The sequence below is a fragment of the Primorskyibacter sedentarius genome (assembly GCF_004342065.1).
Taxonomy (GTDB): domain Bacteria; phylum Pseudomonadota; class Alphaproteobacteria; order Rhodobacterales; family Rhodobacteraceae; genus Primorskyibacter; species Primorskyibacter sedentarius.
Genome location: NZ_SLZU01000005.1, coordinates 112840 through 207356, shown reverse-complemented (window position 1 = coordinate 207356; position 94517 = coordinate 112840). Strand labels below are relative to the sequence as shown.

Annotated in this window: 89 protein-coding genes (1 of these 89 running past the window's edge); 42 read left to right on the top strand and 47 right to left on the bottom strand. The window is 60.2% G+C overall.

The genetic code is table 11. From position 1 onward, the window contains the following. Nucleotides 1-314 precede the first annotated feature (314 nt). Nucleotides 315-1376, bottom strand: a complete 1062-nt coding sequence (locus EDD52_RS10185) for an ornithine cyclodeaminase (protein ID WP_132244505.1) — start codon at nucleotides 1374-1376, stop codon at nucleotides 315-317. 133 nt (nucleotides 1377-1509) lie between these two features. Between EDD52_RS10185 and EDD52_RS10180 the strand changes: the two genes are divergently transcribed. After that, nucleotides 1510-1956, top strand: coding sequence for an Lrp/AsnC family transcriptional regulator (locus tag EDD52_RS10180; RefSeq protein ID WP_132244503.1), 447 nt, complete (start codon nucleotides 1510-1512; stop codon nucleotides 1954-1956). 155 nt (nucleotides 1957-2111) lie between these two features. Here EDD52_RS10180 and htpX read toward each other — a convergent pair whose 3' ends face one another. Next, a complete protein-coding gene (gene htpX, locus EDD52_RS10175) occupies nucleotides 2112-3035 on the bottom strand; it encodes a zinc metalloprotease HtpX (protein WP_132244501.1) in 924 nt (307 codons plus the stop codon). Between the two features lie 382 nt (nucleotides 3036-3417). Between htpX and EDD52_RS10170 the strand changes: the two genes are divergently transcribed. Further along, nucleotides 3418-3963, top strand: coding sequence for a YaeQ family protein (locus tag EDD52_RS10170; protein WP_132244499.1), 546 nt, complete (start codon nucleotides 3418-3420; stop codon nucleotides 3961-3963). A gap of 342 nt (nucleotides 3964-4305) precedes the next feature. Here EDD52_RS10170 and EDD52_RS10165 read toward each other — a convergent pair whose 3' ends face one another. The 4 genes from EDD52_RS10165 to EDD52_RS10150 are packed head-to-tail and all read right to left on the bottom strand — an operon-like array spanning nucleotide 4306 to nucleotide 7568. Beyond that, the gene (locus EDD52_RS10165; RefSeq protein WP_132244497.1) at nucleotides 4306-4905 is read right to left on the bottom strand and encodes a flavin reductase family protein; all 600 of its coding nucleotides are present in this window, start codon (nucleotides 4903-4905) and stop codon (nucleotides 4306-4308) included. Between the two features lie 8 nt (nucleotides 4906-4913). Further along, complete coding sequence (locus tag EDD52_RS10160; protein ID WP_132244495.1) at nucleotides 4914-5516, bottom strand: carboxymuconolactone decarboxylase family protein; 603 nt, start codon at nucleotides 5514-5516, stop codon at nucleotides 4914-4916. Further along, nucleotides 5516-6709: a CaiB/BaiF CoA transferase family protein gene (locus tag EDD52_RS10155; protein WP_132244493.1), complete on the bottom strand. Its 1194-nt coding sequence runs from the start codon at nucleotides 6707-6709 to the stop codon at nucleotides 5516-5518. Before EDD52_RS10155 ends, EDD52_RS10160 begins: the two co-directional genes overlap by 1 nt. A gap of 4 nt (nucleotides 6710-6713) precedes the next feature. Beyond that, nucleotides 6714-7568, bottom strand: coding sequence for an alpha/beta fold hydrolase (locus EDD52_RS10150; RefSeq protein WP_132244491.1), 855 nt, complete (start codon nucleotides 7566-7568; stop codon nucleotides 6714-6716). Nucleotides 7569-7738: 170 nt separating this feature from the next. Between EDD52_RS10150 and EDD52_RS10145 the strand changes: the two genes are divergently transcribed. The 3 genes from EDD52_RS10145 to EDD52_RS10135 all read left to right on the top strand — a co-directional run bounded on the left by EDD52_RS10145 (nucleotide 7739) and on the right by EDD52_RS10135 (nucleotide 10542). Then, nucleotides 7739-8197 carry a MaoC family dehydratase gene (locus EDD52_RS10145; RefSeq protein ID WP_132244489.1) on the top strand — a complete coding sequence of 153 codons (459 nt, stop codon included), beginning with the start codon at nucleotides 7739-7741 and terminating at the stop codon, nucleotides 8195-8197. Between the two features lie 78 nt (nucleotides 8198-8275). After that, nucleotides 8276-9355: an acyl-CoA dehydrogenase family protein gene (locus EDD52_RS10140; RefSeq protein ID WP_132244487.1), complete on the top strand. Its 1080-nt coding sequence runs from the start codon at nucleotides 8276-8278 to the stop codon at nucleotides 9353-9355. Next, on the top strand, nucleotides 9352-10542 hold the full coding sequence (locus EDD52_RS10135) for an acyl-CoA dehydrogenase family protein (protein ID WP_132244485.1): 1191 nt from the start codon (nucleotides 9352-9354) through the stop codon (nucleotides 10540-10542). Before EDD52_RS10140 ends, EDD52_RS10135 begins: the two co-directional genes overlap by 4 nt. A gap of 30 nt (nucleotides 10543-10572) precedes the next feature. Here the strand turns inward: EDD52_RS10135 and EDD52_RS10130 are convergent, their stop codons facing one another. The 4 genes from EDD52_RS10130 to EDD52_RS10115 all read right to left on the bottom strand — a co-directional run bounded on the left by EDD52_RS10130 (nucleotide 10573) and on the right by EDD52_RS10115 (nucleotide 15441). Further along, on the bottom strand, nucleotides 10573-11325 hold the full coding sequence (locus EDD52_RS10130) for a GntR family transcriptional regulator (RefSeq protein WP_132244483.1): 753 nt from the start codon (nucleotides 11323-11325) through the stop codon (nucleotides 10573-10575). A 114-nt stretch (nucleotides 11326-11439) separates the two neighbouring features. Next, nucleotides 11440-12102 carry a glutathione S-transferase gene (locus EDD52_RS10125; RefSeq protein ID WP_132244481.1) on the bottom strand — a complete coding sequence of 221 codons (663 nt, stop codon included), beginning with the start codon at nucleotides 12100-12102 and terminating at the stop codon, nucleotides 11440-11442. 30 nt (nucleotides 12103-12132) lie between these two features. Further along, on the bottom strand, nucleotides 12133-13335 hold the full coding sequence (pcaF, locus tag EDD52_RS10120) for a 3-oxoadipyl-CoA thiolase (protein WP_132244479.1): 1203 nt from the start codon (nucleotides 13333-13335) through the stop codon (nucleotides 12133-12135). A 3-nt stretch (nucleotides 13336-13338) separates the two neighbouring features. Then, nucleotides 13339-15441 carry a 3-hydroxyacyl-CoA dehydrogenase NAD-binding domain-containing protein gene (locus EDD52_RS10115; protein ID WP_243651892.1) on the bottom strand — a complete coding sequence of 701 codons (2103 nt, stop codon included), beginning with the start codon at nucleotides 15439-15441 and terminating at the stop codon, nucleotides 13339-13341. Between the two features lie 231 nt (nucleotides 15442-15672). Between EDD52_RS10115 and EDD52_RS10110 the strand changes: the two genes are divergently transcribed. The 7 genes from EDD52_RS10110 (at nucleotide 15673) to EDD52_RS10080 (ending at nucleotide 22631) form a co-directional block, all read left to right on the top strand. Next, nucleotides 15673-16584, top strand: coding sequence for an NAD(P)-dependent oxidoreductase (locus EDD52_RS10110; protein WP_132244477.1), 912 nt, complete (start codon nucleotides 15673-15675; stop codon nucleotides 16582-16584). Nucleotides 16585-16680: 96 nt separating this feature from the next. Further along, a complete protein-coding gene (locus tag EDD52_RS10105; protein ID WP_207906006.1) occupies nucleotides 16681-17595 on the top strand; it encodes a fumarate hydratase in 915 nt (304 codons plus the stop codon). Next, nucleotides 17592-18236, top strand: coding sequence for a fumarate hydratase C-terminal domain-containing protein (locus EDD52_RS10100; protein WP_132244475.1), 645 nt, complete (start codon nucleotides 17592-17594; stop codon nucleotides 18234-18236). Before EDD52_RS10105 ends, EDD52_RS10100 begins: the two co-directional genes overlap by 4 nt. A gap of 119 nt (nucleotides 18237-18355) precedes the next feature. Beyond that, a complete protein-coding gene (locus EDD52_RS10095) occupies nucleotides 18356-19351 on the top strand; it encodes a Bug family tripartite tricarboxylate transporter substrate binding protein (protein ID WP_132244473.1) in 996 nt (331 codons plus the stop codon). A gap of 57 nt (nucleotides 19352-19408) precedes the next feature. Next, nucleotides 19409-19861, top strand: a complete 453-nt coding sequence (locus EDD52_RS10090) for a tripartite tricarboxylate transporter TctB family protein (RefSeq protein ID WP_165907506.1) — start codon at nucleotides 19409-19411, stop codon at nucleotides 19859-19861. A gap of 4 nt (nucleotides 19862-19865) precedes the next feature. Continuing rightward, a complete protein-coding gene (locus EDD52_RS10085; protein WP_132244469.1) occupies nucleotides 19866-21383 on the top strand; it encodes a tripartite tricarboxylate transporter permease in 1518 nt (505 codons plus the stop codon). Nucleotides 21384-21404: 21 nt separating this feature from the next. Beyond that, nucleotides 21405-22631 carry a CaiB/BaiF CoA transferase family protein gene (locus EDD52_RS10080; protein ID WP_132244467.1) on the top strand — a complete coding sequence of 409 codons (1227 nt, stop codon included), beginning with the start codon at nucleotides 21405-21407 and terminating at the stop codon, nucleotides 22629-22631. Between the two features lie 116 nt (nucleotides 22632-22747). On the opposite strand, the gene pcaG is transcribed toward EDD52_RS10080, so the two are convergent. Continuing rightward, nucleotides 22748-23365, bottom strand: coding sequence for a protocatechuate 3,4-dioxygenase subunit alpha (gene pcaG, locus EDD52_RS10075; protein WP_165907505.1), 618 nt, complete (start codon nucleotides 23363-23365; stop codon nucleotides 22748-22750). Continuing rightward, the gene (locus tag EDD52_RS10070; protein WP_132244463.1) at nucleotides 23365-24078 is read right to left on the bottom strand and encodes a dioxygenase family protein; all 714 of its coding nucleotides are present in this window, start codon (nucleotides 24076-24078) and stop codon (nucleotides 23365-23367) included. Before EDD52_RS10070 ends, pcaG begins: the two co-directional genes overlap by 1 nt. A gap of 520 nt (nucleotides 24079-24598) precedes the next feature. Between EDD52_RS10070 and EDD52_RS10065 the strand changes: the two genes are divergently transcribed. Genes EDD52_RS10065 through EDD52_RS10055 form a run of 3 tightly spaced genes read left to right on the top strand, consistent with a single transcriptional unit; the run spans nucleotide 24599 to nucleotide 27510 of the window. Continuing rightward, a complete protein-coding gene (locus EDD52_RS10065) occupies nucleotides 24599-25648 on the top strand; it encodes a TRAP transporter substrate-binding protein (protein ID WP_132244461.1) in 1050 nt (349 codons plus the stop codon). 53 nt (nucleotides 25649-25701) lie between these two features. Then, complete coding sequence (locus tag EDD52_RS10060) at nucleotides 25702-26184, top strand: TRAP transporter small permease (protein ID WP_165907504.1); 483 nt, start codon at nucleotides 25702-25704, stop codon at nucleotides 26182-26184. 3 nt (nucleotides 26185-26187) lie between these two features. After that, nucleotides 26188-27510: a TRAP transporter large permease gene (locus EDD52_RS10055; protein WP_132244457.1), complete on the top strand. Its 1323-nt coding sequence runs from the start codon at nucleotides 26188-26190 to the stop codon at nucleotides 27508-27510. A gap of 123 nt (nucleotides 27511-27633) precedes the next feature. Here EDD52_RS10055 and EDD52_RS10050 read toward each other — a convergent pair whose 3' ends face one another. Continuing rightward, nucleotides 27634-28572: an MBL fold metallo-hydrolase gene (locus tag EDD52_RS10050; protein WP_132244455.1), complete on the bottom strand. Its 939-nt coding sequence runs from the start codon at nucleotides 28570-28572 to the stop codon at nucleotides 27634-27636. 478 nt (nucleotides 28573-29050) lie between these two features. Here EDD52_RS10050 and EDD52_RS10045 point away from each other — a divergent pair, with 478 nt between their 5' ends. The 7 genes from EDD52_RS10045 (at nucleotide 29051) to EDD52_RS23665 (ending at nucleotide 36060) form a co-directional block, all read left to right on the top strand. Then, nucleotides 29051-29500, top strand: coding sequence for a tripartite tricarboxylate transporter TctB family protein (locus EDD52_RS10045; protein WP_132244453.1), 450 nt, complete (start codon nucleotides 29051-29053; stop codon nucleotides 29498-29500). Further along, on the top strand, nucleotides 29500-31032 hold the full coding sequence (locus tag EDD52_RS10040; RefSeq protein ID WP_132244451.1) for a tripartite tricarboxylate transporter permease: 1533 nt from the start codon (nucleotides 29500-29502) through the stop codon (nucleotides 31030-31032). Before EDD52_RS10045 ends, EDD52_RS10040 begins: the two co-directional genes overlap by 1 nt. 27 nt (nucleotides 31033-31059) lie before the next feature. After that, entirely contained in the window at nucleotides 31060-32010 is a 951-nt protein-coding gene (locus tag EDD52_RS10035; RefSeq protein WP_132244449.1) for a Bug family tripartite tricarboxylate transporter substrate binding protein, read from the top strand. A 59-nt stretch (nucleotides 32011-32069) separates the two neighbouring features. Continuing rightward, the gene (locus tag EDD52_RS10030; protein WP_132244447.1) at nucleotides 32070-33032 is read left to right on the top strand and encodes a D-2-hydroxyacid dehydrogenase family protein; all 963 of its coding nucleotides are present in this window, start codon (nucleotides 32070-32072) and stop codon (nucleotides 33030-33032) included. A gap of 28 nt (nucleotides 33033-33060) precedes the next feature. Next, nucleotides 33061-33858 (top strand): alpha/beta fold hydrolase, encoded by a 798-nt coding sequence (locus tag EDD52_RS10025; protein ID WP_165907503.1) that lies wholly within the window; start codon nucleotides 33061-33063, stop codon nucleotides 33856-33858. A 112-nt stretch (nucleotides 33859-33970) separates the two neighbouring features. After that, a complete protein-coding gene (locus tag EDD52_RS10020; RefSeq protein WP_132244443.1) occupies nucleotides 33971-34735 on the top strand; it encodes an enoyl-CoA hydratase/isomerase family protein in 765 nt (254 codons plus the stop codon). A 437-nt stretch (nucleotides 34736-35172) separates the two neighbouring features. Further along, a complete protein-coding gene (locus tag EDD52_RS23665) occupies nucleotides 35173-36060 on the top strand; it encodes a glycine-rich domain-containing protein (protein ID WP_165907502.1) in 888 nt (295 codons plus the stop codon). Nucleotides 36061-36184: 124 nt separating this feature from the next. Here the strand turns inward: EDD52_RS23665 and EDD52_RS10005 are convergent, their stop codons facing one another. Genes EDD52_RS10005 through EDD52_RS09990 form a run of 4 tightly spaced genes read right to left on the bottom strand, consistent with a single transcriptional unit; the run spans nucleotide 36185 to nucleotide 38308 of the window. Beyond that, nucleotides 36185-36598, bottom strand: coding sequence for a hypothetical protein (locus tag EDD52_RS10005; RefSeq protein WP_132244437.1), 414 nt, complete (start codon nucleotides 36596-36598; stop codon nucleotides 36185-36187). Continuing rightward, nucleotides 36588-37232 carry a DUF5671 domain-containing protein gene (locus EDD52_RS10000; RefSeq protein WP_132244435.1) on the bottom strand — a complete coding sequence of 215 codons (645 nt, stop codon included), beginning with the start codon at nucleotides 37230-37232 and terminating at the stop codon, nucleotides 36588-36590. The genes EDD52_RS10005 and EDD52_RS10000 overlap by 11 nt, the downstream gene beginning before the upstream one ends. Nucleotides 37233-37234: 2 nt before the next feature. Further along, nucleotides 37235-37549 (bottom strand): DUF1244 domain-containing protein, encoded by a 315-nt coding sequence (locus EDD52_RS09995; protein ID WP_132244433.1) that lies wholly within the window; start codon nucleotides 37547-37549, stop codon nucleotides 37235-37237. Nucleotides 37550-37570: 21 nt separating this feature from the next. Then, nucleotides 37571-38308 carry an N-formylglutamate amidohydrolase gene (locus EDD52_RS09990; protein ID WP_132244431.1) on the bottom strand — a complete coding sequence of 246 codons (738 nt, stop codon included), beginning with the start codon at nucleotides 38306-38308 and terminating at the stop codon, nucleotides 37571-37573. Nucleotides 38309-38453: 145 nt separating this feature from the next. Between EDD52_RS09990 and pyk the strand changes: the two genes are divergently transcribed. The 4 genes from pyk (at nucleotide 38454) to rplT (ending at nucleotide 40867) form a co-directional block, all read left to right on the top strand. Then, nucleotides 38454-39899, top strand: coding sequence for a pyruvate kinase (gene pyk, locus EDD52_RS09985; RefSeq protein WP_132244429.1), 1446 nt, complete (start codon nucleotides 38454-38456; stop codon nucleotides 39897-39899). Between the two features lie 39 nt (nucleotides 39900-39938). Continuing rightward, nucleotides 39939-40163, top strand: coding sequence for a hypothetical protein (locus EDD52_RS09980; RefSeq protein WP_132244427.1), 225 nt, complete (start codon nucleotides 39939-39941; stop codon nucleotides 40161-40163). A gap of 123 nt (nucleotides 40164-40286) precedes the next feature. Continuing rightward, the gene (gene rpmI, locus EDD52_RS09975; RefSeq protein ID WP_132244425.1) at nucleotides 40287-40487 is read left to right on the top strand and encodes a 50S ribosomal protein L35; all 201 of its coding nucleotides are present in this window, start codon (nucleotides 40287-40289) and stop codon (nucleotides 40485-40487) included. 14 nt (nucleotides 40488-40501) lie between these two features. Further along, nucleotides 40502-40867 (top strand): 50S ribosomal protein L20, encoded by a 366-nt coding sequence (gene rplT, locus EDD52_RS09970; RefSeq protein ID WP_132244423.1) that lies wholly within the window; start codon nucleotides 40502-40504, stop codon nucleotides 40865-40867. 452 nt (nucleotides 40868-41319) lie between these two features. Here rplT and EDD52_RS09965 read toward each other — a convergent pair whose 3' ends face one another. From EDD52_RS09965 to EDD52_RS09945, 6 genes are read right to left on the bottom strand one after another with little or no spacing between them, the layout of a single operon-like run. Continuing rightward, nucleotides 41320-45093 carry an nSTAND1 domain-containing NTPase gene (locus EDD52_RS09965; RefSeq protein WP_132244421.1) on the bottom strand — a complete coding sequence of 1258 codons (3774 nt, stop codon included), beginning with the start codon at nucleotides 45091-45093 and terminating at the stop codon, nucleotides 41320-41322. 52 nt (nucleotides 45094-45145) lie between these two features. Then, nucleotides 45146-46210, bottom strand: coding sequence for an ABC transporter substrate-binding protein (locus EDD52_RS09960; RefSeq protein ID WP_132244419.1), 1065 nt, complete (start codon nucleotides 46208-46210; stop codon nucleotides 45146-45148). Next, nucleotides 46210-48060: an SLC13 family permease gene (locus EDD52_RS09955; RefSeq protein WP_165907501.1), complete on the bottom strand. Its 1851-nt coding sequence runs from the start codon at nucleotides 48058-48060 to the stop codon at nucleotides 46210-46212. The genes EDD52_RS09960 and EDD52_RS09955 overlap by 1 nt, the downstream gene beginning before the upstream one ends. 4 nt (nucleotides 48061-48064) lie before the next feature. Then, on the bottom strand, nucleotides 48065-48757 hold the full coding sequence (locus tag EDD52_RS23660) for a class I SAM-dependent methyltransferase (protein WP_165907500.1): 693 nt from the start codon (nucleotides 48755-48757) through the stop codon (nucleotides 48065-48067). A 1-nt stretch (nucleotide 48758) separates the two neighbouring features. Further along, the gene (locus EDD52_RS09950) at nucleotides 48759-49712 is read right to left on the bottom strand and encodes a type I pantothenate kinase (protein ID WP_132244415.1); all 954 of its coding nucleotides are present in this window, start codon (nucleotides 49710-49712) and stop codon (nucleotides 48759-48761) included. A gap of 16 nt (nucleotides 49713-49728) precedes the next feature. Further along, the gene (locus EDD52_RS09945) at nucleotides 49729-50922 is read right to left on the bottom strand and encodes a type 2 periplasmic-binding domain-containing protein (protein WP_132244413.1); all 1194 of its coding nucleotides are present in this window, start codon (nucleotides 50920-50922) and stop codon (nucleotides 49729-49731) included. A 529-nt stretch (nucleotides 50923-51451) separates the two neighbouring features. On the opposite strand from EDD52_RS09945, the gene EDD52_RS09940 reads away from it, so the two are divergent. Together EDD52_RS09940 and EDD52_RS09935 are read left to right on the top strand one after the other, a co-directional pair. Then, on the top strand, nucleotides 51452-52744 hold the full coding sequence (locus tag EDD52_RS09940) for an OmpP1/FadL family transporter (protein WP_132244411.1): 1293 nt from the start codon (nucleotides 51452-51454) through the stop codon (nucleotides 52742-52744). Nucleotides 52745-52876: 132 nt separating this feature from the next. Beyond that, on the top strand, nucleotides 52877-53335 hold the full coding sequence (locus tag EDD52_RS09935; protein ID WP_132244409.1) for a DUF4231 domain-containing protein: 459 nt from the start codon (nucleotides 52877-52879) through the stop codon (nucleotides 53333-53335). 27 nt (nucleotides 53336-53362) lie between these two features. Here EDD52_RS09935 and EDD52_RS09930 read toward each other — a convergent pair whose 3' ends face one another. After that, nucleotides 53363-53929 carry a hypothetical protein gene (locus tag EDD52_RS09930; RefSeq protein ID WP_132244407.1) on the bottom strand — a complete coding sequence of 189 codons (567 nt, stop codon included), beginning with the start codon at nucleotides 53927-53929 and terminating at the stop codon, nucleotides 53363-53365. Between the two features lie 362 nt (nucleotides 53930-54291). Between EDD52_RS09930 and EDD52_RS09925 the strand changes: the two genes are divergently transcribed. Continuing rightward, complete coding sequence (locus tag EDD52_RS09925) at nucleotides 54292-55434, top strand: patatin-like phospholipase family protein (protein WP_132244405.1); 1143 nt, start codon at nucleotides 54292-54294, stop codon at nucleotides 55432-55434. Between the two features lie 29 nt (nucleotides 55435-55463). Next, a complete protein-coding gene (locus tag EDD52_RS09920; protein WP_132244403.1) occupies nucleotides 55464-57017 on the top strand; it encodes a tetratricopeptide repeat-containing protein in 1554 nt (517 codons plus the stop codon). Nucleotides 57018-57030: 13 nt separating this feature from the next. Here EDD52_RS09920 and EDD52_RS09915 read toward each other — a convergent pair whose 3' ends face one another. The 5 genes from EDD52_RS09915 to EDD52_RS09895 all read right to left on the bottom strand — a co-directional run bounded on the left by EDD52_RS09915 (nucleotide 57031) and on the right by EDD52_RS09895 (nucleotide 63665). After that, nucleotides 57031-58392, bottom strand: coding sequence for a cytochrome P450 (locus EDD52_RS09915; RefSeq protein ID WP_132244401.1), 1362 nt, complete (start codon nucleotides 58390-58392; stop codon nucleotides 57031-57033). Nucleotides 58393-58417: 25 nt separating this feature from the next. Beyond that, entirely contained in the window at nucleotides 58418-60091 is a 1674-nt protein-coding gene (locus EDD52_RS09910; RefSeq protein WP_132244399.1) for a Dyp-type peroxidase, read from the bottom strand. A gap of 14 nt (nucleotides 60092-60105) precedes the next feature. Continuing rightward, nucleotides 60106-61122 carry a hypothetical protein gene (locus tag EDD52_RS09905; RefSeq protein WP_132244397.1) on the bottom strand — a complete coding sequence of 339 codons (1017 nt, stop codon included), beginning with the start codon at nucleotides 61120-61122 and terminating at the stop codon, nucleotides 60106-60108. Between the two features lie 10 nt (nucleotides 61123-61132). Then, complete coding sequence (locus EDD52_RS09900) at nucleotides 61133-61810, bottom strand: hypothetical protein (protein ID WP_132244395.1); 678 nt, start codon at nucleotides 61808-61810, stop codon at nucleotides 61133-61135. A gap of 256 nt (nucleotides 61811-62066) precedes the next feature. Continuing rightward, on the bottom strand, nucleotides 62067-63665 hold the full coding sequence (locus EDD52_RS09895; RefSeq protein ID WP_132244393.1) for a BCCT family transporter: 1599 nt from the start codon (nucleotides 63663-63665) through the stop codon (nucleotides 62067-62069). 213 nt (nucleotides 63666-63878) lie between these two features. Between EDD52_RS09895 and EDD52_RS09890 the strand changes: the two genes are divergently transcribed. After that, nucleotides 63879-64292 carry a universal stress protein gene (locus tag EDD52_RS09890; protein WP_132244391.1) on the top strand — a complete coding sequence of 138 codons (414 nt, stop codon included), beginning with the start codon at nucleotides 63879-63881 and terminating at the stop codon, nucleotides 64290-64292. 49 nt (nucleotides 64293-64341) lie between these two features. On the opposite strand, the gene EDD52_RS09885 is transcribed toward EDD52_RS09890, so the two are convergent. From EDD52_RS09885 to EDD52_RS09855, 7 genes are all read right to left on the bottom strand, one after another. Continuing rightward, nucleotides 64342-64752 carry a universal stress protein gene (locus EDD52_RS09885; protein WP_132244389.1) on the bottom strand — a complete coding sequence of 137 codons (411 nt, stop codon included), beginning with the start codon at nucleotides 64750-64752 and terminating at the stop codon, nucleotides 64342-64344. 29 nt (nucleotides 64753-64781) lie between these two features. After that, nucleotides 64782-65762, bottom strand: a complete 981-nt coding sequence (locus EDD52_RS09880; protein WP_132244387.1) for an alcohol dehydrogenase catalytic domain-containing protein — start codon at nucleotides 65760-65762, stop codon at nucleotides 64782-64784. 64 nt (nucleotides 65763-65826) lie between these two features. Next, the gene (gene hisD / locus EDD52_RS09875) at nucleotides 65827-67134 is read right to left on the bottom strand and encodes a histidinol dehydrogenase (protein WP_132244385.1); all 1308 of its coding nucleotides are present in this window, start codon (nucleotides 67132-67134) and stop codon (nucleotides 65827-65829) included. 21 nt (nucleotides 67135-67155) lie between these two features. Further along, on the bottom strand, nucleotides 67156-68199 hold the full coding sequence (locus EDD52_RS09870) for a DUF475 domain-containing protein (protein WP_132244383.1): 1044 nt from the start codon (nucleotides 68197-68199) through the stop codon (nucleotides 67156-67158). A 9-nt stretch (nucleotides 68200-68208) separates the two neighbouring features. After that, nucleotides 68209-70521: a TRAP transporter large permease subunit gene (locus EDD52_RS09865; RefSeq protein ID WP_132244381.1), complete on the bottom strand. Its 2313-nt coding sequence runs from the start codon at nucleotides 70519-70521 to the stop codon at nucleotides 68209-68211. An 84-nt stretch (nucleotides 70522-70605) separates the two neighbouring features. After that, complete coding sequence (locus EDD52_RS09860) at nucleotides 70606-71700, bottom strand: TRAP transporter substrate-binding protein (protein ID WP_132244379.1); 1095 nt, start codon at nucleotides 71698-71700, stop codon at nucleotides 70606-70608. 144 nt (nucleotides 71701-71844) lie between these two features. Then, nucleotides 71845-73446, bottom strand: a complete 1602-nt coding sequence (locus tag EDD52_RS09855) for a GMC family oxidoreductase (RefSeq protein ID WP_132244377.1) — start codon at nucleotides 73444-73446, stop codon at nucleotides 71845-71847. A 32-nt stretch (nucleotides 73447-73478) separates the two neighbouring features. Here EDD52_RS09855 and EDD52_RS09850 point away from each other — a divergent pair, with 32 nt between their 5' ends. After that, nucleotides 73479-74324 (top strand): IclR family transcriptional regulator, encoded by an 846-nt coding sequence (locus EDD52_RS09850; RefSeq protein ID WP_243651891.1) that lies wholly within the window; start codon nucleotides 73479-73481, stop codon nucleotides 74322-74324. A gap of 113 nt (nucleotides 74325-74437) precedes the next feature. Here the strand turns inward: EDD52_RS09850 and EDD52_RS09845 are convergent, their stop codons facing one another. The 6 genes from EDD52_RS09845 to EDD52_RS09820 form a co-directional block, all read right to left on the bottom strand. Then, a complete protein-coding gene (locus EDD52_RS09845) occupies nucleotides 74438-75337 on the bottom strand; it encodes a LysR substrate-binding domain-containing protein (protein WP_132244375.1) in 900 nt (299 codons plus the stop codon). A 219-nt stretch (nucleotides 75338-75556) separates the two neighbouring features. Beyond that, nucleotides 75557-75799 carry a CcdB family protein gene (locus tag EDD52_RS09840; protein ID WP_132244373.1) on the bottom strand — a complete coding sequence of 81 codons (243 nt, stop codon included), beginning with the start codon at nucleotides 75797-75799 and terminating at the stop codon, nucleotides 75557-75559. Nucleotides 75800-75834: 35 nt separating this feature from the next. Beyond that, complete coding sequence (locus EDD52_RS09835; RefSeq protein WP_132244371.1) at nucleotides 75835-76089, bottom strand: type II toxin-antitoxin system CcdA family antitoxin; 255 nt, start codon at nucleotides 76087-76089, stop codon at nucleotides 75835-75837. Nucleotides 76090-76172: 83 nt separating this feature from the next. Continuing rightward, nucleotides 76173-77318, bottom strand: coding sequence for a TauD/TfdA family dioxygenase (locus tag EDD52_RS09830; RefSeq protein WP_132244369.1), 1146 nt, complete (start codon nucleotides 77316-77318; stop codon nucleotides 76173-76175). A 109-nt stretch (nucleotides 77319-77427) separates the two neighbouring features. Then, nucleotides 77428-78402, bottom strand: a complete 975-nt coding sequence (locus EDD52_RS09825; RefSeq protein ID WP_132244367.1) for an NAD(P)-dependent oxidoreductase — start codon at nucleotides 78400-78402, stop codon at nucleotides 77428-77430. Between the two features lie 114 nt (nucleotides 78403-78516). Next, nucleotides 78517-79038, bottom strand: coding sequence for a TetR/AcrR family transcriptional regulator (locus tag EDD52_RS09820; protein WP_132244365.1), 522 nt, complete (start codon nucleotides 79036-79038; stop codon nucleotides 78517-78519). A 69-nt stretch (nucleotides 79039-79107) separates the two neighbouring features. Here EDD52_RS09820 and EDD52_RS09815 point away from each other — a divergent pair, with 69 nt between their 5' ends. Beyond that, entirely contained in the window at nucleotides 79108-80175 is a 1068-nt protein-coding gene (locus EDD52_RS09815) for an alcohol dehydrogenase family protein (RefSeq protein ID WP_132244363.1), read from the top strand. Between the two features lie 128 nt (nucleotides 80176-80303). On the opposite strand, the gene EDD52_RS09810 is transcribed toward EDD52_RS09815, so the two are convergent. Then, nucleotides 80304-81317, bottom strand: coding sequence for a LacI family DNA-binding transcriptional regulator (locus EDD52_RS09810; RefSeq protein WP_132244361.1), 1014 nt, complete (start codon nucleotides 81315-81317; stop codon nucleotides 80304-80306). 301 nt (nucleotides 81318-81618) lie between these two features. Between EDD52_RS09810 and EDD52_RS09805 the strand changes: the two genes are divergently transcribed. The 7 genes from EDD52_RS09805 to EDD52_RS09775 all read left to right on the top strand — a co-directional run bounded on the left by EDD52_RS09805 (nucleotide 81619) and on the right by EDD52_RS09775 (nucleotide 88137). Further along, complete coding sequence (locus tag EDD52_RS09805) at nucleotides 81619-82887, top strand: ABC transporter substrate-binding protein (protein ID WP_132244359.1); 1269 nt, start codon at nucleotides 81619-81621, stop codon at nucleotides 82885-82887. A 94-nt stretch (nucleotides 82888-82981) separates the two neighbouring features. Then, the gene (locus EDD52_RS09800) at nucleotides 82982-83827 is read left to right on the top strand and encodes a carbohydrate ABC transporter permease (RefSeq protein WP_132244357.1); all 846 of its coding nucleotides are present in this window, start codon (nucleotides 82982-82984) and stop codon (nucleotides 83825-83827) included. Next, complete coding sequence (locus EDD52_RS09795) at nucleotides 83824-84663, top strand: carbohydrate ABC transporter permease (protein ID WP_132244355.1); 840 nt, start codon at nucleotides 83824-83826, stop codon at nucleotides 84661-84663. The genes EDD52_RS09800 and EDD52_RS09795 overlap by 4 nt, the downstream gene beginning before the upstream one ends. Before the next feature lie 32 nt (nucleotides 84664-84695). Then, complete coding sequence (locus tag EDD52_RS09790; RefSeq protein WP_132244353.1) at nucleotides 84696-85739, top strand: ABC transporter ATP-binding protein; 1044 nt, start codon at nucleotides 84696-84698, stop codon at nucleotides 85737-85739. A 9-nt stretch (nucleotides 85740-85748) separates the two neighbouring features. Next, nucleotides 85749-87029, top strand: coding sequence for an MGH1-like glycoside hydrolase domain-containing protein (locus tag EDD52_RS09785; protein WP_132244351.1), 1281 nt, complete (start codon nucleotides 85749-85751; stop codon nucleotides 87027-87029). Beyond that, on the top strand, nucleotides 87026-87712 hold the full coding sequence (locus EDD52_RS09780; RefSeq protein ID WP_132244349.1) for a D-lyxose/D-mannose family sugar isomerase: 687 nt from the start codon (nucleotides 87026-87028) through the stop codon (nucleotides 87710-87712). Before EDD52_RS09785 ends, EDD52_RS09780 begins: the two co-directional genes overlap by 4 nt. Further along, on the top strand, nucleotides 87700-88137 hold the full coding sequence (locus EDD52_RS09775; protein ID WP_132244347.1) for a GNAT family N-acetyltransferase: 438 nt from the start codon (nucleotides 87700-87702) through the stop codon (nucleotides 88135-88137). The genes EDD52_RS09780 and EDD52_RS09775 overlap by 13 nt, the downstream gene beginning before the upstream one ends. A gap of 22 nt (nucleotides 88138-88159) precedes the next feature. On the opposite strand, the gene EDD52_RS09770 is transcribed toward EDD52_RS09775, so the two are convergent. The 4 genes from EDD52_RS09770 to EDD52_RS09755 form a co-directional block, all read right to left on the bottom strand. Continuing rightward, complete coding sequence (locus tag EDD52_RS09770; protein WP_132244345.1) at nucleotides 88160-90244, bottom strand: alpha-galactosidase; 2085 nt, start codon at nucleotides 90242-90244, stop codon at nucleotides 88160-88162. After that, nucleotides 90241-91089, bottom strand: a complete 849-nt coding sequence (locus EDD52_RS09765) for a carbohydrate ABC transporter permease (protein WP_132244343.1) — start codon at nucleotides 91087-91089, stop codon at nucleotides 90241-90243. Before EDD52_RS09765 ends, EDD52_RS09770 begins: the two co-directional genes overlap by 4 nt. A gap of 1 nt (nucleotide 91090) precedes the next feature. Further along, complete coding sequence (locus EDD52_RS09760) at nucleotides 91091-92023, bottom strand: carbohydrate ABC transporter permease (RefSeq protein ID WP_132244341.1); 933 nt, start codon at nucleotides 92021-92023, stop codon at nucleotides 91091-91093. A 122-nt stretch (nucleotides 92024-92145) separates the two neighbouring features. After that, the gene (locus EDD52_RS09755; RefSeq protein WP_424449910.1) at nucleotides 92146-93369 is read right to left on the bottom strand and encodes an ABC transporter substrate-binding protein; all 1224 of its coding nucleotides are present in this window, start codon (nucleotides 93367-93369) and stop codon (nucleotides 92146-92148) included. A 179-nt stretch (nucleotides 93370-93548) separates the two neighbouring features. Between EDD52_RS09755 and EDD52_RS09750 the strand changes: the two genes are divergently transcribed. Next, nucleotides 93549-94379, top strand: a complete 831-nt coding sequence (locus EDD52_RS09750) for an IclR family transcriptional regulator (RefSeq protein ID WP_132244337.1) — start codon at nucleotides 93549-93551, stop codon at nucleotides 94377-94379. 4 nt (nucleotides 94380-94383) lie between these two features. Beyond that, nucleotides 94384-94517, top strand: partial view of an ABC transporter ATP-binding protein gene (locus EDD52_RS09745; protein WP_132244335.1) — the beginning only. It continues 925 nt past the right edge of the window; 134 of the gene's 1059 nt are visible here — the first part of the coding sequence; the start codon lies at nucleotides 94384-94386; its stop codon lies beyond the right edge, outside the window.

Here is a 94517-nt window from a genome sequence, read left to right as displayed (position 1 = left end):
CCTCGCCGCATACGACGTCGTTATCCACGTCAGTAACGACGTCGTATAAGATCTACTAAGCGAATGCGGCAGGTGGTCCAAATCGGGCGGTTACGACGCAAACCTGAAGCGATTGCTATGAAGCTACGGCAGGTTGAGGCGCTGCGGAAGTTGGAAACGCCTCGTCGCCTTCGAACGGAGAGTGGCTTCAGCGCGCACTAGGGTCGGCATGAAACCTCGACAGCTCTACAATGTCCTGTCGCGGTTTTTATGTTCACCTTGAAGTGGTGCGGGCGGAGCGATGGCATCGGCAGGCGCCTGAACCGAAGGCCGGATCAGAGGTCTGCCGTCTTAGCACGCTGCAACATTCCAAACAGGTCGCGCGGATCGTCGGGGTCCGCGATCATGTCAAGCGCCTCGTAAAGGCCGGTGGTTTCCAATTGATCGCGCAAATACCGTAATGCCGAGAAATCCTCGGTCGCGAAACCGACGCCATCGAACAGTGTGATTTGCCGCGCATCGCGGCGTCCCTTGGCTGCGCCGGTGATGACCTCCCACATTTCGGTCACCGGAAAGTCTGCGGGCATTTGCTGAATTTCGCCTTCGATGCGGGTTTGCGGCGGGTATTCGACAAAGACGTCTGCACGGCTCAGGATATCTTTGTGCAATTCAGTCTTGCCCGGACAGTCGCCGCCAATAGCATTGATGTGGACACCGGCACCGACCATGTTGTCGGTCAGGATGGTCGCGTATTGCTTGTCCGCAGTGCAGGTTGTGATGATCTGTGCACCCTCGATCGCCTCTTGCGCGGACCCGCATGCAGTCAGCTCAAACCCTTGACCGGCCAGATTGCGCATGACCTTGCGCGTAGCTTCCGGATCAATGTCGTACAGTCGCAATTTGCGGATGCCACAGATCGCGCGAAACGCCATCGCCTGGAATTCCGATTGGGCACCATTGCCGATCAATGTCATCGTATCGGCCCCTTCCGGTGCCAGATACTTGGCCACAAGGGCGGATGTGGCCGCCGTCCGCAGCGCGGTCAGCACTGTCATTTCGGACAAAAGCACCGGGTAGCCGGTCTGCACATCGGCCAGAAGGCCGAAGGCCGTCACGGTCTGAAGCCCCTCCGCCGTGTTCTTGGGGTGCCCATTCACGTATTTGAAGCCATAAACGGCACCGTCCGAAGTCGGCATCAGTTCAATGACACCCACGTCAGAGTGAGACGCCACCCGCGGTGTCTTGTCGAAAAGCTCCCACCGGTGAAAGTCTTCTTCGATATAGGCCGCCACGCCAGAGAGCATCTCGGAAATACCGATGCGGTGGATCAGGCGCATCATGTTCGCGACACTCACAAAGGGCACATAAGCAAGTCTGGAGGGTTCAGGAGCCGTCATGATGGACCTCAAAAGGGGATGCTGGGCGGCAGTATCGATCATTGAAATTGCAGAAAATATGGGTAACTTACCATAAAATTTAGCGTCGCCTATACAGATTGTATAGCTTCGTTGAGCAAATTGCAGGTCCGCCTTGGTAAAGTCTTCCCCAACGAAGTATATCTTCGACGACCATGACAGGACCCTTATCGGGCTGTTGCGAACGGACGGGCGGGCGCCGGTGTCAAAGCTTGCAGAGATCATGGGTGTGTCGCGCGCGACAGTGCAAACGCAGCTCGACCGGCTCCTTGCCTCCGGGGCCTTACTTGGTTTCACCGCCAGAGTCCGCGAGGACTATGATGCCAACCAGATCCGCGCGATCATGATGATCGAGGTATCCGGGCGAAACACCACTCAGGTCATCAACAAGCTTCGCGGGCTGACCGCGCTCACAGCCATACATACAACAAGCGGGAAGTGGGATCTGATCGCCGAAGTTCTGGTGGAAAACCTGTCCGAATTCGACGCCGTCCTGCGTGAGGTGCGACTGGTCGACGGGATCCTCAACAGCGAGACAAGTATTCTGTTGTCCAGCATATAGCATCGCACAATGCGAACCGGTCCGGCGCTGCGTGGCGGCAATTGCTAACATTCTGAGCGCGCCGGTGGCGCAGGTGCGTTGGCTGGGAGTGTATAGAAGCGGGCAGGGGGATATCACATCCGTCGGGCGGTTGGTCGCTCAAAACAAAGGGATGATCATCCCCAAGGGCCCGCTCCTCTGCGGTTTTGTCCACGCGCAGCGAGGTGCGCCTGACTGGGCCGATCTGCCACGACTGAAGATCGCCCGCGTCCGGGCGCCATGGCACGAAGCGCGGCCACGCGGTTTTCCGTCGCGGGATGCGTTGCAAACAGACTGTCGAATTTCTGTGCGTGCAGCGGGTTGATGATGAACATATGCGCCGTCGCCGGGTTGCGCTCGGCTGTGTCATTGTCGATCCGGGAGGCCCCCATAGCGATCTTCTCCAATGCCGATGCCAGCCAGAGGGGGTGGCCGCAGATCTCTGCCCCGGCTTTGTCGGCGGCATATTCGCGGGTTCTGCTGATCGCCATTTGCACCAGCGCCGCTGCCATCGGTGCCAGAAACATCATCAAGAGCGTGCCGATCAGCCCCAGCCGTTCCCGGGAGCCGCCGAAGAAGAGCGCGAAATTGGCGAGCATCGAAATAGCACCGGCGAAGGTTGCGGTGACGGTCATGATCGCGGTGTCGTGGTTGCGGATATGCGCAAGTTCATGGGCGATCACACCGGCCAGCTCTTCCCGCGAAAGGCTGCGGAGCAACCCGGAGGTGACCGCGACGGCCGCGTTCGCAGGGTTGCGACCGGTGGCAAACGCGTTGGGCTGCGGCGTGTCGATCAGGTAAACCTTGGGTACGGGCAGGTTCGCGTTTCGGGCAAGCTCTGCGGTCAGGGCATGAAGGCCCATCCGGTCACCGGGCATCACCGGCTGGGCGTTGTGCATGCGCAGCACCATGCGGTCGGAGTTCCACCAGGTAAAGGCGTTCATCGCCGCCGCAACCACGAGCGCGATGATCGCACCGCCCGACCCGCCGATCAGGTATCCCACCCCCGTGAATAGGGCGGTCATGGCGGCCATCAACATTGCTGTTTTTACGTAACCCATCTTGGTCTTCCGAACCTCACATCGAAGGAATGAAGAAAATATGGGGCGGGCGGCGTCCCATTCAAGCAGCGGTGCGGTACACATTGGCAATTTGGGGTCTCTGAAAGTTGAGCCTCTGGCTGCCGGTGGAGACCGGGTTTTCGGCGGCTTTGTTGCTTTCAGACGGATAAGTGAATTTTTTCAAAACCGCAGGTAGTATGTCCAAGTTCTGTTGCTTGGCCTCTGACTCGGGACTTTGGGCGTTGGGCTGATACCGGTCAACCACCCAACGTGGCAGGATCGCACAACATTCAGATCGGCGTCGTTCTTGGCTCTCTTATCTGCTTTCACATATGCGTCAGACGCAGTAGGCATCCCAATCTTAGACGTTTTGGGAAAAGTCATGGCGCAAAAATCAACCATTTATAAAGTTGAGCTCTCAGTCTCAGACATGGATCGTCATTACTACGAGACCCATAAGCTGACCGTTGCCAAACATCCCTCGGAGACGGATGAGCGGCTGATGGTGCGCCTTTTGGCCTTTGCGCTAAATGCAGATGAGCATCTGGAGATGACAAAAGGTCTTTCAACGGATGACGAGCCCGATATCTGGCAAAAAAGCCTGAGCGGCGAGCTGGATGTGTGGGTGGCGCTGGGGCTTCCCAGCGAAAAGGTGATACGTCAATCCTGCGGCAAAGCTGAGAAAGTGATTGTCTATCCATATGGCGGCAGGACAGCCGAGATGTGGTGGGACAAGATCAAGAACAGCACCACTCGGTTTGACAATCTTCAGGTCATCAATCTGTCCGAAACCGACACAAGTGAACTTGCAAAACTGGCAAGCCGCGCGATGAAGCTGCACGTCAATATTCAGGACGAAGAAGTGATGGTCAGCGTCGGGGAGAGCATCGTCTACGTAACCCCGGTGCCATGGAAGGGTGCCTCGTGATTCTCTGCTGGCTGCCGCAGGGTCGGGCTTGACTAGCCATGTGGCCGCAAGCCCGTCGGGCGTAGCCGCAACTGTTCAAGGGGTCGCGAAGCGCCTGACACGAAACGGCTCGCCTTTCAGGCCGTTGAGGCGTGCCAAAAGACAGCTTTCACCGGTTTCAGGCCAACCTGACACCAGTCGATTTTGTTCAAGAATTTGACCGTGAGTTCCCGCCGGATTTTCACAACTCCCGCTGTTCCGACCCCTTTGCAAGCTTCATGCGGCCCGCGTTTCACGGTCGGCCCAGTGAGCCTCGTATCTTGGGAGGCAAAGTAAGAAACTGAGCCAATGTGGCGCCTGAGCCTAGCTTGGGCGATCCATCGCGAACACTTCGTCGATTACCGAGTAATCCATATATCCCAAACGTGAGAGTGGGCGCATCTTCCTGATGTCCAGCACCCCGTCGACGATCACTTCATCAGCGATATGTATGCCGACGACCTCTCCGATGATCACCTGCGACGCGGCGCGCGTTCCATTGCGTGTCGTCATAGTCACCACCTGATTCAGAACACATTCGATTGCCACGGGTGAGGCGGAGACGCGCGGGGCAGAGACATTGTGGCATTGCGCCTTCTCGAGCCCGGCAAGGGAGAACTCGTCAACCTCGGGTCCTAGAACGGCGGATGACGCATTCATTGCCCCCATCAGCTCTGCCGTCGCCATGTTGACCACGAACTCGCCCGTGGTCTCTGCATTGCGCTGCGTGTCTTTGCGTCCGGCAGAGGAGAACATCACGAAAGGCGGATTGCCCGAGACAGCGTTGAAAAAACTGTAAGGCGCCAAGTTGGCATCGCCACTATCTGAAAGGGTCGATACCCAGCCGATCGGGCGCGGCACCACCAGCGCGGTCCAGGGGTTGTGCGCGAGCCCATGAGGCTCTGATCGCGGATCGTAGAACATTCCGGAACCTACTGGTGTTTGATGGCCGAGGGCAGGCTTGCTCGTCCGGTCGCCTTGCTGTTGAGCTCTGGCGGCACATTGGCTGGCAGCGGAATGTGATGCGCATTTAGTGTCAGTGCCACCATCGAATAATATCCAACCACGGCAGTCAGTTCGACCACCCCGGTTTCGCCCCATCGGGTGAAAACCTTCTTGTGGATGTCATCGGCAACCTGCCCACGATCAAGAAGGTCGCGGCTGTATTCGTAGATCCACTTTTCGTCTTCATTTTCGAACGCCGGAACCTTGCAATCGCGGATGGCCTCGATAATGACGGGGTCCAATCCTGCGCGGCGGGCTTCGCCGGCGTGGATTGTCCATTCCAGCTCGCAATTCCAATGGCGTCCAGTGACAAGGATCGCCAGTTCGTTCAGCTTGGCGGGAAGGCTGGTTTCATATCGAAGCACCTGGCCAAGCGCCTGCCAGCGATCTGCCAGCATAGGATTGTGCAGCGCGGCACGCAGCGGACCCACGAGTGTCTTGCGGGGGCCTGTCACGATCCGCTCGTATACTTCCCGCTGCTTTTCAGGAACGTTATCCATGCCGAAAAGGGGAATGCGGGGTTCACTCATCACTGTGTCTCCTCTGCCAGACCGAGCTGGCGCAAAATGTCGTTAGTGTGTTCGCCCAAAAGCGGCGGTGCGGACTCAAAGCTCAGCTCTGATCTGGCGAAGCGCATCGGGCTGACGACCGACGGTACGGTTCCCGACAGGGGGTGCGGCAGGTCTTGCAGCATCTTGCGATGGCGGACCTGCTCTTCTGCAAAGACCATCGGAACGGTGTTGATCGGGCCGCAGGGGACCTTCTGCTCACCAAAGATTGCAATCCAGTCCTCAAGATCCCGCTGCGCAAGGCATTCGGTGATCAGCGGATGCAACGTATCCAGATTGCGCACCCGTTCGCGATTGGTTGCATAGCGCGGATCGTCGGACAGGTCAGCCCGGTCGATTGCAGCCGCAAAGCGCACGAACTGTTCGTCGTTGCCAACGGCCAGAACGATATGCCCATTGCGTACCGGGAAGACGTCTTGCGGCTGGATATTCGGGTGCTTGTTGCCCTTGCGGGTCGGGCTGTCGCCGGAAACGAGGTGGTTCATTGCCTGATTGGCAAGCATTGCCGTCGCCACGTCCAGCATGGCGATGTCGATCGTATCGCCCTTACCGCTCTGGTCGCGTTCTGCCAGTGCCGCCAGAACAGAGATCGTGGCATACATGCCGGTCATGATATCGACGATGGGTACGCCCACCTTTTGCGGGCCGGCACCGGGTTCGCCGTCGGGGACGCCCGTGACGCTCATCAATCCGCCCATGGCCTGGATCATGAAGTCATAAGCGACATCCTTGGCGCGCGGCCCGTCCTGTCCGAACCCGGTGACCGAGCAGTAGATCAGCTTTGGATTGATTGCCTTCAGGTCGTCGGGGGACAAACCGTAACGTGCGAGGGTTCCGACCTTGAAATTTTCCAACAAGATGTCGGATTTGGCAGCCAGAGCCTTGATCACGGCCTGTCCTTCGGCCGAGGATATGTCGACCTCGATGGATTTCTTGCCGCGGTTCACCGAAAGGAAATAGCCGGACTCCCCGGTATCGTTGCCCTTCGTGTCTTTCAGATAGGGTGGCCCCCAGCGGCGGGTGTCATCACCAACGCTGGCGCGTTCAACCTTGATCACTTCGGCGCCAAGGTCAGCCAGAATTTGGCCCGCCCAGGGCCCGGCCATGATGCGCGACAGGTCCAGAATGCGGATATGTTTGAGAGGTCCAGTCATGTGGTCACTTCACGTTCAGGGGTTGAGGGATTGGGGCGGCGGTGGCGTCGAGCCGGGGCAGAAAGCCGTCCAGCGCGCGATTGAAGGCTTCGGGCTGTTCAAAACAGGGCACGTGTCCGGCATCGGGGATCACTGTCAACTCAGCCCCGGCGATGTTGGGTTTGAGGTTGGATGCCATGCCATCGGGCATCGCGCCGTCTTCGGCGCCGGCGATCAAGAGGGTCGGCACAGCGATACGCGCAAGTTCATCGGCATAGTCGTACTGCATCAGTGCGGTTGCACAGGCACGAAACCCCTCGAACGGTGTCGCGGCGATCATGTCGATCAGTCGTGCCCGACGGTCATCCGATGTCGCGGCTGTCAGCCAGCGGTTCGCGGTTGCGCGGGCGAACGCGTCCATGCCAGAGCTTTCGGCGTTCGCAATGCGTTCCTCCCAAGCAGCCCCGCCACCGGGCGCGGTGCGGCATTGCCCATCCGAGAACACCAGACCGGCAAAGCGGTTGGCCTGTGCCGCATGGGCTGCAAGTCCGGTTGGGACGCCCATGGACAACCCGACATAGATCGCGCGGTCCACGCTGGCTGCGTCCATAACACACAACAGGTCCGAACCCAGCGCATCGAAGTCAGGTGTCCGGGGCGAGAGCCCTGAAGTGCCGTGGCCCATCTGGTCATATCGCAGAATGCCGAACCTGTCGGCGAACCTGTCAACCTGCGCGTCCCAGATCGTCACGTCGGTGACCAATGAATTGCTGAACACCAGCCACGGCCGACCCGGAGCGGGGGGGGCAATCCGTTCCGCCGAAAGAGAATAGCCGTCGCGCAGGACGGAAATTTGACTGGTCCGATCCGATCGGGTCATGTCGCCTCCATATTTGCGGCCTTCAAGTCCAATGGGATGCCGTTGGATTGCAGCTGCGGATTTCGCGGTGTCTGGCCAACCATAGCTGCTGCCCCCTGCGTTGACAATCCAAAAAGCTAGTTTTATGCATGAAATGAAATTAGGCACGCCGCACCGACGGAGGAAAGCGCATGCTGACCCTGCAAACACCGGCAGAATTTGCCGATCACCTTGGCACAATTTTGGGCCCGACGGGCTGGCGCACCATCACGCAGGATGAGATAACCGCCTTTGCCAGCCTGACAGGTGACGATCACTGGATCCACCTCGATGAAACGCGTGCAGCCAGCGAGTTGCCTGACGGGCGCACGATTGCCCACGGATTATACATTCTCTCGCTGATTCCAAAGCTCCAACGCCAGCTTTTTAAAGTGGAACGGAGGGGCGAAGGGCTTTTTTATGGGTATGACAGGGTCCGTTTCATTGCGCCTGTGCCGGTGGGATCACGCATAAGGTTGCGCCAGACCGTCACGTCTGCAGAGCCACACAAGTTGGGCACAAAGATCGGGCTCAGGTCCGAAATCGACGTTGAAGAGACCGTAAAAACGGTGATCGCCGCTGACGGAATCTTGCTGATTTCCGACGGCTAGAGGTGGCCGCGTTTCGTATTCTTGCCCGTGGAGGGCATCAAAAAGCTAATTTATGATTTATTTGATCCGGGGGTAGAGATGCAGAGTGAACCAGACGATTGGGTTGAGAATGTCAGGATGTTGGAGGCCAGCCTTGGTGCCGTGGTCCCGGAGGATGGCTCCCTTCTCAGGGTGAGGGAGCAAAGGGGAAACGGCGCAGGTTTTGACCCGACGACGTGGCGCATCATTGCCGAAATGGGGTGGTTGGCGCTGCGCACCAAAGAAGATGACGGGGGCTTGGGTCTGGGTCTGCGGGAAGCCACGGCGCTATGCGCGGGGTTGGGTCGCGGCCTGGTGCCGGAGCCGGTTATCTCTGCAATTCTTGCGCTGCGCCTTGTGTCAGCGGCTGGGGCAGGGGCGCCCGAAGCTGCGTTGACGGGCGAAACCATCATGCTCGCGGCGTGGCAGGGGGGCGCAAGTGACTGCGATCCAACTGCTGGCGTAACGGTATCGGACGGCCGGCTGAATGGCAGGAAAATTGCGGTCGAGGGCGGCCTCGGGGCGGACATTTTCGTCGTGACACTGGCCGAAGGCATCGCGGTGGTGCCAAAAGACGCGCCCGGGCTGACCGTCACCGGACAACAGATGCATGACGGCACCTTTCTGGCCCAGCTCGATTTTGCGGACGTCTTGGCAGAGGTGCTGCCTTGCGCCGGAATGACCACCTTTGTGCGCGAGGCGATGCTGATGCATGCGGCCTACCTTATGGCGCTATCCGAGCGGGCGTTTGAAATCACACTGGACTACCTGCGGATGCGCAAGCAATTCGACGTACCCATCGGACAGTTTCAGGCGCTGCAACACAGAGCGACAGAAATCAAACTTCAGCTTGAACTGGCGCGCGCCGCCATAGGTGCAGCGGGACGGATGCTGGACCGAAGCGAAGACCCGCATCTGGCGCAGATGGCCATCTTGCGGGCGCGCAGCCGGGCAGGTGGCCTGGCCCGGCTGACGGCACGCGAAGCGATCCAGATGCACGGCGCTATCGGATATACAGACGAGGCCGACATCGGTCTGTTTGCGCGCAAAGCCATGGTGTCTGCAGGGCTTTACGGTGTGGACACAGACCTGCGCCGCCAGTTTTCGGCGATGCGTGACGAAAGGGAGAAAGCGCAATGACTCAGACGGATGTCCAGCCACCATTTCGCGCAGATCACGCGCCGCATCCGGATTACAACGCGATGCCGGATGCGGAGTTTCGGGCTGTGGTGCGCCATTTCATTGAAACGCATTATCCCGATATCCCCCGTCATTTGCTGCGTCGATTGCGCTGGCAGGAAGTGTGCCCGTGGTATGCCGTTCTGGCTCGCACGGGATGGTTGGCACCGACATGGCCGCAGGCCCTTGGCGGCATGGGGCTTAACGCTGGCAAGCATCTGATCCTGATAGAAGAATACGAACGGTTTGGCTGTGCCCGCATGCATGACATTGGCACCGTCATGCTTGGGCCGCTGCTCATTCAGTTCGGAACGCAGGCGCAGCAGGACCATTACCTGACACGCATTCTGAGCGGCGAGGATATTTGGGCCCAGGGGTATAGTGAGCCGGGCGCCGGGTCAGATTTGGCCGCGCTGCGGACCGAAGCGTTGCGCGACGGTGACCATTGGGTTCTCAACGGGCAAAAGACCTGGATCACTCTGGGCGCCGACGCCAACATGATCTTCGTGCTGGCCCGCACAGACAAGTCTGTCAGGAAACAGGCCGGGATCAGCTTTCTGCTGGTTCCGATGGAAGCGCCGGGCGTCACCGTGCGCGAGATCGAAAACCTTGAAGGCCACGCGGAGTTTTGCGAAGTCTTCTTTGACAACGTTCGCATTCCGATAGGCAACATCGTTGGCGAGGTGAATGGCGGTTGGGCGATGGCCAAGGCGTTGCTGGGGCATGAGCGGGTGTTCATCGGTGCGCCGCGCCTGTCAGCAAGCGCTCTGGCCCGATTGGAGGAGATCGCAAGACGCGAAGGTGTTTGGTCAGACCCAGTTTTTCGGGACCGGTTCACACAGTTGGAAATGGATCTGGCCGACCTGTCGGACCTGTTTGAAACCTATGTCGAACGGTTGCGGACAGGGGCGCCGATTGGTGCGGATGTCGGATTGCTGAAGATCTGCCAAAGCGAGTTATACCAGCGGATTTCAGAAGAAATGTTGCAGGTTGCGGGCAGTTTGGGCGGCGCGCAATTGACCGACGCTACGGCCCGGCTGGATACGGCAGGGACGTGGCTGGCTGCGCGGCCAACCACGATCTTTGGCGGCTCGACCGAGGTCATGCGCAATGTCGTCGCACGGGCGAGTCTTGATTTGCCGAAATAATGCCTTCCCGGCGGTTAGGGCCGCCGGGTATCAGCGCAGCTTGACCGAGATCTTCATCATGTCGCCGCGGTAGATCCCGTCCGCAACCAGGATCAGGTCGCCAACCTCGTTCACCGCAACGCGTTTGACCTTGCCCACCGGAGCACCGATCGGAATGTTCAGCGCGGTCGAGGTTTCCAGATCCGCCGTTCCAATGGTGACGATCTGATGCGCGTCCATGATCTTTTGACCGGGAATATCCGCCACAAGGCGCATGGCCGTGACGGTGGTATAGGCGCTTTCATCTATGTGCTTGCACACGCGTTCGTCCACATAGACATCCGCGATCAGAAACGCGCTGCCGTCGCGCCAGTGACGCCGTCGCAGGTGACGATAGTTGGGGGCAAGATTGCCGGTCATATCGTCCCGGCGGCGAAGCTGCACGTTGCGCTCATCCTTCAGGATCTCGATTTCCGCGTCGTCACGGGCGATCAGCAGGCCCGTCCAGTCGGTCTTGATTTCGCACCAAAGTTCTTTCTTTGGCATTTCCTTGACGAAGGTGCCTTTGGCGCGGAACCGTTCGATCAGGTTTTCCTCTTCAAGGATATCCAGCGCCTGGCGGATCGTCATGGTCGCCACGCCACATTCCTTGGCCAGTTCCTCGACATTGGGGATCTTGTCACCAACATCCCATTCACCGCTTTCAATGCGGCTGCGGAACAGGCTGGCAAGCTGAATGTAGCGCGCCACATTGCTTTTCTTCAGCGCTTTTATGGTCTCGTTTTCGATCTGGCCTTTGGCCATGGCGCGTGCTCCTCGATCTTTGTTCTTTGCAAAGATATAGCGAGGCCTGCGGGCTATCAATCATAAAATCTAGCTTTTAATGTAAACCGCGCCGCGTGACACGGCGCGGAAAGCTTAATGTGGTGCAAATGACAGATGTCCAAGCGTCAGGCTGTTATCATCCGCCTGATCGTTTTTGATGGCCGTGACCGAGATCGACTGGCGCCCGTCCCATTCGGCGCCTAGCGCGGCGAGCTTTGGAAACTGCCTGCGCCAGTCACTGTCGGGCCAGCGGAAATCCAACTGCCCCAAAGCGCAGGCAATCGCGATATGGCCGATCCCGAATGGTGCGGTGCGCAGGTTGGACACTTCGTTCTCTAGCTGAGTCATGCAGGCGCGGACTTTGGCAAGCCAACCGTCGGTCACGGCCTGCCACGGCCCCGTGGGGCGGGTCAGCTCAGTTCGCCACAACAGCAGCATGTCGGTCAGCCCGTCCCCCAGAGCCTGCCAGCGCAACGCTTGCATCCGTGCGCCGGGATCAGAGGGCACAAGACCGGCATTCGACCGCTGGTCCAGGTATTCGCAGATCACCCGGCTGTCGAACAGGGCCATGCCTTCGTCCGTGATCAGCGTCGGGATTTTGCCCAACGGGTTGTCAGCCAGAAGCTCCGGGTTCGGTGGTTGCGACAGGGCCACCACCGACCGGACCAGTTCGACATCGTCCAACTGGCCGGTCTCGTGCAGAACGATCATCACCTTTCGTACAAAGGGCGAGCGGGGGGACCAATGCAGCTTCATCTCTGTTCCTTTCCTGTCCAAGAGCCCGCTTCACGCCGCTTCAAGCGAGATGGCGATGCCCTGTCCGACGCCGATGCACATGGTCGCCAAGGCGCGTTTGCCTTCGCCTCGCGCCAGCATGCGGGCGGCCGTGCCAGTGATCCGCGCGCCGGACATGCCAAGAGGGTGGCCAAGCGCGATGCCGCCACCGTTGGGGTTCACATGCGCCGCGTCGTCGGGAATGCCAAGCCGTCGAAGGACCGCCAGGGCCTGGCTGGCGAAGGCTTCGTTCAGCTCGATCAGGTCGAAATCCGCAGGTTGCAGACCAAGGTAGGCGCATAGCTTTTCTGTCGCCGGGGCGGGCCCGATGCCCATGATCCGGGGCGGGACACCGGCAGTCGCACCGCCGGTGATGCGGGCCAGTGGGGTCAGGCCGTGCCGCGCGATCCCGGCCTTTGCTGCAAGGATAAGCGCCGCCGCGCCGTCGTTGACGCCCGAGGCATTCCCGGCCGTGACGCTGCCGCGGGTCCGGAAGGGCGTTGGCAGGGCGGCCAGCTTCTCGGCGCTGGTGGCACGTGGGTGCTCGTCCGTATCGAACAGGATCGGATCGCCCCGTCGCTGCGCAACCTCGACTGGGAAGATCTCCTTTGCCAGAGTGCCATTCGCGATGGCGGCGGCCGCGCGCTGCTGCGAGCGCAGGGCGAATGCGTCCTGATCCTCGCGGGAGATGTTGAACTCCTCGGCGACGTTCTCGGCAGTCTCGGGCATCGAATCCGTGCCGTACTGTCTCTGCATCAGCGGATTGATGAAGCGCCAGCCAATCGTGGTGTCCTCGACGCTGGCGCTGCGGGAAAACGCGCTGGTGGCCTTGGGCATCACGAAAGGCGCGCGGCTCATGCTTTCAACGCCGCCCGCGATGGCCAGATCACCTTCGCCCACGGCAAGGCGGCGATAGGCTGCCAGAACCGCATCCATGCCAGAGCCGCAAAGGCGGTTGATCGTGGTGCCGGAAACGGTCTCGGGCAAGCCGGCAAGGAGCAGTGACATGCGCGCGACTGACCGGTTGTCTTCGCCCGCCTGATTGGCGCAGCCATAGATCACATCGGTTACGGCCTCCCAGTCCAGCGAGGGGTGCCGTTTCTGAAGCTCTTTCAGGGGCAGTGCGCCCAGATCGTCAGCTCGGATGCCGGACAATGTGCCGCCGTAGCGGCCGATGGGTGTCCGGATGTAATCGCAGATGTAGACATGTTCCATAAGTCAGTCCTTAACGGGAAGGTCGAGTTGGTCCAGTACCGTCATCACGGGGCCCTCGCGGTGGCCGTGACCGACAGCTTTTGCCAAGGCGTCAAGGTCCGCGCGAAGGGCGGCCCGGTCCTGCTGCGCCGCCCAGTATAGCGGCCCGCCCAGCCACCGGGGAAATCCGTAGCCATTGGTCAGGGTGACATCGACATCCGAAGGTCGCTGGGCCACGCCTTCTTCCAGCAGCAATGCAGCTTCGTTCACGATTGCCGCCATGAGCTGGCGTTGGATGGTGTCAGTATCGGTGGGCGTGGGGACAATCCCGGCCTCGGAGCGACAGTCGTCAATCACTTGCGCCACGATTGGCGAAGGGGTCGCTTTGCCGTCGGTATAGTCATACCAGCCACCATTGGTCTTGCGGCCCAGGCGGCCCGCCTCGCACAGCTTGTCAGGGATGGCGACGTAGCGCGCCTTCGGGTCGCGTGTTGCTGCCTGCCTCTTGCGCATGGCCCACGCGATATCGAGGCCAGACATGTCCGATACGGCAAAGACACCCATGGCGAAGCCAAAGCTGGTGATCGCGCGATCCACATCTTCGGGCGCTGCGCCATCCAGCACCAGCAGTTCGGCGCGGCGCCGATAAGCGGCGTAAATCCGGTTGCCGATAAAGCCTTCGGCCACGCGGGCCACCACCGGCTGTTTGCCAAGCCGCCGTGCCAGCGCAAGGCCGGTGGCGAGTGCCTCGTCCGATGTCTTGTCGGCCCTGACCACTTCGAGCAGCGGCATGATGTCGGCGGGGCTGAAGAAATGCAGCCCGAGAACCCGCTCCGGATGGGACAAGCCTGTGACCATCGTGTTGATGTCGAGGTAGGACGTGTTGGTCGCAATGATCGCGTCGGTGCGCATTGCGGCCTCAAGGTCACGCAGCAGCGCGGCTTTGACGACCATGTCCTCAAAAACGGCCTCGATCACCAGATCGCAGTCGGCGAGCGCGTCGACCGATGTCGCGCCAGCAAGTTTTTTCAGCCTTTGGGCGCAGTCCGAAGACGCAAGGCGACCCCGATCGACCTGATTTTGCAACGATTGGCGCAACGCAGTCATTGCACGGTCCAACGCGTCACTGTCGCGCTCGATCACAGTGACCGTCAGGCCAGCGGACAAGAGGGCGCGAATGATGCCCTGACCCATCGTGCCGCCGCCGACGACCCCTGCGTGTTTCAGAGGGCGTGCGGCCTTGATGTCCAACCCGTCAACTGATGCTGCTTGGCGTTCGGCGAAAAAGAGGTAGCGCAGGGCAAATGCGTCGCTGCCCAGCCGGAGCCTTTGAAACACTGCACGTTCATCCGTAAGCGTGGCGGCGACATCGGGGTCTGCCGCGGCTTTGACGAGCCGGACCGCCTCGGCCACGTTGGGCCGTTTTTTCCCGCGCTTCAGGGCGCGATTTGCGGCGGTTTCAAAATCTTCCGGGGACTCTTCGGGCAGTGGTTGTTCGGTAGCGAGCCGCTTGGGCCGATCCTCTGACTTCAGAAATTGTATCGCAGCGGCGAGCAGATCATCCTCGGCCAGTGCATCGACAAGGCCGAGGGAGCGCGCGTCGGCGGCGGGAATTCGACGGCCATCGCAAACCATGCTGACGGCCGCGACCTGACCGATCAGGCGGGGCAGGCGCTGGGTTCCGCCAGCCCCCGGAACCATGCCAAGGGTGACTTCGGGCAGGCCCAGCTTTGTTGCGGGCGCCGCGATCCGGTAGTCGCAACCAAGCGCGAGTTCCAGACCGCCGCCGAGGGCCACGCCATGCAGGGCGGCCACGACGGGCAGGGGGCTATCCTCGATTGCTTTGATGACATCGGGGAGTTCCGGCTTTTCCAAGGGCTTCCCAAATTCGCGCAAGTCCGACCCGGCCACGAAACAGCGCCCGGCACCAACGATCACGACGCCTTGGGCATGTTCCTTCACTGCACGCGCAAGACCAGAGAGCAGGCCCTGCCGGACGGCAAGCGACCCGGCATTTACCGGTGGGTTGTTGATGGTCAGGGTAGCGATTCCGTCCACCATGCGAAAGACGACCCGGTTCTCTTCTTCCTTCTCAGGCATGCCCATGTCAGACTTGGCTTCGGTCACAGTACCCCTCCGTGCGTTGTGTTTTCCGCAAGATGCGCCAGGTTCAATTTGGGCGCCCTCGCGGCCGGTGCTGCCACCTCCAGGCTGGTTGTGCGGAGGCTGGGCGCGACGACGCCTAGCACATAAAAAACGATATGACTAGCTTTTAGATTGATATTCTTTCTGAGAGCCTGAATATTGAGGCGGAGCGGCGCCGACGCGCATGCTGGAATCCGGCGGAGGAAAAGAAGAATGCCATGTGATACTGCAAAACCCCTTGTGGCGATCCTGGGTGCCGTTCCGGCGGATGTGAAGGCGGCCTTGTTGCCTGACTTTCACTTGATGGAGCCTGAGCAATGGGTCGATCTGTTGCCAGAGGCGCGCGCGAAGATTGATCGTGCGTTGACCTCGGCGGTTGGCGGGGCTGCGCGCGAATTGGTCGAAAAGCTAACCGGTTTGCGCAGGATCGCCAGCGTCGGGGCAGGGGTCGATCGCTTCGACCAGCCATGGCTGGAGGCGCGGGGGGTGGCGCTTTGCCCCACGCCGGAGGTGATGACGGAAGACACGGCGGAATATGCGGTGGCGCTGGTGTTCGCTCTGCTTCGTAACGTGGTTTCGAATGACCGTTTCGTCCGCAGTGGTGCGTGGACGCAATCCCGCGCGCCACTGGGTTTGCGTATTTCGGGTGCTCAAGTCGGTATTGTCGGACTGGGGCGGATCGGATCGCGAATTGCAGAAAAGCTCGCAGCGCTCGGTTGTTCGGTTGCCTATACGGGGCGAACAAAGAAGGATGTGAAATGGCGTTTCGAGCCGGACGCGTTGCGTCTGGCCGCCCAGTCCGATGTGGTCATTCTCAGCTGCGCCGGAGGCGAAGCGACGCGCCACCTCGCCGATATCGGGTTGTTGGAGGCGCTCGGGCCGCAGAGTTACCTTGTCAACGTATCGCGTGGCTCCGTGGTGGATGAGGCTGCGCTGATTGCGGCGCTTGAGGAGGGGCGCATCGCCGGTGCCGCGCTGGATGTCTTTGAGAATGAACCAATGCCTGACCCAAGGTTTCTGCAACTGGAGAACTGTATCCTGTCGCCGCATGCGGCGGTTTTCACGCGCCAGAACCGCGTCGACCTGATTGCGCGGATCGCAGAGCTATTGAGTTTTGATGATTAAAAAACATATTATTGACTTAATGGGGCAAACTGTGCAGGTTTTGCGCAATATCCCAACATGGCGCTTCTTAGGGCGCCTCTGTCGCGGAGGGGTGGCATGGCCACGCCCGGGGCAGATCAGCTACGGATCGGATCCAGCCAAGTGCCTATCACCGACGACATGATTCACACCGCGACGCGAGAGCTCTACTCGCGGTCTTTGCGCAAGGTTCCCGAAGACGCCAAGGAAGGCCTGCGCGCTGCGATGAAGGTTGAGTCCAGCGAGATCGCGCGACGGACCCTGGACCTGCAACTCAAGAGCGCCGAGCTGGCCGAGCGAAAAGACCGGTTTGTGTGTTCGGACAGTGGCGTGCCCACCTATTTCGTCAAGATCGGCAGCAAGGCCGAACTGGATTGTGACCTCAAGGCGTCGATCCGCAGTGGCTATGAGGAGCTGGTCGATACAATCGATCCGCCGTTGCTCAAGCATGTTACGAACCCGCTGACGCGCGAGCGCGGCTATCACGGCAAGGACATGCCGCTTGTGTCGTATGATTTTGAAAGCGGTGCGGATTATGTCGAGATCATCTGCTCGCCCAAGGCATTGGGCTCTGGCCGTTGGGCGGCGCTTGAACTGTTCACTTTCCCCTCGCTCGAAGAAATTGAGACCTACGTGCTGGATGTGGCGATCAAGGCCGGTGCGCAGCATTGCCCGCCGGTCATCATGGGTGTGGGGATCGGTGGATCCTTTGATTTCTGCGCGTCGATGGCCAAGAAACAAACACTACGCCCGATCGGGCAGGTGAACCCCGAACCGACCCTGGCAGCGATGGAGGATCGGTTGAAAACAGCAGTGAACGGTTTGGGCTTTGGCCCGATGGGCACTGGTGGCGATACGACCGTGCTGGGCGTTCATGTCGATTATGCCAGCGGGCACGGGTTCACGCCGGTCGCGGTGTGCTTCAACTGCTGGATCAACCGCCGCACCAGTGTCCGAATGTGGAATGATGGCCGGATGGAGTGGGGCGAATGAGCGTGCGCGAACATGAGTTGAGCCTTCCGGTCGATCAAGTGGCGATCAGGGAATTGAGGGCAGGAGATGTCGTCTATCTGACCGGAGAGATCTTCGCCACGGCAGGTCTGCCAACCCATGATCGCCTGTTGCGCTGCATCGATGGCGAAGAAGAGGCCCCGTTTGACATGTCTGGTGGCGCGCTCTTTCATCTTGGCAGTCTGAATGAAGAGGTCGAGGACGGCTCTTTGCGGATAATCTACATGAACCCGACGACCAGCACGCGGTTCAACGGCCATATGCCGCGATTGATCCCGGGGCTGGGCCTGCGCATGACCGGCGGCAAGGGCGGTTTGAGCGCCGAGAGCGCCAAGGCCATGGCCGAGAATGGCTGCGTCTACCTTGGCTTTCTGGGCGGGGGTGCGCAGATCATCACTCAGGCCATCCGCAAGGTGACGGGCATCGGCTGGCCCGAGATGATTTCGCACTATCGCATCGCCCGCATTCAGGTAGAGCGCTTGGGGCCGTTGACGGTTGGGATCGATGCGCATGGGCGCAGCATTTATGACGAAACGCATACGGCGGCGCTGGGGCGGCGCGAAGACTTGTTGCAGGCCATGCGGGCGCAGCGCGACGCTGTGGAGACCTCCGGCGATGCCTGAATGTCCCAAGGGGTGGGGATGTTGCCGTAGATAAACAGCTTGCTTGAAGGATTTAAAAGGCATATAGCTAGTTTAATAGTCTATAAAAGACTGGCACATTTACTGGGAGGAAGAACGAAATGATACGCATATCTTGGAAGGGAATAGCCGGGGCTCTTGGGCTTGGTGCAGTTTGCGCGGGCGCGCTTTTCACCGCTGAACCGGCAATGGCGCAGGACTATCCAACCAAACCGGTGACGCTTGTTGTTGGTTTCCCGCCGGGCGGCTCGACTGATGTCGTGGCGCGGATACTTGCGGGCCACATGACAGACACGCTCGGACAGCCCGTAGTGGTCGAAAACCGTGCCGGTGCCGGTGGCTCGGTTGCGATCGCTCATGTCGCGAACTCTGACCCGGATGGCTACACTGTCGGCGTCAGCGGGGTCGGAACCTCGATCCTGATTGCCGCATTGGGCAAGGATCCCGGGTTCTCGATGGACGATGATCTGGATGTTGTCGGCATCATGGGCACTCTGGGCCTGCTGATCGCTGGGCGCACTGATCTGGAGCCAAAGACGCTGCCCGACCTAATCGAATACGCCAAGGCAAATCCGGGTGACATCGCCTATGGCACTTCGGGTGTTGGCACACCGGGACATCTGGCAATGGAATACCTTGCGGCAACTGCCGGGATCGACGTTCTGCATATCCCTTACAAGGGCAACACGCCGTTGATGAACGACGTGCTGGGTGGCCATGTGGACGTGGCCATGCTGACAACGCCCGGTGCGGCCGAGCAAGTCCGCGCCAAGGGCATCATGCCCTACGCGGTGTCCTCGGTCGGGCGGTCTTCGTTGATGCCCGAAGTGCCTACGGTCTCTGAATCCGGGTTCGAAGGTTATTCGGCGCAGCTGTGGAACTTGATGGTTGTCCCGACAGGCACGCCCGACGAAATCCAGAGCAGCCTGTCCGCAGCTTTGAACGCCGCGATGGAAGACCCTGAAGTTCTTGAATCTTATGGCAAGCAAGGTCTTGCCCCGACACTGACCACCCCGGCAGAGGCGAGCGCCTTTCTTGCCGCCGAACGGGCCAAGTGGCAGGGCGTCATCAAGGATGCGGGCATCGCGACAGAATAAAGCCCATCCGGGGCGGCTGGTCATCCGGCCGCCCCTATGGTTTCTGGGGAGAGTGTCATGTCCAAACATTTGTCTTTGCGGCTCGTGGTGGCGCTGATCATGGTGGGCATCGGGCTGGTCGGGATTGTCGGCGCGACGGTGTATGAATTCGGCTCTGCCCGGCGGCTCGGACCGGGATATTTCCCGATGGTCCTGTCGGTGATCCTCGTGGGGCTCGGACTGGCCGAGGCCATAACTGCCGTTGTCAGCCGATTCGAGGACCTGTCCTCGCGGATCGAATGGCGCCCGATGCTTGCGATCCTAGCAGCGGTTGCCGGGTTCGCGCTCACCATCCACTTTTTCGGGCTGATCCCGGCGTTTTTCGTCTGCGTCGGCTTCACCAGCCTTGCCGAGCCTGATTTCGGCATCCTTCCGGCCGCCATCATTGCAGCGGCGACCAGCCTGCTGGCGTGGGGGCTCTTTTCCCTTCTTCTTGGCATGACGCTGCCGCTCATTCGTTTCGGGTTCTGATCCCATGCTTGACAACATCCTGATGGGCTTTGCCACTGCGGCGACGCTGACCAATCTCAGCTACTGCTTCGCCGGTGTATTTCTGGGCACCCTCATTGGGGTCCTGCCGGGATTGGGGTCGCTTGCGGCGATCTCTCTGCTTCTGCCGGTTACGTTCTACCTCGAACCGACGACCGCGTTGATCACCCTTGGCGGAATTTACTATGGTGCCGAATATGGCGGTTCGATTGCGTCGATCCTGCTGAATCTGCCGGGCACACCGTCCGCGGCGGTGACCTGTCTGGACGGCAACCCGATGGCCAAGCAAGGCCGCGCAGGGGTGGCGCTGTTCATCACCGCCATCGCGTCTTTTGTCGGCGGTTCGCTGGGCATTGTCGCGCTGATGGCGTTCGGGCCCGCCATTGCAAAGATTGGTCTGGGCTTCGGGCCAGAGGATTACTTTGCCCTCATGTTGCTTGGCCTTGTGGCTGCTGTCACCGTTGGAACCGGGTCTGTCATCCGTTCGCTGATCATGGTGGTGCTCGGCTTGCTTTTGGGCACGGTCGGCACCGATGTAACCTCGGGCGATTTCCGGTACACGTTCGGCTTTCTGGAACTTCGCGATGGTGTCAGCCTGGTGGGTCTGGCGATGGGCCTGTTCGGAATAGCCGAGGTCGCCAGTTCGATCACCGGGTCCAATGCCCGCAGCGTGAAACACAAGGTCGACATGCGCTCCATGCTGCCTACGCGCAAGGATATGCGCGCGACCGGTGGGCCAATTCTGCGTGGCAGCTCCATCGGTGGTTTTCTGGGCGCGCTGCCGGGGGCCGGCACGGTGATCGCGGCGTTCCTGTCCTACGCGGTGGAATTGCGCGTTGCCAGGGACCGCTCGATCTTTGGCAAAGGGGCCATTCAGGGAATTGCCGGACCGGAGTCGGCCAACAACGCTGCGGCACAGACTGCCTTCATTCCCACGCTCACCATCGGAATTCCGGGCAGCGCCACGATGTCGATCATGCTGGGCGCGCTGATGATCCACGGGATCTCTCCGGGGCCGCTTCTCATGACGGATCACCCGGAAGTATTCTGGGGGCTGATCGCCAGTTTCTGGATCGGCAACCTGTTCCTTCTGGTCCTGAATATCCCGCTGATCGGGATCTGGGTGCGGGTTCTGCAGTTCCCGTACAAGTTCATCTATCCGGTCGTGATCGCCCTCATCTGCATTGGGGTCTTTTCAATGCGGACCAGCGTCTTCGATGTCGGAATTGTCGTGATCTTCGGTGCGCTTGGCTACCTGATGCAGCGGGTCGGCTATTCTCCGGCCACGCTGATCCTCGGGTTCGTTCTGGGCCCGATGCTTGAGGAAAATCTGCGTCGCGCCATGCTTCTGGCCCGCGGCGACGCGATTCGCATCCTGACCGACCCGCTTGCCGGATCGGTGCTGGCACTGTCTGCGCTTCTCCTGATCTGGGCGATGATCGGTGGTGTCAGAAATATCATCCGCAAACAGCGCAACACGTCCGACGTGGTCGGCGAGGCCTGACCGCGCGCAAAGGAGACAGCAATGCAAGGATCCATGTCCCATATCCGTGTGCTGGACCTCAGTCGCGTGTTTGCCGGCCCGTGGGCCGCGCAGATGCTGGCTGATTTCGGGGCCGAGGTCATAAAGGTCGAACACCCGCGTGGTGGCGATGATACCAGGCAGATGGGGGTGTGCCATCTTGACGAAAACGGCGAAGAAACTGGGCTGACATCGTCCTTCTTGTCGATGAACCGGGGCAAGCAATCGATCGCGGTCGATATCTCAACTTCCGAAGGACAGGATATCGTGACCCGGCTTGCTGCTACGGCCGATGTGGTGATCGAGAATTTCAAGGTTGGCAACCTTGCGCGTTTCAACCTCGATTATGCCAGTCTCTCGAAGGTCAATCCCCGGCTGGTTTACTGCTCGATCACCGGGTACGGGCAAAGCGGGCCCTGCGCTCATCTGCCGGGCTACGACCCGATCTTTCAGGCGATGACCGGCGTGATGAGCGTGACCGGCGTGCCCGAGGGCCAACCCGGTGCGGGGCCAAACCTGGTGGGATACTCGATCTCTGATATCAATGCCGGGTCCTACGCGGTCATAGCCATTCTTGCCGCGTTGAACCACCGCGACGTGGCTGGCGGCACAGGCCAGCATCTGGATATCGCACTGTATGACGCGCAGGTTCATGCCACGTCGCATGTTGCCATGAATTATTTCGCCAATGGGATCGTACCGGTGAGCAACGGCACTGCGTCGCAGGTTACCTGCCCCTGGCAAGTCTTCGATGCGGCCGACCTGCCCATCATGATCGCTGTGGGCAATGACGGTCAGTTCCGCCGTCTATGCGATTACCTGGGTTGCCCGGAACTGGCTGATGATCCGCGCTTTGCGACCAATCTGCAACGGGTGCAGCACCGCGACAGTTTGATCCCGCTGCTGGCAGAGCGGATTTCCACCCGCCCCGCCAGCCAGCTTCAGGCGGAGCTTGAAGCGATTGGCATCGCCGCGGGGCCGATCTGCGGGTTTGACGATGTGATAAAAGATCCGCAATTCGAACATCGCGGGTTGCGGCGCAAGGTCTCGCATCCGCGCGTTGGGGATCTGGATATCATCGCCAACCCAATTGTCTTTTCTGAGACAGAGAATGTCTACGACCGGGCACCGCCAGAGCTTGGCGCGGATACGGACGAAGTTCTGACGACAGTTCTGGGGCTGGACAGGGCAGAAATCACCAAGCTGCGCGATGCGGGGGCTGTGCGCTAATCTGTCCGTAACTTATTAGGTTAGTTTCGTTCAGTAAGCCGTTGTATAAATAAGAAAAGGGCCCCCGGTGGGCGCCCTTCCCGATTTTGGCGGTAGCATGTCAAGAAATGCTGCTCTTACGTCTCGAAGAAGATGGTTTCTTCATCGGCAGGCCCGCGCGTCAGGATATCAAAGCGGTAGGCCGGTACGCCGTCGACCTCACCATCGGGTTGGACAAGCAGCCTGTCACGCTGATGTTCCGGCACGAGGTTCAGGATCGGGTCCTTGGCGTTCAGCTCTGCAAATTGCGGAAAGTACAGTGTGGTCGTCACAGGCTTCATCAGCCCGATACCCATCAGCAGAACGTTCAGATGTGGTGCACGGCGTTGACCATCTTCTTCGTATGATCCGGGCAAGACGGAGCGGAAGGAATAGTCACCCTCCATCGTGGTCCAGGACCGGCCCCAGGCAATGAAATCGGGGTCGGCCTGATCGCCCTCGGGGTCGCATTCACTGCGGAACCGGCCATTCGCGTCGGCCTGCCACATCTCTAGGATCATGTTAGGGACGGGCAAGCGGCCTTCTTTGCAGACATTGCCGTGCAGGATGAAAACTTCGCCCTGCTCGGTCGGGGTGGCATCTGCAGAATAGCGGGTCAGGTCATTGTCGCCCGGCTGGAAAAAGCCGGGGGGGAAGAATGGCCCGATGGTGTGCTGGGACAGCGGGAAGCGGCGGTTCTCTGGGTTGTATGTCATCATGCCTCCGGCGTTGCATTGCGCCCGCGCAGGACGATGTCAAAGCGGTAGCCCAATGCCTCGGTCCCGGCGTCGCGCGGATGTTGCTGAGTGGCGATCAGGCGGTTGCGCGCGGCGGCGTCCCCGACCGAATTCAGGATCCGATCCCAATCGTTCATTGGGTCGCCGGGGAAATACATCTGTGTCACCAGCCGCGACAGGGTGCCCGGCCCGAGGACCGAAAAGTGGATATGCGCCGGGCGCCACCATGCGTCCTTGACGGGTACCGGATAGGCGCCGGGCTTGATCGTGTGGAATTCGTACCAACCATTCTCGTCCGACCGGACCCGACCATTGCCTAGGAAATTGGGGTCCAGCGGCGCGCGCCGGTTGTCCAGAGTATGCGCGTAACGACCGGCCGCGTTGGCCTGCCACAATTCAACCACGGCGTTAGGGATGGGGCGGGAATCTTCGTCCAGAATCTGGCCGAAGACCCGCATATACAGGCCCTGCGCCCATTTGCCGGTCGAGGTTACAGCCAGATTGCCATCACCACAGATCAGTTTGCGCCACAGCTCGGCGGGGCCTGTCGTCTCGGTTCGGGTTACGGGCTTGCGGATGGCCGGTTGCGATGGGGTGAAGAGCCATGTGTTGGTATACCCCTCGATCGGAACGCTTGGTTCAACGCCGTCGGGCCACGGATCATAGAGGCGGGTGGTGTGGATATTTCGCATTTGCAAAGTCCTCCCCGGATTTGCTGTCTGTCTGGCAAATAGAAAAAGCACTGTGCAGCTATTGCCAAGTCGCGATGACAAAGTCAATAACATACACATATAATTTTAATGCGCATTTCGAGTGCGCCATTTGACGTCATCGTGAGGCGCGCAGCGCGCGTCTTGCGGCGTTTTGCATAGAGATCGCCTTTGTTATTTGCTTTTCAGGCGCTTATCAAAACTTGGCAGGGCGGTGAGAGAGCGCAGTTGATTTGAATTGTAATGCTATGTATATCATTTATACGAATCGTAACGCACCATTTGCAGCGAAGGAGACCAGAACTGCGGATGCCCGTGGCCTTTCGGCTTCGGCGTCACACGAACTGACCCGCGGGCAAGGGTGTCAAGAACTGCAAACCTGCCTCGGCGACGCTCAATGGGTCGCCCAACCATAGCTTCATGTCACTGCGAAGGCGCGCGCGGCTGACAGATCGACTGTTTCGACGCGCTTGCTATCCAGCAATTCAATGGGAGGAATGATATGTCCAGACTTCAACCGAACCGCCGCCAGATACTGGCAGGGCTTGGCGCCACATTGGCGGCACCCGCACTTGTCACGCGCGTAAATGCTGCAGAGCTGACACTGCGGTTGCACCACTTCCTGCCGCCCGTCGCCCCGATGCATTCCAAGTTCTTTGAGCCATGGGCGAAAGAGCTGTCCGATGCCTCTAACGGGGCAATCGAGGTGCAGATATTCCCGGCCATGCAGCTGGGGGGCAAGCCGCCGCAGCTGGCAGATCAGGTTCGCAAGGGCATCACCGACATTGCCTGGGCGTTGCCGACCTACACGCCCGGTCGGTTCCTTGTGGCCGAAACAATGGGCCTGCCCTTCATGGTGACGCATGCCGAGGAAACCTCGGTCGCGGTACATCAACTGATGAACGAATTTGGCGGCGACGAATTCAAGGGAATGCAGCCGCTCGCCTTCTGGAGCCACGATGGCGGCAAACTGCATATGCGTGATGGGCCTGTGCGCACGGCAGCCGATCTGGCTGGCAAGAAAATCCGCAGCCCCAATGCCGGGATGGGTGATCTTTTGTCCTCCATGGGAGCAGAGCCTGTCTTCTTCCCGGTGACAGAAATGGTCGTGGGCCTCAGCAACGGTGTGATCGACGGCTGCTGCTTGCCCTACGAGGTGGTTCCGCCTTTCAAGCTGCAGGAGTTGACCAGCTATTCCTGCGAGGCGGCGCCGGGCGCGCGGGGCCTTTATGCCAACACCAACGCGCTGCTGATGAACCAGCGCAGCTACGAGGCGCTCTCGGACGATCTGCGCGCCGTGATCGACGCACATTCCGGGATCGAGCTGTCGCGCCGCATCGGCAAGACCTTCGATGAATTCGAAGCCGTGGGCCGTGGCATGGTTGAAAAGCAGGGCAACGAGATCGTCCAGATCGAAGCGGCTGAAATTGCGAAATGGGCCGACGCAGCCCAGCCTATCTATGCAGCATGGGAGGCCAAGCTGAATGATGCGGGCCACGACGGTGCTGCGATCCTGGCGCGCGCCAACGCGCTGCTCGACGGTCAGGCCTGAGCGCCATGCAATTTGGCGCAATATGGCCGGCACACGGGGGGGGACGTCCCCCCGTGCTCGTCTGGACCGATCGCCTGTCCCGTGTCTTGGCCGGGGCAGGCGGGATTGTCATCTTTGCGGTCGCGCTGACGGTGACCGCCTCTGTCATCATGCGCAACATCGGGCTGCGCGGCATCAGCGGTGACTTCGAACTGGTCGAGATGTCCTGCGCCTTTGCTGCAGGTCTGTTCCTGCCGCTGTGCCAATTGACCAAGGGCCATGTCATGGTCGATCTGTTCACCAATTGGATGCCCTCCGTGGTTACCGCGCAGATCGACAGGATCTGGCTGCTGGCCTTTGCAATCGGTTGGGCAATCCTTTGCTATTTCATGATCCACGGCCTGATCGAGATGCGAGATTACGGCGACCGGTCCATGCTGATGTCTCTGCCGCTCTGGTGGGCTTACGTGCCCGCTGTTTTGGGCGCGGGCGGCTCCAGCCTGATTGCCTTTGCGCAGACCATCGTGCCCTCAAAATTCACCGCAGTCGGAGGCTGAGCCATGGATCCCACTTTGCTTTCCGTTGTCCTGATCGTCGTTTTGCTCGCCGCCGTGCTGTTGCGCGCACCTATCGGTCTGGCAATGGCGGCCGTCGGATCGGTCGGCTACATGCTGCTGTCGAGCCCGGCAGGGCTTGCGGCCTATTTGTCATCGGCCTGGCCGGACCGCTTTTTGTCCTATGACCTGGCGATCATCCCGCTGTTTATCCTGATGGGCCATCTCGCCACGCGTACCGGCATTTCCGCCGCATTGTTTGCTGCCTCCAACGCCTGGATCGGGCACTGGCGCGGTGGCCTTGCCATGGCTTCGGTTGCGGGCTGCGCGATGTTCGGGTCGATCTCTGGCTCTTCCATCGCAACCGCGTCGACTATGGCCAAGGTGGCGCTGCCCGAGATGAAGAAACACAATTACAGCGGCGCGTTGTCGTCCGGATCGCTTGCCGCAGGCGGCACGCTGGGCATCCTGATCCCTCCGTCCATCGTGTTGATCATCTACGCTTTGTTGACAGAGCAGAACATCGTCAAACTGTTCCTTGCCGCGATGCTTCCGGGTTTGCTTGCCGTTGTGGGCTTCATCATCGCCATCGCAATTTATGTGCGGCTCTTCCCGGCCTCGGCGCCCTTGCAAGAACGTACCCCGATGCGCGAACGCTTTCGCAGTCTGGGTGGCATCTGGCACATCATCAGCATTTTCATCATCGTTCTGGGCGGTATCTATGGCGGGTTCTTTACGCCAGCAGAGGGCGCATCCATTGGCGTGGTGCTGACGGCGCTTGCAGGGTTGCTGACGCGCACCCTGACCCTTGAAAGCCTGATCGACAGTCTTGTCGACACGGCCGGGGCCAGCGCGATGATCTTTGTCATCATCTTTGGCGCGGATCTGTTCAACGTTGCCATCGCGCTGTCGCGGATGCCTACGGCACTGGCGGACTGGTTCGCGGCGGCCGATGTTGCGCCGATGACGGTTCTGATCCTGATGATCGGGTTCTACCTGATCATGGGCTGCGTTATGGACAGCCTGTCGATGATCGTTCTGACAGTGCCGGTGTTCTTTCCAACGATGATGAGCCTCGATTTCGGGCTGCTTGCACAACAACAGGCGCTGTGGCTGGGCATCCTGACGCTGGTGGTGGTCGAGGTGGGGATGATAACCCCGCCGGTGGGGATGAACCTGTTCATCATCTCGGCAATCGCGCGGGACATCCCGGTTGGCGAGATCTTTCGCGGGACAGTGCCTTTCATCATGGCCGAGGGCACGCGGATCGTCCTACTGACCCTGCTGCCCGTCCTCAGCTACGGTCTGGTCGACTGGTGGTGGGGTTGATCGGTTCGCGACGCCCAACGACACCTTTCCAGACAGGTCAAAGCCCCGAGGCATATGCTTCGGGGCTTTGTTTTTCTGAATGCCCCGCCGCCTGCAATACAGGCAAGGCGGCGGGAAGTCGGTTTACATCTCTGCCAGCTTTGACATCGCGCATGCACGCAGGACGCCTTCATAGCGCTGATAGGCTTCAACGCCGATCACAAGCGGGTTCGGCGCATCCGGCGTGGCGCGCATCAGCTCCATCATGTCGTCGCTGCCGTCCACGAATGGATGGTTGCTCAGTTCCATATCCACACCTGCGGCTTCTGTCTGTTCGTGGAACGCCTCCAGCGATGCGACATAGGTCTTCAGGCCGTTCACATCCCGAGGAAGACCCGTGCCACCCCACATGCCGATCTTGTGCGGGGCGCCGTCAACCGTCACGGGCACGATCAGCGAGATGGTGCCGGCGGTGTGGCCGGGGGTGTGAAAGGCCTGCACCTCTGCACCGCCCAGGCTGACGATGCCGCCATTGGCGACCTCGGTCTGGCGCTCGGGTTTCTCGCCGCCCATCGCGCGGCCAAAGCCGGTTTCGATCCCGTGCCATGCGGCGGGCGAGGTGATGATCTCTGCGCCATAGGTTTCACGCAGGTATTTCGCGCCGCCGTAGTGGTCGCTGTGCTCATGCGTGATGATGACCTTGCGGATGTCCTCCGGGTTCAGGCCAAACTCTTGAAGGCCGGGCACCAGCACGGTTTTGACCTCTTCGGGCGTATTCAGGGAATCGATCAGGATGATGCCTTCTGGTGTGTTCAGCGCATAAGCCCCGACCCAGGCCAAGCCGACGAAGTAGAAGTCATCCGCCAATTGCGTGGCCGGAAGGGGGGCTTGCATGTCTATACCGTCAAGCCCCGCGCTGCCGCCAATGCCGCATTGGCGCTGTACGGTCACCAAAAATCGGTCGCCCGCCAGTTCCAGGGCGCGTTGCTGGTAGTCGGTTGCGCTCATCTCTGCGGTCTGGGCGTTAAGCGCGACAGGGGCAGAGCACGCCAACAGTAAGGCGAAGAGTCTGGATCGTTTCATTTCTTTGGTTCCTTTCTTGGTTGCTGTTTATGGGCCCGCGTTGCTGTTTGGGTCAGCTTTTTTGCGGCTTCTGGTCATTGCCTCACGTCTGTTTCCGCACCGTCCGCGCCTGCGCGATCAGCCCTGACGCCAGCAGCGTGTAGGGACTCGGTCATATCTCGCGTCCGCGGGCTCGCGGTGATGCGGCGGGCTGACTTAACCTGATGAAAAATCGGTGCGATGCCTTGCGTGCAGGGCGTTCAAGCGCGGCCAAGGCTACATTCAGATAGTCGTATAACCGGCTTTGAATGCTCACTTATTCCTCCCTCTGAGACGTTCCATGACAAGCGGATCACTATTGATGATTGACAAAAACCTATTTTATAGCTTTATCTCTGTAAAGGCATTTTCGAGGATGCCGTGCCTCCATATCGGCCCGGCTCTGCGGTGACTCCGCGGCGTGCTGATCAAGCGTTTAGGGGGGGACGAGGAGGGGATGATGTACAAATTTGATTACACCGATCTGATCGGCGGAGGGCTGCTGATCGTCATCGGCGGCGCAGTGAGCGTGATCTCGATCACGTCCTACCCTCTGGGTGTTGTGCAGCGAATGGGGCCGGGCATGTTTCCCGCAGCTCTTGGTGGCGTGCTTGCCGGGTTGGGTCTGATACTGGCGCTGCAATCTTTGCGCAGGCAGGGAGAGCGTCCGGATATCCGCATCTTCTCGCCGATCTTTGTTCTGACAAGCGTCGCAGCCTTCGCGCTGCTCATCGCACCGTTCGGACTGATCCCGGCGATCATCGTATCCACGGTCATCGCGTCATGTGCTGAACTGCGGATCCGTCCGGTCGAGCTGAGCTTGCTTTGTCTGGCGCTGTGCCTCTTCGCCCCCTTCGTCTTTGTATTCTGCCTCGGTCTGCGGATCCCGCTGTTGAACTGGCCCTTCTGATGGATCTGCTGTCAAATCTCGGGCTCGGTCTTGGCGTCGCCCTTAGCCTCACCAATCTGTTCTATTGCTTCCTCGGGGCGCTGCTGGGCACGATCATTGGGGTGATCCCCGGTTTGGGCGTGCTTGCGGCGATCTCGCTTCTGTTCCCGCTGACATTCAACCTGGAGCCGACAACGGCGCTGATCATGCTTGGCGGTATCTGGTACGGCACGACCTATGGCGGCAGCACAGCCTCGATCCTGCTGAACCTGCCGGGCACGCCGGCCAATGCGGTGACCTGCCTCGATGGCTATCCGATGGCGCGGCAGGGCAGGGGTGGCGTGGCGCTTTTCATGACCACGGTCGCCTCTTTCTTTGGCGCAACCTTCGGCATCGTGCTTCTGACGCTCTTTACGCCGGTCATTGCCGAATACGCATTGCGATTTGGCTCTGCGGAGTATTTCGCCCTCATGCTGATGGGTCTGGTCGCCGCGTCCACCATGGCCGAAGGATCCGCGATCAAAGGGCTGGCGATGGTGACGCTGGGCATCATCATCGGACTGGCCGGGATGGACACGCAAAGCGCGACGATCCGCTTCACCTTTGGCGTGTTGGGGCTGCTTGAAGGTGTCAGCCTGATTGCGCTGGCGATGGGGATTTTCGGGATTGCCGAAATCATCATGTCGGTGCGCCGAATTCAGGCTGCGGACATAGACCCTGACAGTGTCAAGCTGAGTGCGATCAAACCCAGCAGGGACGAGGTTGGCCGGTCGTGGTTCCCGATGTTGCGCGGCTCCGCGCTTGGGTCGTTCTTCGGCACATTGCCGGGCACCGGCCCTTCCATCGCGGCATTCCTGTCCTACGGCATTGAAAAACGCATCAACAAAAAGCCGGAGCGTTTCGGCAAAGGCGCGATCGAAGGCATCATGGGCCCGGAATCCGCCAATAATGCCGCGGACATGACGGCCTTTATTCCAACATTGTCACTGGGTGTGCCGGGCAGTGCGACCATGGCGCTGATGCTGGGCGTGCTGATGATCCACGGGGTCGCGCCGGGGCCAAACCTGATCTCAGGCCAGCCAGAGCTGTTCTGGGGCCTGATCATGAGCTTTTGGGTCGGCAACATCATTCTGCTGGTCCTGAACATTCCGTTCATCGGTCTGTGGGTGCGGATGCTGACCATCCCCTACCACCTGCTTTACCCCAGCGTGATCGTCTTCATCTGCATCGGCGCATACACCGCCAACATGTCGAGCCTCAACATCTGGATGGTCGCCCTTTTCGGGGCCGTGGGGTTCGCCATGCGCATCCTCAGGTTCCCCGGTGCGCCGCTGCTTCTGGGCTTTGTTCTGGGCCCGATGATGGAGGAACATTTCCGACGGGCAATGGTGCTGTCGCGCGGGGACTTCGCAACGTTCATCGAGCGTCCGCTCTCTGCCATCATCCTGAGCCTGACCGCGGCGATCCTGATCTGGGGCGTCATGGGGGCAAGCAATCTGCGCAAGCGCCGGATTGTTCCGGATACCGCACCGGACGGACCAAGCAATAGCTGAAAACCGATTTCATTTACGGAGGAAAAAATGAAAAAACTACTTCTGACAGCCGCCTTGGCCTTAGGCCTTGCACATGGCGCGCAGGCGCAGGAATTCCCGGAAGGCCCGGTGACCATCGTGGTTCCCTATTCGCCGTCGGGCAACACGGATGTGTTCATGCGCCACCTTGCCCCCTCCCTTGAAGAAAAATGGGGCCAGCCGGTGGTCGTTGACAACCGGCCCGGCGGGGGATCGATGGTGGGCACGGCCTATGTCTCGCAGGCAAAACCCGACGGGCAGACGCTGCTGTTGACCAGTTCCGCCTTTGTGACCGCGCCCGCGCTTCAGGCCAGCCTGCCATTCGATCCGCGCGCGGACCTTATGCCGATCGCCAATCCCGGCTTCGTTTCGTTCCTTCTCGTGGTCAATGGCGAGTCCGGCTACGAGACGCTGGAAGAATTCATCGCCGACAGCAAGGAAAGCCCCAAGTTCGGCGCCACCGCCGGTCTGGGCACAACGACGCATTTCGCGATGGAGCAGTTCCTTGCGGAAAGCGGTGCGAATGTCGACGTCGTGCATTTCAAGGGGGGCGGCCCTGCCGTTGTTTCGATCCTCAGCCGCGAGGCGGATATCTATGGCTCCAGCGTCAGCTCTGCCGGAGAGCACATCAAGACCGGCGCGGTCAAACCGCTGGCGATCATCGGGGACGACCGTATCCCGTTGCTGCCAGACGTCCCGTCGACCAAAGAACTGGGATTTGACGGCCTGAACATCAAACAGTGGATCGGTCTCTTTGCGCCCGCTGGCACCGACCCGGCGATCATCGAAAAAGTGAATGCCGATGTGAACGCGGCAATCCAGAATGCCGATTTCATTGAAACCGTGACCCCGCTGGATTGGACGCTGAACACCAGTTCGGTTGAAGGTTTCACCGACAAGGTGAACACAGAGCTCGACATCTGGAAGCAGCTGGCGATTGATCGCGGCCTTGCCCAGTAACACATCTGCCCCGTCCGCCGCACTGGCGGTCGGGGCCTTCGATCAAAGGCCCTTAACGCATGACCACACTGCCGATCTGCGCAATTCTTGACGACTATCAGAACGCCGCGCTAACCTCTGCGGATTGGTCGGCAGTGTCGTCCTTTATGGAATTGCGGCGCTTCGACACGCATCTTGGCGGTCATGATGATGTTGTAGCGGCTTTGCAGGGTTGCAGTGTCGTCGTCGCCATGCGCGAACGCACGCCGTTCCCGGCAGACGTCCTGTCACGGCTTCCCGATCTGCGCCTTCTTGTCACCACCGGTATGCGCAACCGCAGCATCGATCTTGAGGCCGCGCGCAAGCTGGGCATTGTCGTTTGCGGCACGCGTGGCGAAGCCAGCTCTGCGTCAGAGCTGGCCTGGGCAGGTTTGCTCGCTTTCATGCGGCAGCTGCCTCAGGAGGTCGCGAATTTCAGGGCGGGCGGGCCATGGCAAACCGGTCTTGGGCGCTCGCTGCAGGGGTTGCGGCTCGGCATTGTCGGGCTGGGCAAACAGGGCCGCGCCGTGGCGCGGTTTGGCCAGGCCTTCGGAATGGACGTCTGCGGCTGGACCCGGCAAGACCCACATGCCCGAGCCGCCGAACTGGGCATCTCCGCGCTATCCCTCGACACTCTGTTTGCCACCAGCGATGTGGTGATGATTCAGCTTGTTTTAACTGACCAGACACGGGGTTTCGTAGGCAGGGATCTTCTGGCGCGCATGAAACCCGATGCCGTGCTGGTCAACACGTCTCGCGGTCCGATCGTGGAGGAGGCCGCACTGATAGACGCATTGGCGGCGCAGCGTATCGGCGGGGCGGTTCTGGATGTCTTTGACGCCGAGCCTTTGCCCTTGGATCACCCATTTCGCAGCCTCACGAATGTTTTGGCGACGCCGCATGTGGGATATGTTACCGAACAGAATTACGCCACTTATTACACCGATGCTGTCGAAGACATCCTGTCCTGGCAGGCAGGTAGACCCCTGCGCGCGCTTACCTGACAATCATTGCTGAAGGAGAAGCATGTCCATGAGCTGCACCGCCCCCGAGATGCGAAGCCTGCGCAACGGCGCGACCACCGTGACCTATGCGGTCACTGGCCCAACGCATAGCCAAGCGCGCACGATCTGCCTGATCGCTTCCACCGGTCGCGGTCCGGAGGATTTCTTTCACCTCGCCACGCATCTGGCAGCGGGGGGGCTGCGGGTCGTCATGCCACGGCCACGCGGAATGGGGGGCAGCGAGGGGCCGCTCGACTCGATAGATTTCCACGATCTCGCGGGGGATGCCGCAGCTGTCCTGCGGGCCGAGATGGGGCCAGGGGGTGCCATCGTCACCGGCCACGCATATGGCTGCTGGATCGCGCGCACCGTGGCGCAGGACTTTCCGGAAATGATCGACGGTTTGATCCTGCTTGCTGCCGGTGCGGGCAAGTGGCCCGAAGAATTGTCGCAAGCCATCAACACGGCCATGACCCCGGACGCACCAGAGGCCGAACGCCTTGCCGCCCTGAAAATGGCTTTCTTCACCGAAGACCACGATCCGCGCCCCTGGTTGCAAGGCTGGAGCGGCGACGTGGTGCGGGCACAGCGCGCGGCGCGCGGCCGGACCGACCGGGACAGTTGGTGGCCCAGCGGCACCGCACCGATGCTCGACATCGTCGGGCTGCAGGATCCTTTCCGCTCCGAAGCTGACCGTGATTTCTATCTGCGCGAATTTGGGCCGCGACTGACGCTGAAACTGGTAAACGGTGCCAGTCACGCCCTGCCTGACGAAAAGCCTGCCGAGGTCGCGACGCTGATGCTTGATTGGATTGGCGCGCTTTAAAGGGTCGGACAATGTTGCCATACTTCGACTAAAATCATAAAGCTATATCAACGAATATCGGGAAGGTGAGGGCCACCTTCGGACACCCACAGCCATCAAGGAAATCCGGAACATGAAATTCGAAACGCTAGATGTCGCGGTCAACGACTATGTCGCCATTGTCACTTTCACCCGGCCGCCGGTAAATGCGCAAAACAACAAGCTGCGTGAAGAAATTCAGGTCGTCATGGACAGCCTTGGCGACCGAAGCGACGTGCGCGCCATTATTCTTACCGGTGAGGGCAAGGCATTCTCGGCAGGCGCGGATCTGTCTGAACGCCCCACCCAGGACCCCGGTAATTACACCGCCCATAATCGTCGGGTTCGCGCCAGTTTTGACTGCATTCTTGAGTGTCCAAAGCCGGTGATTGCCGCGGTCAACGGCCCCGCGATTGGCGCGGGCTGCGTTTCGGCCCTGTGTTGCGACATCCTTCTTTTTTCAGAAAAAGGCTATCTTCAGATGACGGAGGTCAATGTCGGTCTGGCTGGCGGGGTTGCGCATGTACGTCGGCACCTTGGCGAATCCGATGCCCGTCTTATGCTCTTGACGGGGCGTCGTTTCTACGGCCCGGATTTGTACCTCAAAGGGGTGGCTTCGGCCTGTGTCGCGCCAGAGGCGCTGATGGACTCCGCACTGGACATTGCGCGCGACATCGCCAAGGCGAGCCCCTCTGCCGTGCGCGCCGCGAAGTCAGCGTTTCAGATCACAGAGAACCTGTCTGTCTATGAGGGCTACCGCTTTGAGCAGGGCAATACAAAGGCGCTGTCCACGTCCGAGGATACCGCCGAGGCGATGGCTGCCTTCCGCGAAAAACGTGCGCCCGTCTTCAAGAGCTGAATTCGGTCAGGCTGCATTTCTAGCGAGACGCGGCCTGAAAGCCATGGCGCAGTTCAAAGCCCCAGCGTGCTGGAAAAGCGGGTCGTGTGATCTGGTCGTTCCACATGACCGCCGCGCTTGGCCCCAATATCGGCAGCTAATTTGCCGCCGATACCTGCCGCCACTTGGCCACTCTAAATGTCAGAAAGTGGTGCTCGGCTGTGGAGGCGCTCCCCCTTGAACGGGCGCCCTTTAACCGGCTGGCGGGCCGGATCGCACACATGTGCTTGTCCTCTGACAAGACCATGCGCCTGCCCTTGCGGTTAACCTTCTTGGTAATGCGCAATTGCAGCAAATTTTATCGATGTTAGGTTTTTCAGCATGAGTAGAGGTAGCGGCAGAGAACATTCTGCGCTGTCTTCCGGGCCATGGGGGCGCGTCTTTCAATGGAGAATATTTTGATCATTTCCAATAAGTTAAAGATTTCATTGGCGGCCGCCGCCATGGCCGTTTCCGGTGGCATGGCTTCCGCAGCGACTGTGGTGATTGAGGCCACAGGCCAGTTCATTGTGCCCGATGCCGTGGACAGCATCACTGTCCTGCTGATCGGTGGCGGTGGTGGCGGCGCAGGCACGCATTGGGGTGGCGGCGGCAGCGGCTACCTCGCCGGAGGCACCTTTTCGGTGACAGCCGGTGATGTCTACAACGTCATGGTAGGCGAGGGTGGCGGGAATTCCGGCTGTGCCGGTAACAGTTGCTTTGGCGGCGAAGGCGGGACGACAATCTTTGGGAATCTCTTGATGGCCGCCGGTGGTGGTTCCGTCTCAGAGTATTTTCAGGGCGGTGGGGCCGGTGGCTCTGGCGGTGGTGGTGCGGGCAATGCCGGATTTGGGGGCATCGGCGGCGCGGGCGGCACCGACGGCGAGGATGGCAGGCAATATCCGGGCGGACAGGGCCAAGGCATCGCGACCTGGAATGCGTTGCTTGGCATGATTTCCGAACAATCCGTCACGGCGGGCGCGGGTGGTCTAGCAGGCGAAAGCAGCCACGCAGGCGGCGGCGGTGGCGGCGGCATTCTGATCGATGGGCTTGGCCTGGCCGGCGGCGACGGTTTCGGCGCTTCGTTTGCCGGTGCGACGGGTGGCATCGGCTATGGTGCCGGAGGCGGATCGGGTGGCTACCAATCGGGGATGGGATATCAGATGGGCGGGGCGGGCGCAGACGGCGTCGTGATCGTGCAATACGCCGATGCCGCCATCGCGCCAGTGCCCCTGCCTGCGAGCTTCGGCATGTTGTTGGCCGGTTGTGGGTCGCTCCTGCTGCGCCGCCGTCGCAAGGCGGCCTGAATAGCCGGTGTAGCGAATTGAACGACGGGGCGGGGCAAGTTGCGCCGCCCTTTTGCGTTGCCAGTTCCCGCAGGCGCGGCGACGGGGCAGGGCGCGTGCCGATGGGGCAGGGCGCGTGCCCCTGTCAGCCAGGCGGCATGTAGGCGCCGGTCAGACAGCCGGTTTCAGGGTCGAAGGGCGCGTCGGAATAGGCGGCGGCCCGAGGAATACGCTCCGGCACGTCGAAGCTGGCGCAGAGCCGAAACGTGGTGTCGGTCAGGCGCTCGTAGCGGTAGGGCGTTCCGGTGAAACGGTCCTCGCGCGGGGTGATGTCGGGGCAGGCGTCGACCGGAGCGAGTGTGCCGGGCAGGCTGTGTGTTCCGCTTTTTCGCGCAACGCAAACAACGAAACGTTGAAGATCACGCAGATCGCTCAGTCGGGCCGCATCGCGTGCCTCGGCACGGCCCGCGGCGGGCCCTCCGGTCTGGACAAAAGCGACTGCAAGCAGGGCGATGACGATTGCGGTCAGGCCCCAGACGGCCAGACGATCAGGGCGCATTCGGGGCCTCCTTGCGATCCGGCGCCATCAGCCCTTTGACGTAGAAAAAGACCTGTGCCGCCAAAAGGGCGACCAGCGCGGCCTTGGCGGCAAAGCGCAGCGTCAATTCGCCGGAAAGGAACGCATAGATCACTGCAATGGCGTCCCCGACCAGCGTGAGCGCGGCCAGATAGAGCGCGAGAAACCCCAGAGCCGCCAGAATACGGGAACGGCGTTGCGCCTTGTCCTTGCGGGCTGCCCGGTGCATCCGGCGGTCGAGCAACAGGAAAATCGGCAGAAACACGATCAGCACGGCAATGGGCCAGCGCATTCTTGCGGCAATTGGGACATACCGCTCCGCCGTATCGGGTAGCCATAAGTCGACCAACGCAAAGCCTAGCGTTATCGCATGTCCCAGCACCATCCCCAGCGCAGTGAACATCAACGCATAAAGAAAGGCATCTCGCGCCCCAAGCGACGCGTAAGGCCGCGGTACGGGCAGGGGAAACCCGTCCTTTGCCCATTGCGACAATGCGGTGTCCACCTCCTGCCGCGACCATCCCGCCGCTTCAAGTCGGGCGGCAATTTCCGCGCGCGGATGGCCCGCCGCAAGGGCGGCCTGCACGAATGCGGTCAGACGGTCATCGGCGACCATGATCAGCCCTTCGGGCCGACATTCTCGACAAAGGCCTTCTTGAACGTCTCTTGCTTTTCGCTGCCCGCGTCAGTCTGATAATTGGCTTTCCATTCGGCCATCGTCATGCCGTAAAACGCCTCTCGCCCCTCATCCTTGGTCATCTCGATGCCACGTTCATTGGCGGCCTCCTGATACCAGCGCGACAGGCAGTTCCGGCAGAATCCTGCAAGGTTCATCATGTCGATATTCTGCACGTCGGTGCGGTCTTCCATCAGATGCCTGCGCAGGCGACGGAAGGCGGCGGCTTCTAGCTCTATGCGGGTCTGGTCGTCCATGTCGGTTCTCCTTGGCGTGTCTCAAAGCTGGGTATCTGCGAGCGCGGCTTCAAGCAGCGGGGCAAGACGTTGGCCCCAGGCCTGTTGCTGTTCAGGCGTGACGATCAGATCGTGGCGCAGTTCGATCAGCACATTCAGCCGACCGTGATGCAGCGCGTGGCGATCGATGGAGTCGCCCGGAAGGTGGCCGCCGTAAGGCTGGTTCATCCCGACGACCAAGTCGCCCTCTGACACCAGGCGCTGGAAAAGCGGTTCTGACAGACGCTCGTCGTAGGAATGCAGCACACCGACATGCCACGGCCGGGGCGGGCGGCCTTTCAACTGAGGCGTAAAGCTGTGGATCGAGATAATGGCGCGTTCGGGGTGCAGATCGGCAACCTCGGCCAGCGCCGTGTGATAGGGCCGGTAATAGGCGTCAAGGCGGCGTTCGCGCTCTGCCGCGTCGGCGTGGCGGTTGCCGGGAATGACGGTGCCGTCATAAAGCCGCATCAACAGGGTCGGGTCTTGTTCGCCCCGGTTGGGATCGATCACCAGCCGCGAAAAATTGGACAATGCAACCGGCGCGTTCAATGCTTCGGCCAGCGCTCTGCTGACCCCTGCAGCCCCGATATCATAGGCGATATGGCGCGCCATTTCCGTCTCGGGCAGGCCAAGTGTGCCCCCCAAAGCGGGCGGAACAAGGTTGCTTGCGTGGTCGCAGGTCACCATCCAGCGAGACGGGCGTTGCGCACCTTCGATAAAATATGGTTGATATGTCATGTGATCTTCATTCTGCTTCGCGATTACATACGGGAGTTGCGTCAGAATGTGAAATGGGCAATAAGGCCCCAAGGGGTCCGTTAGCGGTAACAATGCCGCCGCGTCCCAGTCTGGCAAAGTGCAAGATGCAAAAGGATTTCCTGACATGAGACGCCTGCGTAACGTCAAGATCGTCGCCACGCTCGGCCCTGCTTCGAGTGATTATGACACCATCCGTGCGTTGCATGAGGCCGGAGCCGATGTGTTCCGCCTGAACATGAGCCATGGCAGCCATGATGAGATCAGAAAACGCCACGAGATCATCCGCAAGATCGAGAAGGATCTTGATTCGACAATCGGCATTCTGGCTGACCTTCAGGGCCCGAAGCTGCGTGTCGGCGAATTCGCCAATGGCGAAGAAGAGCTGATCGAGGGCGCAGATTTCCGGCTCGACCTTGATGAGGCAAAGGGCGACGTCAACCGTGTGCGCCTGCCGCATCCCGAGATTTTCGAAGCGCTGGAAGACGGCTCGCACCTCTTGGTCAATGACGGCAAAATTCGTCTTAAGGTCAAGAAATGTGGTGCTGATTTCGCAGATTGCACCGTCATCACCGGCGGCACGATTTCCAACCGCAAGGGCGTGAACGTGCCCGACGTTGTGCTGCCCCTGGCGGCGCTGTCGGAAAAAGACCGCAAGGATCTGGAATTCGTCTGCGCCCTAGGCGTGGACTGGCTGGCGCTCAGCTTCGTGCAGCGCGCCAAGGACGTTTGGGAAGCGCGCGATCTGGTCAATGGCCGCGCCGCGATCCTGTCCAAGATCGAAAAGCCGGCAGCCGTGAAAGCCTTTGAAGAGATCCTCGAAGTCTCGGACGGCATCATGGTTGCGCGCGGTGATCTGGGCGTGGAATTGCCGGTTCAGAACGTGCCGCCGATCCAGAAACAGCTGGTGCGCCAGTGCCGCAAGGCCGCCAAGCCGGTGATCGTCGCGACCCAGATGCTTGAATCGATGATCGAATCGCCGATGCCGACACGGGCCGAAGTCTCGGACGTGGCCACCGCGATTTATGAAGGTGCAGATGCCATCATGCTGTCGGCCGAATCCGCCGCAGGCCAGTATCCGATGGAAGCTGTCCAGACGATGGACAACGTCGCCCGCGAGGTCGAATCCGACGAAACCTATCGCGAGATCATCGAATCGAGCCGCAAGGTGGACCGCAGTTCGGTATCTGACGCAATCGTGTCGGCGGCACGCGAGATTGCAGAGAATGTGGACATCAAGGCGATCTGCTGCTTCACGCAATCGGGCACCACGGCGCTGCTTACGGCGCGCGAACGGCCCCGCGTGCCGATCATCGCCATGACCTCGCAGCGCGGCACCGCACGTCGGCTGGCGCTGAGCTGGGGCACGAATTGCGTGATGACCGGAGAGCTTGAACGCTTCAAACAGGCGGTGGTCAGTGCCGCGCGTGCGGCGCGTGCCGGTGGGTTCGCCACGGCCACGGATCAGATCGTGGTGACTGCGGGTGTGCCTTTCAACGTGCCCGGGACCACCAACATCCTGCGTGTCGCCCCGTGTGATGAGCGTTTGATCTTCAGCACCGACCCGGACTAGAACCGAACCTCAGGGATCGTTTTTCTGAAAGGTCGGGGCATGGATACGGACCTTTACCTCGTCATCGGGTGTTTGCTTGTCGTGATAGCCATTCCCAGGGCGGTTGCCGCCCTGGCCGATCTGCGCAAACCGGTCTTTTCCGTGCTGCTGTTTCTGGTGGGCTGCGGGCTTGTCTTTTACGGACATACGCAGGTTCCCGGGGGCTACACGTTTGCGGACGTTCCAAATGCGTTTGCGCGTGTCATCGGCGGCTGGTTGAATTGAAAATTCGCAACGGCGCTTGTCATCCACGCGCCGCGCAGTTATAGGGCGACTTCGCCCACGCGTCCGGCCCGAAGTGGCATGCCGAGTCGCGTTTTAACCGAACCTAATATCGAGGAGCCGGAAATGCCCAAGATGAAGACGAAATCGAGCTGCAAAAAGCGGTTCAAGGTCACGGCCTCTGGCCGGATCAAAGCTGGTCAGGCAGGCAAGCGCCACGGCATGATCAAGCGCACCACCAAGTTCATCCGCGATGCGCGCGGAACCACCACGCTGGCCAAGGCTGATGAAAAGATCATCAAGCCGATGATGCCCTACGCGCGCTGAAGGAGATCTGAACAATGGCACGAGTCAAAGGTGGGACCACAACCCACGCCCGTCACAAGAAAGTCACTGACGCAGCGAAAGGCTATTACGGCCGCCGCAAGAACACCTTCAAGGTGGCGCGTCAGGCCGTCGACAAAGCAAACCAATACGCCACGCGCGACCGCAAGAACCGCAAGCGGAACTTCCGCGCGCTGTGGATCCAGCGGATCAACGCTGCTGTGCGCGGCTATGATGAATCGCTGACCTATTCGCGTTTCATCAACGGTCTGGGCCTTGCCGGGATCGAAGTGGACCGTAAGGTTCTGGCCGATCTCGCCGTACATGAACCCGATGCGTTCAACGCAATCGTGGATCAGGCGAAAGCCGCACTGCCCGCGTAAGCCCGGCAGACAACGATACAGTCAGGAGGCCGTCTCTTCGGAGGCGGCCTTTTTCGTATTTTCATGGCAATTGTAAGACGGTGGCCCAATTAGGTTTGCTTCGCCCGATGCTGTCTTGGCGGGACACGTCGATCATGCAACTGAGCTGCGATGGCCCTGATGTTTGGCGGAAATTCCAGAATCCCTTTTGACGATATTTATGCAAGAATGGGGTTGGCCTTAGTAAGGAGAAATGTGGGGAGAGCTTGGCCGATGTCACGGCGCAGACAGTCCAGCGTCTCGACGAGATCTATTAGGACCGCATCAGGACTCGATTGCCGGACATTCCGACGCCTGTTCCGCTTGAGCAAAGAGAAAAATCCCGAACTGACGATGTCGATCCTAGGCGATAATACCGCCCGGCGGTTGTCTGGGGGAATGCGGGACAGTTCAGCAGGTCAACCTGTCGGCACCTACTTGGCGCGGGAAAAGCCATCGAAGACTGAGCGGACCCGCGACCAGATGCTGGCAACTCCGGTGGGCAGCGCGACGTCTTCGCAAAGCTCTGTCAGCGACATATCCTTCATGTCGTCAGCCGTGCCGGGGGGTGTCAACTCTGCCGCGCATGTCATCAGGTCGACCGGGTCAAGGTAGTATTCGAAGAGATCGTCGGCCTTGATGGCCAGCCGGATGCCGTCGTCTGTGTTGAAGGCTACGCCCTCGGGATTGCCGGAATATCCCGTGATCAGCTGTCGCAGATCGCCCCGCCTCGCATCCTGCACCTGAACGCCGCTGCCGGTGATAACGGCGATCCATTTCTCGTCCTGATCTCCCTCGTCAGATTGGCCGACATCCAGCCCGCTTTTCCAATCATACCCGTCCGTGTCGTCGGCGATGACGGTAACCTTGATCGTGTCGTCGTCGCTGGCGCTGGCCAGGCGGCTTCCATCAGCGTTGAAGCCAAGGTCGTTCACGGGTTGCTGATGATGCGCCACGACGCGGGGGGATGCAGTCTGCTTTGCGCCCTGATCGAGGGTCCACAGGTAGACCCTGCCGTTCCAGTCGCCCGAGGCAATGCGAACCGGCCCCGACCCGTCCGGCATGGAGGGTGCTACGGCCAAAGAGGCGACGGGCGCGCTGTGTTCCAAAGTATGGAGCGCCCGCCCGGCGCCAAGATCCCACAGCCGGACAGTCTTGTCCCAGCTCGCGCTGGCCAGAACCAGGGCCGCTTCGGTCTCGGCCACGAAAACCAGATCAGAGACGGCCGCACCATGTTTGAAGCTATGCAATAGCTTGCCAGTCGACAAATCCCAGGTGCGAACCGCGCTGTCCCATCCGGCGCTGGCCAGCGTGCCCTTCCTGATCGCAAGGGCGGTGATGCTTTCCGCGTGCCCCTCCAGCCGATGCAGAAGCGCGCCGGTGCTGGCGTCCCAGAGCGCAACGGACCCGTCCCAGCCCCCGGTCGCCAAAATGCTGGCATCTTCGCTGAAAGCCATCGCGACGACGCGGACCTCTTGACGCGGCAAGGCAATGCCTGTGGTTGTCCACGCCGCATTGGTCACCGGGGAAATCACCACAGACCCATCGCGCCCTGCAACTGCCGTGCGGCTGCTATCCGGCGCCACGGCGAGGACGGAGGCTTCGCTCTGCTGCGGCAGCACCGCAGAGAGTTTCGGCCCCTTTTCGCGGTCAGAGGTGTTGTAAAGATCAACATTTCCGCCCGCAGCAGCTGCGACGAAGAACTGACCGGCGGGGTCAATTGCGACCTGCCTGATGCCGTTCGACGCGGATCGTGGCGGCGTGATGGCGCTGCATTGGCGGGGGTCGCTGCTGGGAACGTCCCACATGAAGACGGAACGGTCCCGGCCCAATGACAACATCCGCTGAGACTTTTCGCTTTCGCCCCCCGCGCGCGGTGCAAGGAAATGCACCGCCGTCACGGCATGTTCGTGCGCTTTGAGAGTGGCCTGCCGCTGCACGGACTGCACGGCACGGTTCAGCGCGCTTTGTGCATCGACCAGAACCAGACCATCATAAGTTTGGGTCATGCAGATGGCACGGCGGGCGGTGACGATACTTTGTTGAGGATCGGTTTCCAGCAGATCCAGCGCCGCGAGCGCCTGCTGGCGGGACCAGCTCATCCGCTCCGCGCTTTTGGCCTCGTGCTCCTTCAGCAGGGCGTAGCCGAGAAACGCAAGCAGCACGCTTGTGACGGCCACCACGATGTTGCGCCGACGGCGGCCCTGACGCAGGCGCATCGCTTCGCTGGCCTGAATGAACGACTTGCAAGTCTTTTCTTCCGCGGCCCCTCCTTCGAAACCGCCGATCTGTAGCAGTTTGACCGCCTCTTCAAGCCGCGAGCCGCGCCACAGATGGTCTGCCGGGTGGCCGCTCTTGTCCCATGCCAACGCGGCGTGCCGGACCTGCTGCCGCAGCATGAACTCCGCCCGGTGATCCTCGATCCAGCTCTGGAGCGGTTTCCATGTCCGAAAGAGGGATTCATGCGCGACCTCCATAACGCGGGTGCCGCCATCGGCGCGCGAAACCAGAAGCCGCCTTTCAACGAAACTGTCGAGCAGGTCTTCGACCGGGCGCAATTCGGGCGTGTCCCATGGCACGGGCTGGCGCGCGAATTTGCCGTCATCCGCCAACCGGACCATCTGCAGGAACGCGGTGCGAAGCTCTGCTTCCTTGCCCTGCTGCCGCGCACGGGCAAGGATCGCGTCAGCTTCGCCCGCCACGGCCCCGTCCAGCCCGCCCAACGCCTTGTAAGCATCCAACGTCAGCATGCCCGTCTCGTGACAGTCCCGCCACATCAGCCAGAGCGTGAAGGACAGCAATGGCAGCGCGTCGGACGTGCTGGCATCTTCAAGCAACCGGTCGGCAAGCCCCGGTTCAAGCTCGATCGCCCCCAGCTTTGCGGGCGCTTCGATCACCTGCCGCATCCCTTCGACCGCCATGGGCCCCAGCGACAATGTCTCGAAATCTATGGCCAGATCGGCATTGACGCGTTGAAAGGATTCCAGGAAATCGGACCGCATCGTGACAAAGGCGGTGACCGGGGAATTCTCCACCTCCAGCGACGCAGCAAGGAGGGTCAGAAATTGCGCGGCCAGAGTGTCAAAGCCGGGCTGGCCAAGCAATTCCTCGAACTGGTCGATGACAATAAGCAACTGCGCCTGCGGCTGCCCGGCGCTGCGGCGCAATTGGTAGGCATAATCGACGAGCGGCGTGGATCCGGGCCGCGATGGCGCGGTTTCCGTCTCCTGGCTGCAGATCCGGCGCAGGTCGTCGAGGCTCCAGTCCAGGAATTCCATGAGCGATGCATTCGCGTCGCTCGGCGGTTCATGCCGCAATGCTTCGAGCCGAGCGAGCAGGTTGTGAAGCCGCTCATCGGCCAAGGGGGCCGGTTCCGCCTCCTCCTTGTCTGGCGGTGGCAGGGCAGGGCGGCTGTGCCTGTGCCAGCCTTCCAGCCTGCGCCGGATGATTTCCGCCTTGCGCGCATCGGCAGGGGCATTGGGCGCATATCGGCGGAAGGCATTGCTGATCGATTGCGCCAGTTCGGCGAAAGGGTCGCGGCCGGGGCGGAATGGGTCTATCACGATCCAATGGTCGCTTTCGCGTCGCAGCCGCGGCAGGATGCCGGCACGGGCGAGAGAGGACTTGCCGCTGCCAGAGGCCCCCAGCACCATGATCAGCCCCGGCGCCCCCCGGTCCAGCAATTCGACACCGGCGCGGATTTCCGCTTCGCGCCCGAAAAAGACCGGCGCATGCTCTTCATGATAGGCGTTGAGGCCCAGATAGGGCGAGGATCGCGGATCCCAGTCTCCCACAGTGCCGAGCAGGTCAAGTTCCGACAGGCCCCGCCAGAGGCGCCGATAGCCGTCCTCGGGGTTGCTGCGCAGATCGATGAACTGCTTTTCCGTGATGATCGAAGGCAGCTTGGCATCCGGGGCGAGCGGATCGGCGAGCAGGGCCACGATGGGTTTGCCCTCCATCCTCGCAAGGGCAATCTCGGCAAAGCACCAATGCGATTGCAGATAGGATTCCGTGCAGATCGCGACGACGACACGGCAGGCCCGCAGCTTGCGGTACAGCGTTCTTTCCCAACTGCGGCCTGCGACGATGCCTTTTGTCGGGTCAAGATCAAGGAAGACGCAGGTATGGTTCTGCTGCCTCAGCCGCGCTTCAAGCTGCTTTGCCAAGGCGTTGTCGGCAGAGCTGTGGCTGATGAAGATCGTGCTCATGCCGCCGCGTGCCTTGTGACGCGGGGCTTGGTGTCAGATGGCACGGCCACGCTCAGCAACCTTCCGTGTAGTAGTTGCCGGTCGCGCGGGCAAAAGCCTCGTGGATGAACGGGACGGTGACGCCGCGCCGGGCCAGCGCGGGGTGGCAGATATGGACGAGGAATTGCTTCGAGGTGATGGCCCCCATCGGCTCTGCCCCTTCCAGAACTGCAAGCGCCTCGCGGATCGCGACCTCGCCCTGTTCGTAGGGAGAGACGGACACGCTGAGCATGGCGCCGTCTTCGCTGTTGGTCCAGCCCATGCCGACGATGGGCACGGTCGCATTGGCATCCGCCCATTTCATCGCCTGACTGGCCGGCCGGATGAAGGGCCCGCCGGGTGTCTCACGGATCTGCTGATAGTTGGTGACAAGGATGACATCGGCCTCTTCACCGCCGCGTTGCACCGCCTCTTTCCAATCGTCGAACGTGCCGACCTGCACCGGCTCCAGCCATTCGAAAGGGGCCCAGTCGATGCTGGAATAATGCGGCAGATCGGCAGTGATTGAATCCGACGTGTCACCGATGAAAACGATCTTGGGGTCGGTGATAGGCGCCTCGCCCTGGGCAACCTGTTCATGCAGGATGGTCAGCGCGATGTCACGAATGACTGCCATCGGTTTGCGTTCGAGAATGCCGCTGACACTGTTACTGTCGCCATAATAGCTGGCTGGGTCGCCGTTGACCCCACCATAAACCACCTTGATGCCGGGCGTCCCTTCGCCATCGCCTTCGTAGAAGCGCTGGCCGACCAGGACCTGTGCCGCATCGTCGAACAGGACCAACACATCTGGCTGCGTTTCCTCGACCACGCGGATCGCAAGCTGGGTGGCTGTGCGGCGGAAGTCCTCGCCGCCATGGTTCTTGAGATCGAGGTAGTGATAGCGCGTAAAGACGCCGCGCTGATCCTCCAGCACACGTTCGATGCCTTCGTTGATCGCCTCCACCCAGGAATAGTCGGTGTTGTAGCTATGGATGATGAGGACATGCTTCGCACGGGTCTTTTCAACGTAGATCAGCGCAAGGAAAAGCGCCATGAAGACCAGCATGAGGGCGATGCGCAGGGTGTTTCTGGTCATTACATCAGGTCCAGATACTGCCAGTAGATCAGCGAGCCGTAGATCGCGCCGATCCGCAGCACGAGCATGACGATGTTGGCGCTGATGATCCGGCCATCGTCGCAGACCTCCCCCATGCCCCGCGCGGCCAGGTCATTGCGCAGCTTCAGGAAATACGAGCTTTGGTAAGGAAAGATAAACGTGTCCGCGACCGCAAGGATGATGAAGCCGATCAACCAGAGCGAACAGCCATGCGCGGCTGCCAGCGGGAAAAGAGCGGTGGTAAAGAGCACCACCGTGACACCGGTGGGCAGTGCAAGCCGCACGACGAGGATCAGGCCGGAGAGCATGAGGATGAACAGCGGAAAATCCGTGGTCATGTAATGTGCGAGCCAGCCCAGATGAGCGACGATCGTGTCGTCCAGTCCCGTGCTGGCGGCGATCGGAACCCAGCCGACGATGGCCCCGATATAGATCAGTACGGGCCAGTCGATCTGGTTGCGCAAGGCTTCTCTTTGGAAGGAGCCGAACAGCATGAGTGTGACCAGAACGGCAAGCGCGACCCATGGAACGTCGATCCCGTGCACGGCCTCGGTCAGGATGCCAAGCGTCATCGCCGTGACGGCAAGGATGGCCACCCATTCCATCCGGGTGATCGGGCCAAGAATGCGCCGCTGTTCCAGAATGGTCTGGCGCGGGATGGAGAATTCGCGCGCCCCGCGAAAGAGCAAGGCAGAGACCACGAAGAAGGACACCAGAACCAGCAGGCCGAAGACCAGCGAGGCGTTGATCCAGGACAGCCAGTCGAAGGCGAATTGGGTTTGCGGGTCAAGCAGTCCGTAGACCACGAGGTTCGGGACAGAGGCCGTCAGGAAGAGCGGTACGAAGATCGACGCGCCCGCCGTGAGGCTGAAGATCAGCCGGTTGGCAAAGACGTCTTTCGGGCCCGCTTTGGACAGCTCTACCAGTTCCACCAGGAACGGAGAGATGATGGTCACGCGACCCACCACCGAAGGGATGATCGGCGACAGCAAGGTTCCCAGCCCGAACAGGCTGATGCTGTACCCGGCCAGCGTTGCGGGGACGCGTGACATGACCCAGAGGGAGAACCGGTAGGTCACGCCAGAGGCCACCATCATCGCGCCAATGCCGAAGATGCTGAGGCAGATGAAAAAGCTCTCTGACCGGAAACCTGACAGCGCCTGTTCCGGCGGGGCCACGTCCAGCAGGATCACCGCAAGCGCGGCGAAAAGTGGCGGGACATATTCCGGCACCAGTCCAAAGAGCCACATGCAGACGGTGACAGCGATGATGGCAAGGAAATCCGTTGCGGCCTCGCTCAGCCCCAATACGGGGCCAATGAGGAAGGCCAGGACGGGCAGGGCGATGGCAAGCAGCCAGCCCAGAATGGCAAAGAGCGTTGCATCGACAGGCAGCGCTTTCGGGATCAACGGGGGTGCTGCATCACCGGGATCGTCGTAGCGGGTGACGTAGGATTTGAAGAAGTGCTCGCGAAGGCTGCGGCTGAGTTCGGTGATGTCGGCAAGCGCGCTTGCCGGGATGGCAAGGACATCGGTCTGATCCACGGCGATGGCGGCATCGGTGTGACTGTCGATGCCCAGAAGAGATTCCTCGCCTGCATAACCTTCATTCCGCGTTGTGCGGCGGCCGCGCGCGCATTCCATCCGGACGGTGCCGCGCTGGATCACGTAGACAGTCCTAGCAGGGTCGCCCATCTGGTAGAGATGGCTCCCGGCATCGATCACGCGCGCCTCGATATGCGGCAGGAGTTTCGACAACTGGATCGCCGACAATTGCCCGAGGATCGGATCGGTCAGCAAACGGTCGGTGGGAAGGCGGCTTGTCTGCATCGGGTCAGGGCGCTTTGCTGCCAGGGCCGGCCTTGCGGGAGACACGATAGAGCGGCCGTTCGACAGGCCCGACATGGGTCGCGAAATGGCCGACCAGGCGGATATCGAGCGGCTCGCAGCTGTCGAAAATTGCCAGCTCATCTTCCGGCAGATGTGCATCCCAGCTATAGCCGGGCGGCGGCGTTTCCGATTTCAGGGCCAGTTCGACAAACAGCACCGGGATGCGTTCGGTCAGCGCCTTCATCATGCCCTGCACATGCTCCAGCCCCCGGCTCTGCACGATGTGATGGAGAAGACTGAAGAAGAAGGCGTAGTCGTAGGTGCCGGGTGCAATGGCTTCGACAATTTCTGCCGACAGCTCTTCCCGGGCAAAGCTGGCTTCACCGGGCGTGTGGCGCTTGATCTCTTCGCAGATGCTGACATTTCGCGGATCGATATCGGTGCCGCGCGCGGAGATGCCCCGGTCAACGAAATAAAGCGTGTTGTAGCCAAGCGAACAGCCCGCATCCCAGAGCTTTCGTCCGCGGATATTGCCCTCCATCGCTGCCTCGACCGCGCGGCAGCGATCCTCGCAAGGGCGCAGCGGTGGGATCGATGTCTCGAAAGGGTAGTTATAGAGCGGCTGGTAAACGTTCTTGCCCTTAAGCAGCAAGCTGTCGATGCGGGCGCGGTGAGCGGTGTCGTCGTGTTGGTTCATCTTAGCCCACCTCTGCCGGTACGGGTGTTGCGTGCGGGCGATGTGCGCCCAGAAGGTTCCGGTCTGGGCCGATCTGCAAGACAAGGTCGGCGACATCCGCATTGGGCATCACCCATTGCGTGATGCTGGGCTGCAAGGCTTCCTCCCAAAAGGCGTTCATCTCCTCTTCTGAAAAGCCGGCATGGCCGTTCGTTTCGCGCCTGATCCTGCGTTCGCGCCCGAACCGCCATTGCTGAAGCTGCTCGATCGGTGCGTCAAGGTAGATCAGGAAATCGAAGCGCCGCGCGAGCGTGTCGTAGCCCGGACATGTCGCGCCGACCATGGCACCGTCAAAGATGCAGATGTCGGGGGTTCGGTCCAGCGTTTCGTCCGCCATTGGCTGGTCGCGGCCCAGATCGTAGCGGGGCACCGTCATCGGTTCCTCGTGTGTGTCCAGCGCAGCAACAAAGGCGCAAAGCCTGTCAGTGTCGTGAGAGCCGGGCAGGGTGCGCCATTTGTGCCCCCGGCGCAGGCGTTCGGCCTTGGGCAGGTAGAAGTCATCCAGCGACAGGCTGAGGCAGCGCTGCTTCTTGCGGGCCAACATCGGCAGACAGGCGGCCAGAATTTTCGATTGCGTGGTCTTGCCAACCCCCGGCCCGCCGCCGATGCCAACAAGGAACGTCCCCTCCGCCGCCGCCGCGCGCTTGCCAAGGTATTGTGTAAAGGGCACCACGATATCGAACAGGAACGCCGCACTTGGGTCTGCGATACCGAAACCCGCCATCACCCGCGTATATTCCGGCATCAGATCCCGAAACAGCTCAAGCCGCTCGTCCAGCCTGTCAGTGCTGGCTTCGGGTCCGAAGAGCGCGCGTTCCAGCGGGTCCTCCGCCAACCGCATGGCGATTTTTTGACGCGCCTCTGCGTCGCCCTTGGAGGCTGGTAGAAACAGCCTGTCGACGGTCCTGTCTTTCAAACCGGGCGCCCTCCTTTCACTGGATCATGTCAGGGCTCGCCGCGTCGAAACACTCTTTGAAATGGCTGATACTGTCGTAAAAGAACGCTTCTGCCTGTTTGTTGGAACAGTAGCTTTGGATGATATCCGTATCGGAATAAAGGACATCCATATAGTGGGTCTGGTTGAACTGCTGAAAGCTTTCAGAATTGAACGCCTGCTGGAAGACCCATTCAAGAAACTGGCGACGGTCATCGGGCAGCCCCTGCTGCACGAAAAACCCGCGAAACCGGTAATAGGTGTGACACTGGCCCCTGTCGGGCGTCTGGAAAGACGTGGTCGGCCCCAAGCGCGAGGTCAGCGCCTCGGTCACGTCGTGTTCGGGCAAGAGGGTGAAAATGGGCTTCAGAAACTTGCCCTCGATCAACCGCGCAATGTCACCTGGCTGTTCTATCAGCGCATCGGCATGCCCGTCCTGGCTGTCCGTGTCGTTGAAGAGCGAAAAATAGCGTTCCGATCCGCTTTCATAGGCTTGCGGCGCGAATGCGGGCGCTGTTGCATCTGCTGTGTCCACAGCTGGCGGGACCTCGGGGTCGTCGGAAGACCTGTCAATCGGGATCAGGAACGTCTCTTCGAACTTGTCGAGCAGGAAATCCTCCAGTCCGCGACCGGTGTCATCACCCCCGAAAATCGCGATTTGAAGTGGGTCGGTATCAGACGCGGCGGCATGCGCCACGAAACTGTCGAGGTCGGAAAATCGGGTGTCATCCGTGCGGATGTAAAGTTGGCTGAAGGTGATCTGCGCAATGTTCAGCGGCGTAAGAAACACCTCCTGATCGCGCGACTTGGCAAGCAGGCTGGCATAGGTGTCGTTCAGCTGCACAACGTTGTAACCGTTTGGCGGCAATTCGGAAAAATACTCAAGCGCGATTTCCAGATTGCCGCCGAACTTGAACAGAAGGTTGACCTCGATATTCAGGTCGTTGCCGTTTTCATCCTTGAGATTGCGAATGGCCTTCGCGATCTCGTCGCTCAGCGGAAACGAACCAGAGGCGGTGCTGCGCGGGATGAAGATGTTGATTGGCTGGTCGGGAAAACCCGCGGGCCGTGCGACCGGAGCGATATCGCAGGTCTGCGCGGTGGCAGGCAGCGCACCAAGACAGGCAACAGCCAAAGCGCATAACATGCGCGGCAGGCCCGACACAGTATCGGGGCGGATACTCCTGGCCAATACTCTGCGGTTCCTGGGGTTCGGTTTCATCTTATCTATGTCTTGGGCACATGTCCTGTCCCAGGACCTGCCCTTGGAAAAAGACGTGCCGTGCGAAGGCGTTGTCGTCAGAGATGTAGGATATGTTTTCGCAATAGTTGTGCTGCGTCAAGTGAAGTCGCGTCTATTTGCAATCTCGCTCACCTGTGGTGCCCCCGGATTTCCGCAGGTTTGACATGCGCTTATGGCGTGATCGCCTTTGCTCGCCACACGCTATTGTATCTGTGTGACCAAAAAAACACATCGAAAAAAATCAAGGTTGGCCGTGCCAACCAGCATTACCGAATTTGGCCGCATACAGTCTAGGGTTGCAAAGGTTTACGGGTTTATGCGCAAAGCGGGCGATGGTGCCCAGCAAGTCCAGAACAGGTGGTTCCGGCGCGTCGGTTTTTGAAGTTCCCTTCCATGCAAAGCCTGTTGGAGGCTTTCGCACATTTTCATCGGGGCCCTTTACCGCAATGGCCTTGGCGAACAGCAAAGGAAAATCGGCATGAACGTGTCAGCACAGTTTCCAAAATTGACCCTCGCGACGGCGCTGCTCTTTCCGGTCACGGCGATGGCGAACGGGTATCAAAACCTCCACCAAAGCGCGATGGGGCTGGGAACGGCCTATGCGGCAAACGGAACCGCGATCGACGATGTTTCGGCCATCTTTTCGAACCCCGCATCGCTGAGCCGCTTTCCCGGCTGGAACGCCTCTGTCGGGGCCACGTTGATCCTGCCGACCAACACGTTCGAGGGGCTGTCGGCCACCACATCGGATGGCACGCCGGTAACGGACGGGTCGCCTTCGGAGCCTTCGCAGTTCCTTGACGACACGTTTTCCGGCTTCTGGTATCTGTCCCATCAGGTAACGGACCGGCTTCATTTCGCGCTTGCGTTCAACGCGCCATGGGCCACCGAGTCCGACTACACCGACACGGCCGCCTCTCGCTATACCGCGTCGACGACGGAATTGACGGCCTATAACCTAAGCCCGATGCTGTCCTATCAGGTCAACGACCAACTGAGCGTCGGTGCCGGGTTGAACATCCAGTATTACACTTCGACATTCGCGACGAACATTCCGGCGGATACCTCTAACCCCGATATTGCGACCGACGGGCACGCAACTTTCGAAGGAAGCAAGCTGGCCTATGGCGCGACCGTCGGGCTGGAATATCAGGCAAATGATCAATGGCGGTTCGGCGTGTCCTACCGCTCGGCCATCAATCACAAATTCGACGGGGATGTAGAAGTCAAAGGACCGGCAGCGACCCTTGCATTGCTTACCTCTGCCAAGGGATCGGCCGATTACGAAATCGCGACACCCTGGATGTTCCAGCTTGGCGCCCATGGTCAGCTGAATGATCGGTGGGAGGTCTTCGGATCGGCGACCCTGACAGGATGGAGCGCCTTTGAAGACACGGTGATCGAGACGTCGAACCTTGGCACTCTGACGGTCAAGAACGGTTGGGACGATGCATGGTATGTTTCCATCGGGGCGGGCTACCAATTGACGCCCAAGACCAAGATCTTCGGGGGCATTGCCTATGACGAGACACCAACGCCGACCGAAGTGCGCAACCCGCGCGCGCCCAACGCGGATCGCTACTATGTCGGGCTTGGCCTGTCGCACGCGTTCTCGCCGTCGCAAACGGTGAAATTCGGATACGCTCATACTTTCTTTGACGACGCGCCTATCCGCCTGACAGAGGCCACCAACCCCGGCCGCGGGTCGCTGAATGGTGACATTAAGATCGACGCAGATATCCTGATGGTTCAGTATATTCACAGCTTCTGACGTCTAAACCCGTCTCAGGCCATTTCACCCGGCCGAATGGCCTGAACACACCGGATCACGTCGGAATTTGCATGCCATGCCGCAAGGCCCGGGCTAGGGTCACTTGAATTCCGGTGCAACGGAGGCGCCCTCATGACCAGTTCCGAAGAAGAATATCTGGAACAGCGGTTGAACGATCAGATCGAATGGTATGACCGCAAAAGCGTGTCAAACCAGCAGGCATATAAAAAGCTTCGTCTGATAGAGATCATCGCGGCTGCCATGATCCCGCTGCTGGCAGGCTACACAGACAAACACGCCTATGTCGCGATGGTGCTTGGCGGGCTTGGGTTGATCGTGGCGGTGCTGGCCGGGATTATCGGGCTTTACCGGTTTCAGGAAAACTGGGGGGAATACCGCGCCATCGCGGAGTCCCTCAAGCAGGAAAAGTTTCTGTTCCTTGCAAAGGCGGCGCCCTATGATGGGGAAAAGCCGTTCGAGCTTTTGGTGACGCGGGTCGAGACGATGCTGCGCAACGAAACCTCGGGCTGGACGCAGTCGATCCGCAAAGCCACGCAATCGGATCAAAAGCAACGCAAAGAGGTGCAGTAGCACCCATCCAAGGTGGACGCGCACGCGTTAGGTGATGTCGGGGTGCAATTCCGCCGGATCGATAATCTCCACATGTTGCGCAATGTCGCGGACCTGCCGGGCAAGATCGGCCGTGCCGCCCTCGCCGTCGCCGCCTTCACCATTCCAAAGTAGCAAGAGGTCGAGCGGCCCGTTTCTGGCTTCGGCCCTGGCGGCATGGATCATGCGTCGGTTGTTGAGGGCAAAAGGGTTTTCGTCAGATTGCGCAGGTGCGGGCCAGGACACCTCTGCCTGATCCAGCAGGCGTTTGAAACGGGCCTCCCAGTCGGCATGGCAGGACACTGGCAACCTCACGGAGGCATCAAGGAAGGCCTCTTGCTCCAACGGCAGGTATAGCCGCAGATCGGCGCCCAGCTTCAGGCACTCCTCGGCAAACAGGATGTCGCCCCCGCGTGCCCCGCCGCAGATGCAGATGTCGCCTTGGCCGATCTGCCAGTCAAAGAGCGTGGCGCTGATCGCGCTGCGCGCTGCCGCCTCCTTGGATGCAGGAAAGCGCGGCACGGCCCTGTCTGGCGCGTCGATCATGTGGCCGCTGAAAAGAACCACTTTGGGCATGTCCGCTCCTATCTCGCATATATCCACGGCCGCTGTGCCGCGGGCCGACAGCATGTCCGTCCCTTGGCCAGCATGGGCCCGGGACGGCAAGGTTTCAACACCGGCTGGCCGGTGTTTTTTGCTCTCAAACCCGCGTGACTGTTGACTTTTGCAGGAGGAAACGTCTCCAATGGGCATGCGGTTCCGCAGCCCTCGAAATCAGAATGAAAGCAGTTGTGTTTTCCAAGTGGCCCGTACCGGCTTTGGCCCACCAGCAATCAAAGTCGCGGTTCTGTTCCCGGTCATCTCAGAACGGAACGATTTTCCCATGATGCGAAGATTTGTCGGCGACCAGAGATCGCGATGCAAGGAAAGGCTAGCCAATGTCAAAAGACCTGAACGATCACCTGTTCGGCCCGGGGCCCAAGCGCATACTCGCACTCGACGGGGGCGGCATCCGCGGAATTCTGACCTTGCAGATGCTCGCGCGGATCGAAGAGCTGTTGCGCAAGCGCATGGGGGACGACGATCTTGTCCTGTCTGACTATTTCGACCTGATCGGTGGGACATCGACCGGGGCCATTATCGCCTCTGCCCTGTCGCTCGGCTGGCCGGTCAGCCGGATCAACAAGCTCTACCTCGAATTCGGCAATGACATCTTTCAATCCTCTTTCTTCCGCATGGGACTGTTGCGGCCCAAATTTTCCGCAAAGGCGGTCCGGGAAGGGCTGGAGCGCGAATACGGCGATATTTGTCTGGGCGGGCCAGAGGTGAAAACCGGGCTGGGAATCGTGGTCAAGCGGTTGGATACAGGCAGCCCGTGGATCATCCACAACAACCCCAAAGGCATCTATTTCAACCAGATCCCCGGCAGTACCTCGACCCCCAACAAGGACTACCTGTTGCGGCAGGTGGTGCGCGCAAGCTCTGCCGCGCCAACTTATTTCGAGCCGGAACTGATCGACGTCACGTCGGACATGAAGGGCGCGTTCGTGGATGGTGGCGTGAGCCCCTTCAACAACCCGTCGCTTCAGCTGTTCATGTTGGCGTCGCTCAAAAATCACGGGCTGAACTGGCCGGTTGGCAGTGACAAGATACAGGTTGTCTCGCTTGGCACCGGCACGCAGACGCCTGCGCTGGAGCAGGAAAAGGTGATGAAGATGTCGGCGGCGGAATTGGGCGTGCGGGGGCTTTCTTCGCTGATGGATGACAGCGCCGCGCTGAACGAACAGCTCTTGCAGTGGATGTCGGAAAGCCCAACGGCACGGTCCATCGACAGCGAGGTTGGCGATCTGAGTTCTGACGTCCTCGGGGGCACGCCGCTTCTGAGCTACCTGCGGTACAATGTCGAATTCGACAGCGACTGGATGAAAACGAACCTCGGCGTCGATTATTCAAACGAGCAGCTCGCCTCGATCTCGCAGATGGATAAGCCGGAAAACATGAACGATCTGACCGAAATTGGCAAAGCGGCCTGCGTGCTGATCAAGGAAGATCACTTCGACAAGACGTTCGACATTACCTGAACGCCGGGTGAGCAGGAAAGGGGGAGCGCATGCAGGATGCCGTGACAGAACCGTCGACAGAGGCTGCGCGCCAACTGACCTGCTTTGTCGTGACCGGCTTTGGCAAGAAGACGGACTACGTGACGGGCCGGGTATTGAACCTTGACCAGACCTTTCGGCAGCTTGTGCAGCCCGCCTGCGACAGGGTTGATGTGAATTGCTTTCGGGCGATTGATGCGAACCTCACGGGGCAGATCGACTCGATCATGTATCGCTGGATCTTCGAGGCGGACCTTGTCATTGCCGATCTTTCGACGCTGAACGCCAACGTATTCTACGAACTTGGCGTGCGGCATGCACAGCGCCCAAACACTACGGTCCTGATTGCTGAATCCTTGCTGCTTGAACGTATTCCGTTCGACCTCAGCTCTTTCGTGATCCACCAATATGAACATGGCGGAGAAGAGATAGGCGCGCCCGAACAAGAGCGGTTCGTAAGCTACCTGTCAGAGCTTCTGGACAAGATCATCGGGGTGGAAATGTCGCGCCGAAAGTCCTCGCCAGAGTTGCCACCGGAATCCGACAGCCCGATCTACCGGAACCTCAAAGGCATGAAGCCGCCCGAATACGCGCCGGAATCCTATCTGGAGCCGCCCGCCTACATCCCGCCCGAGGATCGCGATCAGCCCCCTGCCGCAGACGGGGCCACGCTGGCGGACCTTCTGCGATCAGCTGAAAGTGCTATGGCGGAGAAAAGATTTGAAGATGCGATTGGCCTGCTTGACAGGCTGGTGCAATCTCAGACGGAAGGCGCATCCGGGGGCAAGCCGGACGTCTACATCGTGCAAAAGCTGGCGCTTGCCACCTACAAAGCCGGTGAGAGGACGGGCAGTTCCGGCACGGCTGACCCGGACAGGGCGATTGCGGCGCTGTATCAGGCAGAAGAGATCCTGGAGACGCACTGCGCGCCCGGCATCACCAACGATCCTGAAACGCTGGGTCTGGCCGGGGCTATCAACAAGCGCCTTTTCGAGCTGACCGACGACATGGAGTTTCTCGATCGCGCCATCCGTTTCTACGAGCGTGGCTTCTACATCAAGCAGGACTATTACAACGGCATCAATGTGGCCTTCATGTACAGCCTGCGCGCGACCCGGCTTGAACCGGGCTTTGACGCGACCGTCAGCTACGGCCATGCCAACATGATCCGCGCGCAGGTTGCCCGCATCTGTGAAGACCTTGTCAGTGACGAGGAAGGTCTTGCCAGTCGCGGCGACCGGGAATGGATTTACCTGACGCTGGCCGAGGCTTATCTGGGAATGGGCCGCAGCGGCGATGCCGAACGGATAGAACGCAAGATCGAACGCCAGATCAGCGATTTTGCGAAAGCCAGCTATCAGCAACAGAAGGCCAAGCTACTCGCGATCATGGAGCTGTTCGAGGATGGCGCAAAGGGCTCGCCCGCGGGCCAGTCCTTCGAGTCTGTCTCGGTACGGCCCGTGGCCACCTTGCAGGAAAACGGTTTGATCAGCTTTCGGCCCGATATTGCTACAGACAGGCAGGTGCGGTCCTTGGAAGTGACCTACCGGATCGACTACGACTGAAGCTGACGCCGCACTAAGCGTCGAATTCCAGATGGAAATGCTGCGGATGCGGCGTGGGGCCGGTGTCGATCTGACCGGCAGGGCCGGGCGCGCGACGAAGGTTCCTCTGCGCCAGAAGTGGTTTCAGTATCGCCGGGATCACCGCCTTGTTGATGGCGGCACCAAAGCAGGTATGCATGCCGTAGCCCCAGATTATGTAGGTCTCGAACGGGCGATTGACGCGGAATTCGTGCGGCGCCTCGACAGCGCGGCGGTCGAACATGGCCGATAGTGTCGCTGCAAAAACCATCTGGCCTTTTTTCACGCGGGCCTGACGAAAGGTGGACCGCGCGATGACGGTATCGCGGGTCGCGCGGCGGTAGATGACCGGGTTGTGCGGATAAAAACGCAGCGCTTCCCAGATGTAATTTTCGAATGTGGCGTCGTCACCCGCACGCGCCGCGCTTTGCGCCAGTATAAGCTCATCGGGACGGTTCAGCAGCTCGTCCATCGCATAACAGCACGCTTTGGAAATCGTGGGGATCGCCCCGATCAGCAGGCCCAACAGATTGTTGCGAATGCCAATATCGCTCATCCCCGGAGTGTCCGCCGCCTGCAGGGCAAGGCAGCGGTTCAGGATGTCGGCATCCTCGGTCGGGTTGGCCTTGCGGTCGGCAATGGCAGTGTCGAGATAGTCACGAAGCGCCGCCGCATAACTCATCGCCTTTTGATCCAGAGCAGGATCGGCAGGAAGGTCTTCGAACAGGTACCAGAACAAGGTGGAGGTCCATTCCTTCATCGTGGCGGCATCTGGCCCGCCGACGCCGAAATATGTTTTCGTCATGTCCCACGGCACCTGCAAGGACAGCTGCGCGGGCAGGTCGATCTTGCCGTGGCTCCGCTCGACGATATCGCCTGCCAGAAGTTTTGCGCGCGGCAGGACAATCTCTGCCACGTCGGTCTGACGGGCAGCAAGCCGCATCGCGGATGTATCGCGGGTATAGTCCCAGCCCGGCTGCATCCCCAGAAAGAAGTTGTCGCCGTCCGTCAGCTTGCGCATCCGGCTGCCATAGACGACCTCGAAATCCTCGTTCCTGTCCAGCACCTCGATACAATCATTGTTGCGAGTGACGATCACGGTGCCGGTATTGTCATAGCTCTTCACCAACTGGCGTTTGAGCGACAGGTTCGGCGAAAAGGCGCGAAGAACCTCAAAGACCTTTCGCTGTCCCGAAACGGATTTCAGCTCTGGCCCGATATTTTTGCGCAATCCGCCATCGGCACGTGCCGCCTTGGCGCCGATCATCCCAAGCTGGCCGAGCGACCGGAGCCCTTCGCCCCAAATAGCGGCGCCGTTGAAAACCGTTTCGCCAATATTGCGAAGCGCTGAGATCATTGCCTGTCCTTTCGGGGTGCTGGGCTCATGTTGCGTCGACGATGCCCATGGCCATCATCCGCAAGCCTGTCATGGAAGGGATGAAGAAATAGTCGCCGCCACGGCATTCGACAAAGGTCTTCAGCTTGCTCATGACATAGGGCTGTTTGCCGGATTTCGGGTCCGCCGTGATCGTGAAACGTTTGTGGCGATCATGATTGCCAAGCATCGGGCAGGTGTCATTGCCCTGGTGAAAGTCCAGCCCGTATTGAATCCACTGCTGCTGCACGAATTCGAACTGGCGCGAAAGGCTGGCGCACATGATGATCATCGTGACGCCCTGTTCGGTCTCGTCGTTCTTTTCTTCGCCGACCCGCGGGCCGTAGGGCAGGCCGCGTCGCAAAATCCGGCGTCGCTTGTTCAGCGCGGATGTGGCGCTTTCGTTCTTGAATTGCTCGCCCGTTTCAGGATCGATGCCGACCTTGTTAAGCGGGTCGAGATAGTCCCGCGTGTTCATCCGGCGCAGATGCGATCCGACCGGGTTCTTGTACCCCAGCATGTCATCCGCATAGACAAAATTCGACGCCGCAGGAGAGCGCAGATAAGCGACCTGATTTTCCAGCGACTTGACGGGATCAGGGTCGTTGAACCCCATCTTGTCACCAAAGGCGATCCATTCTTCATAGGTCGGAACCACGGATGTGGGCACACCATCGGACCAGCGCCCGCACATTTTGGCGTGCAGGGTTTCGCGCGCCTCGACCTCTGACACGCCCTGAACCGCGGCATAGGATTTTGCCTCTTCGCGCATGACCTCTTCGAATGTGCCGACATTTTCATGCAGCTTGCGATAGGCCATGAAGGTGGAGTTTCGCGTGAATTCCGGCGGCGCGGCGGCGGGGGGCAGTTCCTGGCTTTCGTCGGGTTGACCGAGGATGAACTCACCCGCCTCGATGGGCTCCCACCCGGCTTCGGGCGTCATGCGCTTGCCGCGCCCGATGACGTTTTGCTTCTCGATTTCCGGAGGGTACTGACCTTTGTAAACCGGATCGCCAATGCCGTCGGAAAAACCAAAATGCTCTTTCGGCGTGGGGAGTTTTATGCCGTTCTTCTCTTCAAACACGGCGGAGGAGGCCTGGTATTCCTGATCGCCATTCTTGCCATTCGTGGTCAGGATCCGGACGCCCTGGTCAAGCTCCTGGCAAAGATCGCGCAGCCATTGTGTCTGCTGCTCCAGCTCGTCGACCGGTTCGTCCTGTCCCGGCGTCTTCAGCTGGGCGTTCATCGAGATCCAGATATGGACATTGTCGGTATCATCGCCGTCACCCTTGCGATTGCCCTGCCAGATCGGATCCCAATGCTTGTCCCAGCCGACGGATTCCGCCTCTGTCTTTGTCACGTCGCGGTCACCAAGGATGAAGGCCCGGTTTCGCATGCCAGAGATGAAATCCTCGGGCATGCCGCGCAAGGTGCGCTCGGGAATCTGCAGCTTCAGCATCCCCAGAAAGGTGAACCCGATATTCAACGTGACCAGTGGCTTGCCACCCTCAGGCCAGACGGCGCCGGTCGTAACCTTCTGGCGGACCGCCTGAATGAACTGCCGACCCTTGCCGCAATCCGCGATGTTGAGAAAGAAGTACCGGGCGAAGGGAAAGGAATAGCGTCCGTAGGCGCGGATCACGTTGCCTTGTATGTCGTCGAGATTCAGGCTGCGGGTCATTTCGAATGTCAATCCTAGCTTGAAAGGCCACCCTCGGCCGCGATCGAGATCACGCCGGGATTTTGTGTCGGTGCCGATTTATCTTCGGGTTTGTGCGTTTGCAGGAAGGATCCGAAATCCTCATACAGCTTGTTTGCGTCCGCGCCCTGATGATCGATGGCGAAATCCGCAAAGGTTTGCTGCACGTAAAGCGCCTTGAGCACCGATGGCAGGTCGTCATATTCTCCCGGTGCCAGTGGTTTGGCGCCGTTCTTTAATGCGAATTTCACGCTCAGCACCGCCGCGATTGCAGCGATGATGAAACCAAGAAAGAACAGCAACAGCGTGCTGATCCCCAAAAGGCTGGACGCCCCGAAAAGCCACAGCACCAGCCCCAGCAGCCCGATGCCCGCGGGCACGAGCACACCTGCCAGAAGCTTTGGCAGTGACAGTTCGTTGAACTCCGGCAGTTTCAGGTAATAGTCATGGAAGGGCATGGTCGTTTCGACATGACATTTATCAAGGTAATTCGCGAAATCATCCGCTGTTTTGACACCTTCAAAGCCCACGCAGTTGCGATAGATCTCTTCAAGTTCCGGGCCCATCGTTTTCCATAGCTCGCGGGCATAGGATTTGCGGACCTGCCTCTGTTCTTCGGCACTAAGATCGGCGGGCAGCGGGGCACCGTCTTCTGTGATGGCGTCAATATCGGCGCAGAACACCAGATACGCCGCGTTCAGCTTGTCGATCTCCTGCGGATTGACGGGGTTGATGCCCTTCGCCGTTGCGACGATCGGGTTCTGGGAGTTGCGGCCGTTGTAGATGACATCGCTCAGCACGAACATGCGCGCCAGATGGTTGCGCTTGTTGCGTGAGAACGGGCTGTTCAGCCCGATATTCTGCGTGGCGGGCGATTGCATCGCTGTCGGCAGTTCCGCAAGTGCTGTGCGCACCTGCTGCTCGCAGGACGTGTTGGAACCGTCTGACGACTTGCCATGCCTGATCGGCGCGAGCGTGGTGAGAAAAAGGTGACCAGTGTCGAGATCGGCCATGGGACACTCCTCAGGAAGTTGATGTGCGCTCGCTGTCGAATTCTCTCTGGGCGTCCTTCACGTAGGCGCTGCGATTGATATCGGCGCGTTCCGTATCCAGGCTGGCCACGGGGCCGATACCGGGTTCGCCAAGAGCGTCCTGTATCCTGAACATCGCGTCACGATAGCTTTTCGCGAAGTCCTCGGGCGATTGCGAGGCATGCAGCTTTGCAAGGCGCCGCACTTCGTCGTAAACCCTCAGGCTGGATTTGATGTCACGCTGCGCAGAGCCGGGCGTCGCGTTGTAATAGTAGTCAGTGTTCACCTGATTGTAGGTGATGTAATTCTTGAACGTCGTGACCGGGATAGACTGCGGATATTTCGTGGCGGAGTACCAGAAAAGGTTCAGACCTTTCGGGATACCGTCAGAGAACGCGTCGATATACTGATCCCAAGTTCCGTTGAAGTTGGAGCAGAACAGCATGTAGTCATTCTTGACCGTCTGCTTGCCCTGACCCAAATCCGGCCAGTCCTTAGGGCGGATGATGACCCAGCGCGCGAAATGGATGATCGACAGGCCCAACAAGCCCTGCAAATTTTCGGGGAGTCCGCGCGATGCCATGAACAACAGCCGGTTGATCCAAGTGATCTTGGGATTGCTCGGCGTTACCACATTCATCGCATAGGCCTTGCCGCCTATATTCGACATCAATGTATCCTTCTCGCAATGTAGCTGCACCAAAAAAGTGTAATCACTAAATCGCAGGGCACGCAAACGTTGTATGGGATGCATGCCTACCCGTCAACGCTCAAGGTGCTGGTCGCGTTGACTAACTGCTTTGCCACGCATGAAAATTCTGCCGGGCGGGGCAGGGTCGTGGGGGTAGGAACGGCGCCTTGGGGTGCGCAAAGCAAGGCGTTGGCCGAAGGTCCGTTCGGAACCTCCGGCCAACCAGCGGTTGCGTTCAGAGCTTCGCGTGCTCTGATTTCAGCGCGAGCCACAGGCAGTAGCACATCATCAGCACGACAAGCGTGAACGGGATCCCCGTCGAGACGGCAGCCCCCTGAAGCGCACTCAGGCCCCCGCCCAGAAGCAGCGCGATTGCCACCAGCCCTTCAAGCGTACACCAGAAGATGCGCTGGATGACGGGCGCATCCATCTTGCCGCCGGCCGTGATCGTATCGATCACAAGCGATCCACTGTCGGACGAGGTGACAAAGAAGATGATGATCAGCACCAGCGAGATCGGGGCGACGATACCGTAGAAGGGAAGCTCCTTGAGAAAGCCGAACAGGGCCCCTTCGGGCTTGTAGCTGTCGACAACGGTGGCCGTGACGCCTTCGGCGCCGCCTGCATTGATCATGTCGATGGCGGCCCCTCCGAAGGTGGACATCCACAAGGCGCAGACGGCCGTTGGCGCGATCAGGGCGCACAGAACGAATTCACGCACCGTACGACCCTTGGAGATGCGGGCGATGAACATGCCCACGAAGGGCGACCAGGCGATCCACCAGGCCCAGTAGAAGGTGGTCCAGCCGTGGAAATAGCTGGTGTCTTCGCGCCCGAACGGGTTGGACAGGGCCGGCAGGGCGACAATGTAGTCGGCCATGACGCTCACATAGCGTGTCAGCCCCGAGACGAGACCCGTCACAAGCAACACGAAGATGAACAGGACAACGGCCATGATCATGTTGATCTCGGACAGCCGCTTTACCCCCTTGTCCATGCCCAGCAAGACGGAGCCCAGGGCAATACAGGTGATCCCGATAATCAGCAGGACGGTCACAGTGTTCGAAGGTACGATCCCGAAGATCTCGTACAAGCCTGCAGCCACTTGCTGCGCGCCAAGGCCCAAAGATGTGGTCAGGCCGAATAATGTTGCGAATACGGCCAGCGTGTCGATCGCGTGACCCCACCACCCCCAGACCTTTTCACCCAGCAACGGATAGAAGGCAGAGCGCAGCGTCAATGGCAGGCCGAGGTTATAGCAGAAAATCGCAAGGCTCAGACCGACAGCGGCATAGATCGCCCAGCCTTCCAGCCCCCAATGGTGAATGGTGCCGACGACGCCGATATATTCATTGCCCGGAAGCGACGCGTCGATCCCCAGAGGATGCGCAGCGCCATCTTCAGCGAAGTTGTAATAGACGGGTTCAAGCACGCCAAAGAACAGCAGCCCGATGCCGATGCCTGCCGCAAACATCATCGCGATCCAGCCCGCATAGGTGTAATCCGGCGTCGCGTCCTTGCCGCCAATCCTTACCTTGCCCACGGGCAGAATGATCAACGCCAGGCAGAACAGGGTTATGGCGTCGACCGACAGAACGAGGAACCAGTCGAAGGTGCTGGTCAGCCATGGGCGCAGCCAGCCAAAAAAGGTTGCCGATGCCTCTTGATTGGCCAGCGCAAGAAGAACGAATGCGAAAATCAGAATGCTGGAGATCAGGAAAACCGGGTTGTGGATATCCAGGCCCAGCGGGCGGATATTGTCCTGCCCTAATTCATAGTCGGTGGAGTATTCCATACTCTCATCGACCGGGGCCTCTGGTTCAGATGATGACATGGCTTTGTTTCCTCTCGGTTTTCTGGGCGTCGGCCAAAGGCCAATGACTGTCAGGGTCGTCAGTGACGCAACGGAAGTCAAAGATTATCTGACGCGAGACCGCCGGAATTCGGGTGGAACGGGGCTGCACGCGGTGAATCTCGCGTATTGATCGACCTCAAGGACCGCAGGCCGTCGCCGTGGCAATGTCGATGCCAGCAAGGAGAAAACACAATGTTCACGAAAATTATGATCCCTGTCGATCTCGGCCATACCGAGCAGATGGACAAAGCACTTTCCGTGGCGGCGGACCTTGCTTCGAAATACAGTGCAGAGCTGCATATCGTCGGCGTCACGCAGTCGTCGCCAACCCAGATTGCCCGTACGCCGGACCTGTTTGCGCAAAAGCTTGCGGCTTTCGCGGCAGAGCGGTCCAGCGCCACCGGGATGACATTCGCATCGCATTGCGAGATCAGCCACGACCCGTCCATCGATCTGGACGACGTGTTGATGCGCGCCATAGGCAAGCTCGGTGCCGATCTTGTGGTCATGGCGAGCCACGTTCCGGGATTTGCGGAACATCTTTTTGCGTCCAACGCGGGCTATCTTGCGTCCCATTCCAAGACGTCAGTCTTCATCGTGCGCTAGGGCGGTCTTTGCGGTTCAGCCAGACCGCTTCCGGCGCTGGCAAACGGCGTCAGGCGTCGCGATGGACATGCACAGCACAGGGCGCGTGGCGCACGACCCGCGCGGCGGTAGAGCCAAGCAGATAGTCACTGAGCCCCGGCATGTGCGAGCCTATGACGATGCAGCCCACGTCATTCTTGACAGCATAGTCGATGATCGTGCGGTAGGGATGCCCGCGCGCAATCTCTGCCGTGACGTCCTCCATATCAGCGGTCTTTTCCTTCAGGACAGCATGGGCGCGCTGCATGCCCTCCTGCACCTTGTTTTCGCCCAGATAAGCAGCGACGCTGCCTTGCGGGACTTCGTAGACATGCAGCGCAGTGATGGAGCCGCCGGGATTGCACAGCACACGGGCTGTCTTCAGCGTCATCGGGGAAATGCCGTGGTTGAGCGCCATCGGAACCAGTATCTTGTCGTACATCTTGATCTCCCTTTTAATGTTGGATCGGCTCAGGCCCACGGATCGAGCAGGATCTTGGGGGCCGCGACCCGTGCTGCGCGGATGTCCGCAAAGGCCCGTGCGCCATCGGAAAGGGGGCGCCTTTCTGTCCAGTCCAGCGGGCCGAGTTGACCGTCAAAGATCGCTTGCGCGGTGTCGCGAAAATCCTGGGCGGAGTAGGTATAGGTCCCGATGAAGGAGATTTCCTGCAAGGTCATGCGGCGGATATCCAGCCCGCCCATGTCCTCACCCAGCCCGATATGGGCAATCACCCCGCCGGGTCGCACCCGTGCAGAGGCAAGCGCGCGGGTCGCCTTGAAGCCGACGGCATCGATGACCAGATCCGCATCGCTTTCGCAGGTCGCTGATGCGGTCTCTCCGCAGTGATCGCGAAGAAATGCGCGCCGGTCTGCATTTGGTTCGATCATCGTGATGTCCGGCACGCCCATGCTGCGCAGCGCAAGCGCGGCGGCCAGCCCGATAGCTCCGCCCCCGATCACGAGCGCTTTGCGATCCGCCGACGCCTCCAGCGCCTCCAGCGCCAGACGGGCGGCATGCCAGCTGACCGCCAGAGGTTCCGCCAGCGCAGCCTTGGCCAGTGGCACCGCCTCTGGAACGTTCACAAGGTTGCTTTCCGACATCGCCACGAATTGCGCGAAGGCACCTTCGCGCGGGGGCAGGGATATGATCTGCCGTTCCGGGCACAGATTTTCACGGCCCGACAGACAATAGGTGCAGGTCTTGCAGGTGACCAACGGGTTGATCGTGACGCGCAGGCCCTTAAGCGGTCCTTCGTCGATGATGCCTGCCGCCTCATGGCCCAGGATCAGGGGGGCAGGGCGCCGGTCGTCATGGCCCAGAAAAGCATGCATGTCGGATCCGCAAATGCCAACACAGGTGACGCGGATCAGATGCTCGCCCTCTTTGGGCATTGCGCGCGGCACGTCGCGGTAGATGAGCGTTTCGACATCTTCATAGACCAAGGCCTTCATCATCGGCTCCTCTCTGTCCCAACGCGGCCTGTCTGGGTGCCACTGCGATTGCGCATGGCCCGTGTCATCCATCGGGCGACAGGTCGAAATCTTCGTCGGGGAAGTACTTTGCCAGCCGCACATCGGCCGCACGGGCGTGCCCCTCCATCCCTTCCAGACGCGAGATGCGCGCGGTGGCCTCGGCAATTGCCTTTGACCCTTCGCGTGTCGTGCGCTGCCACGTGACGATCTTCATATATTTGTGAACCGACAACCCGCCCGTGTAGCTGGCGGCGCGCGACGTGGGCAGGACGTGGTTCGTCCCGGCCGCCTTGTCACCGTAGGAAACCGTCGTTTCCTCGCCCAGAAAGAGCGAGCCATAGCAGGTCAACCGATCCAGCCACCAATCGGGGTCTTCCGCCTGAACGGTCAGGTGCTCGGGCGCGTAGTCATCCGACGTTGCCGCCATGTCCTCGCGGTCTTTGCACAGGATCACCTCGGCATAGTCGCGCCAGGCGGCAGCGGCATTCTCGCGATTTACCTCTGGCAGATCGGCGATCAGAACCGGCACACGGGCCATTACGTCTTCTGCCAGTGCGCGGTCATCCGTGACCAGCCAGACCGGCGAGTTGTAGCCGTGCTCTGCCTGGCTGACGAGATCGGTGGCCACGATATTCGTATCGGCGGATTTGTCCGCGAGGATAAGGCTGTCGGTCGGCCCTGCGATCATGTCTATACCCACGCGGCCAAACAGGATCCGCTTCGCCTCGGCCACGAACTGGTTGCCAGGGCCCACAAGGATATTGGCCGCCGGAAGGCCGAACAGCCCGAACGCCATTGCCGCAACACCCTGTATGCCCCCCATCGCGAGGATCCGGTCGGCACCACAAATATGCGCCGCATAGATGATGGCGGGGGCGACGCCCGTATCCGGTCGCGGTGGCGAACAGGCGGTGATATGGCGACAGCCCGCAACTTTGGCGGTTGTCACCGTCATGATGGCGCTGGCGATATGGCTGTAGCGCCCACCGGGAACGTAGCATCCCGCCGCATCGACAGGGATTGCCTTTTGGCCGGTGATGAAGCCGGGATTAAGCTCTACCTCCACATTGGCGACCGTGCTTTTTTGCAGTTCCGCAAAACGGCGCACATTGTCATGGGCAAACCTGATGTCATCCTTCAGCTTTTGCGGGACAAGCGCGCTTGCGGCGTCAATCTCATCCTGTCCCAACAGGATCTTGCCATCATAGCCGTCGAACCGGGCTGCGTATTCCAGCGCCTTGGCATCTCCCCCCGCCTCGATCTCGTCGAGCACGGTCTTCACTGTCTCGTGCACGTCTGACGCGTTGGACCGGGCGGTAAATGCGGCCTTCTTGAGGTAGTCACGGGCCATGGTCTGCAATCCTCCTGACGGTTAGGGGGTTTCCCGCTTGTTGTGGCGAATGGATGAAAACAGGGCGAGCCCGATCAGGACGACACCAATACCGCCTGTCAGCGTTTCGGGCACATGTACAAGCGATTGCAGAAACATGATCATCGACAGCGCGAAGATCGAATAGAAAGCGCCATGTTCAAGATATCTAAACTGCTGCAGGGTTCCTTTCTCGACCAGCATGATGGTCATGGAACGTACATACATCGCGCCGACGCCAAGACCGATTGCAATCAGCACGATGTTGGAGGTGAGGGCAAAGGCGCCGATCACGCCGTCGAAGGAAAAGCTGGCATCCAGCACTTCGAGATAAAGAAACGCGCCTAGGCCGCCCTTCGCGGCCATGCCCACACCGGAACTGCTGCTTTGATCCAGATAGTTTCCCAGACCGTCGACCATGGTGAAGACCAACAGGCCCATGATGGCGGAAAACAGAAAGCTCGCTTGCTGGTGGCCGGGCAGCGCCTGCGAAATCAGTGCGACGATGATCAGCACAAAGGCAATCTCGAACCCGCGCACGGAACCGCATTTGCGCATGCTGCGCTCCAGGCTTTCGATCCAGTCGATCGATTTGTCCTCATCGACAAAAAAGCTGAGCGCCACCATCATCAGGAATGTGCCCCCGAACGCGGCAATCGAGCTGTGCGAATTTTCGATGATGCGCGAATATTCTTCAGGCTCTGCCAGCGCCAGACGCACCGCCTCGAACGGGTTGACCCAGGCGAAGACGGCAACGATGAGCAGCGGAAAGACGATCCGCATCCCGAAGACCGCGATCAGGATGCCCCATGTCAGAAATCGCTGCCGCCAAACCGGTGTCATATCCTCCAGCTTGTTGGCGTTCACGATGGCGTTGTCGAAGGACAGCGCGATCTCCAGCACTGCCAGCACGGCCCCGATCAGGAAGAATGCGACGACACCGGACATGCTGCCTTCGGTTGCCCAGCCCAGCCAGCCCGACAGGCCAAGCCCCACCGCCGTCACGATCAGGGGCCATTTCAGGTATGATAGGGATGATCTTGCCATGGTCAGCACCTATTGCCCGTAGATGTAATTTGGCAGCCACAGGGCGATCTGGGGGAAGACGAAGATCAGGATCAGGCCGATCAACTGGATCACCATGAACTGCATCATGCCAAGGTAGATATCCCGCAGGTCCCATTCTGGCACGACGCCTTTCAGGAAATACGCCGACAGCGCCACCGGTGGGCTAAGCCACGCTGTCTGCAAATTCACCGCCACCAGTATCGCGAACCATATCAGCAGGTCCTGCTGGTTCTCGAAACCCAGATCCAGCGAGGTGACCGTGGGGATCAGTATCGGCACGATGATCAGAACGATAGGCACCCATTCCAGTGGCCAGCCCAGAAGGAAGATCAGTGCCATGATCAGCATCAGGATCAGCACCGGTGACATGTCGAGGCTGAGCAGAAGCTCTGTCAGCATTTTCGGCGTGCCCAGGTTTGAGAATACCGCCCCGAAGAAGTTTGACGCCGCGACAAGGAACATGATCAGAACGGTGATCTCAAGGCTCTTGATCAGCGCGTCATACAGTCCCGGAATGGTAAACTTGCGATAAAGCATCGACAGGACCACCGCCCCGAACGCGCCGCAGGCGGATGCCTCGGCCGGTGTTGCCCAGCCGGCAAGGATGGACCCAAGCGCAAAGGCAATCAGCACGGTGGGTGGAACCAGCCCCATGAAGAATTCATACCAGAGCGCGGAGAAATAGAAACCGCCGGGGCGGACCCGGTCCATCCAGCGATAGACCATGTACATGAGTCCGACCCAAAGAATGGGCACGATCAGCGCGCCCATTGGAAAGCCGAAGCCCACGGTGATGCCGCGCGTGATCAGCCAGATCAGAAAGACCAGAGAGGCCATGACCACGATTACCTCAAGCAGGTAGAAGCGCGAGGTTTCCGGCTGTTCGTCCGGCGGAAGGATCGGGCCAAGGTCTGGATTGATCCAGCAGCGGCCAAGGGCATAAAGCAGGTAGAGACCCGCCAGCATGACACCGGGGATGATCGCCGCGCGGAACAGGTCCGTCACCGGAACTTCCAGTACCGGCCCCATGACGATCAGCATGATCGAGGGCGGGATCAGAATGCCCAGCGTGCCCCCGGCGGTGATGGTTCCGGCGGCAAGCCTGACGTCATAGCCGGATTTGTTCATCGTGCGCGCAGCCATGATGCCAAGAATGGTCACCGAGGCCCCGACGATGCCGGTCGCGGCGGCAAAGATCGTCGACACGAAAAGCACGGCGATGAACAAGGCCCCGCGCGTGCGCGACATCATCATCTGCACTGCCTGAAACAGCCTTTCCATCAGTCCGGCCTGTTCCATCACGATGCCCATGAAAATGAACAGGGGTACCGCGACCAGTTGATCCGAAAGCATGACAGAGTTGGTTTGCAGCGTCATCAGGAAGGTGGCGAGCTTGAAATTCGCGCCCCATGTTCCGAAGACAAAGCCCAGAAAGATCAGCGTGAAAGAGATCGGGAAGCCCACGAAGATCGCAAAGAGCATCACCGCCAGCATGATCAACCCGATCACCGGCTTCGAAACTCCGGGGCCTTTGCCAAACAGGCTTTCCCAGTAGTCGCCAAGCGGCAAGACGTCCGGAAAGAAGACGCCCAGCGTGACCAGCGCAAGCGCCACAAGATAAAAGGGCAGGATGCGCAGGAACTTCCGCTCTCGTTCCTTTCCCATCTTGTGGAAAGCTCGGAACAGCTCTGGAAATCCTTGCAGGAAAAGCAGCAATGCGCCGACCGGCATGGCCAGACGCGCGGGCCACAAGAGTGGCGCCCAAGTGGAATCGCTCGCCTGCTCGCCCGACAGGAACGATTTCAACCAGTATTCCGAAGAGACCCAGGTGAAGAACAGCATCGCGGGCAGGTAGAAGGCCAGGTAGAGAGTGGCATCCACGCTGGCCTGCGTCTTTTCAGACCAACCGCGATAAAGGAAATCGGCGCGGATATGCACGCCGCGCATCAACGCGTAGCCCGCCGCCGCCATGAACAGCACGCCACCCAGCATGCGGCTGACGTCATAGACCCACAAAGTGGGGCCAAACCCCCAGGAGATGGCCACGTCGTTCATGCCATTCTCTGTCAGGATGGCAAACATGTTGCGCGAAAAGACCTCGTACACGATGGCGAGTATCAACGGGATCATCAACAGACAGATGATCCGCCCGGCCCAAAGATTGATGATGTCGATTGCCGCCGTGATGGGGCGCTGCCAGGGCGTCATGTCTTCGGGGGTCTGCCCCGGCTCCTCGGCGCGCCTTTCGGCGATCAACTCGTCGGTGATGTCAAGTTCACCGGGATCCAGCTCTTCGGCCATTCCGCCTGCCTTCTTGAGGTCTGATTTGCATTGTCGCAAAGGGTTTCAGGCCCCGTGCATCCGGGGCCTGAAAGGTTGCTTGGGTTATTTCAAGCTGTCGGCAAATGCCCTGCCAAGGTTCGCGTTGGAGGTTTGCGCACCGGCCCAGAACGGCACCGCGATCTCGGCAAAGTCCTTCTGGCTCTGCCAGACTTCCGCGAAGAATTCGTTATCCGCCGCGTTGGTCTCCAGCGCTGCCTTGGCTGCTTCCATGTATTGCGAGAAGTAGTCCGACGGCGTGTCATGCAGGATGACCCCGTGGTTTTCGGTCAGATCCTTCAGCGCCTTGCCATTCTCGTAGATGCGATAGGACATGGACTTGGAAAGCGACGCATTGGCGGCCACTTCCAGGGCCTTCTTCTCCAGATCGGTGAGCCCGTCATAGACATCGCCGTTGATGTAGAGATCGGCATTCACGACGACCTGATGCAGGCCCTGCAGGTAGTAATGCTTCAGCACTTTCTGGAAGCCGAACACGCTGTCGGGCTTCGGGCAGCACCATTCAGCCGCGTCAATTGTGCCTTTCTCAAGCGCGGGAAGGATGTCCCCGCCACCCATGGCCACCGAGGCCACGCCGATATCCTTGTAGGTCTGGCCGGGAATGCCCGGAGGGGTGCGGAACCGGTACTTGCGGAAGTCATCCATGCTGGCGATGGGCTCCTTGAACCAACCCAAAGCCTCTGGCCCCACGGGTTGCAGCATGAAACCTTTGACGTTCATGCCCATCTCGTCCCAAAGCCGGTCATACAGCTCTTTGCCGCCGCCATATTGGAACCAACTCAGAAAGGCTATGTTGTCGATACCAACACCAGCCCCGGCAACGGGCGAGCCAAAGAGCATGGCCGCGGGATGTTTGCCCGACCAGTAATGCGTCCACGCGAACCCGCCTTCGATTAGCCCGCTGTCAACGGCATCGAGCGTTTCCTGCACGCCCACCACGGCGCCGGCGGGCAGGACCTCAATCTTCACGGATCCGTCGGTAAGTGCGGCGACATCGGCGGCGAAATCGCTCAGCATGGTGACTTCATCAGCCTGCGCCGGGATCACGGATTGCACACGGATCACGGTCTCGGCAAAGGCTGCCGAGGCCATCAGGGCAAGGGCCGCGGCCCCTGTCGTCATCGTCTTCAAATTCAACATCAGATTTCCTCCCTTGATGCGATGCCCTCTGTCGTTCTTTTGTTTTCTGCCGGGGGCGAAGGCGCGGCCCTGGCACTGTGTTGCGTTCTCTTTGTCAGGTTGCAGGTTGCGAGCAGCGCCATGTTGGCGAGCCTTGCGCGACTTTCATAGACTTGAATCCTCCAGAATAAGGGCGCTGGCACGTTCGCCGATCATGATAGCCGGCGCGTTTGTATTGCCGCTGACGATCCGGGGCATGATCGATGCATCCGCCACCCGCAGCCCGCTTACCCCCCGGACCCGTAGCCGCGGGTCAACCACCGCCATAGGGTCGGTGCCCATCTTGCAGGTGCCTGTGGGATGATAGATCGTGACAGCCGATTGGCGCGCCCAGGCCAGCGTCGCCTCTTCATCTTCCATCGCGACCTTGCTACCGGGCGCATGTTCTTCGGTGATCCGGGATTTCAACGGCTCGGTGCGGGCGATCATCCGTGCAATCTGAATGCCCTTCACGATGGTCCGGCAGTCGGTTTCCGTGGCCAGATAATTGGGATGAATGGCGGGGTGGTCATTCATATCGGCCGACCTGAGCGTCAGATGTCCGGCACTTTCCGGGCGCAGTTGCAGGACCGACGCGGTAAAGGCCGAAAACCTGTGCGCCCCTTCCGCCGGGCTGTCAGCGCTGAAGGGCTGAATGTGAAACTGAATATCCGGCGTTTCCAGATGGTCCTGCGTGCGCAGGAACGCGGTACCGAGGCTTGCAGCCATCGTCATCGGACCACGCTGGGTCAGCGCATATTGTACCGCCATCATGGCCTGTTTGAACAGGTTGTTGGCCTCGACATTGATGGTGCTGAGATCGGTTTTGAACACCGGGCGGGCCTGAAGATGGTCCTGAAGGTTCTTGCCAACACCTTTAAGGTCGGCCCGTACATCTATGTTATGTTTGCAAAGTTCGTCTGCGTCGCCAAGCCCCGACAGCATGAGGATTTGTGGCGACCCGATGGCCCCGGCGCTAAGAATGACTTCGCGACGCGCGCGAATATCCTTCATCATGCCGCGATGGCGCACCCTTACGCCGGCCGCCCGGTCGCCCTCGAAAATCACCTTTTCGGTTTGCGCCCCGGTCAGGATCTCAAGGTTCTTCCGGTCCCGCGCAGGCTTCAGGTAAGCCGCGGCAGAAGAGCATCTGCGCCCGCCCTTCATGGTCAGCTGGAAATGCCCGACGCCTTCCTGATCCGCGCCGTTGTAGTCGGCATTGCGCGTGTAGCCTGCAGCCTCTGCCGCATCGACCCACAGGTCAACAATCTCGCGTTTCAGCCGCGAGGTCTGCACGTTCAGCGGCCCGTCTTTGCCGCGCACTCCCGCCGGGTCCGGTCCCGCCCAGGATTCCGACCGTTTGAAAAAGGGCAGAACGTCGTTCCAGGACCAGCCCGTGCAGCCCATCTGCGCCCAACCGTCATAGTCTTGCGGCTGGCCACGCACGTAAAGCAGCCCGTTGATAGAGCTTGAACCGCCCAGAACCCGCCCGCGCGGCCAGACGATAGAACGCCCCGCAATGCCAGGGTCAGCTTCGGTCTTGTAGCGCCAGTCCACCTTTGGGTTTCCCATGGTCCGGAAATAGCCCACGGGAATATGGATCCACGGGTTGGTGTCACGCGGGCCTGCTTCGATCAATGCAACCGTGTGCCGACCGCTCTCGGAGAGCCGGTTTGCAAGCGCGCACCCGGCCGATCCTGCACCGACGATGATGAAGTCAAACTCCATGCTCCTCCGACGTGATCAAAAAATGAGACATGATGTCTCGCTTTTTCATCCTCTGGACGCTACAACGATTCGCGCAGAACACCACAACTTTTTTCGAGGCAGCCAAACCGATGCCCGATGCGAAACGTATCCCGACCAATCTGCGGAACTTGCTGATCCTTGAGGTTCTGGCAAAGAGCGACCGGCCAATGACCGCGCCGGAAATCAACGAGGTTCTGGGCTTGCCGCGCCAGACGGTGCACCGGTTATGTGTCACGCTGGAGCAGAATGGCTTTCTTGTACGCCAAGGGAATTCACGCAAATATCAGGTCGCGCGGCGCCTGCGAGAGCTTGGCTCTGGCCTGTTGCAGAATTCGCGGGATCACATCGCCCGGCGCCAGATCCTGCTGGATGTCGCCTCCACGGTCAGGGAAACGGTGAATTACGTCGTCCCGCAGGATTCCGGGATGCATTATCTTGACCGGGTCGAGGCCGACTGGGCGTTCCGGATCCAGCTTCCCATTGGCACCAACGTACCGTTTCACTGCACCGCCAGCGGCAAATGTTTTCTTGCCAGCCTTGCGCCGCGCAAGCGCCGCGATTTCGTGGCCGCGCTGAAATTGGAACGGATGACCGACGCAACCCATACGCAGAACGACAGCCTGTTGGCCGAACTGGCAGAAATTGCGGAACAGGGCCATTCCCTTGATCGCGAAGAGTTTCTGGACGGCATGGTTGCTATCGCCGTGCCCGTGCAGGACTGGAACAACCGTTTCGTGGCAGCATTGGCGTTTCACGGACCCACCCAGCGCATTTCCCTGTCAGAAGCGACCAGCCGCAAGGATTTGCTGCAGGACGCCGCGATCAAGCTGCGCGACGCGTTGTTTCCGGCGGACTGAGACATGTCCCGAAGGCCGGGCGCGCCAGTATCAAACTGACAGGGCAGGGCCGCCGACATCAGAGCGACGCGGCGGGCGGGATGTCGACAATTCGTTGCCGGTGAACAGGCGTGTCACGATGCACCCTCCGCCGTTCCTTCCTGCGAAATAAGCCAGTCCCGGAAGGCGCAGATCTCTGGCCGATTCAACGCATCGGGCCGGATGATCATGAAATAGGCTTCGTGGATCGGCAGACGGTACGGAAAGGGGCTGACCAGCGTGCCTTGCGCGATATACCGATCTGCAAAGTTTTCGTGAATGATCCCGGCCCCGCCGCCGCCCACGAGTAGTTGCAGCGCCATCATCGAGGAATCGGCCTTGGTAATGTGATGCGGCACCGGAAGATCCAGTGAAAAATGCGCGCCAAGGCGCTGCCACTCGACCTCTGACCCCATGACCAGCACAACGCGTTCCTGCACCATCGCCGCGATATCCGGCTGCGGGCCAAACCGCCGCGCATGATCCGGGCTGCAAACGACAATGCCGGTGTCATAGGACAGTGGCCAGATATGCGGGTCTTCCCAATCCCCTGTGCCGTAGCGGATGTCGATATCGATGCGGGCATCGTCCAAGCGGTCCGACCAGACCGCAGTGGTAAGATGGAGTTCCACATCCGGGTGAAGGGCTGAAAACTCCGCGAGTTTCGGCGCCAGCACCAAGGACCCGTAGGTCACGGATGTGCGGATGTTGATGCGACGCTTGCGCTGGATGGCAAAAAGGCCCGAAGTCGCCCCCTGCATATCGGTGAAGGCTTTGCGGATCGGCAAGGCATAGGCATGGCCCATATCTGTAAGCATGACGCTGCGGGGCAGGCGCCGGAAAAGCTCGACTCCCAGATGCTTTTCCAGCAACCGGATATGCTGGCTGACGGCGGCGGGAGTCAGGTTCAGTTCCTCCGCGGCGCTGGAGAAGCTGCTGTGACGCGCGGCGGCCTCGAAAGCGCGAAGCCAGGTGACATGTGGCAGCTTGGTCATGGCGGCGGATCCTGTTCCTTTCCGCCTGTTGTGCCTCAATTTCTGCCCCGCGCAAACAGGGTTGGCTGCGTCGAATTTTCCAGTCGAACGTCAGCGGCCCGTCGGTGTCTTGATCAGGCGCAAACCTGCCCCTCACACAATCGGAAGGGTCCGAAGAGGAGAATGAAAAGGTGCAGCGTATAGGCCAGCCGGATTTAAAAGGTGGTGACGGCCGGCGCGTTACACGCCGGACATGAGCACGTCGATGGCCCGGATGATGCGATCCCCGTCTGCCGTAGCACTGCCGACACGGCGCAGGCTGGCGCGCCGCACGGCAGAGATCAGCCGCGTGGCGAGGATATAGCGCGTTCCGTGATGTTCGATTTCGGGATTCAGGTGCGGGATGGCCGGGTAGCCCGAGATTAGCGGTATCACCACGATGGCCGGGTCAGGCGGCAGCAGGTCGCTTTCCACCACGACCATTAACTGAGCGCCGTAAGACGCTATGTCAAAACGGTTTAGCGGTTCCAAGTCGCGCCTGCGGGGGTTGCCATGATATCCGCAAGCGGGTGGCCGTGTTCTTCGTGCCAGTTGGCCTGGGCAGCAAAAGTTGCGGTGTTTTCCTCCAGCCATTTGCGCTGGCGGGCCTCGGCAACAGCGCGGCGCAGCGCCTCGTCCGCCACGGCGGACACGTTCACGCCCAGACGGCGCGCGTCTTCCAGCGCGTCAGCATCCAGCGTCAGCGATGTCTTGCGTTTCACGGCGGCAGTCATGCACGGGCCTCCTTACGGAACATACCGCCAAAATATACCGCCAAGGAGTGTCAGGCAAGGGTAGTCCGGTGCTAGGCCCCTGTTCAGCCCGTTTCGCGAATGCGCTCGGACATGTCCTCGAACCCTTTGCGCGCCAGAACGCGGTAGGTGCTGTGGAGCGCACCCCTGTCGGTATAGCAGCCCCGCAAGTGACGTTTGCCACTATCGGCGACATAGCCTTCGCGCCCATGCACGATGCGGTGGTTGTCGAACACAACGCAATTGCCTGCCTCGGACCGGAAGCGGATAAGGAAGCGATCCTCCTGCATCAGGCGGATGAATTTGACGAAGGCAGGATAGTAGTCATCCAGCAGGTCCTGGGGCAGGTCCAGGTTGTCCTGAAGATGCTGCGAGATCGTGACCCCGGTAACCTCCCCGTCAGTATTCGTTTCGATAACGCGCTGATGGGCGCGGTAATCCCAGTTTTCATGCCTGTAGAAGAACGGGATGTCATAGGTGGCCAGCAGGCGGAAGGCTTCGGGATCTTCTGCACGCAGCGCCTCGGCCACGGCGGCACCATCAAGAAAAAGCGACAGCCCCCCTTCGACGGTATTTTCCAGACAATGCAGGAACTGCACCCCCGGTGCGGCCTCTTCGCCGGGAAGGTCGGTATGCATTTCCAGCGGTCCGGCGGTGAAGGCAAGGTTGGTGGGCGCAATCTCGACCCGCACGTCAAAGAACAGCCCTTCGGCTGAAGGGGTGATTGGCCCCAAGGCATTCACCAGCCGCGTCAGGCTGTCTTTGGTCGGCTCCATCTGGGTGACAACGGCGATGCCATCCTCGATCAACGCGTGGCAGAGCCGGGCACGGGCCTCATCCGTGGTCAAGATACTGGTCTGGGGTATGCGCGCGATGCGGTTCATGAAATCGCCATACCACAGGCGGCGCGGGATCGCCGCCGGGTCATGGGCCCGGCCCAGAGTGGCGACGTCCCTCAGCAAGGCCATCGGAACCCGGCTGATCACAGCCTCGTCCTGCCACGATATCCTTAGCGCGTCGTCTTCGACCCAGGCCGCCTTGGCGCGGGGCGGATGTGTCAGAACGGAGCTGTCGAAAACTCGCTCTCGGGTTTGCGGATCAATGCAGGTGTCACAGGCGTCGCGGAGCCAGAAATAGTTGAAATACGGGGCAGCTTCGCCGATCGCCATGCGAAGACCTTTGTCGTGAAGGGTGATGCGCGGGTCCGTCATCGGGATGCCTTTCGTGAATTGTCAGAACGGTGGAACGGTTGGGAGACCAAAGGGATGCAATCGGATTTTACGGTGCAGCATGAGTTTTGCGCAGTAAAGATATGATACATCATAGTTTTCCATGATATTTATTCACTCCCTGACCCTTTGGCACGACCTCATGGCCCGGCGCCTCGGGCTCCTCGTCGGTCATCTGTGCGGGAAATCCCGGAGCAAGGATCGATAGTCCCGTCGCGTCTTCGAGCCGCCGGATGATGTTCGGTGACAGCTCTCTTTCGCCGTACCGCGCGATGCCATCTTCAAAAATGTCGATAAGGAGAGGGCTGATTTCCAACGGGACACCCGCGGCCGCGGCGATCTTCTGGAAAAGGCCAATATCCTTTTTCACAAGATCCATCGTGAAGGAGATGTCACGCGATCCGTTCAGGATGACCTGGCTCTCTGTCTCGTGCACGAAGGACGTGCCAGAGGAGATGCGGATCGCTTCGTAGGTGGTGTTCAGATCGATGCCCGCCGCCTTCATCGTCACCAGTGCTTCGCAGAGCGTCAGAAGATTGGCGGTGGCAAGGTAATTCGTCATGACCTTCAGAACGGAGGCAGACCCGATATCGCCGGTATGCAGCACGCGGCGCCCCAGCGTGGTCAAGAGCGGCAGAACCCTTTCGAACGTGGCACGGTCGCACCCCGCGAAGATTGAAATATTGCCGGTATCCGCGCGGTGGCATCCGCCTGATACGGGACATTCCACCGCCGATCCGCCTTCCGCCGCCATCTGGGCAGCGAGGTCCTTCATCACGTCGACGTCAGTTGTGGACATCTCCATCCATGTCTTGCCGGGGCCTGCCACGGGCAGCATCGCGCGGACCGTCGCGGCGCTGGCTGCGGGTGAGGGGAGGCAAGTGATCACCACATCGCTCAAACGCATGAGCTCTGCCGGGGTGCTAGCCGATTTGGCCCCGCGTGCGACAAAGTCCGACACCAGCGACTGGTCGAGATCAAGGACCGTCAGATCATGACCGTTGCGCAAAAGACTGCCTGCAAGCTTGGATCCGACATTCCCCAGGCCGACAAACCCAACTTCCATCCAGGACCCTCCACGCGCTGCCCGCAGGTGAAGCGTGGCCGCGAAGCGCGCAAAGGTGAAACGACGGATATGACTGCTTTGGGTCGGTTTTTGTTGAAGCTCTGGTCGGGTGCCCTATGCCAGTTTGGCCAAGAGTTGTTTGCCAAAGGCCTTTGCGGCTTGCGTCGCACTATCCCCGTGCAATGGCCAGGATTGCATCAGCCCATCCATCAGAAGCGTCAACTCGACCTCCGCACCACACAGTCCGGTCGCTTTCACGGCCATTTCGGCACTGTCTTCTTTGTGGCGCGCCAACATATCGCGCAATGCCTCATCATGCGGGGCTGCCGCGACAGCCGCATGAAAAAGACAGCCGTTCGACGCTTCCTCTGCCATCCAGTCCGCAACTCGCGTCAGGATCGTGTCCAGTGCCAGGGCGGGGTCCGTCGGCAGCCCGTCGTATGTCCGCTCAAGGAAGCGCGTGTGGCGATGCTTCAGCGCGGCAAGAACCATGTCGGGCCGCGACGGCGTGTATTTGTATAGGGTGCGCAGGCTTACATCGGCCGCTTCGCGCAGAACATCAACGCTTGGTTCCGCAAATCCGTGGCGTACGAAGGCACGTTCAAGCCCGGCGGCGATCTTTTCCTGAATTTCCATGGTTGACGCATGTAGAGGGTTCGTTCTATTTGCGCAAGTAAAGGAAGCGTTCTACCGGATGGAGGCGACATGGATCTGCCCAAAGTGATGAAGGCGATGGTGCTGACCGGGCATGGTGGGCTGGACAAGTTGGAATGGCGCGAAGATGTCGCCGTGCCGACCCCCGCAGAGGGCGAGGTGCTGGTGAAGGTCGGGGCCTCGGCGGTCAACAACACCGATGTGAACACGCGCACCGGCTGGTATTCCAAGGCGGTGACAGGCGACACCAATTCAGCCGCGGCCAATGGCTATGAAGATGCCGTGACAGATGGCGGATGGTCGGGCGCGCTGTCTTTCCCGCGTATTCAGGGGGCGGATTGCTGCGGCCGGATCGTCGCGGTCGGCCACGGCATCGACGGCTCCCGCATCGGCGAGCGGGTGATGATCCGCGCGATGTACCATCCTGCCGGCGACGACCCCAACGCGCTGGAAACGTTCGGGTCGGAACGCGACGGGGCCTTCGCCGAATACACCACCATCGCTGCTGAGCATGCGGTTCGGGTGGACAGCGCCTTGTCCGACGTTGAGCTGGCCAGTTTTCCCTGCGCCTTTTCGACGGCCGAGGGCATGATCCAGCGTGCCGGCCTCGGGGCGGAGCGGGTTCTCATCACCGGTGCCTCGGGTGGCGTCGGGTCCGCCGCCATCCAGCTTGCCAAGCGGCGCGGCGCCCATGTGACCGCCGTGACAACCGCATCAAAGGCCGGGACGCTGCAAGAGCTTGGCGCGGATGAAATTCTGGGCCGGGACGCAGATATCCCCGATCAGTCTTTCGACGTTGTGCTGGACCTTGTGGGCGGTGCCGCGTGGTCTGGCCTGTTGCACGGGCTGCGCGTCGGGGGCCGCTATGTCACGTCTGGCGCCATCGCGGGGCCGATTGTCGATCTTGATCTTCGCACGCTTTATTTGCGCGATCTGACCTTGATGGGCAGCACCCGCCAGACCGCAGGGGTTTTTACCGATCTGGTCGGCTATATCGAGCGGGGCGAAATCAGGCCGACCGTGGCAGAGACCTTTCCACTTTGCGATCTCCGGAAGGCGCAGGAAGTCTTTCTGACAAAGGCCCATGTGGGCAAGATCGGGATCACGGTGGGAGGCTGATGTCTTCGGCGGATCGGCCGCGATGCAATGGGTGAGAGGGCCGGGGGCCCTTCGCCCTGCCGCCGCCGCGTTATTTGGTGGTCGGTCCAATGGGATGCGTTGACGCTTACTCCACCTGCGCGCAATCCTTAGGCGGTCTCGCGGCACTTCGCCGTGGTGTCCCGCATAACGAGCTCGGCTGAAACCTCCAGCGATCTGGGTGGGGCATCGGGTTCGGCAATGCGGTCCAGCAGAACCCGCGCGAGCTTTCCGCCAAGGCTATGAGGGGACACAGCCATTGTCGTCAGGGGAGGAGTCCCGACCGCGGCGTCCTGAATGTCGTCAAATCCGATGATCGAGATGTCCCGACCCGGCCGCAATCCCAGCCGTGCAAGGCCAAGGCACGCGCCAAGGGCCACCATGTCGCCGTTGCAGACCACACCGGTGACCTTCGGGTGGGTGCGATGCAGATCCAGCATCGCTTCGAGCCCGGCCAGTTTGTTGTCGCCGGAGGGCCAGAGGATGCCGGGGCCCAGCCCGTGTCTGGCCAGCGTTTGCTCGTAGCCGTCTACCCGCTGGCGGCGCACGATTGTCATGTCAGTCCCGCCCAGATAGGCGATATGCCTGTGACCGAGTGAAACGAGATGGTCTGTCGCGATCAAGGTTGCCTCTGCATTCCGGATGCCGACATGGTCGAACCCCCGGCACGCATTGCGCAGGAAAGTGACGGTGGGGATCTGGTGCGTTGTCAGCAGATCAAAGGTCTCGTCCGGCGTTTCTGTTGCGGGAACCCATAGAAGCCCACCACGGCCATGACGGATGAAAGCCTCCAGCTGGCGCCCTTGACGTGCGGCATCGTCGCGCGTGTCGAGCACGGAGACCATGAAGCCTTCGGTTTCCAGCAGGTCAACGACACCACTGATGACCTCAGCGTTGAACGGGTTGGCGAGTTGATTGATGACAAAGCCAATCTCGCGATTTTCACCGGACCGCATGGCCGCCGCGCGGGAATCCGGCACGTAACGCAGCTTTTTCGCGGCTTCCAGAACCTTGTCGCGGGTCTTGTCAGATATGCGTCCGGTCCCGCGCAACACCTGGCTGACCGTGGGCACCGAGACACCGGCTTCTTTCGCAACAGTCGCGAGAGTCGGTTTGCCAGCCATGATTGTTCTCACCGCGTGATATAACGTTAAACCCGATGTTTGGTCATTTCCCGGGCAAATATCAAGCCACCCCGGATCGTCGTCACATCCGCCGGCCGCGCTCAGACGGCGCGCCGAGATTTTTGTTGACGACTGATATAACGTTATACCATGATCGGAGGCAGCAGGGCGATTCGAGGTTTCATTTCCCGCAGCCGCCCCGTTGGCGTCTTTTCCCTGACCGTGGATCAGGGGGGGCGCCGAAGCTACTTGGGTGTCGGCAGGGAGGTCGGCCCCGATCAAAAAAATTCTGGGAGGAATCATGACCCTACTTTCCAAAATCCTTGGCGCTGCTTCGGGTGTTGCGATCACCTGCACTGCCGTGGCCGCGCAGGCCGAAGTCCTGTTCTGGTCAACTCAGGCCAAACCTGTCGAGGAATCGCAGGCGATGCGCGAACAGGTTCTGTCCGCTTTCGAAGGAGGGGTTGATTACCAGCCCAACGATCCCGGCCCCTGGCTGACGCGCCTTCAGGCCGAAATTCAGGCGGGCTCGGGCACGATTGGCGTCCTTGGGGCGCTGCACGGCGACTTTTCGGCGATGAACCCCGATGATCTGGTCGATCTGAGTGATATGGGTGTGATGTCCGCCAGCGAGACGTTCAACAACCTTGCCAAGCTGGGCACGGATACGATGCAGTACATCCCCTGGATGCAGGCGAGCTACATCATGGCCGCCAACAAGGAAGCGCTGCAATACCTGCCGGAAGGCGCGGATGTCGACGCGTTGACCTATGACCAGCTGATCGCATGGGCCGCCAACGTCCACGAAGCGACAGGCGAGCCGAAATTCGGCTTCCCAGCGGGGCCAAAAGGACTGAAGCACCGCTTCTTCCAGGGCTATCTCTACCCGTCCTACACCAACGGTGTCGTGCGCACTTTCGCGTCGGACGAGGCCGTCACGGCATGGGAGAAATTCCGCGAGCTTTGGGCCCATACCAACCCGGCTTCGACCAATTTCTCTTTCCTGCAGGAGCAGCTTTTGTCGGGTGACGCGTGGATCGTGTTCGATCACACCTCGCGTCTGGCGCAGGCGTTCAATGACCGCCCCGATGATTTCGTCGCATTCCCGGCGCCCGCAGGCCCCACGGGTCGTGGGTTCATGCCGGTTCTGGCTGGTGTCGCCATCCCCAATACCGCGCCTGACATGGAAGCGTCCAAGGCTCTGGTCAGCTACATGCTGAAGCCGGAAACCCAGATCGCGACCTTGCGTGCGACGAACTTCTTCCCCGTGGTCGACGTGGACCTGCCGGACGATCTGCCGCCATCGGTTCAGGCGGCAGGCAATGCGGTCGCCAAGATGAGTGCGTCCGCCGATGCCAACCCCGGCCTGTTGCCCGCGGGTCTTGGTGACAAGGGTGGCGATTTTAACCGCGTCTTCGTCGATGCGTTCGAGCGTATCGTTCTGGCCAATCAGGACATTCGCGCCGTGCTGGACGATCAGAAAGCCGCGCTTGCCGCGATCATGGAAGAAACCGGTGCGCCTTGCTGGGCGCCGGATGCGCCTTCCGAAGGTGCTTGCCCGGTCGAGTGACCTGACAAGACCTTCCGTCCGGGCCTGATGGGGCCCGGACACCTCTCTCTCTCCCCAACCAGTCGGCGCTGGAGCGCCAGATAGGAGCGCAGCGATGAACGCTGGGATATTGCCGTACGTCCTGATCCTGCCTGTCACACTGTTTCTGTGCGTGTTTTTCCTGTACCCCTTTGTCTTGGTTGCGCAGCAAGCCTTCAGTGACGGGTCGAATTTCACATTAGAGAATTTCCGCGAAATTACCTCGCACTGGAAATTTCCGATTTCCCTGAAAAACACGCTGCTTCTGGCAGCCGCGGTTGTCCCGGTGCAGCTGGCGCTGGCGCTGCTGATGGCGACGATGGTCACCAGGATGCAAAAGGGGCGGGACATCGTCCTTTACATCTGGACCATTCCGCTGGGGATTTCAGATCTTGCCGCCGGGATCATTTGGCTGGCGATCTTTGACCAGTCCGGCTTTCTCAACTCGATGATGAGCGGGATGGGCCTGATCGACAAACCCCTAAACCTGCTTTCCTATCAGAACCCCGGCATTGTCTTCCTGGCCATTGCCCTGGCAGAGATCTGGCGGGCGACCGCGATCATGCTGGTGATCCTTGTGGCCGGGATTGGCCTGATCCCCAAGGAATATTACGAAGCGGCCGAGGTCTTTGGCGCGTCGCCCTGGAAACGGTTCCTGCGCATTACCCTGCCGTTGCTGCGGCCCAGCCTGCAAACAGCGCTGGTGCTGCGTGTGATCCTCGCATTCGAGATCTTCGCGGTGGTCGCGGCGCTTGGCGGAACGCTCTTCCCGGTTCTCATGGGCGAGACCTATTCCTACCAGTTCGACCTTCTCAATAACCGGGCCGCAGCTGCGATGGCGCTGATCATCCTGGCGATCTCCATCGGCTTTACCCTGATCATCCTGCGCGTCCTGCGCGTCCCGAAAGGAGCCTCGATATGACCGATGCTGTTGCAAGTGATCTGGGCGCCGATACACGCAAACCCGCGCGGTTCCTGTATATCTCTGCGGTCGTGCTGCTATGCGCCTGGGTGATCGTGCCGATCTACTTTTTGCTGATCAACACGCTCTCGTCACCGGAAACGGTGACCAGCTTTCCCAAGCCGTTCATCCCGGAATTCGACCTTGGCAGCCTTACCTTCTTTGCCGGCTTTGCGGGGATTCTGACGGCGCTGAAGAACTCGGTCGTGGTGGCAGGTCTGACGATGATCATGTCTATCGCCATCGGGGCGCCTGCGGGCTATGCACTGTCGCGGTTTGACTTTCCGGGCAAAGGCCTGTTCCGGCTGCTGATCCTGCTGACCCGCGCCTTTCCGCTGCCGCTTCTGGCGTTGCCGCTGGCGGTTCTCTTCATCCGGACCGGGCTGGACGACACGGCCTTCGGTCTGGCGCTGGTGCATACAACGCTTGCCATTCCCTTCGCCGTGCTGATCACCTTCTCGCTGTTTTCGGGCATCCCGATAGAGCTGGAAGAGGCGGCTTGGACCCTTGGCTGCACGCGGCTGACGGCGTTTACCAAAGTGGTTCTGCCGCTCATCCTTCCCGGTATCACGGCCAGCGCCATCTTCGCCTTCGTGATCTCGTGGAACGAAGTGTTCGCCGCCGCGGTACTGACCATCGAGAACCGGACCCTGACCGCGTTCCTGCTTCAGAACCTCGACACCTCGCCACTGCATCTGAAGTTTGCGGGTGGGTTCATCCTCGTCGTACCCGCCCTGATCTTCATCTTCGCCGTGCGCAAATACCTGTTTGCCATGTGGGGTATCGCGAACCGCTAAGCGGGGCGCGTCCAGATAAAGGAGCCAGACAAATGGCTGAGATTCAAATCAAGAATGTTGCAAAGAGCTTCGGTGCTTACCAAGCTTTGCATGACATCAACCTGACCATCGCGGACCAGGAATTCATGGTCCTGCTGGGCGCATCGGGCTGCGGCAAGTCCACCTTGCTGCGCATCATTGCCGGGCTGGAAACCGCCACGGCAGGCGAGGTCTGGATCGGCGGGCGGAGGATTGACCATCTGTCCCCCAAGGATCGCGGCATCGCCATGGTCTTTCAGAACTACGCCGTTTTCCCGCACTTGACCGTGTTCGAAAATATCGGCTTTGGTCTGCGGATGCAGAAGCTGCCCAATGACGAAGTGACACGCCGGGTCGAGCGGGTCGCCACGCTGATGCATATCGAACAGCTCTTGAAACGCTATTCCGGCGAATTGTCGGGTGGTCAGCGCCAGCGCGTCGCCGTGGCGCGGGCGTTGGCGATGGAACCCGATGTGATCCTGATGGATGAGCCGCTGTCGAACCTTGATGCGCTCTTACGGATGGAGATGCGGGCAGAGCTCAAGGGTGTTCTGGCCGAAAGCAAGACCACCGCGATCTACGTGACCCACGATCAGGTCGAAGCGATGAGCATGGCCGACCGGATCAGCGTGATGCATCAGGGTCGGATCGTGCAGGCAGCCTCGCCGATCGAGGTGTATCGCAACCCGTCGGCGGAATTCGTGGCAAGCTTCATCGGCAACCCGCCGATGAACTTCCTCAAGGCGACCCCGGCCGGGGATGGCAAATGGTCGGTCGCAGGGCAGGTGATGGACGGACCGCGCGCCGACAGGCCGCATTTGCAATTCGCCATCCGCCCCGAAGATATTCAGCCCGCCGAACAGGGCCTGACTGCCACTGCCAAGGTGGTAGAGCCTCTGGGCGCACATCTGCTGGTCACATGCGAGGTGGACGGAAGCCTTTTCCGCGCCGTTCTCGACAGTGACATGGTCGTCCGACCCGGCGAGACACTGACCCTTGCCCCGCAGGCGGACCGCGTGCGCTGGTTCGACCCCGAAACCACCAAAGCTGTTGCGTAAGGTGATGTGATGAACAGACAAGATATGATGGACCACGCCCGTCAGGTGATGACCGACAATGACCGCGGGACATATACGGTGCCCACCCATGGGCTTTACCCGTTTCAGTGGAACTGGGATTCCGCGCTCAGTGCACTTGGCTTTTCGCAATATGACGAGCCGCGTGCATGGACAGAAATTGACACCCTGATGGCCCATCAATGGGATGACGGCATGGTGCCGCATATCATCTTTCACCAACCTGATGACGGCTATTTTCCGGGGCCGGACGTATGGGGCACGGGCCGCGACGTGCCGACGACAGGCATCACACAGCCCCCCGTTGCGGGGTTTGCTGTCTGCCGCATCCACGACCGCGCAAAGGACAAGGCGCTTGCATCAGAGAAGGCCCGCGCCTTGCTGCCGAAGATCCACGCGTGGCATCAGTGGTTCTACCGCAGCCGCGACCCGCAAAGCACTGGCCTTGTTGCGCTTTTGCATCCATGGGAATCCGGTCGCGACAACTCGGTCGACTGGGACGCTGCCTTTGAACGTGTGCCGACGGAAGGCGTGGGCACCTTCACCCGCCGCGACACCACCCACGCCAACCCGGCGCATCGGCCTACGGATGACCAGTACAGGCGCTATATCTGGCTGGTGCAGAAGTTCCGCAGCCTGAACTGGGACAACAGCAAGCTGCATGATGCCTCGCCCTTCCAGATGGTCGATCCCGGCTTCAACGCGATCCTGATCCGCTCCTGCCACAAAGTTGCCGATCTGGCGGGCCGGTTGGGGATGGTCGAAATCGCGGCGCAGTCACGGGCCATGGCCGACAAGGGCGTCGCCGCGATGGAGACGCTTTGGGACGAAAAGCTGGGACAGTATCTTTGTCTAGATCGGACCACAGGCGATGTGGTCGACAGCCCGTCGATTGGTGGGATCCTGGGGGTCTTTGCGCCCATCCCGAAAGAGCGTGCCGCAGCCATCAGCCGCCGGATCGAGACTTTGGCCGAAAGCTGCGAATATCTTATCCCCAGCCACGATCCGGCCGCCCCGGAATTCGAGGGTCTTCGGTACTGGCGCGGCCCGGTCTGGCTGATCGTGAACTACATGATTTCCGACGGGTTGGAACAGGCAGGCGAAACAAGGATGGTAGACCGGATCATGGGCGACTGTCTGCGGCTTATTGAAACCAGCGGCTTTGCCGAATATCACGACCCGATCACCGCCGAACCTTGTGGCGGGGCGCATTTCACCTGGACTGCGGCCATGGTGATCGAGATTCTTGAAACGCATAAGGTAGCTGCATGAAACGCTCACGCATCAATGAAATCCTGCTGGCGGCCGATGACATGATCCGCCACCACGGGTTTGTCCTTCCCCCGTTTGCCTATTGGACGCCGGACGAGTTCAAGGCCCGCAAGGACGAGGCGCGCAACGTGATCGAGGCGCGCTGCGGCTGGGACATTACCGACTACGGGGCAGGGGATTTCGATAAGATGGGCCTGTTCCTCTTTACCCTGCGCAATGGTCGACTGGCCGATCTGCAGCGCGGCGGCGGCATGTGCTATGCCGAGAAGCTGCTGATCTCGCGGCAGGACCAGCTCAGCCCGATGCACACGCATGTCATCAAGGCCGAGGATATCATCAACCGGGGCGGCGCGACGCTGGTGGTCGAGCTGTTCGGGTCTGACGCGGATGGCAATTTCGACGCATCCCGCGGTGGCACAGTCTATTGCGACGGTATCCGGCGTGACTACGCGCCGGGCGACAAGCTGAAGCTGGCTCCCGGCGAAAGCGTGACCCTGATGCCCGGCGACTGGCATGCCTTCTGGGGCGAAGGCGGCGATGTGCTGGTGGGTGAGGTTTCGACCGTAAATGACGACGAGACCGACAATATCTTCCGCGAGCCGATTGGCCGTTTCGCCACGATCGAGGAAGACGTGGACCCCAAGCACCTGCTGGTCAGCGACTACCGCGAATGGCTCGCCTGACAGAGATCCGCGACGCATCGAAGAGGCCCGGATTTCCGGAAGCACTGGAAAATGCCTTGCTTGCCGATCTCAGGGGATCTGCCCGGCAAGGCATCAACAGCCGCATCAGCCTTTGCGTGGATGCCGCGCAGGGGCAGCTTGGCGCAGGGCTTGAAGCCACGACCTCCTATGGTTGGCTGCATGTGAACATGCTGTGGGTCGCAGCCGGGTGTCGGCGTGCCGGGCAGGGCCGCGCTTTGCTCGAACACGCCCATGCTCTGGCGCGGGACCGGGGGTGCCATGCAAGCTGGCTCGACACTTCCAGCGCCGCCGCGCGCGTGTTTTACGAGCGGTGTGGGTATGACGTGTTTGCGTCACTGAAGAACGACCCCGGCCAGGAACCGGCAGAGCATACCCGTTGGTTCCTGCGCTGCTCTCTGGTCTGAAGTCTCGCCGCTTGGCGCGAGTTCAAACCAGCGTCCCTTCGATAACCCACATCGTTTCAGGAAAGCTCCACGGCAAGGTCAGCCCGTGGTTCATCAGATAACCGCCACTGACCGTGATCGCCTTCGATTTCAGGATCTGGTCGCCGCGCGAGAGATGAGAGGCATCCTCGCGATTGATCAATTCGATCCGGTACATGGCATCGTGGCTAAGCCGGGTCAGTTGCAGCGGCCGGGGGGCGATCTGTTTCGACGTCTCCGCCTTGCCCGCAAAGACCACAAAACGCCCGCCGCCTTCGGCCAAATGCTGTTCTGCAATCACGGCGGGGTCGGGGCTATCCAGACGCAGAATATCGGCGCGGAACATCCAGTCGCGGTTCCGCTTCCACCAAGAGGTGACATCGCGCAGCACCTGCGCCTCGTCCTCGTTCAGTTCGCGCGGGTCCATTTCGAACCCCATATGCCGCTGCGCCGCGACCCAAGCGCGGAAGCGGATGCCAAGCGTGCGCCCCGAGGTGTGGCAGACGCGCGGGCCGACATGGCTGCCTGTCACGGCCATCGGCAGGAAAATCGCGGCATTGTGCTGCATCCGCAACCGTTCGATCGCGTCATTACTGTCGGACAGCCAGACACGATGGGTGCGGCCCAGAATGCCAAAGTCGATCCGCCCGCCACCAGAGGCACAGCTCTCGATCTCCGTCCCCGGATAGGCCGCGCGTAGCCGGTCGATCAACTGGTAAGAGCCACGGGTCTGCGCCGCATCGGGCAGTGGCAGGACGCGGTTATGGTCCCACTTGATATAGTCAATGTCGTGATCGGCCAGCACCTTTCCGATCCGCTCGAACAGGAAATCGCGCACCTCGGGCAAGGCCATGTTCAGCGCCTTCTGGTAGCGGCCAAGGATCTGATCCTCACCGCCCAGGGCCCAGTCAGGATGCTTGCGGTGGATGTCGCTGTCGGGGTTGATCATCTCGGGCTCAAACCAGATGCCAAAGGTCATCCCCTCGGCATGGCAATGCTCGATCAGCGGGGTCAGACCGTCTGGGTATTTGCGCGGATCAACCTCCCAGTCCGACAGGGCGCGGGTGTCGTCATCACGATTGCCGAACCAGCCATCATCCAGCACGAAACGCTCTGCACCCAGGCCCGCGGCGATGGTGGCGATCTCTTTCAGCTCTGGCAGGTTGTGATTGAAATACACGGCCTCCCAGCAGTTGTAATGCACCGGGCGCGGGCGGTCGGGGTCGGGAAAGCTGACCACGACATCGCGCAGGTGGCGCTGGAACGCGACACCGCAGCCGTTCAACCCGTCATCCGAGAACATCGCATAAAGCGTCGCCGTCTCGAACCGGGTCTGCGCGGCACTTTCGACGCGGGCGGCATGGCCGAACTGAATCTGGCGGCGTCCGTCGGGCAATTCTTCGGCCACCATCCGGTGCCCGCCCGACCAGCCGTAATGGAAAGCATAGGCATTACCGCTGGCATTGGTTGCCCCCCGGCAGGGCAGGATGAGGCCGGGGAAATGTTCGTGCCCCGTGCGGCCAGTGCGGTTTTCGCGGTAGCGCATGCCGGGGGACCAGGGCGTGCGGTTCATCTGGAATTCGCCACACCAACGGCCAGAGAAATCGATCATCTCGTCGGCCAGTTGCGGCCCCGGAAACACCGGCGCGGACAGCCAATGCAGATGCGTCGGCCTGTCCGATTCCAGAACGGCCTTGGCCTCTATGACATGGGTTTCGGGATTGATGGCGAAGCTGGCCGTATAGGTCAGCCCGTTCACCTCGTCGCGAAAGGCCAGCGTGATCGCGTTCGTGCTCTGCTCTGCCGAGGCAAAGCAGAATTTCGGCAACAAGGGCGTGCCAGAGCCGTCGCGCAGGATCAGGCCGGGCTGACCGGGAAAGGTGCGCGTCGCCTCCGGGCAGATCGACAATTCGGGGTTGGAATCCAACATCCCCCCGGTGACATCGATACCGTTGGCACGGAACAAGGTTTCCAGATCTTCATCATCCGGCAGACGCGGACCCCAGAAAACCACCTCGGCGAGGTGATCTTTGGTGGACCCGAGAACAAGTGTCTGCCGACTGTCATCAAGGCGCCAGCATCGGATCATTTAACAGCACCCAGCGTCAGACCTGCGATAAAGTGTTTCTGCATCAGGAAGAACATCGCGACGGGCGGCAATGCGGCCACGATGGAACCGGCGCTCATCAGGTGGTAGGCGGCGCGGAACTGCGCATTGAAGCTGGTGATGCCCGCTGTGACCGGTTGGCTTTCCGGGCCCTGGGTCAGCACGATCGCCCAGAAATAGTCGTTCCAGATGAAGGTGAAGATCAACACGCTGAGCGCCGCAATCGCGGGCTTCATCAGCGGCAGGACGATGTACCAGAAGATCTTCCATTCGGCGATGCCTTCGACGCGCGCGGCCTCGATCAGGGGGAAGGGCAGGGCACGGATGAAGTTACGCATGAACAGCGTGCAGAACCCCGTCTGGAACGCGATATGGAACAGGACCAGCCCCGTCTTGGTGTTGTAAAGGCCAAGGTCCAGCGTCAGGTCGCGCACCGGCACCATCAGGATCTGGAAGGGGACGAAGTTGCCGGCAACGAACATGAAAAAGATCAGCAGGTTGGATTTGAACCTGTAGATGCCAAGTGCAAAGCCCGCCATGCAGGACAGGCCCACGGCGCCAATCACCGTCGGCACGGTGATGAACACCGAATTCAACAGGTAGCGCGGCATGTCAGAGTTGAAAAAGACCTGACCATAATTGGCCGCGCCTTCGAAAGTCGAGGGCAGCCCCCAATAGTTGCCTTGGGTGAAATCCACGGCCGGTTTGATCGAGAAGACAGCAACGGCAATCAGCGGGGCCAGCCAGAAGATAAGCGCGATGGGAAGCAACCCTTGATAGGTCAGTTGCCAGGCACGCGGGGATTTTTCAATCGGTCTGGGGAACATCCTAGTGGCCCTTCTCTTCTTTCCACATCGACCACAGGAAGTAGGCGATGAAGCAGAGCATGATCAGGAAGAGGACAACGGCGATTGCCGCGCCATATCCCATGCGGAACCCGTATTCTGAGAGTGCTTTTTCGAACATGTAGAAGGACAGCACGCGGGTTTGTCCGAACGGTCCGCCATTGGTCATGATCGAGATCAGGTCAAACGAACGCAGCGCCCCGATGATCGTCACGACAAAGGCGATGAAGGTCGCGGGTTTGAGCTGCGGAATGATGATATACCACAGCATCCTGGCGCCCTTGGCACCGTCCAAACGACCGGCCTCGATCTGTTCGGGGTCCACGGCGTTCAGGCCTGTGAGGTAAAGGATCATGCAATAGGCCGTCTGTGGCCACAGCCCCGCCGCGATGATCCCGTAAGTGGCAAGGGTCGGATCCCCCAGCACGTTCACCGTGGGCAGGCCGAACCATCCCAGGAAAGTATTCAGCAGGCCAAATGTCGGATCGTAGAACCACGTGAAGACCAGCCCGACAACCACCTGTGAGATTACAAAGGGAAAGAAAAACAGAGACTTATAGAGTCTAATTCCAGTAACGGTCTGGTTGAGGAACAGCGCAATCATCAGCCCCACCGGGATGGCCAGCAGGTAAAGAACCAACCATTTGAAGTTGTTCCAGAGCGACACCTCGAACGCGCTGTCATCCATCAGCTCGCGGTAGTTCTCCAGACCCACATAGGTTGGATCGCTTAGCCCGTCCCAGCTGTAAAAAGAGACGGTAAAGCTTTGGTATATCGGGAAAATAACGTAAAACAGGAAGAACAGGATGGCCGGGGCCAGAAACAGCCACGGGGTGACTGCAATCTCGTTGCGCTTGTACCAGCCACGACGTCCCGGAGAGGGGGGATGTCGATCAGGGACGGTTGCATATGTCATGGGGCGTGCTCCGTGGCGTGAAAAAGCATTGGAGAAAGCGGCGGCGAAATCGTCCTGCCGGTCTTGATCTTTCGGGTGGACCGGCCGCCAATCCGACGCCCGGTCCCTCGCTGAAGGTCAGCTTATTTGTAGACGCGCTCTGCGACCTTATCGAGACGGTTCAGGATGTCGTCCAGATTGTCCGGGAACACCATGAACTCCTGCAGACCCTGCATGCCTTCGGCAGCCATTTCCGCCGGGAAGTCACGGTCAAAGAACTGCGCGACACCGCCGGGGCTGTTCGACGACAGCATGGCGAAGCCTTCGTTCAGGAACTTGTCATCGTCGATGGAGGCCGACGCATTGACCGGCAACTGACCAAGATTGGCCGCATTGTTGATCTCGGTCTGTTCCTCGGTCGAGACGACGAAGCGCAGGAACGCACGGGCGGCGTCCTTGTTCTTGGCATTGGCCGCGATGTGGAACGTATCGGTCGGTGCATCCTCGGCGAAGTCAAGATCGGGGTCGATCTTGGGGAACTGGTAGAAGTCCAGCTGATCGTCGGTCAACCCGGCCTCGCGCAGCGGCGCAACGGCGAAGTTGCCCATCAGGTAAGCTGCGGCCTCACCCTTGACCATGAAGGGCAGGGCTTCCTGCCAGCTATAGGTCTGGTGGTTGTCGACGAACGCACCCATGTCAATCAGCTCGCGCCAGTTGGCAAAGGTCTGGCGGACGCTGTCATCGGTCCACTTGATCTCGCCCGCGGCCAGCTTCATGTGATGCTCGAACCCGTTCGTGCGAAGGTTCATGTAGTCGAACCAACCGCCTGCCGTCCAAAGGAATTTTGTCCCGATCGTGTAACACTTGCGGCCCGAATCCAGGATCTTCTGGCAGTTGGATTTCATCTCTTCCCAAGAGGTCGGCTCTGATAGGCCCAGCTCTTCATAGATGTCTTTGCGGTAGTAGACGCCCCACTGGTAGTAAGTATAGGGCACGCCCCACTGCTTGCCGTCGATGGTCATCGCACCCTTGGTCGAGGCGAGGTTTTCGGCGATCTCCGGCTCTTCCCAAAGGTCCGACACGTCCTCAAAAAGGCCGGCGTTGACATAGGGGGCCATGCGGTTCGCGGCGTACCATGTCGCGACATCCGGCGCATCCGCGCTCAGGAAGTTGCGGATCTGGGTTTTATACGCATCGCGGTCGATCACGGTGGTGCTGATCTCAAGATCGGGATGCAAGGCCCCGAAGCGTCCGATCATGGCTTCCATCGTTGCGCGTGGCGCCGGGTTCGACGTGTCGAGGAAGATTTTCAACTCCCCCGTCAGCGGTTCAGAATGCGACTCTGCATAGGCAGCGCCAGACAGCAGTGTTGAGGCGCTAAGTGCTGCGCCGACAAGTGTTTTTTTTAGGTTCACGGGGTCCTCCCATTGGTCCGTATATTGAAATTGACATCTCAATAATTGAGAATTATTCCGGTTGACTAAGTGTGTCAACAAGTTCCGCCAGCGCTATCAGCGCCCCAGCAGAGACCTTGAAATCCGGACAGATGGCCAAGCAAACGCAAGTGACCCAGCGAGAATTAGACGGCCCGGGGACGGTCGGGCGGGCGCTTGGCATTCTTGATATCGTGGCGGATATCGGGCGACCGGCCCGGGCATCTGAAATTCAGGCGGCAAGCAGTTTGCCAAAGGGAACGGTCTACCGTTTCCTGCAAACCCTGACCGATCATGGCATGTTAAGCCACGATCCGCATCGCAGGGTCTATTTCATCGGCGCCCGGCTGGTCCGTCTGGCGCATGTGGCATGGAAACAATCCTCGCTTGCCCCGGTTGCAAAGACGCATCTGGACGCGCTGGCCAGTCAGGTGCGCCAGACGATCCATCTTGCGCAGCTGGATGGCGGGCATGTTCTTTATGTCGACAAGCTTTTCCCATCTCGCCCGGTCGAGATGTTTTCCAGCGCAGGGAAGGTTGGGCCTGCCTATTGCACCGGCGTCGGCAAGGCCATGATGGCCTTTCTCGGAGAGGATGGGCTGGCTTCGGTCATGGCGCAACAAAGCTTTTACCGTTTCACCGATAATACACTCACAAGCCCAGAGGCTTTGCTGGCGGATCTGGCGCTGATCCGCAAACGCGGCTTTGCCATCGACAACGAAGAACACGAACGCGGGATCATCTGCGTGGCCGTGCCAATACTGTCGCGAAACCGAATCCTTCTGGGGGGATTGTCAATCACAGCCCTTCAGGGGCGACAGGATTTCGATGACTTGTACAAGCTGGTGCCAATTATGCAGGAAACCGCCACCCGCATAGCCGCAGACGCTGCCGACTGGCGCTACCCGGAAATCGACATTGAAACAAAAGAGTTGGGGACGTAGATCGATGACAGGCGTTGTTTTGAGGGATGTTATCAAGCGTTATGGTGATGTTCAGGTTATCCACGGGGTTGATCTGGAGATTGCGGATGGTGAGTTCTGTGTTTTTGTGGGTCCGTCGGGGTGCGGCAAATCCACGTT

Excerpts from the sequence above, each read along its gene's own strand:
- EDD52_RS10055 (WP_132244457.1), top strand. The coding sequence starts at position 26,188 with ATGGATCCCACTTTGCTTTCCGTTGTCCTGATCGTCGTTTTGCTCGCC.
- htpX (WP_132244501.1), bottom strand. The coding sequence starts at position 3,035 with ATGGGTTACGTAAAAACAGCAATGTTGATGGCCGCCATGACCGCCCTA.
- EDD52_RS09920 (WP_132244403.1), top strand. The coding sequence starts at position 55,464 with ATGCAGGATGCCGTGACAGAACCGTCGACAGAGGCTGCGCGCCAACTG.
- EDD52_RS09935 (WP_132244409.1), top strand. The coding sequence starts at position 52,877 with ATGACCAGTTCCGAAGAAGAATATCTGGAACAGCGGTTGAACGATCAG.
- pcaG (WP_165907505.1), bottom strand. The coding sequence starts at position 23,365 with ATGACATACAACCCAGAGAACCGCCGCTTCCCGCTGTCCCAGCACACC.
- EDD52_RS10135 (WP_132244485.1), top strand. The coding sequence starts at position 9,352 with ATGACTCAGACGGATGTCCAGCCACCATTTCGCGCAGATCACGCGCCG.
- EDD52_RS10020 (WP_132244443.1), top strand. The coding sequence starts at position 33,971 with ATGAAATTCGAAACGCTAGATGTCGCGGTCAACGACTATGTCGCCATT.
- EDD52_RS09810 (WP_132244361.1), bottom strand. The coding sequence starts at position 81,317 with ATGGCTGGCAAACCGACTCTCGCGACTGTTGCGAAAGAAGCCGGTGTC.
- EDD52_RS09995 (WP_132244433.1), bottom strand. The coding sequence starts at position 37,549 with ATGGACGACCAGACCCGCATAGAGCTAGAAGCCGCCGCCTTCCGTCGC.
- EDD52_RS09770 (WP_132244345.1), bottom strand. The coding sequence starts at position 90,244 with ATGATCCGATGCTGGCGCCTTGATGACAGTCGGCAGACACTTGTTCTC.
- EDD52_RS10155 (WP_132244493.1), bottom strand. The coding sequence starts at position 6,709 with ATGACTGGACCTCTCAAACATATCCGCATTCTGGACCTGTCGCGCATC.
- EDD52_RS23660 (WP_165907500.1), bottom strand. The coding sequence starts at position 48,757 with ATGAACCAACACGACGACACCGCTCACCGCGCCCGCATCGACAGCTTG.
- EDD52_RS09880 (WP_132244387.1), bottom strand. The coding sequence starts at position 65,762 with ATGAAGGCCTTGGTCTATGAAGATGTCGAAACGCTCATCTACCGCGAC.
- EDD52_RS09825 (WP_132244367.1), bottom strand. The coding sequence starts at position 78,402 with ATGGAAGTTGGGTTTGTCGGCCTGGGGAATGTCGGATCCAAGCTTGCA.
- EDD52_RS09780 (WP_132244349.1), top strand. The coding sequence starts at position 87,026 with ATGAAACGCTCACGCATCAATGAAATCCTGCTGGCGGCCGATGACATG.
- EDD52_RS10160 (WP_132244495.1), bottom strand. The coding sequence starts at position 5,516 with ATGAGTGAACCCCGCATTCCCCTTTTCGGCATGGATAACGTTCCTGAA.
- EDD52_RS09960 (WP_132244419.1), bottom strand. The coding sequence starts at position 46,210 with ATGACCAGAAACACCCTGCGCATCGCCCTCATGCTGGTCTTCATGGCG.
- EDD52_RS09835 (WP_132244371.1), bottom strand. The coding sequence starts at position 76,089 with ATGACTGCCGCCGTGAAACGCAAGACATCGCTGACGCTGGATGCTGAC.
- rplT (WP_132244423.1), top strand. The coding sequence starts at position 40,502 with ATGGCACGAGTCAAAGGTGGGACCACAACCCACGCCCGTCACAAGAAA.
- EDD52_RS10170 (WP_132244499.1), top strand. The coding sequence starts at position 3,418 with ATGGCGCAAAAATCAACCATTTATAAAGTTGAGCTCTCAGTCTCAGAC.
- EDD52_RS10090 (WP_165907506.1), top strand. The coding sequence starts at position 19,409 with ATGTCCAAACATTTGTCTTTGCGGCTCGTGGTGGCGCTGATCATGGTG.
- EDD52_RS09955 (WP_165907501.1), bottom strand. The coding sequence starts at position 48,060 with ATGCAGACAAGCCGCCTTCCCACCGACCGTTTGCTGACCGATCCGATC.
- EDD52_RS09890 (WP_132244391.1), top strand. The coding sequence starts at position 63,879 with ATGTTCACGAAAATTATGATCCCTGTCGATCTCGGCCATACCGAGCAG.
- EDD52_RS10165 (WP_132244497.1), bottom strand. The coding sequence starts at position 4,905 with ATGTTCTACGATCCGCGATCAGAGCCTCATGGGCTCGCGCACAACCCC.
- EDD52_RS10005 (WP_132244437.1), bottom strand. The coding sequence starts at position 36,598 with ATGCGCCCTGATCGTCTGGCCGTCTGGGGCCTGACCGCAATCGTCATC.
- EDD52_RS09750 (WP_132244337.1), top strand. The coding sequence starts at position 93,549 with ATGGCCAAGCAAACGCAAGTGACCCAGCGAGAATTAGACGGCCCGGGG.
- EDD52_RS09865 (WP_132244381.1), bottom strand. The coding sequence starts at position 70,521 with ATGGCCGAAGAGCTGGATCCCGGTGAACTTGACATCACCGACGAGTTG.
- EDD52_RS09760 (WP_132244341.1), bottom strand. The coding sequence starts at position 92,023 with ATGACATATGCAACCGTCCCTGATCGACATCCCCCCTCTCCGGGACGT.
- EDD52_RS09915 (WP_132244401.1), bottom strand. The coding sequence starts at position 58,392 with ATGATCTCAGCGCTTCGCAATATTGGCGAAACGGTTTTCAACGGCGCC.
- EDD52_RS09845 (WP_132244375.1), bottom strand. The coding sequence starts at position 75,337 with ATGACCAAGCTGCCACATGTCACCTGGCTTCGCGCTTTCGAGGCCGCC.
- EDD52_RS09905 (WP_132244397.1), bottom strand. The coding sequence starts at position 61,122 with ATGGCCGATCTCGACACTGGTCACCTTTTTCTCACCACGCTCGCGCCG.
- EDD52_RS09830 (WP_132244369.1), bottom strand. The coding sequence starts at position 77,318 with ATGACGGACCCGCGCATCACCCTTCACGACAAAGGTCTTCGCATGGCG.
- rpmI (WP_132244425.1), top strand. The coding sequence starts at position 40,287 with ATGCCCAAGATGAAGACGAAATCGAGCTGCAAAAAGCGGTTCAAGGTC.
- EDD52_RS10150 (WP_132244491.1), bottom strand. The coding sequence starts at position 7,568 with ATGACCCGATCGGATCGGACCAGTCAAATTTCCGTCCTGCGCGACGGC.
- EDD52_RS10185 (WP_132244505.1), bottom strand. The coding sequence starts at position 1,376 with ATGACGGCTCCTGAACCCTCCAGACTTGCTTATGTGCCCTTTGTGAGT.
- EDD52_RS10030 (WP_132244447.1), top strand. The coding sequence starts at position 32,070 with ATGACCACACTGCCGATCTGCGCAATTCTTGACGACTATCAGAACGCC.
- EDD52_RS10035 (WP_132244449.1), top strand. The coding sequence starts at position 31,060 with ATGAAAAAACTACTTCTGACAGCCGCCTTGGCCTTAGGCCTTGCACAT.
- EDD52_RS10040 (WP_132244451.1), top strand. The coding sequence starts at position 29,500 with ATGGATCTGCTGTCAAATCTCGGGCTCGGTCTTGGCGTCGCCCTTAGC.
- EDD52_RS10085 (WP_132244469.1), top strand. The coding sequence starts at position 19,866 with ATGCTTGACAACATCCTGATGGGCTTTGCCACTGCGGCGACGCTGACC.
- EDD52_RS09800 (WP_132244357.1), top strand. The coding sequence starts at position 82,982 with ATGAACGCTGGGATATTGCCGTACGTCCTGATCCTGCCTGTCACACTG.
- EDD52_RS09790 (WP_132244353.1), top strand. The coding sequence starts at position 84,696 with ATGGCTGAGATTCAAATCAAGAATGTTGCAAAGAGCTTCGGTGCTTAC.
- EDD52_RS09870 (WP_132244383.1), bottom strand. The coding sequence starts at position 68,199 with ATGGCAAGATCATCCCTATCATACCTGAAATGGCCCCTGATCGTGACG.
- EDD52_RS10080 (WP_132244467.1), top strand. The coding sequence starts at position 21,405 with ATGCAAGGATCCATGTCCCATATCCGTGTGCTGGACCTCAGTCGCGTG.
- EDD52_RS10145 (WP_132244489.1), top strand. The coding sequence starts at position 7,739 with ATGCTGACCCTGCAAACACCGGCAGAATTTGCCGATCACCTTGGCACA.
- EDD52_RS09980 (WP_132244427.1), top strand. The coding sequence starts at position 39,939 with ATGGATACGGACCTTTACCTCGTCATCGGGTGTTTGCTTGTCGTGATA.
- EDD52_RS10050 (WP_132244455.1), bottom strand. The coding sequence starts at position 28,572 with ATGAAACGATCCAGACTCTTCGCCTTACTGTTGGCGTGCTCTGCCCCT.
- EDD52_RS09765 (WP_132244343.1), bottom strand. The coding sequence starts at position 91,089 with ATGTTCCCCAGACCGATTGAAAAATCCCCGCGTGCCTGGCAACTGACC.
- EDD52_RS10125 (WP_132244481.1), bottom strand. The coding sequence starts at position 12,102 with ATGAAGCTGCATTGGTCCCCCCGCTCGCCCTTTGTACGAAAGGTGATG.
- EDD52_RS09785 (WP_132244351.1), top strand. The coding sequence starts at position 85,749 with ATGAACAGACAAGATATGATGGACCACGCCCGTCAGGTGATGACCGAC.
- EDD52_RS10095 (WP_132244473.1), top strand. The coding sequence starts at position 18,356 with ATGATACGCATATCTTGGAAGGGAATAGCCGGGGCTCTTGGGCTTGGT.
- EDD52_RS10100 (WP_132244475.1), top strand. The coding sequence starts at position 17,592 with ATGAGCGTGCGCGAACATGAGTTGAGCCTTCCGGTCGATCAAGTGGCG.
- EDD52_RS10065 (WP_132244461.1), top strand. The coding sequence starts at position 24,599 with ATGTCCAGACTTCAACCGAACCGCCGCCAGATACTGGCAGGGCTTGGC.
- pyk (WP_132244429.1), top strand. The coding sequence starts at position 38,454 with ATGAGACGCCTGCGTAACGTCAAGATCGTCGCCACGCTCGGCCCTGCT.
- EDD52_RS09815 (WP_132244363.1), top strand. The coding sequence starts at position 79,108 with ATGGATCTGCCCAAAGTGATGAAGGCGATGGTGCTGACCGGGCATGGT.
- pcaF (WP_132244479.1), bottom strand. The coding sequence starts at position 13,335 with ATGGAACATGTCTACATCTGCGATTACATCCGGACACCCATCGGCCGC.
- EDD52_RS09900 (WP_132244395.1), bottom strand. The coding sequence starts at position 61,810 with ATGTCGAATATAGGCGGCAAGGCCTATGCGATGAATGTGGTAACGCCG.
- EDD52_RS09940 (WP_132244411.1), top strand. The coding sequence starts at position 51,452 with ATGAACGTGTCAGCACAGTTTCCAAAATTGACCCTCGCGACGGCGCTG.
- EDD52_RS09805 (WP_132244359.1), top strand. The coding sequence starts at position 81,619 with ATGACCCTACTTTCCAAAATCCTTGGCGCTGCTTCGGGTGTTGCGATC.
- EDD52_RS09930 (WP_132244407.1), bottom strand. The coding sequence starts at position 53,929 with ATGCCCAAAGTGGTTCTTTTCAGCGGCCACATGATCGACGCGCCAGAC.
- hisD (WP_132244385.1), bottom strand. The coding sequence starts at position 67,134 with ATGGCCCGTGACTACCTCAAGAAGGCCGCATTTACCGCCCGGTCCAAC.
- EDD52_RS10000 (WP_132244435.1), bottom strand. The coding sequence starts at position 37,232 with ATGGTCGCCGATGACCGTCTGACCGCATTCGTGCAGGCCGCCCTTGCG.
- EDD52_RS10045 (WP_132244453.1), top strand. The coding sequence starts at position 29,051 with ATGTACAAATTTGATTACACCGATCTGATCGGCGGAGGGCTGCTGATC.
- EDD52_RS09795 (WP_132244355.1), top strand. The coding sequence starts at position 83,824 with ATGACCGATGCTGTTGCAAGTGATCTGGGCGCCGATACACGCAAACCC.
- EDD52_RS09850 (WP_243651891.1), top strand. The coding sequence starts at position 73,479 with ATGTCTCGCTTTTTCATCCTCTGGACGCTACAACGATTCGCGCAGAAC.
- EDD52_RS09965 (WP_132244421.1), bottom strand. The coding sequence starts at position 45,093 with ATGAGCACGATCTTCATCAGCCACAGCTCTGCCGACAACGCCTTGGCA.
- EDD52_RS09925 (WP_132244405.1), top strand. The coding sequence starts at position 54,292 with ATGTCAAAAGACCTGAACGATCACCTGTTCGGCCCGGGGCCCAAGCGC.
- EDD52_RS10105 (WP_207906006.1), top strand. The coding sequence starts at position 16,681 with ATGGCCACGCCCGGGGCAGATCAGCTACGGATCGGATCCAGCCAAGTG.
- EDD52_RS09855 (WP_132244377.1), bottom strand. The coding sequence starts at position 73,446 with ATGGAGTTTGACTTCATCATCGTCGGTGCAGGATCGGCCGGGTGCGCG.
- EDD52_RS09895 (WP_132244393.1), bottom strand. The coding sequence starts at position 63,665 with ATGTCATCATCTGAACCAGAGGCCCCGGTCGATGAGAGTATGGAATAC.
- EDD52_RS09840 (WP_132244373.1), bottom strand. The coding sequence starts at position 75,799 with ATGGTCGTGGTGGAAAGCGACCTGCTGCCGCCTGACCCGGCCATCGTG.
- EDD52_RS09990 (WP_132244431.1), bottom strand. The coding sequence starts at position 38,308 with ATGACATATCAACCATATTTTATCGAAGGTGCGCAACGCCCGTCTCGC.
- EDD52_RS09885 (WP_132244389.1), bottom strand. The coding sequence starts at position 64,752 with ATGTACGACAAGATACTGGTTCCGATGGCGCTCAACCACGGCATTTCC.
- EDD52_RS10025 (WP_165907503.1), top strand. The coding sequence starts at position 33,061 with ATGAGCTGCACCGCCCCCGAGATGCGAAGCCTGCGCAACGGCGCGACC.
- EDD52_RS10130 (WP_132244483.1), bottom strand. The coding sequence starts at position 11,325 with ATGGCCAAAGGCCAGATCGAAAACGAGACCATAAAAGCGCTGAAGAAA.
- EDD52_RS10110 (WP_132244477.1), top strand. The coding sequence starts at position 15,673 with ATGCCATGTGATACTGCAAAACCCCTTGTGGCGATCCTGGGTGCCGTT.
- EDD52_RS09820 (WP_132244365.1), bottom strand. The coding sequence starts at position 79,038 with ATGGAAATTCAGGAAAAGATCGCCGCCGGGCTTGAACGTGCCTTCGTA.
- EDD52_RS10070 (WP_132244463.1), bottom strand. The coding sequence starts at position 24,078 with ATGCGAAATATCCACACCACCCGCCTCTATGATCCGTGGCCCGACGGC.
- EDD52_RS10140 (WP_132244487.1), top strand. The coding sequence starts at position 8,276 with ATGCAGAGTGAACCAGACGATTGGGTTGAGAATGTCAGGATGTTGGAG.
- EDD52_RS09910 (WP_132244399.1), bottom strand. The coding sequence starts at position 60,091 with ATGACCCGCAGCCTGAATCTCGACGACATACAAGGCAACGTGATCCGC.
- EDD52_RS09860 (WP_132244379.1), bottom strand. The coding sequence starts at position 71,700 with ATGTTGAATTTGAAGACGATGACGACAGGGGCCGCGGCCCTTGCCCTG.
- EDD52_RS09775 (WP_132244347.1), top strand. The coding sequence starts at position 87,700 with ATGGCTCGCCTGACAGAGATCCGCGACGCATCGAAGAGGCCCGGATTT.